The following is a 115,343-nucleotide window of genomic DNA, read 5'->3' on the forward strand; positions in this document are numbered from 1 at the left end:
ATGTTAAGCTTGATTTAGCTAGAGCTTTAAAGAAATATAAACTAGATGATGATTATAGTTCTAAAGCTTATGTAAGCTTTGGGAAGTATTTTTGAGTTTTAGCAAGAAGTTTTTCTTGCTAAGGGTGAATTTATAGAATTTAAAATAAATTCCATAAATTCATCACTATCATTAGGGCAACTTATCAAATCATAATCACATTTTGCTAAATGTTTATACTCCATACCTAGTTCAAAAATCGTTTCAGAACAATCAATGCAAAAAGAAATAGGGTAAATCAAAGCTTTATCGTTTAAATTTGCTAAAACATCGCTTGTATTTGGTTCAAGCCATTTTACAGGGCCTAGTTTAGACTGATAAGCTAAAATAAATTCATCAAAATGATCTTTTAGTTTTTCTTTTAAAATTTCTACATGATCATTTACATGCTTTTCATATAAATCACCTTTGTCAATAATGCTTTGTGGTAAAGAATGCGCTGAGAAAATCAAAATTTTGGCATCAAATTTACTTTTTTTAGCCAAAATGTGCGAAACTATCATCTCATTATAAAGCTCATTTTTGTAAAAAATATCTATAGTTTTTACTTTTGCTTGAATTTTTTGCTTTGAAATTTCATTTTGCAGAACTTCTAAAGATGAAGTTACTGTGGTGCAAGAATGGTGCGGATAAAGTGGAAAAAGAATGATTTCATCACTTTCATTTAAAGTGTATTTTTGCAAAATTTCTGTGGCAAAAGGAGGCACATAAAGATTTACAAAATCAAATTTAAATTCATCTTGTTTTAAATTAAGTTTATTACACAGGCTTTGAGTAAGTTCGTTTAAAGGGGATTTTCCACCCATTTTTTTATAGTTTTCTTGCATGGCTTTAACGCGAGCCTTTGTTATGATCCATGCTACAAATTTTCTTAAAAATCGATTTTTGATTCCTAAAATATAAGGATCATTAAACATATTTTTTAAAAAAACTTCACAATCTTGTAAATTCGTAGCTCCGCCCATATTTAAAAATAAAACTAATTTCACGCAAACCTTTCTAAAATTTCTTGAACTTTGTAAGCATCGCTCGTGCTGGCTAAATGATTAGCTTGATTATCGATAAGTTTTAACAAAGCTTCGTGTTCTGAAAAAAGTGGACTTTGTTGAGTAAGTTCTATAAAATTTCCATCTTTTAATAAAGAAAAGTCATTTAAATTGGCTTCATAAAAATGATTTTTAGTAATAAGATGAATTTTTCTTAGTTTTTGTGTGCTATTCCAACTTTGATGTATGCTAGCAATACATTTTTCAAGCTCACATAGAATAATGCTTTCACTTTCTCTTGTTTGATCTTGGGTATATTTTTTAAGCAAATTGGTTTTTGTTATTTCTTGTTTGCTTAAAAAACAAAGCAAATCAAGATCATGCACAGCCAAATCTTGCAAAATCCCTACATCGCTGATTCTTTGCGGGTAGGGTGAAAATCTTTGTATGTTAATGCTGATAATTTCTTCATTTTCAAGCTCTTTTTTTAGGGCTAAAACCGCAGGATTAAATCTTTCACAAAAACCTACGCCTACTTTTACGCTGTATTCTTTAGCTAAATTTGAAATTTCGTCTATTTCTTTTAAATTTAGAGCTAAAGGCTTTTCGATTAAAACGCATTTGCATTGTTTAAAAACTTTTTTTGCTATTGCTAAATGTGAATTTGTAGGTGTTGCTATGATGATAATATCATTATTTTGATTTAAAAATTTATCCAAATCATCATAAAAAATATCATCAAAAATATTTAGATTTGGATTTTTGCAAAGATCAAAAAGTGCATTAAGCTTAAAATGAGAATTTTTACTAAGTTCATTTAAGTGGTTTTGCCCCATTTTTCCAAGGCCTATGATACCTATTTTCATGGAATTAATCTTTAAAAATACAAATAACTTGCTCTTGCTCTTCTTCACTTAAAAAAGGTGAAAAAGGCAAAGATAAGATGTGTTCGCTTGCGTATTCTGAATTTTTAAGTTCTAAATTTGAAAACTCACTAAAGCAAGGTTGTTTATGCAAAGGGGTTGGATAGTGTATAGCATAAGGTATATTAGCTTTTTCAAATTTTTGCAATACACTAGCTCTATCTTCAACTAAAACGCTGTATTGTGCATAAGCGCTAAAAGCATTTGGATCAATTTGCGGAATTTGGCAGTTTTTTAAATTTGCATTATAAGTTTGTGCTAATTTTTGTCTTTTGTCTAATTCTTTTTCTAGGTATTTTAACTTAACATTTAAAATCGCCGCTTGCAAGGTATCAAGGCGTCCATTTATACCTATAAATTCATGTTTATAACGCTGAGTTTGTCCGTGATTGAGTAAAATTCTTATTTTTTTAGCAATTTCATCATCATGGCAAAAAATAGCCCCACCATCGCCATAAGCTCCCAAAGGTTTTGAAGGAAAAAAGCTCGTGCATGAAATTTTAGCTATGGAGCAGGATTTTTCTCCTTTGAAACTTGCACCAAAACTTTGTGCACCATCTTCGATCAAAGTGATATTTTTATCTTTTAAAATTTCTTCTAAAGCCCTTAAATCACTCATTTGTCCAAACATACTTACTGCTATAACAGCTTTAGTTTTTGGGGTTATTGCTTTTTGCACTGCTTCAAAATCAAGATTGTAATTTGATAAATTTATATCTACAAAAACAGGTTTTGCGCCTACTAAGGCCACAACTTCAGCTGTTGCTATGAAAGTAAAACTAGGCACTATAACTTCATCATCTTTGCCAATATCTAAGGCTCTTAAGGCAAGATATAAAGCACTGGTTCCACTTGAACAACCTATAGCGTGTTTAACACCTAAAAAATGAGCTAAATTTTGCTCAAATTCGTTAAGCTTTGCACCGCCTATAAAAGAAGAGCTTGATAAAACGCTTTCAATTTCAGCATTGATTTCATCTTTGTATGCGAGATATTGGGCTTGAAGATTGATAAAATTCATAAAAAACCTTAGAGAAATAAAATTAAATAAAAATGTTTATTGTATTTTAGTTTTACTTAATTTAAAGTAATTTTGGTATGATATGTTTTTATAAAAATTTCTTTAGGAAAATTCATGGATATTAGAAAAGCTTATTTGGATTTTTTTGCATCAAAAGGACATGAGATAACCCCGTCAAGTCCTTTAGTTCCTGATGATGCAACTTTACTTTTTACTAATGCGGGTATGGTGCCTTTTAAAAGTATATTTACAGGAGAAATTCCACGCCCAAACCCTCCACGCAAAACAAGCTGTCAAACTTGTATAAGAGCGGGCGGAAAGCACAATGACTTAGATAATGTAGGATATACCGCACGCCATCATACTTTTTTTGAAATGCTTGGGAATTTTAGTTTTGGAGATTATTTTAAAGAACAAGCCATAGCTTATGCTTGGGAATTTGTAACTGAATTTTTAAAACTACCTAAAGACAGACTTTATGTAACCGTGCATGAAAACGATGATGAAGCTTTTAATCTATGGCAAAAACACATTCAAAAAGAAAGAATTTACAAATTCGGCGATAAAGATAACTTCTGGCAAATGGGCGATACTGGTCCTTGTGGTCCTTGTAGTGAGATTTTTTATGACCAAGGAGAAGAGTATTTTAACTCAAGCGAAGATTATATGGGCGGAGATGGAGATAGATTTTTAGAAATCTGGAATCTTGTTTTTATGCAATATGAAAGAAGTGCTGATGGAGTGCTTAGCCCACTACCAAAGCCAAGCATTGATACGGGAATGGGACTTGAAAGAGTAACAGCGATTAAAGAAGGTAAATTCAGCAATTTTGATAGCTCGCTTTTTATGCCAATCATCAATGAAATTTCAAAACTTTGTAATAAAACTTATATTTATGAAAGCGGAGCAAGTTTTAGAGTCATAGCTGATCATATAAGATCAAGTGTATTTTTGCTTGCACAAGGGGTAAGTTTTGATAAAGAAGGTAGAGGTTATGTTTTGCGTCGTATTTTGCGTCGTGCTTTAAGACATGGATATTTGTTAGGTTTTAAACAAGCTTTTATGTATAAACTAGTTGATGTTGTATGCGATTTAATGGGCGGACATTATACCTATCTTAATGAGAAAAAAGACTTTATAAAAGAACAAATTCGCCTTGAAGAAGAAAGATTTTTAAGCACTATAGAAAATGGGATTGAAATTTTTAATGAAGAGCTTAAAAACACTAAAGAAATTTTTAGCGGAGAAGTAGCCTTTAAACTTTATGATACTTATGGTTTTCCGCTTGATTTAACGGCTGATATGCTAAGAGAAAAAAATCTTAAAGTTGATGAAGAAAAATTTGAACTTTTAATGAATGAGCAAAAAGCACGCGCTAAGGCTTCTTGGAAAGGAAGTGGAGATAAAACTGCAAGCGGAGATTTTAAAAACTTGCTTGAAAAATTTGGAGAAAATCATTTCGTAGGTTATGAAAAAGCAGAATGCGAAAGTAAAATTTTAGCCCTTTTAGATGAAGATTTTAAAGAAGTTTCCACCCTTAAAGATGCGGGTTGGGTGATGCTTAAAAACACACCTTTTTATGCAACAAGTGGGGGGCAAAGTGCTGATAGTGGATTTATGGCCAAGCGTGAAGTTTTAGATACGCAAAAGTTTTTTAATCTCAATCTTAGCTTTGTAAAAGCAGGCGAAGAACTAAAAGTTGGCGATATAGTTCATGCAAGAATCGATACAGAAAAAAGAGAGCAAATCGCACGCCACCACTCAGCCACTCATCTTTTACACCATGCTTTAAGAGAAATTTTAGGTTCTCATGTAAGTCAAGCAGGATCTTTGGTTGAAAGCAATAAACTAAGATTTGATTTTACTCATCATAAAGCTTTAAGCAAAGAAGAGCTAGAAAACATTGAAAAAAGAGTCAATGAAATGATTATAAACTCAAGCGAAGCTATCTTAGAAAATATGCCTTTAGAAGAAGCTAAAAAAAGCGGCGCTATAGCATTGTTTAATGAAAAATACCAAGGCAATGTGCGTGTTTTAACTCTAGGTGAAAGCAAGGAACTTTGCGGGGGAACTCATGTTAAAAATACTGCTCAAATAGGAAGTTTTTACATAGTTAAAGAAAGCGGTGTGAGTGCTGGAGTTAGACGCATTGAAGCTGTGGTTTCTAAAGCGGCTTTAGAATTTGTAAAAAATCAACTTGAAGAACTTTCTAAAGTAAAAGATGAACTTAAAAATAATGATATTTTAAGCGGGATTAAAAAGCTTAAAAATGAAATTTTAAGTTTAAAAAATGAGCTTAAAAATTCAAGTAAAACCGAGCTTGATTCTAAAAATATCCAAGGTGTTGAAATTTGCGTAAAACGTATAGATAATGGCGATATTAAAGCTATGATTGATGATTTTAAAAACAAATTTGCTAAAGCGGTGATTTTACTTATCCAAGTAAAAGATGAAAAAATCACTTTAGCAGCTGGTGTTAAAGATGTGCCTTTAAAAGCAGGAGCTTTGGTTAAAGAAGCGGCACAAATTTTAGGTGGAAATGGTGGTGGAAGAGATGATTTTGCTACTGCAGGTGGAAAAGATTTAAGCAAAATCAATGAAGCTTTAAAACAAAGCTTAGAAACGATAGAAAAAGCACTTTAATGTTAATTCTTGCTTCAAGTTCCATTTCAAGAGCTAACTTGCTTAAAACCGCAAAGATTGATTTTAGGCAAGTTAGTTTTGATTATGATGAAAATTTAGATAAGAATATTTCACCTTTTTTATATGTTCAAAAAATAGTTCTTGAAAAAGAAAGACAATTTTTAAGTACTTTAGGCAAAGATTTTCAAAACCAAAATTTGCTTTTTGCAGATAGTATAGTTTGTATAGATGAAAAAATTCTTACCAAAGCAAAGGATAAAAAAGAAGCTTATGAAATGCTTGCCTTGCAAAATGGCAAGTATGCAAGTATTTTATCGGCTTTTTTGCTTGTAAAACCTGAAAAAAGAGTTTTTTCTCTTTCAAAAACTACGCTTTATTTTAAAAATTTTGATGAAAATGCTTTAAGAGATTATGTAGAAAATGATCTTTATAAAGGCAAGGCGGGTTGTATTATGTGTGAGGGTTTTCATCAAAATTTCATCACCCACCAAGTAGGAAATCTAAGCACTGCTTTAGGGCTTGATATCCAAACTTTAAAGGCTTATTTATGAAAATATTAAAATATATTTTTTCATTTTTTACTCTTTTGTTTATAGCTGGATTTATTTATGTGGCTTATCTTTTCACAAGTGCTGATACTGAGGGTTATACTTTTAAAGAATACAAACCTCCTCTTACAACACAAATTTACGATAGAAATGGCAAGCTTGTGGCTAATATTTTTGAACAGCATCGTTTTTACGCTCCTTATGAAGAGCTTCCTCCACGCCTTATAGAAGCTTTAGTTGCTATAGAAGATACAAGCTTTTTTGAACATAATGGAGTTAATATCGATGCCATTTTTAGAGCTGCTGTAAAAATCATAAAAAGCGGTGGAAAAACCATGGAAGGAGCTTCCACTCTTACCCAGCAATTTATTAAAAACACAGAATTAACCCCAGAAAGAACGATTACGCGTAAAATTCGCGAAGCTTTGCTTGCTTATAAAATGGAAACCATTTTAACTAAAGAGCAAATTTTAGAAAGGTATTTAAATTTTATCTTTTTTGGACATGGGTATTATGGAGTAAAAACCGCATCTTTGGGGTATTTTCATAAAAATTTAAATGAATTAAGCCTTAAAGAGATTGCTATGTTAGTAGGTATGCCAAAAGCACCTAGCAGTTATGATCCTACAAAGCATTTAGATCTTTCCATCTCAAGAGCAAATAATGTTATTTCAAGAATGTATAATCTAGGTTGGATTTCAAAAGCAGATTATGATACAGCCATTAAAGAAATTCCGCAAGTTTATGATGATACGCTTACTCAAAATGCTGCTCCTTATGTCGTAGATGAAGTGATTAAACAATTAAGCCCTAATATCAAAGACTTAAAAACAGGTGGATATAAAATCATTTTAAATATAGACTTAGATGTTCAAAATATGGCGCAGAATGCTTTGAAATTTGGTTATGATGAGATAGTAAAACGCGATAAAGATGCAAATTTAAGCACTTTAAACGGAGCTATGGTCGTGGTAAATCATCAAAGTGGCGATGTTTTAGCTTTGGTAGGTGGGGTTGATTATGAAAAAAGTAATTATAACCGTGCTACTCAAAGTATGCGTCAACCTGGAAGCTCTTTTAAACCTTTTGTGTATCAAGTGGCGATTAATTTAGGATATTCGCCTATGAGTGAAATTGCTGATATTTCTAGAATTTTTGAAGGTGGAGCGGGTAATAATGAGGATTGGAAACCTAAAAATGAAGGGGGTAAATTTTTAGGTTTAATTACCTTAAAAGAAGCTTTAACAAGATCAAGAAATTTAGCTACCATTAATCTCGCACTTGATATGGGGCTTGATGTTCTTTACTCTAAACTAATGGAATTTGGATTTAAAGATATACCGCCTAATTTATCAATCGTATTGGGAAGTTTTGGTATTTCTCCTTTGGAGTATTCGAAATTTTATACCATGTTTGGGAACTATGGTACGATTAAAGATCCTCAAATTATCAGACAAGTTCAGGATAAAACCGGTAAAACCATCATGGAATTTAACTCAAATGAGCGTAAAGTCAGCGATGAAGCGCAAAGTTTTCTGGTTTTAGATATGATGAGAAATGTTGTTGAAAAAGGCACAGGACGCAATGCAAGAGTAAAAGATATAGAAATAGCAGGAAAAACAGGAACAACGAATAAAAGTGTTGATGCTTGGTTTTGTGGACTTACGCCTGAAATAGAAGCAATCATTTGGTATGGAAATGATAACAACAAGCCTATGCGTTATACAGAAGGTGGGGCTAGAACAGCTGCTCCTGTGTTTAGAGAATTTTTAACTCAATATATAGAAAAATTCCCTGATACAACTAGAAAATTTAGCATTCCTAATGGGGTTTATCGTGGAAATTATAAAGGAGAAAGTGCTTATTATACCACCAAATCACCATTGCCAAAAGCAAATATGAAATTTAATGAAAGCGAGATTATATTTTGAAAGTAGAAAGATCTACTTTCAAAATGATTAAGCTTTTTTGATGATTATTTCATCATCTTTTGCATCAATGATAATGCTATCATTTTCATGAAGTTCATCAGCAAGTATCATATCGCTTAATTTATCTTCTATAAGATCATAAATAGCTCTTCTTAAAGGTCTAGCACCAAAATCAGGATCAAAACCATCTTTAGCGATTAAAAGGGCTGCATTTTCGCTTAAACTCGCTTTTATCCCCTTGTTTTCTAAGCTCATTTGTAAATCTTTAAATAAAAGCTTAACTATTTCATAAGCTTCATCTTTTCCAAGTGGATTAAAGGTGATAATATCATCTAAGCGGTTTAAAAACTCAGGTTTAAAGAAATTTTTTAACTCATTTTTTACCACATCTTCTTGTTCTTTTCCGCTTAAATTCATAATAGCGCTTGAGGCAATATTAGAAGTTAAAATGATAATGGTATTTTTAAAATCCACTGTTACACCTTTGCTATCGGTTGCTCTACCATCATCTAAAATCCCTAAAAGCACATTAAATACATCTTTATGTGCTTTTTCAACTTCATCAAACAAAAGCACGCTATAAGGTTTTCTTCGCACAGCTTCAGTAAGCTCTCCACCTTCTTCATGTCCTATGTACCCTGGAGGTGCGCCTAAGAGTCTTGAAACACTATGTTTTTCCATAAATTCACTCATATCAAAGCGAATCATTGCTTTTTCATCGTCAAATAAAAATTTTGCCAAAGCTTTAGCTGATTGTGTTTTTCCTACCCCTGTTGGCCCTAAAAATAAAAAGCTTCCTATAGGTTTATTGTCCGCATTAAGTCCTGCTTTGTTGCGTTTAATGGCTCTAGCTAAAGCACTTAAGGCCTTATCTTGTCCTATGACACTTTCTTTTAAATGTTTTTCCACTTCTAAGAATTTTTGTTTTTCAGAAGTTAACATTTTTTGCACGCTAATACCCGTCCATTTGCTTAAAATTCCAGCAACCAAATCCTCATCCACTTGATTTTTAAGTAAAACTCCATTTTCACTCATTTTTTTCCATTTATCTTCTAAAATTTCTACTTCTTTTTCAAGACTTGGAATTTTTCCATACTCTAGCTCGGCTGCTTTTTGAAATTCACCTCTAGCTTTAGCCAAAGAAGCTTCATTTTTAAGCAGATCAATTTCTTTTTTCTTAGCACTTATGCCATCAAAAACACTTTTTTCATTTTCAAACTGTGAATTTAAGGCATTTTGTTTTTCTTTTAAATTGGCTAGTTCTTTTGCGATTTCATCAAGTCTTTTTTGATTTTTCTCGTCATTTTCCATTTTTAAAGCTTCATTTTCAACTTCTAAAGTTTCTATATCTTTGCGTACTTTTCTTAAAGAACTTGGTTCGCTTTCAATTTGCATTTTCAGTTCAGCTGCAGCTTCATCGATTAAATCAATGGCCTTATCAGGTAAAAAACGATCCGCTATATAACGCTTTGAAAGTTTAGCTGCAGCTACTAAAGCGCTATCATTTATAGTTACATTATGATGAATTTCAAGCTTTTCTTTTATACCCCTTAACATAGCCAAAGCCTCATTAACGCTTGGCTCACCTACATTTACAGGTTGAAAACGGCGTTGCAAGGCTGCATCTTTTTCAAAATATTTACGATATTCTTTTAAAGTAGTTGCGCCTATAGTATGGAGTTCACCTCTTGCAAGAGCAGGTTTTAAAATATTTGCCGCATCCATACTGCCTTCACTCGCTCCAGCTCCTACTATAGTGTGAATTTCATCGATAAAAAGAATGATATTTTCACTTTTTATCACTTCATTAACGACAGCTTTTAATCTGTCTTCAAATTCTCCTCTGTATTTTGCACCTGCAATTAAAGCACTCATGTCAAGAGCGATAACTTTTTTATTTTGCAAAGATTTTGGAACATCTTTTTTAATAATTCTTTGTGCTAAAGCTTCCACTATAGCTGTTTTTCCTACGCCTGGTTCACCTAAAAGTATAGGGTTATTTTTGGTTTTGCGTATTAAAATTTGCATTAAACGTTCGATTTCTTCTTCTCTGCCTATAACAGGATCAAGTTTACCTTCGCTTGCTTTTAAGGTTAAATCTATACCAAATTTATTTAAGCTGTCTAAGGTTTCATCGCTTGTTTTGCTATCGATTTTGCGTCCCGCTCTTAGACTTTCAAGCTCTTTTTGAAATTCTCTTAAATCTAAAAATTGCGCCAAAATTTCTTTAGTAGGACTTTTTTGACTTTCACTTACAAGCCAAGTATCCACACTTAAATAACTATCTCCATTAGCACTCATTAATCCTTTAGCATTTTCTAATGAATTTATAAGTTCATTGGAAAAGCGTATATTTTCACGGTTTACATTTGAACTCGTTGCAAGTTTTGAAATTCTGCTTTTAATTTCAAGTTCTAAGGCTTCTTTGGAAATATTTAATTTATTTAAAATTTGATTTAAAATACTTGTACTATCTACGCTTAAAGCCCATAAAAGATGTAAAGGTGCAACTTCATTATTTTTAGAATGTATAGCTAAAGATGCTGCGCTTTCAAGGTTTGAAAGCATATTATCAGTTAGAAAATTTTGTATATTTGCCATGTTTTATCCTTTATTTAGTTTATATACTTGCTATTATATAACTTTAGTCATATAATGTCAAGTTAATTGAGTAAAATTTTTTAAATAATAGGACAAATGACTAATTTTAGATTATTTCATAAACATATCTATAGCCTTGTTTAATTCTTCTATACTTTGAATATCATTTTCTTCTACAGCATGTACCATACAATGAGCTAAATGTTCTTTTAAAACTACTTTTGCAGTATTGTTAACTTCGGCTTTTACGGCAGCAAGCTGGATTAAAATTTCACTACAGTCTTTGTCATTTTCAACCATTCTTTTAATAGCGCTTAAATGCCCTATGGTTCTACTTAGACGATTGCAAACTGCTTTAAGATGTTTTTGAGAATGTGTATGAGTATGTTTTTCTTGGCACATTGTATTAACTTTCTTTTTGGAATTTTTAGTCTATTTTAACATATTTTTAAGAATTTAAATTTATTTACGAAGTTTTAAGCAATTTTTATTAAAATTTACTCTTTAAACTAAAACTCAATGATGGAGCTTATTTTGAAAACAAAACGATTTTTTGCGGGTCTTGCAGGCTTTGCCACTACTTTTATTTTATGTCTATTTTTAACAAGTCATTTACAAGCTAAAGTTGATCAAAAAGAAGAGCAGGTTCAAAAACGCCTAGAAGCTTTAGATAAGCTTACAAAAACTCTTGCCATAGTAGAGCAATACTATGTGGATGATCAAAATATCAGCGATTTGGTGGATAAATCTTTATCAGGACTTTTAAGCAATCTTGATGCGCATTCTTCTTTTTTAAATGAAAAAGATTTTAATGATATGAAAATTCAAACCAATGGCGAATTTGGTGGCCTTGGTATAACCGTAGGTATGAAAGATGGCGCTTTAACAGTTGTTTCTCCTATAGAAGGAACACCAGCAGATAAAGCAGGGATAAAATCAGGAGATATTATTTTAAAAATTAATGATGAGGCCACTTTAGGAATTAATCTCAATGATGCTGTAGATAAAATGCGTGGTAAGCCAAAAACTCAAATCACTTTAACCATTTTTAGAAAAGGTGCAACAAAACCTTTTGATGTTACACTTACAAGAGAAATTATTAAGATAGAAAGTGTTTATGCAAAAATGATAGAAAATGAAAACATTCTTTATCTTAGGGTTACAAATTTTGATAAAAATGTTGTAGATGTGGCAAGTAAAGAACTTAAAAAATATCCTAATGTTAAAGGAGTTATTTTAGATCTTAGAAATAATCCTGGTGGACTTTTAAATCAAGCCATAGGACTTGTAAATTTATTTGTAGATAAAGGTGTTATTGTTTCTCAAAAAGGACGCATCGCAAGTGAAAATCAAGAATATAAAGCCGATCCTAAAAACAAAATTTCTAATGCTTCTTTGGTTGTGCTTGTAAATGGTGGAAGTGCTAGTGCAAGTGAAATTGTAAGTGGAGCTTTACAAGATCTTAAACGCGGTGTTATTGTGGGTGAAAATACTTTTGGAAAAGGTAGTGTTCAGCAAATCATACCTATTAATAAAACTGAAGCTTTAAGGCTTACTATTGCAAGATATTATCTTCCAAGCGGGCGTACTATTCAAGCAGTGGGTGTAAAACCTGATATTGAAGTTTTTCCAGGTAAAGTAAATACTCAAGAAGATGGTTTTTCTATAAAAGAAAGCGACTTAAAACAACATTTAGAAAGTGAGCTTGAAAAAATAGATAAAAATAAAAAAGAAGATAAACAAGAAAATAAAGACAATAAAAATCTAATCAGTCAAAAACAAATCAATGATGACGCACAGTTAAAATCAGCTATTGATACTATTAAAATTTTAAATATCAAACAAGGACAATAAAATGACAAAAAAAGAAATGCTCTACGAAGGAAAAGGTAAAAAACTTTTCAAAACTGATGATGAAAATTTACTAATTAGTGAGTTTAAAGATGATTTAACTGCTTTTAATGCAGAAAAAAGAGGCAATGAAAGTGGAAAAGGCGCATTAAACTGTAAAATCAGTACTGAAATTTTTCATTTGCTCGAAAAAAATGGGATTAAAACCCATTTGGTAGAAACTATAAGCGATACAGAACAAGTGGTTAAAAAATGTAAAATTGTTCCTATTGAAGTTATAGTACGCAATGTTGCAACAGGTTCTCTTACAAAAAGACTGGGCATTAAAGATGGCACTGTGCTACCTTTTGCTTTGGTGGAATTTTGTCTTAAAGATGATGCTTTAGGCGATCCTTTTATCAATGATGAGCATTGTTTGATTTTAAATTTAGTGCAAAATGAAGCTCAAATTAGTGAAATTAAAAATATGGCTAGAAAGATTAACTCTATTTTAACTCCATTTTTTGACAATAAAAATTTAAGGCTGATTGACTTTAAAATCGAACTAGGTTTAACTAAAGATAATGAACTTGTTTTAGCTGATGAAATAAGCCCTGATAGTTGTAGATTTTGGGATAAATTTAGCAATGAAAAATTAGATAAAGATAGATTTCGTCAAGATCTAGGTAATGTAAAAATGGCTTATGAAGAAGTTTTAAAAAGAATATTAAATTAAGGAAAAATATGGAAGTTATTGTAAATATTTCTTTAAAAAATGGGGTTTTAGATCCACAAGGCAAAGCGGTGGAAAAAGCTTTGCATTCTTTAAATTTTAATAGTGTTAAAGAAGTAAAAATAGCAAAACAAATCAAAATTTCTCTTGATGAGAAAGATGAAAAATTAGCCAAAGAACAAGTAAAAAAAATGTGTGAAGAGTTGTTGGTAAATAGCATCATTGAAGATTATGAGCTTGTAATTGAGAAAGAGTAAAATGAAAGTTGCTATTATTAGATTTCCAGGGACAAATTGTGAATTTGATACAGCTTATGCCTTTGAAAAACTTGGAGTAAAAACGCAGATTGTTTGGCATGAAGAAAAAGAATTTGATACAGATTTAGTTGTTTTGCCAGGCGGATTTTCTTATGGAGATTATCTAAGATGTGCAGCTATTGCAAAACTTGCTCCTGCTATGCAAGGTGTTTTTAATCATGCAAAAAAGGGAGGATATATCTTAGGTATTTGCAATGGTTTTCAAATTTTACTTGAAAGCGGTCTTTTAAAAGGTGCAATGAAGCATAACAACAATCTTAGTTTTATCTCAAAAAACCAAAATTTAAGAGTAGTTTCTAATGATAATGCCTTTTTGAAAAATTTCAAAAAAGATGAAATTATTAATTTACCAATTGCTCATGGAGAGGGAAATTATTACGCTGATGAGGCTACTTTAAAAGAATTGCAAGATAAAGATCTTATTACTTTAAAATACGAGCCAAATCCAAATGGTTCTGTATTTGATATCGCAGGAATTTGTGATGAAAACAAAAAAATCTTTGGACTCATGCCACATCCTGAGCGTGCTTGTGAAAAAGTCCTAGGTAATGATATAGGTTTGAAAATGCTTAAAGGCTTTTTATTTTGAAAATTTTATTAACTTTAATTTTTAGTGTTGTTGTATTGTTTGGCAGGGGTGAAATTTCTGTATTTGGCGGCCAAGATGAAAATATGCAAAAAGAATTACAAAAATTACCCCAAGAAGAACAAAAAATTTATCAAAATATTCCGCCAAGTGATGAAAACAATGACTTTGAAAGCAATGTAGATGATCCTTTTGTAGCTAAAGGGAGTTTGGTTCTTACAAATGATGAATATCCAAGCAGGGTATATGTTGGAGAAGTTTTTCCTATTACGATCTATGCTCGCACTACGGAAAATACAAAATTTGATTTTAACATAAGCGTAGAAAAAACTAATTTATCTTTTTTAAATCCAGATGCAAAATGGGAATTTATCAATAACGAATATAAAACAACTTTATGGTTTGAAGCCAAAAATTCAAATGCTAGTTTGAGTAAAATTTCTATCAAACTTCTTAGAAATAATGAAGCTTTTCAAGAGGCCGATATCAATCTTAATCCTATCAAATTTGAAAATACTTTATCCAATAAAGATTTTTCACACCTTGTGGCAAGTTCTTTGGAAATTAAAAAAGTTAAAGCGAGTTATTTTGATGATGCTAATATCATTATGATGGTAGAACTAAACGCAACCAATACAAATCTTAAAAGCTTTTTTATAGAAGGAATTCAAAAGCAAGGTATTGAAAATTTAAAAGGGGATTTTAATGCTTCTAGTGCTTTTTATTATGCTATTTTGCCATTAAGTAAAACAAATTTTGAATTTTCGTATTTCAATAAGGACAGTAAAAAGCTTGAAAATATAAATTTAAAACTAAAAATTAGTGACGATGAGATCAGCACTCAGAGTGATTTAAATCCTGTAAATAAAGACTTAAATATTTATAAACAATATACCTTATGGTTTTTAGCGGTTTTATTTGGAGCTTTATTTGTATGGAGAAAAAATTACATTATTCTGGCTTTGGCAGTTGTTTGTTTTGCACTTAGTTTTCTTGTAGATACCAATACTCAAAATGCAATTATCAAGGCTGGTTCTAGGGCTAAAATTTTACCTACAGAGCCTTCAACTTATTTTTATACGGCAAATGCAGATGAAAAAGTAGAAGTTTTAGGCAAACGACAAAATTATATTAAAGTACTGTTTTCTGATGGAAAAATAGGTTGGGTTAATAAAGATGATTTACAAAAAAATTAAAGCTCTTTATTTTTGGATTTTTTTTGTTTTAAGCGTTGCTTTGGTAGTTTTTTGTTTTTGCTTTACAAAATCTCAAAACACACTTTGGAAAATCCGCAAAATTTGGGCTAAATTTCAAAGATATACTATCTCTTATAAACAAGAAATCATTGGTACTTTTAATCCACAAGCTCAGATGATTTTAATGAATCACCAAAGTGCTTTAGATATCATCGCTTTAGAAGAATTATATCCTAAAAATTTATGCTGGATTGCCAAAAAAGAATTAGGAGAAATTCCTATTTTCAAAGTCGCCATGAAAAAACCAAAACTTCTTTGTATAGATAGAAAAAATCCGCGTGATTTAGTACGAGTTTTAAAAGAAGCAAAAGAAAGAATTAGTGAAGATAGGGTTTTGGCTATTTTTCCAGAAGGAACTAGATCTAAAAATGAAAAAATGCTTAAATTTCAAAGTGGAGCAAAAATTTTAAGTGAAAAATTAAATCTTAAAGTTCAACCTATTTTAATTGTAGATTCTGTAAAAATTTTAGACACAAAAAGTTTTAGTGCAAGCAGCGGAGTGCTTAAAATCATTTGTATGGATTTAGTCGATACAAATGATGACAAATGGCTTGAAAACACTAGAAAAAAAATGCAAGAATTACTCGATCAAGAAAGAGCTAAGCTTTGCTAAATACCCTTTTAGTTGTTGGTTTTGGGGGATTTATAGGAGCAATCTTAAGAATGTTTTCTATAAATTTAGTGAATAAATTTTTTCCTTATTCTATCAGCCTTGGAACTCTTTTTGTTAATGTTTTGGGTTCTTTTATCATAGGACTTTTGTTTTCTTATGCACAAAATAAAGGTTTATCTCCTTTACTTAAAAGCTTTATAAGTACAGGTTTTTTAGGAGCTTTTACAACTTTTTCTACTTTTTCTTATCAAAATTTACTTCTTTTGCAAAGTGGAAATTATCTTCATTTTGCGTTAAATATTATCTTAAATGTCTTTCTTTGCTTATTTGCCGCATGGCTTGGCTTTATAATTTTCAAATAAATCTTTAAATTTACTTTAGAATTTGTATTTTTTGCTAAAATACCACTTTAAAAAATTACAAAGGAAATTAAAATGCAATTTCAAACCGAAGTCAATCAGCTTTTACAGCTTATGATACATTCTTTATATTCTAATAAAGAAATTTTTTTAAGAGAGCTTATTTCAAATGCAAGCGATGCTTTAGACAAACTTAATTTTTTGAGCGTAAGTGATGATAAATATAAAAGCTTAAAATTTGAACCTAAAATTGAAATCAAAATTGACAAAGATAAAAAAACTTTAAGCATTAGTGATAATGGTATAGGTATGGATAAAGATGATCTTATTAACAACCTTGGAACCATAGCAAAAAGCGGTACTAAAAGTTTTTTAGAAAATTTAAGTGGTGATGCTAAAAAAGATTCTCAACTCATAGGACAATTTGGAGTAGGTTTTTATTCTGCTTTTATGGTGGCTAGTAAAATCGAAGTTTTAAGTAAAAAAGCTTTAGATGATAAAGCTTATCTTTGGAGTTCTGATGCAAATGGTTATGAGATTAATGACGCAAACAAAGAAGAACAAGGCACAAGCATTACTTTATACTTAAAAGATGATGAGTTTGCTAATACTTATAAAATCGAAAGCATTATAGAAAAATATTCTAATCATATTCAATTTCCAATTTTCATGGAAAAAGAAGAATTTACTCCTGCTAAAGAAGGCGAAGAAGAAGGAAAAACTGAACTTAAAATTTCTCAAATCAATAAAGCCAACGCTTTATGGAGAATGCAAAAATCAAGCCTTAAAGTAGAAGATTATGAAAGATTTTATGAGCAAAATTTTCATGATTCAAACAAACCTTTACTTTATCTTCACACTAAAAGTGAAGGAAAATTAGAATACAATTCTTTATTTTTCATACCACAAAATGCACCTTTTGATTTATTCCGTGTGGATTATCAAAGCGGCTTAAAACTTTATGTAAAACGCGTATTTATCAGCGATGACGATAAAGAACTTTTACCAACTTATTTGCGTTTTGTGCGTGGGATTATCGATGTAGAAGATTTACCACTTAATGTAAGTCGTGAAATTTTACAAGAAAATCAAATTTTAAAAGGCGTTAAAGAAGCTAGCGTTAAAAAGATTTTAGGCGAACTTGAAAAACTCAAAAACAATGATAAAGAAAAATACTTATCTTTCTTTAAAACCTTTGGTAAGGTATTAAAAGAAGGACTTTATGGTTTTGGCGGAGAAAAAGATAGTCTTTTAAAACTTATGCTTTATAAAAGCACTAAAGGTGAAAATTTACGCTCTTTAGAGGAGTATAAAAATGACCTTCAAGGCGAACAAAAGGAAATTTTTTATATAGCAGGAAATAATGAAAGTTTATTAAGAACCTCTCCTTTGCTTGAAGAGTATAAACAAAAAAATATAGAAGTTTTACTCATGGATGATGAGATTGATTCTTTAGTAACTCCTATGCTAGAATTTGAAGGTTTGAAATTTGTAGCCATTAATCAAGTAGAAGATAAAAATGAACTAAGTGATGAAGAAAAAAATACTTTTGCTCCACTTGTAGCTAAATTTAAAGAACTTCTAAAAGATCAAGTTGAAGATGTAAGACTAACCAGTCGTTTGAAAGATAGCCCAAGTTGTATAGTTTATGATAAAAATAAACCTGATTTTGCTATGCAACAACTCTTAAAACAAATGGGTCAAGAGCAAAATTTCAAACCTATTTTAGAAATCAATCCAAAACACGCTATTTTTACAGGTCTTAAAAACAACGAAAGTTTTAGTGCAGATATAGCAACCCTAGTTTTAAATATGGCAAAACTAAGCGAAGGTATGGGAGTGGATAATCCTGCTGAATTTAATGCAAGCCTTACAAAAATTATCAATAAGGCTTTTTCATGATAGAAAATATCCCTGCAAGTCTTTGGACAAAGCAAGATTTAAACGCATATCAAATTTTTGATGTGCGTACTCCTTTAGAATGGGAAGAAGGTATTTTACCTAATGCGCAATGTGTGGCTTTATATGATAATCAAGGGCTTTTAAATGCTAAATTTTTAGATGAATTTCAAAGCAAAAGAGATGAAAGTAAAAAACTTGCTTTTATTTGTCGTAGTGGCCATAGAAGCATGGTTGCAGCTGAATTTATAGCTGAAAGATTGGGACTTGAAAGTATCAATTTAGATGGCGGAATGCTAGCTCTTAAGGGTTATTAATGCTAGGAATTTATTTACTCATAGCAGCTTTGTCTTTTTTAGCTCTTTATTTTGCTGTTAAAAAGCTTACTTTAAATATAGATGAGCAAACCCTTTTAGAGCCTATTAAAATGGATATTTATCCGAAATTTTGCGATTTAATCGATGAAAAAATCAGAGAATTTAAAGAAAATGTCCAAAATGCTAATTTAGCATTAAAAAATTCTGATCAAAAAGATGAATTTTTAGAAAAACTTGGGGATTTAAGCAGAGAGTTGACTTTCATACAAACCATGAATTTAAGCAATAAAAACGATAGTATCTGGCAAAATGAACTTTTTTCTTTTTTAAAGGAATTAGAAAATTTATTGCTTGAGTATCTAGAAAAAGGCGAAGAAGAAGCCGAAAATTTAAGAGAATTTCTGATGAATGAATTTGAAAAACTAAAAGGTTAGGCATTGCAAGAGGAAAGAAATTCTTTAAAATATTTTAAATTTATTTCATGGAGTATTTTTACTTTAGTTCTGATTTTTATTTTAATTCGTTATGACGAGCTTGCCAATCTTTTAGCAGGAGTGGCAATACTTCTTATTGGAATGACTAATTTAGGTATAGGTTTTAAAGCTTTTAGTGGTGGTTTGCTTGAAAAAATTTTAGCGAAGTCAACCGATACAAAGATAAAAAGTATACTTTTTGGTACTTTAAGTACTTTAATTATGCAATCTTCAACTTTAGTTTCTATTATTACGATTTCTTTTTTGAGCGCAGGGCTTATTTCTTTGGGTGCGGGCATAGGGATTATTTTTGGAGCAAATTTAGGAAATACGGCAAGTTCTTGGCTGATTGTTGGTTTGACAAATATTAAAATTTCAATGCTAGCTATCCCACTTTTGATTATTGGAGTATTATTTTTCTTTCAAAAAGATAGTGTTTTAAAAGGTTTAGGTAATATTTTTATTGGTATAGGATTTTTCTTTTTGGGTGTGGATTATATTAAAAGTGGTTTTGAAAATTTTAAACATATAATTGATCTTTCTCGTTTTGATTTTGCTGGGTTTAAAGGAGTTTTTGTTTTTTTAGGATTAGGTGCTTTGCTTACAGGAGTTATACAATCAAGCACAGCTACAATGGCTATTATTGTCGCTGCTTTACTTGCAGGACAAATCAGTTTGGAAAATTCCTTAGCAGCAACTTTAGGTACTAGTGTTGGAGGAGTTGTAACGGCTGTTTTAGCTTCTTTAAGTACCAATATTGAAGGAAAGAAATTAGCGTTTGCAAATTGTATTTTTAATTTTGGTATAGCTTTTTTAATAGTGCTTATTTTTCCTTATTTTATACATTTTCTTAATTTTTTATCCATTGTATTAAACATAGAAGATATAGCTTTGAAAGTAGCATTATTTCACACTTTGTTTAATTTAATTGGTGTTGTGCTTTTTTCATTCTTTACTCCTCAAATTGTTCTTTTTTTAAATAAGATAGTAAAAGCTCCTAAAGATAAGAATAAAGACAAGCCTTTATATCTTGATAGTAGTTTGGTTAAGTTTAGTGACACAGCCATCAAAGCTTTAAGGAAAGAAAGCGAGCATCTTTATAACAATACCTATGCAATTGTTGCTCATGCTATAGGTTTTAGTCGTAAAGATATACAAAGTGATAAAAGTTTTAAAGAAATTTTAGAAAATAAAAAGTGGTTTAGTAAAAATGTGGATTTGGACTATTTGTATCAAACTAGGATAAAGGTTCTTTTTGAAGCTATTATCGATTTTTCAACTAAAGCACAAGTTTATATTAACGATGAAACAAAGAATCATAAAATTTTTACCTTTAAGATGGCAGCTAAAAATTTAGCCGAAACAACTAAAAATTTAAAAATTATCCAAGCAAATATTAAGAAATATTCTAGTTCTTCTAATGAATTTTTGGCTTTAGAGTACAATAAAATTAGATCGAATTTAGGAGAGCTTTTAAGAAGTATCGAAGAGCTTAGAGTGGTTGAAGATCGTGAAAAGCTTTATTTGATTATTAAAAATCTTCAAAAAGGAAAAGAAATTTTAAAAGAAATTGATACTTTAACCTTGGGCAATGTTGAACATCTTATTTCAGTAAGAAAAATCACAACAGCTGAAGGAATTTCAATACTTAATGATACAACTTTTGCTGCTAAGATTGCTGAAGAACTTATAGGTGCTGTTGAGGTGATATTTTCTAAAGATATATCAAACTAGTTGTTTGTGCTAGTTTGGTTATTGTCTTGTATAGGCGTTAGAAATTCTTCATTGATTAAAATATCAACAACATCTTTAAACATAGGCAAAGCACTTTGTGCAGCATAATAACTATAAGGTTTAGTAGGATGTCTTACGAGAACTCCTATGGTATAGGCGTGATTTAAATCATTTGCAAAACCAAAAAAGGATGCATTGTAGCGATTTGAGGTATAACCTTGTCTTTCGGCTATTCTTGCCGTTCCTGTTTTACCTCCTGCAATAATACCTTGTGTAATTGCCTTTTTTCCTGTTCCTTTTTCTATAACATTTATAAGAACATTTTGCATCGTTTTAGCGGCTTCGCTAGAAAGAATTTTTTCTTTTTTTACATCATCATCAAGATTTGTAAAGCGTCCATTTTGATAGAATTTTTCAGCTAAACGTGGTGTGATATAAAACCCATCATTGTTGAAAACATTATAAGCTGCAAGGAGTTGTATAAAGGTTGTTTTAAGTCCATAACCATAACTTAAAACAGATTTTTCTATATCTCTTAAGCGCTTAGGATTTGGAATTTCTCCTTTTTGTTCATAGGGTAGATCAATACCACTTTTTTCGCCAAATTTAAATATTTTAAGTCCTGATACGATTTCTATATTGTTAAGTCTTTTGGCAATTTGTATCATGCCTATATTTGAAGAATATCTTATAACTTCCTCCATAGTCATTTTGTCCATTTTGTGATCGTCTTTGATGGTAAAACGTCCTAGCTTGTAAGAACCGCCATAAGTATTAATCACTTCATCCATTTTTATTTTACCAAGTCTTAAGGCTGTTGTAAAGATAAAAGGTTTGATAACAGAACCTGCTTCATAACCGTATTCTATAGCGCTTGCATTAAGAACTGATAGATCTTTTCCACGATTTTGCGGATCATAGCGCCTTGAGCTTGCTAGAGCTAAAATTCTTCCTGTTTTGCTTTCCATTACTCCAACTATGATTTCATTGGCTTTTAAATCCTCATTTCTTTGATCTATAGCTTTCTCTATACTTTTTTGCAGTTTTAAAGAAAGATTTAAATATAAATCACAACCATTGATCTTTTTTTGTTGTAGTGAATTTAGATTTAAAATAATATTTCCACCTATATCTTTAAGTCCTTGAATTTTTTCATTTTGAACAGGGCTTAGACATTCATCGTAGTATTTTTCTAAACCTTTAACTCCTATATTTTTTAAAATTCCACTTTCTGGATCTAATATCATTTTGGTATAACCGATAATAGGAGTAAAAGAATCTTTTGACATGTAAATTCTATCTTCTTCATGTTCGATGATATTTAATCCTCTTGTTTCAACTCTTCCAGAGTTGTTTGTAAAAGCTTTGAAAAAACCTTGTATATAAAGTTTTTTAGCAAGGTCTTTAAGATAGCTTGCTTGCTTGGAATCTAAGTTTTGCAAAAGAACAAAATTATAAGAGCGTTTTTTTTGATTTTGCATTCTTTTTTTAATATCTGCTACTTGATCGTTACTTATTCCACTATAAATTTGAAAAAGCTTTAAAAATAGATCAAATTTATCTTTGTTAATGCTTCTAAGATCAATTTCAGCGCGATAAATTTGTTTAGAACTTGTGATAGTAAAATTATCTTTGGTTATAATCGATCCTCTTAGAGCAAGAGCGTATTGATCTTTTTCAGTGTTAGGTATATGACGTTTTGATGTAAGAAAAAAAGTAGAGCTGATAAAAATAATCATAAACAAAAGTGCCATGCAGTAGGCAAAGGCAACTTTTGAAACCCTATTTTTTTTATATTCTTGCATTAGGGTTTAAATTTGAGTTCTTGTGATTTCTTTATAAGCACTGATCGCTTTATTTCTTACTTCTAGCATAAATTTCATACTGCTTTCAGCTTTAGTGATAGCTATAGCTGCTTGATGTAAATCTTTTACTTGTCCTGTGGCAATGTCTGTCATTGCAGCTTCTCCACTTTCTTGTGCTTTGTTTAAATCATCGATTTCATTTTTAAGCATCTTGGCAAATTCATCACCAATTCCTGTGGAATTTTGACTTTTGTTGGTATTTGAAATATTATTATTTAATCTTAAATCATTAATATTGTTCATTTTTTATTATCCTCTTAATAAATCAATCGCACTTTGAGCTATAGTTTTTGCACTTGTAAAAGCGCTTACATTGGCTTGATAAGCTCTTGTAGCTTCAATCAAATCTGCCATTTCAATGACAGGGTTTACATTTGGATACGCTACATAACCTTCAGCATTTGCATCAGGATGGCTTGGATCATACTTCATACGAAAATCTTTGTCATCTCTGACCACTTTATCCACTACAACACTTTGAATAGCAGGTTTAGCTTCTTCTGGCGAACTTGGATCATTTAAAGGATTTTCATATTTTAAAAAATTATTATCTTTGTTAATTTGCTCATTTAAAAGCTTATCAAAATCTGTTGCTTTAAAGATCACTTCGCGTCTTCTATAAGGCCCACCTTCAGCTGTTCTTGTAGTGTTTGCATTAGCTATATTAGAGCTAATAACATTCATTCTGAAACGTTGAGCACTTAAACCATAACCACTAATATCAAAATCACTTAAGTATGCCATAATTTACCTTTAACTTAATTTAGAGCTTGCATCAAGTATAGAACTAAAGATATTGCTTTGTCTTCTTAAAACTCCATCAAGAGCTGTTATCATAACTGTATTTTTACTCATTTCTGTGGTTTCTACATCTAGATCAACAGTATTTGCATCATTTCTTGCTAAATGACCATCTCTTAAGTAAATAGTAGATTTACTAGGATCAGGGAATTTCCAAGGTTTTTGATGCCCTTCTTCAGTTACGGCTAATTGCAATTCTTTATTATCATTTTTTTTGAAAATTTCATTTGCACGATTTACCAAAGCTGTTTCAAATTCAATATCTCTTGCTTTATAAAAAGGAGTATCAACATTTGCAAGATTGGCATTGATGAGTTGATTTCTTAGATTTCTACCCGCTAAAGCACCAGTGACCAGTTCTTTTGATTTAAATGGGTTAATCATTTTTTATCCTTTTTATAATTTTTAATATTAACAAGCAAATACTGTTCCAATTTAACTATTTTGTATAAAAATATCAAAATTATTTTCCTTTTTGTAAATTTATGGCTTTATTGTGATCATCTATATTTGTGCTAAAAATATGAACTCCAGTATTTTTATCACGCACAAAATATAAATAATCTGTCTTTAAAGGAAAAATAGCTGCACGAATAGCAGCTAAAGAAACATTACAAACCGCTTCTTTAGGCAATCCTGTAAATTTATAGGTATTATAAGAGCTATTATCTTGTCTTATTCTTTGTGGGGTAACTTTTACATGGGAGTAAATTCCATAATTTAAAGTTCCATCCATTTGAAGCTTCATACCTTTTTTAAGTCGATTATAAATTACGCTTGCAACTATAGGCATTTCATTGTCATTAGCAGCTTCTTTTTGTATTACAGAAGCGATGATGATATATTGGTGCCATTTTTTTGGATTATAGTCACCAAAAATTTTCTCAGAAGTTTTTTTATTGGAAATTTCAGCATGGTTTAAAAGCATTTGGATGAGTAGATTTTCTGTAATGCCTTTTGGGATTTTATAAGTTTCTGGTAAAAAAACTCCTTCATCATAAGGAGCTTGAGCTTGAAATTCTTTTAAAAGCATATCTTTATCAAGTTCAAGTTGTTTGGCTGCTTGTTCTAAAAAGATTACGCTTGTTTCTCCTGGGATAAGAGTAATGGTTTGAAGCGCTGCTTTAGCAATAGTGAGTTTATGTAGAAATTCAGCCCTATTTAAATCTTTTGTACCTATGTTGATCCAGCCTGATTGAGGGTGTCCTAAAAAAAATAAAATATATTTATCAATACTACTCATCTGATATTTATTTTGCTTTAAATATGTTATAATTTGAGAAATTGAACCTTGGGGAATAAATACCACAGAATTGCTTTTTAAAGGCTGAGTTAGATAATAAAAAATCCCCAAAATAAATATCAAAAAGAAGTTGCGTATGAAAAAGAAAATTTTATATATTGTTGTATTTTTTGTTGTGCTTATATTAGCTTTGTTTATAGTGCTTAAAAATGGGATTGTCATCTCTAGTATCCAATTTGATTTTTTAAAATTGGAACAATTATATATTAAATTAGATAAAAAATTAATTGTACGAGCAAAAAATATCACTATAAATGAGACTCAAAATTCCGAAATTTCATCACAAACTCACTCTTCTGATAATGCTTCAACAGAGATTTTAAAAATAACAAAAAATTTAAAATATCTATATGCTTTTGTTGAAGAGATTGATATACAAAATTTAAATATAAAAGATAATCATGTGCGTATTTTATTTAAAGATAATGAATTTTTTATAGATAATGATTTATTATTTTTAAAATTAACATTACAGCGTCAAAATAAAGAACTTATAGCTGATATTAAAAAACTTTTATTAAAAGATTATGATTTAAATATTGATGGAAATTTAAGTATCAATACTAAGAGTGAGTTTTATTATTTTCAAGGTAGAGCAAGTGGAGAATTGCTTGACTTTAACGCAAGTATCTCTTACAAAGATAAAAATTTAGCTTATAAAATAGAAGATTTAAACATTAGAAATATTATGGAAATTTTTAAAAGAGTTAATAAAAGAATAGAACTTCCGCAGAGTTTAAATCTTTGGGTAGCATATAGGGCTAAGGGAGAATTTTATCATTTAGATTATTTGCAAGGTTTTATAGATTTTGCTAAAGATAATTATTATTTAGACAATATTAGTGCATCAGGTTATGTTAATAATGTCAAAGTTCGTTTGGATGATAAAATGAATGCTATTGAAATTCCAAAACTCGATTTAAATTTAAACAAACAAAAGCTTGATTTTGTCTTTAATAAAGCTTTCTATAATGGTGCTGATTTAAGTTCTAGTAAGGTTTATCTATATGATTTGTTTGATGAAAAAAAAGCTGGGATTTATTTGCGCATTAAGTCTGATAATCTAAAATTTGACGAAAAACTTGCTAAAGCTTTAGAGGATTATCATTTTTCATTACCTTTTTATCAAAAAAGCGGAAAAATTAAAAGTGATTTAGAGCTTAAAATTGATTTTCATGATAAGGGTGAAATTTCTTATAGTGGTATTTTAGCTTTAGAGAATGCTAGTATTTCTTTGGCTGATTTTAATATTACAAAAGCATTTGTAAAATTAAATCAAAATGATTTAAATATAGAAAATGCTAGTGTTAAAAATAGCTTTTTAGAGGCTGATTTTAATGCTAAATTTGACTTGCAAAAACAACAAGGAAATTTCAATACTCAGATTTCAAGGCTTTATTTTGACAATGGGGAGCTTTTAGATTTAAAAAATCAAAATGTAGAAGTAAAATTAGATTATTCGCAAAATGTTAACATTAGCATTCCTCAGTGGAATTTGATTTTAAATTTTAAAGATGGACTTGAGGCTAATCTTAATAATCCTAAGATTTTATTTTCATTTTCTCCATTACTTAAAAAGTTTGGGTTTATTGATGCTAAAAATGTTTATTATAAAACTTTAAATTTTGAAGATTTCAATGCAAGTGTTAATGATGCTTATTTTAAAAATAATTTACTTATCAACGGTCAAACTCCTTATGAAAATGATAGCTTTGATATTGTAAAAAATAAGGGCATTATGGAAATTCATACTCAAAGTGATACAGCAAGTGCTAAAATAAGTTCTGATAATAAAGAAATTCATTTGAAAAATTTAAGTTATATTTATAAAAAAGATTCCAACTCTTCAAATTCAACATTTGATATTTCTACTAATACCCAAAATATTAGTTTTGGTGGAGCAAATGTAGCTTTAATTTTGCCAGATTCTAATAAAACTTTGGCTTTTGATAGGGTAGAGGCTGATTTAAAAGGTAATGCTTTGGATCTTAAAGGTTCTAGAGGAAATGCAAAATTTGATCTTTATTATTCTTCTAATGATTTAAATTTAAACGTTAGCAATATTGATGATAATTATTTAAATGAGTTTTTACAAAAACAAGCTGTTCAAGATGGAGTGTTTAACTTAAGTATAAAAGGAAGTGGATTAGAGTATTTTGATGGACAGATCGATTTTAAAAATACTTATGTGAAGGATTTAAGAGGTATAAATCAGCTTATTTCCTTTATCGATACTGTACCAAGTTTATTGATGTTTAAATCTCCAACTTTTAATCAAAAAGGTTTAAGCTTACATGATGGAAAGATTATTTTTAATAGAAAAAAAGATCTTTTAAGTGTTTCAGCTATTAATTTAAATGGCGATAGTGTAGATATATATGGTTTAGGATCAGCAAATTTAAGATTAAATACAGTGGATTTTAGTTTAGAGCTTAAAACTTTAAAATCAGCTTCAGAAGCTATATCCAAGGTTCCAATTTTAAATTATGTAATTTTAGGTAAAAATCAAGAAATTAGCACAAACTTAAAAATAGATGGAAGTATAGATGATCCTAAATTTCATACCGAAATTTTAACAGATGCCCTAAAAACCCCTTTTAATCTTATTAAAAATATCATACAACTTCCTGCTAATTTACTTAATTAAAAATATTTAAAGTTTGTTTGAAAACTAAAACAAACTTTAAACTTACTCTTGCATTTTTTTTTATTTGTAATATACTTAAAAATGAAAATAAAAATAAGTATTTTAAAGGACTAAAAATGCAAATTACTTATACCTTAACAGATGAGTCTCCAGCTCTTGCGACTTATTCGTTTTTGCCTATAGTGAAAGCTTTTTTAAGTAGGGCACATATAGGAGTAAAAACCTCGGATATTTCTTTGTCTGGAAGGATTTTAGCTACTTTTAGTGAGTATTTAAAAGAGGAACAAAGATGTGAAGATGCTTTAGAGCTTTTAGGCGAGCTTGTCAAAAGATCGGATGCAAATCTTATTAAAACCCCAAATATTTCAGCTTCTATTCCTCAGCTTAAGGCGGCGATTAAAGAATTGCAAGATAAGGGTTATATGTTACCAAATTACCCAGATGAGCCAAAAAATGATGAAGAATTGCAAATTAAAACAAAATATCAAAAAGTTTTAGGTTCAGCGGTTAATCCTGTATTAAGACAAGGAAATTCAGATCGTCGTTCAACAAAAGCGGTAAAAGACTATGCAAAAAACAATCCTTATCGTGTGGTTGAGTTTAATCCAAACTCAAAAACTCGTGTTTCTTACATGAAAGAAGGGGATTTTTTCTCTAATGAAAAAGCGGTTTTAATCGATCAAGATTGTGTGGCTAATATAGAATTTGCAAGCGTTGATGGTAAAAAAGAAATTTTAAAAGAGGGCTTAAAACTTGAAAAAAATGAAATTTTAGACGCTACTTTTATGGATGTGCAAAAACTTCAGGAATTTTATGCAAAAGAAATTAAAGCAAGCAAAGATGATGATGTGCTTTTTTCTTTGCATTTAAAAGCTACAATGATGAAAATAAGTGATCCTATACTTTTTGGTTATGCGGTAAAAGTATTTTTTAAAGAATTATTTATCGAATTTCAAGATGAATTTGAAAAATTAGGTATTAATCCAAATAATGGTTTAAGTGAGCTTTTAAGTAAGATCGAAAATTCAAGCAAAAAAGATGAAATTTTAAAAAAATACAATGAAATTTTAGCTAAATCTGCAGATATTTCTATGGTAAATTCAGATAAAGGCATCACAAATCTTCATGTTCCAAGCGATGTTATCGTTGATGCTTCTATGCCTGCAATGCTTAAAAATGGCGCAAGATTGTGGGATAAGGAAGGTAAGGAAAAGGACACAAATGCCGTAATTCCTGATCAAACTTACGCAACTATTTATGAGGCGGTTATTGAAGATTTGCATAAAAATGGCACTTTAAATCCTTCAAAACTTGGCAGTGTATCTAATGTAGGTTTAATGGCTAAAAAGGCTCAAGAATATGGCTCGCACGATAAAACCTTTGTGGCTAAAGAAGAAGGAACTTTTAAAATAGTTTCTGAGGGTAAAGTTTTATTAGAACATAAGGTTAGAAAAGGTGATATTTATAGAGCTAATCAGGCTAAATTTGATGCGGTGTTAAATTGGATTGATTTAGGTATAGAAAGATCAGAACTTAGTGGAGCCGAAGCTATTTTTTGGTTAGATAGCAAAAGAGCTAGTAATAAAATCATGATAACTTTGGTACAAAATCGTTTAAAAGAAAAGGGTAAAAATATAGCCATTTTAACTCCAAAAGAAGCTTGTTTAAGAAGTTTAGAGTTAATCCGAGAAGGCAAAGATGTTATTTCTATCACGGGTAATGTTTTAAGGGATTATTTAACCGATCTTTTTCCTATTTTAGAGCTTGGAACAAGTGCAAAAATGCTTTCTGTTGTGCCTATGTTAAATGGTGGAGCTATGTTTGAAACAGGAGCAGGGGGTTCAGCACCTAAACAAGTAGAACAATTAGTTGAAGAAAATCATCTGCGTTGGGATAGTTTGGGTGAATTTTTGGCTTTGCAAGCAAGTTTGGAATTTTATGCAAATAAGTGTAGCAATCATAAAGCTAAGATTTTAGCAGAATGTCTTGATGAGGCTATAGGCGAATGGCTTGAAAATAATAAAGCTCCATCAAGAAAAGTTAAAGAAGATGACAATAGAACAAGTCATTTTTACTTAGCAATGTATTTTGCAAATTATTTAGCAAGACAGGCAAGTGATATGGAGCTTCAAAGCTTTTTTAAAGATATTGCCCTAGAGCTTTCTTCTAATGAAGAAAAAATCAGAGCCGAATTTAACAATGCACAAGGTGTGAAAGTGGATTTGGGTGGGTATTATAAATTTGATGATGAAAAAGCAAATAAAATCATGCGTCCAAGTGCAACTTTTAACGCTATTTTAGAAAAAATAGGACAAAGATGAAAATCACTGTTATAGGGGCTGGCAATGTGGGCTCAAGCGTAGCTTATGCTTTGATTTTAAGAGAAATAGCAAATAAAATTGTTTTAGTAGATATCAATGAGGATTTGCTTTATGCAAAAGAACTAGAACTTACTCAAAGCATAGCTGCTTTAAATTTAAATATAGATTTACTTTGCACTAAAGATTATACTCATACCAAAAATTCAGATATAGTGCTTTTTAGTGCAGGTTTTGCTAGAAAAGATGGGCAAAGTAGAGAAGAATTGCTTCAGTTGAATACAAGCATTATGCTTGATTGCGCTAAAAAAATTAAAGATTTTACAGAAGATCCGCTTTTTATTATTTTAACTAATCCTGTGGATTTTCTACTTAATACTCTTTATGAAAGCGGGATTTTTTCATCAAAGAAAATTATAGCCATGGCGGGAGTTTTAGACAATGCAAGATTTAAGTATGAACTTGCCAAAAAACTTAATGTCAAAATGTCAAGTGTGGATACAAGACTTATTGGTTTTCATAATGATGATATGGTTTTGGTAAAATCTTATGCGAGTGTTAAAAATAAAAATATAAGCGAATTTTTAAATGAAGAAGAATTTGATGATTTAGAAAATGAAGTTAAAACAGGTGGAGCTAAAGTAATCAAACATCTTAAAACTTCAGCTTATTTAGCCCCTGCTAGTGCTTGTATAAGAATGCTTGAGTCTATAAGAAGTGGCGAGTTTTTACCTATGAGTGTGATTTTACATGGAGAATTTGGAGTGCAAAACAAAGCCTTGGGAGTTATGGCAAGATTAGGACTTGAAGGTGTGATTGAAATCATGAAAATGGATCTTAGTTTGCAAGAAAAAGACAAATTAGAAAAATCTTTAATCAAATATCAATATAAAGGAGAATAAATGAACATACATGAGTATCAAGCAAAAGCAATTTTTGCAGACAATGGCATCCCTACCTTAAAGGGAAAAGTTGCATTTAGCGTAGATGAAGCTGTATCTAATGCTAAAGAATTAGGCGGTAGTGTTTGGGCAGTTAAAGCTCAAATTCACGCAGGAGGCCGTGGTCTTGGTGGTGGTGTTAAAATCGCTAAGAATTTAGATGAGGTAAAAGATTACGCAAGTAAAATTTTAGGAATGAATTTAGCAACTCATCAAACAGGACCTGAAGGTAAGCTCGTGCAAAAACTTTATATAGAAAGTGGCGCTAATATAGTAAAAGAGTATTATTTGGCTATTTTATTTAATAGAATGGCAGAGCAAATTACCATTATCGCTTCAAGTGAAGGAGGGATGGATATAGAAAAAGTAGCCAAAGAAAGCCCTGAAAAAATTGCAAAAGTAGGTATTGATCCACAAATTGGATTTAAAATGTTTCATGGACTTGAAGTAGCGAGAGTTTTAGGACTTGATAAAGATGAAGGCAAAAAACTCATTTCTATGATAGCTAAACTTTATAAGCTTTACATGGATAAAGATATGAATATGCTTGAAATCAATCCTTTAATTAAAACTGCAGAAGGGGATTTTTATGCCCTTGATGCAAAATGCAGTTTTGATGATAGTGCGCTTTATCGTCATCCTGAGATTGCTGAACTTAGAGATATTACTGAAGAAAATCCTGCTGAAAGAGAAGCGGCTGAATTTGGCTTAAGCTATGTGAAATTAGATGGAGATGTAGCTTGTATGGTAAATGGTGCGGGTCTAGCAATGGCAACTATGGATATTATTAATTATAGTGGTGCAAAACCTGCAAATTTCTTAGATGTAGGTGGGGGAGCTTCTCCTGAAACTGTTGCAAAGGCTTTTGAAATCATTTTAAGAGATAAGAATGTAAAAGTTATATTTATCAATATCTTTGGTGGTATTGTTCGTTGTGATAGGATAGCAAATGGAATTTTAGAAGCTACTAAGAATGTTGAGGTAAATATTCCAATTGTAGTGCGTCTTGATGGTACTAACGCAGCAGAAGCAAAGACAATTTTAGATAATTCAAATCTTAAAAATATCAAAGCAGCAACCAATCTTAAAAACGGTGCAGAGCTTGTAAAAAGTTTAGTAGGATAAGGATGGAAAATGAGTATATTGGTTAATAAAAATACAAAAGTAATAGTTCAAGGTTTTACGGGTAAAGAAGCAACTTTTCACGCTGAGCAATGCATGGCTTATGGTACAAATATAGTTGGAGGTGTCACCCCTCATAAAGGTGGACAAACTCATTTAGGTAAACCAGTTTTTGATACCGTTGCAGATGCGGTTAAAGCAACAAAGGCTGATGTGAGCTTGATCTTTGTACCTGCTTTTGCTGTGGGTGATAGCGTGATTGAAGCAGCTGATGCGGGTATTAAGCTTGCAGTTGTAATCACAGAACATACGCCTGTAAAGGATATGATGTTTGCTAAGCAATATGCCAATAAAAAGGGTATGAAAATCATTGGGCCAAATTGTCCAGGTATTATCACTTCTGAAGAATGTAAGTTAGGTATTATGCCAGGTTTTATTTTTAAAAAAGGTTGCGTGGGGCTTATTTCAAAAAGTGGAACTTTAACTTATGAAGCTGCTAATCAGGTAGTTCAAGGTGGTTATGGAATTTCTACTGCAGTAGGAATTGGTGGTGATCCTATCATAGGTCTTGCTTATAAAGAACTTTTAAGTGAATTCCAAAAAGATGATGAAACTAAAGCTATTGTAATGATAGGTGAAATTGGTGGTAGTTTGGAAGTGGAAGCGGCTAAATTTATTAAAGAAAATATTAGCAAACCTGTGGTAGCATTCATTGCAGGTGCAACTGCTCCAAAAGGTAAAAGAATGGGGCATGCAGGTGCCATAGTAGGAAGTGCTGATGAAAGTGCTGCAGCTAAAAAAGAAGCTTTAAAAAGCTATGGAATTCATGTGGTGGATTCTCCGGCTTTAATTGGTGAAGAAATTCAAAAAATATTAGGTTAATAAAGGAAAAAACATGAGTATGACAGCTCCAAAAGATACCCCTGTTTGGGTAGATGAGCATAGATGTAAAGCATGTAATATTTGTGTTAGCTATTGCCCCGCTGGGGTTTTAGCTATGCGTGATGATGTGCATGCGGTTTTAGGACAAATGATAGAGGTGGTACACCCTGAATCCTGTATAGGCTGTACTGAGTGTGAGACACATTGCCCTGATTTTGCTATTATGGTGGCAAAAAGAGATGAATTTAAATTTGCCAAACTTACTGCTGAGGCTAAAGATAGAGCCGTAGCCGTAAAAAATAACAAATACAAAAAATTAGCATAGGAAAAATAATGAGAGAAGTTATAGCAACAGGTAATGTTTTAATCGCCAAAGCTGCGATTGATTGTGGATGTAAATTTTTTGGAGGTTATCCTATTACTCCTAGTAGTGAGATAGCTCATGAATTAAGCCATATGCTTCCCGCAAATGATGGAACTTTTATACAAATGGAAGATGAAATTTCAGGTATTAGCGTGGCTATTGGTGCGGCAATGAGTGGAGTAAAATCCATGACTGCAAGTAGCGGTCCAGGAATTTCTTTAAAAGCAGAGCAAATAGGACTTGCATTTATTGCTGAAATTCCACTTGTGATTGTAAATGTTATGAGAGGTGGTCCTTCAACAGGTCTTCCAACTCGTGTAGCACAAGGAGATTTGTTTCAAGCTAAAGCACCAACTCATGGGGATTTTGCAAGCATTGCTATTGCTCCTGCAAGTCTTGAAGAAGCTTATACAGAAACCATTAGAGCATTTAATTTAGCTGAAAAATATATGACTCCTGTATTTTTACTTATGGATGAAACTGTAGGGCACATGAATGGTAAAGCAGTTTTACCTGATTTAAAAGATATTAAAATTTATAACCGCAAAAAATTTGAAGGAGATAAAAAGGATTACAAGCCTTATGCAGCAGGAGAAAATGAGCCTGCAACTTTAAATCCTTTCTTTACAGGTTATCGTTATCATGTTACGGGACTTCATCATGGAGACATAGGTTTTCCAACTGAAGATGGAGTCATAGTGAAAAAAAATATGGAAAGACTCATAGGTAAAATTAAAAACAATCAAGAAGATATTTGCACTTATGAAGAATATATGCTTGATGATGCTGAATTTTTAATCATTGCTTATGGAAGCGTAAGTCGTTCAGCAAAAGAAGCTATACAAAGATTAAGAGAGCAAGGGATTAAAGTGGGACTTTTCCGTCCAATTACTCTTTATCCAGTGGCTGAGAAAAAAATTGCTGAAGTTGTAAGCAAATTTAAAAAAGTAATGGTAAGCGAGCTTAATATGGGACAATATCTTGAAGAGATTGAAAGAGTAACTTCGCGTCGCGATTTTATTAGCTTGCACCGTGCAAATGGTCGTCCTATCACTCCAAGTGAAATTATTGCTAAGGTAAAGGAGAATATATAAATGGCTTTTAATTATGATGAATATCTAAGAGTAGATAAAATGCCTACTCAGTGGTGCTGGGGATGTGGCGATGGCGTTGTTTTAAAATGTATTATCCGTGCGATAGAAAAACTTGGTTGGAATATGGATGATGTTTGTCTTGTTTCGGGTATAGGTTGTAGTGGTAGAATGAGTTCTTATGTAAATTGTAATACAGTTCATACAACTCATGGTAGAGCAATAGCTTATGCAACAGGTATTAAATTAGCCAATCCTAGTAAACATGTTATTGTAGTAAGCGGAGATGGGGATACTTTGGCAATTGGTGGAAATCATACTATACATGGTTGTCGCAGAAATATTGATTTAACCCACGTTGTGATCAATAACTTTATCTATGGACTTACGAATTCACAAACAAGCCCAACCACTCCAAAAGGTTTTTATACAGTAACAGCTCAATTTGGAAATATTGACCCTAATTTTGATGCGTGTGAATTAACTAAAGCTGCAGGAGCTTCTTTTGTGGCAAGGGGTAATGTGATCGAAGCTAATAAGCTTGAAAATTTAATTTATAAGGCTTTAGCGCATAAGGGTTATAGTTTTGTAGATGTTTTTTCAAATTGTCATATCAATCTAGGTAGAAAAAACAAAATGGGTGAAGCTGTAGCTATGCTTGATTGGATTAAAAGTCGCGTTGTGGATAAAGCTAAATTTGAAAGCATGGATTTTGAAGAAAGAAAAGATAAATTTCCAACAGGAATTTTGCATGAGGATAATTCTCAGCCAGAATACTGCCACGCTTATGAAGAAGTACGTCGTGCAGCCAAAGAAAAAAGAATGGTGGATTTAGGAGCTTTAAAATGAAATATCAATTAAGATTTGGCGGTGAAGGTGGACAAGGTGTTATCACCGCAGGAGAAATTTTAGCAGAAGCAGCCATTAAAGAAGGTCGTCAAGCTTTTAAGGCTTCTACTTACACTTCACAAGTGCGTGGTGGCCCTACTAAGGTGGATATTATCATCGATGATAAAGAAATTTTATTTCCTTATGCTGTAGAAGGGGAAGTAGATTTTATGCTTTCGACTGCAGATAAGGGTTATAAAGGTTTTCGTGGGGGTGTAAAAGAAGGAGGTATCATAGTTGTAGAGCCAAATTTAGTACATCCTGAAAGTGAAGATTATAAAAAATGGCAAATTTTTGAAATTCCTATTATTGCCATAGCTAAAGATGAGGTAGGAAATGTGGCTACTCAATCAGTTGTAGCACTTGCAATTGCTGCTTATATGAGTAAATGTATAGATTTAGATGTTTTAAAAGATACTATGCTTCATATGGTTCCTGCAAAAACTCGTGATGCAAATGCTAAAGCTTTTGATCTGGGTATAAAATACGCCACTCAAGCAAAACCACATTCATAATAAATTCCGCACCATGCGGAATTTAACTTCTAAAATTTTACACATTGCAAATAAAATTTAAATTTTAATTATTTTAATTTAGCTACTTTTAACGATTAAAATTTTATAATCAAAAACTTATATTTTCAAGGAAAATTAATGGATTTTTTTGATGAAATGTTTAATAAAACTCCAAAAGAAAAATTTATAGAAATTATACAAAATGGAAATTTAGGAGCCTTAGAAAAAGTTTTTGAGGAATTTTTTGCTGATCATATTGCTATGGTGGAACTTTTGGAAAAACAAGGTCTAACAGAAATGGATGTAAAAAATTTCATATTAGAAAATGGTGATTTCATAGAAGAAAGGCAAAATGATATTTATATAGAATTAGGTGCAAAAATTTTAGGACACGAAGGCTAAAATTGTTTAAAATAAGCCCCTATTTAATTTGTATTTTTTTTATTTTTAGTAATGTTTTAGCATCTGAACCAACTTTTGATTATACTTATAAATTTATACTTAAAAAAGATGAGAGAGCTAGTGTGCAGATTAAAGAAATAGGCTATGAAGATAAGGTGCAAAATTTTGATTTTTATTGGACTTTGTTTGATAATACTAATATCATCGTACATTCGAAATTTCGCAAATATCCGCGTCAATTTGTGATGAGTTTAAGAAGAAATTTAGATTGGGTAACTCAAACTTTAATACCTGATTATACCAATCCACACATTGATAGAGCAAGACTTATTTTAGAATTTAGTGGTTATAATAAAGGTTTGGCAACTTTTACGGTTTATATAGAAGATAAGGAATCTCGCTTAATGGTAGAATTTTTAGATCCGAGAAAAAAAGCTTTACAAAATCCACCGCAAAATAATCAGGTTGTTCCTATGATTAATTTTAACGAACCTCAGGTAAAACCATTAACAAGCAAAGAAAATAATAATAGCAATTAACAAGGAAAAGATAGTGCAAAAAATAGATGAATTAATAAAACAGTTTTTAGAAGAACTTGGCTATGAACCTATTTTAAATATGCTTTCAAATGTAAAATCAGGAAAGAAATTACGCTCTAAATTATTATTAGCTATCGCAGATGAGAGTGAGATTGCTTTTAAAATTTGTGCAGCTATAGAATTGATACATCTTGCTAGTTTATTACATGATGATATTATCGATGAGAGTGAATTAAGGCGTGGGGCAAGATCTGTTAATGCTGAATTTGGTACAAAAAATGCTCTTATGTTGGGCGATATTTTGTATTCAAAAGCCTTTTATGAATTAAGCAAAATGGATGCTAGATTTACAAGTATTATTTCAGATGCTGTTGTAAAGCTTGCTATAGGCGAACTTATGGATGTTGATTTGGGAGAGAAATTTAATATCAATAAAGAAGCTTATTTGAAAATGATCTATAATAAAACAGCTGTTTTGATCGAAGCAAGTGCGAGATGCGGAGCTATTTTGGCTGGATTATATGAAAAAGATTTTGCAGAATATGGAAAAAATTTAGGACTCGCTTTTCAGATGATTGATGATATTTTAGATATTAAGAGTGATGAAAAAATTCTTGGAAAACCTGCTATGAATGATTTTAAAGAGGGTAAGACTACCTTACCTTATATTTATCTTTATGAAAATTTACAAGAACAAGATAGGATATATTTGCAGACTTTATTTAAAAAAGATTTAAATGAAAATGAAAAAGAGTGGTTAAAAACTAAATTTGAAGAACAAAAAGCTTTAGAAAAAGCTATTTTAGAAGCTAAAACTTATGCAAAAAAGGCTAGTAAAGCGATTGAAAAATATGATAATAACAAGCTTAATGATATTATTAAAGCTATGATAGATAGGGAATTTTAATGTATTATTGTATATCTTTTACTCATAAAAATACAGATATTGCCTTAAGGGAAAAGTTAAGCTTTTCCAATGAAGCTAAAAAAAGTGAGTTTTTAAAAATCATTAGCACTCATGAAAATATTGAAGAATGTTTGGTTATAAGTACTTGCAATCGTGTTGAAATTGTTGCTTTTGTAAAAATGGCCTGTGCGGAGTTTATTGTTAAATCTTTGGCTTTGCTTTGTGATGTGGATAAAGATATTTTACTTGAAAAAGCTGATATTTTTGAAGATAGTGGAGCAATCCATCATCTTTTTTCCGTAGCAAGTTCTTTGGATAGTTTGGTGGTTGGAGAAACTCAGATAGCAGGGCAATTAAAAGATGCCTTTGCTTTTGCTGTAAAAAATAATTTTTGCGGAGTACACCTTTCAAGAGCGGTACATAGTGCTTTTAAATGTGCTGCTAAGGTACGCAATGAAACTCAAATTTCTAAAAATCCTATTTCTGTAGCTAGCGTTGCCGTGGCAAAAGCAAAAGAACTTGCAGATTTAGCGCAAAAAAAAGCTGTTGTTATTGGAGCTGGAGAGATGGGAGAGCTTGCGGCAAAACATTTAATTGCTGCGGGTGCTAAAGTGATTATTTTAAATCGTGATTTACAAAAAGCCAAAGATTTGTGCGAGAGACTTGGTGTTTTAAGCGAATATGATAGTTTAGAAAATTTAAAAAAATATTTAAATCAATACGAGTTTTTTTTCTCAGCTACTAATGCACCAAATGCTATTATTACAAATTCTCTAATAGAAGAACTTCCTTATAAAAGGTATTTTTTTGATATTGCAGTTCCAAGGGATATTGATATCAATGAAAATGAAAATATATCTGTTTTTGCCGTAGATGATCTTGAGAATGTGGTTCAAAAAAATTTAGCATTAAGAGAACAAGAAGCTCGTATGGCTTATGGGATAATAGGTCGTGAAACAAGTGAATTTTTTAGATATTTAAACGATTTGGCTTTGATGCCTATTATCAAAGCCATACGCTTGCAAGCTAAAGAATATGCAGATAAACAACTTGAAATTGCGTTAAAAAAAGGATATTTGAAAAAATCTGATAAAGAAGAAGCTAGAAAGTTGATTCATCAAGTTTTTAAGGCTTTTTTACACACGCCTACTGTAAATTTGAAACATTTACAAGGTAAAATGCAAAGTGATACAGTGATTAATGCTATGCGTTATGTTTTTGATTTGCAAAATAATCTTGAAGGTTTAAATCAATATAAATGTGAATTTGATATGGAGAATAATGATGAGATTTACTAAATTTTATGCACCAAGTTTAAAAGAAGCACCAAAAGATGCGAGTTTGCCTAGTCATATTTTTTTAACGCGTGCGGGTTTTATAGAACAAATTGGCAGTGGACTTTATAATTTCTTGCCTTTAGGAAAAAGAGTTTTAGACAAGATTAAAAATATAGTTAAAGAAGAAATGGATAAAGCTGGAGCACAAGAAGTAAATCTTAGTTTTATCACTCCTGCAAGTTTGTGGCAAGAAAGTGGGCGTTATAATGTTTTTGGAAAAGAGCTTTTGCGTTTTAAAGACAGAAAAGAAAATGAATTTGTTTTAGGCCCAACACATGAAGAAGCTATGCTTTCTTTGGTAAAAAATAAAATCACAAGCTATAAACAACTTCCTTTACATTTATATCAAATCGGACTTAAATTTCGTGATGAAGCAAGGCCTAGATTCGGGCTTTTAAGATGTCGTGAATTTTTAATGAAAGATGGATATAGTTTTCATGCTAATGAAGAAGATTTAGGGCGTGAGTTTGAGCTTATGTATAAAACTTATTCTCAAATTTTACAAAGAATGGGGCTTGATTTTAGAGCAGTTGAAGCTGATAGTGGGGCTATTGGTGGAAGTGGTTCTAAGGAATTTATGGTTTTAGCAAAAAATGGGGAAGATGATATTTTAATTTGTGAAAATTGTGATTATGCGGCTAATGTTGAAGCTGCAAAAAGAGCTAAAAAAACTTGTCAAGATGAGCGTCCTGAAGCAAATTATGCAAGCAAATTTCACACTCCAAATATTAAAACTATAGATTCTTTAGCACAATTTTTTAAAATCAATGCTTTTTATACGATTAAAGCAGTGGTAAAAAAAGCTATTTACGAAAATGAAAGCAAATTAGTTGTGTTTTTTATAAGAGGAAGTGATGATTTGCAAGAAATCAAGGCGCAAAATGCTTGTAGTGCTCTTGAACTAGTTGATGCGAGCGAAGAAGAATTAGAAAAAGCTGGTTTGGTAGCCGGTTTTATAGGTTTTGTGGGATTAAAAGATATAGATTTTTATATAGATTTTGAGCTTGAAAACGAAAAACAAATGATTATGGGTGCGAATGAAAAAGATTATCATTTAATCGGTATTGATGTTGTAAATTTAAACAAAGATCGTTTTAAAGATTTGATTGAAGTTAAAGAAGGGGATTGCTGTGCTAAATGTGGAGCAAAATTAAAACAAAGCAAAGGTATAGAAGTAGGGCATATTTTTAAACTCGGACAAAAATATTCTAAAGCGATGAATGCAAATTTCTTAGATGAAAATGGCAAAAGTCAGCCTTTTTACATGGGATGTTATGGCATAGGTGTTTCACGCTTGTTGGCTGTAGCTATTGAAGCAAGTCATGATGAAAAAGGATGTATTTGGAATAAAACTTTAGCTCCTTTTGTGCTTGAAATTATTGTTTCAAATCTCAAAGATGAAAAGGCTTTAGAATTTGCCAATAAGCTTTATGAGGATTTAACTAATCTTGGATTAGAGGTATTGCTTGATGATAGAAATGAGCGTTTCGGGGTTAAAATGAATGATTTTGAACTTATGGGTTTTCCTTATGCGTTAGTTATTGGTAAAGGATTAGAAAATAATGAAATAGAGCTTATCCAAAGAGAAGGTTTGGTAAAAGAACTTATAAAAACTGATGAACTTATGGAAATTCTTAAAAAGAAAGTGTTATGAATTATAAATTAAGTTTAAGTCCTTTATTTGTACTTGAAATTATTGCAAGTATACTTTTTATAGTGTTTTTTGGTTTTGGTAATTTTTTATTTTTCATACTTTTGAGTATGATTTTTGGGGTGATTTTATTGGGAATTTTTTGGAAAAATATGCTTGAATTTCAAATGGGTGGCTTAAAGGATATGTTAACACAATTTTCTTTTGTTATCGCAGGGTTTTTGCTTATTTTTCCAGGGATTATTACAAGTGTTTTTGGAATTTTTGTATTTTTCTTTGGTATTGCTTTGAAATTAATGACTAAATCAAAATATCAATACACTAAACAAGAGTATCAAAATTCTAATGAAGAAATCATTGATGTTGAAATTATAGAGGATAGAAAATGAAGCTTATTATCGCAACAAGAAAAAGTCAATTAGCTCTTTGGCAAAGTGAGCATGTAGCCCAAATTTTAAAAAATACACATCAAATTGAAGTGCTTTTAGAAGGTTTTAAAACAAAAGGTGATGTTTTGCTGGATTCTCCTTTGGCAAAAATTGGTGGTAAAGGACTTTTTACAAAAGAACTTGAAGAAAGTATGTTAAGAAAAGAAGCGCATTTAGCGGTGCATAGTTTAAAAGATGTGCCTAGTTTTTTTCCTCGAGGTTTAGTTTTGGCAGCGGTAAGTAAAAGAGAGCAAAGTAATGATGCTATGCTAAGTCAAAATTATAAAGATTTTCTTTCTTTGCCAAAAGGTGCAAAAATAGGCACCACTAGTCTTAGACGTAAAATGCAGCTTTTATTGTTAAGACCTGATTTAGAGATTATTTCTTTGCGTGGTAATGTTAATTCTCGTATAGAGAAATTAAAAAATAATGATTTTGATGCGATTATTTTAGCTATGGCGGGAATTAAACGCTTAAATTTAGATAAGCAAGTGAATTTTGTTTATGAATTTAGCAAAGATGAGCTTATTCCTGCGGCTTCTCAAGGAGCTTTAGGTATAGAAAGCATAAATGATGAAAAAATTTTAGAACTTTTAAAATGTTTAAATGATGAAAATGCTTTGATTGAAACAAGCATTGAAAGAGAATTTATTGCTACTTTAGAAGGGGGTTGCCAAGTTCCTATAGGTATTAACGCAGAGCTTTTAGGAGATGAAATTTGTGTGCGAGCGGTACTTGGACTACCCGATGGAAGTGAAATTTTAAAAGATAAAAGAATGATTAAAAAGAATGATTTTAAAGGTTTTGGAGAGAGTTTGGCTAAGGAGTTTATTGCTAAAGGTGCTAAAGAACTTTTAAAAAAAGCTGAGAGTATGATATGAAAGAATTTATTCAAATTTTAAAAGAAAATGATCTTTTAAGGGTAATTGAAGAGCCTGTAGATGTAGATCTTGAAATCGCTCATTTAGCCTATATAGAAGCTAAAAAAGGAGAAAAAGGGAAGGCTTTATTATTTAAAAATCCTATAGATAAAAAATTAAATAAACAATATAAATTTCCTGTTTTGATGAATACTTTTTGCAATGAAAAGGCTTTAAATTTAGCTTTTGGACGTGATTATGAAGAGGTGGCTGAAGAAATTTCAAAACTCACCAAGCTTCATATTCCTACGAGTTTTAAAGCAAAAATGGATTTTTTTATGAATTTGTTAAGTTTTAAAAATATTCCTCCTAAAAGACTGAAAAAAAATAAAGCCTTGTATGATTATGAAATTTTAAACTCACTTGAAGAACTTCCCATACTAAAAACTTGGGAAGATGATGCGGGTAAATTTATTACCATGGGGCAAGTTTATATACAAAATTTAGATAAAACTCAAAATAATCTTGGAATGTATCGTTTGCAAATGAGTGATAAAAATGAACTTTTAATACATTGGCAAATTCATAAAGATGGGGCAAATTTTTATCACGAATACAAAAATGTTGGTTTTAAAAAAATGCCTGTAAGTATAGCCATAGGTGGAGATCCGCTTTATATTTGGTGTTCTCAAGCACCTTTACCTAAGGGAATTTTTGAACTTTTACTTTATGGTTTTATTAAAAAAACTCCTGCAAAACTTACTCCTTGTGAAAATGGTATTTTTGTACCTTATGATAGTGATGTGGTTATTGAAGGTTATGTGGATTTAGAAGAGTTTAAAATCGAAGGTCCTTTTGGAGATCATACGGGTTTTTACACTCCTGCTGAACTTTTTCCTGTGATGAAAGTAGAAAAAATTTATGCTAAAAAAGATGCGATCTATCAAGCAACGGTTGTAGGAAAGCCTCCTTTAGAAGATAAGATCATGGGACTTGGTACTGAAAGAATTTTTTTACCTTTGCTTCAAACTTCAGTACCTGATTTAATTGATTATAATATGCCTGAAAATGGGGTCTTTCATAATCTTATCTTAGCAAAAATCGATGCAAAATATCCCGCTCATGCGCAACAAATTATGCATGCATTTTGGGGAGTAGGGCAAATGAGTTTTGTTAAGCATGCAATTTTTGTGGATAAAAATGCACCTTCTTTGAAAGATTATGATGCTTTAATTCCTTATATGTTAGATCGTTTTAATACAAAGAAAATTTTAATTTCAGAAGGAATTTGTGATCAATTAGATCATGCTTCACCTAATTCTTGTTTTGGGGGTAAAGCAGGACTTGATGCTTGCGAAGAAATACAAGTTGAAGAGCTTGAAATTTTAGAAGATGAAAAATTACTAGAACTTTTTAAAACTAAGGTAGAACTTTTAAATTTAAAGCAATTTTATAAAGAAAGTAAAAGTCCTATAGTTTGTATTTTGCTTGATAAAAAAGAAAAAATCGAACAAAGTTTTGACAAACTTTTAGAATTTAAAAAACATTTTAGGATTTTAGTGTTTTTAGATGCTGAAAATAAGCTTGAAAATTCTTATATGCTTGTTTGGCGTGTGGTAAATAATATAGATGCTAAAAGAGATATTTTTATCAAAGAAGAAAGACTTGGAGTAGATGCAAGTGCTAAAGGTGAAGCTGAGGGTTATTTAAGAGCTTGGCCTAAGCAAACAGATTGCACTAAAAGCGTGATAGAAGATTTGATCTTGCGTAATATTTTAGAAAATAATCCAGATCTTTTTAATAAATTTGAAATTTTTTAAGATAATTGAGATTTATTTTAAAATTTTGGCACAGTTTTTGCTTATTATTTTTTTATTATTGAAAAATAAAATTTTCTTTATAGGTGTTCATAAATTTATAAATTTGTCGATATAAGCTTTTAACTAGCAATAGGAAATTTTAAAAAGGATTTTAAAATGGAAATATCGAAGGCAAATGGGCAAATGGATACAGCTTTGGCAAACATTAGCCAAAGAACAAGTGAGACACAGGCTAGTTTAAACATTCAAACCGATAGAAGTCAAGGCCAAGAAGGCGATGATGGACAGCAACGAGGTGTGAGTGAAAAGTTGGCTGATATTACAAAAAAGTTAAATGAGCAAATGGATTCTCTAGATACCAATGTTCGTTTTGGTTATAGTGATAAAATCGGTTCTATGTATATTAGCGTGACTGAAAAAAGCACTGGAAGGGAAATCCGTCAAATTCCTAGTGAAGAAGCTATGAGATTAGCTGAGTATTTTAGGGATGTGATAGGAATGATATTTGATAAGGAGAGTTAAAAATGGCATTTGGTAGTCTATCTAGTTTAGGATTTGGTTCTGGGGTTTTAACTCAAGATACTATAGATAAATTAAAAGAAGCAGAGCAAAAAGCTCGTATTGATCCTTATACTAAAAAAATTGAAGAAAATACAACCAAACAAAAAGATTTAACAGAAATCAAAACTAAATTACTAAGTTTTCAGACGGCTGTTTCATCATTAGCCGATGCTACGGTTTTTGCGAAAAGAAAAGTTGTAGGAAGTATTAGCGATAATCCTCCAGCAAGTCTTACAGTTAATTCGGGTGTTGCTTTACAAAGCATGAATATTAATGTTACTCAACTTGCACAAAAAGATGTATATCAAAGCAAAGGATTAGCAAATGACAGCGGTTTTGTTAATGCAAATTTAACTGGAACCACCGATCTTACTTTTTTTTCAAATGGCAAAGAATATACTGTTACGGTAGATAAAAACACAACCTATAGAGATTTAGCTGATAAAATTAATGAAGCTAGTGGAGGAGAGATTGTCGCTAAGATTGTAAACACAGGAGAGAAAGGCACTCCTTACCGCTTAACTTTAACCAGTAAAGAAACAGGCGAAGACAGTGCGATAAGTTTCTATGCTGGAAAAAAAGATGCGCAGGGTCAGTATCAAAGTGATCCAGAGGCAGAAAACATATTTTCAAATCTTGGATGGGAATTAGATAAAACGACTCAGACTATTGATCCAGCTAAGGATAAAAAAGGTTATGGCATTAAGGATGCTTCTTTGCATATCCAAACTGCGCAAAATGCAGAATTCACACTTGATGGTATTAAGATGTTTAGATCAAGTAATACTGTTACCGATCTTGGTGTAGGAATGACTTTAACTTTAAATAAAACAGGTGAAATTAATTTTGATGTACAGCAAGATTTTGAAGGTGTGACAAAAGCCATGCAAGATTTGGTGGATGCTTATAATGATTTAGTAACCAATCTTAATGCTGCAACTGACTATAATAGTGAAACTGGAACAAAAGGAACTTTACAAGGCATCAGTGAAGTAAATTCAATACGCTCAAGCATTCTTGCTGATTTGTTTGATTCTCAAGTTGTTGATGGAACTACTGAAGATGCAAATGGTAATAAAGTGAACACTAAGGTTATGCTTTCTATGCAGGATTTTGGCTTAAGTTTAAATGATGCAGGCACTTTGAGTTTTGATTCTTCTAAATTTGAACAAAAAGTTAAAGAAGATCCAGACTCTACTGAAAGTTTTTTTTCAAATATTACTAAATACGAAGACATTAATCACACAGGAGAAGTAATTAAGCAGGGAAGTTTGAATCAATATCTTGATTCTAGTGGCACTGGCAATAAAGGTTTAGATTTTAAACCAGGAGATTTTACTATAGTTTTTAATAATCAAACATATGATTTATCTAAAAATTCTGATGGTACTAATTTTAAATTAACAGGAAAAACAGAGGAAGAATTGCTTCAAAATTTAGCTAATCATATAAACAGCAAAGGTATTGAAGGTTTAAAAGTTAAGGTTGAATCCTATGATCAAAACGGTGTTAAAGGGTTTAAGTTGAATTTTAGTGGAGATGGTAGTTCGGATTTTTCCATCAAAGGAAATGCTACCATTCTTCAGGAATTAGGTTTGTCTGATGTAAATATAACCTCTAAACCTATAGAAGGTAAAGGTATTTTTTCAAAATTAAAAGCCACGTTGCAAGAGATGACTGGAAAAGATGGTTCAATTACAAAATATGATGAGAGTTTGACAAATGATATTAAATCATTAAATACCTCTAAAGACTCAACTCAGGCTATGATTGATACAAGATATGATACAATGGCGAATCAATGGTTGCAATATGAGAGTATTTTAAATAAACTCAATCAACAGCTAAATACTGTAACTAATATGATTAATGCGGCAAACAATTCTAATAATTAAGGATAAAAAAGATGCAAAATAATTTAGCTTATAATGCTTATTCTCAAAATCAAGCGGGGATAGAGTCTCCGCAAAAACTTATTGAAATGCTTTATGAGGGAATTTTGCGTTTTTGTGCAAGAGCTAAAGTAGCCATAAGAAATGAAGATATAGAACAAAGAGTGTATTTTGTAAAAAGAACCACGGCTATTTTTATAGAGCTTATTAATACTTTAGATTATGAAAAAGGCGGAGAAGTGGCACATTATTTAAGCGGGCTTTATACAAGAGAAATTCAACTTTTATCTTTGGCAAATTTAGAAAATAACGAAGATAGAATCAATGAAGTTATAAATGTAACCAAAGGTTTGCTAGAAGCTTGGAGAGAAGTGCATAACAATGAAACAGTGGCTCAGTGATTTTAAACTTGCATTAATCCAAGAAGATGTCAATAAACTTGAAAATTTACTTGATGAACTTGATATGAAAGCTTTTATTAAAAATTTAACCAAAGAATCGCCTTCAGAAGATTTTTTAAAAGAAAATGCAAATGATCTATTTTATCAAGTTCAAGCTCTTTTGCAAGAAGCTGTTATGCTGATTGAACAAAAGAAAAAAACAAAAGCCGTTGAAATTCAAAAATTTCAAAAAGCGTTGACATATTTTAAATCTTAAAAAAGCATAGCGATAAGCCGAGTTCTGTCTTGAATGCTCATTTATCTAGTTTTGTTTTTGCAAACAAAATCAAGCGAAGGGTTAAAACAAAGACGCTAACCATCCCTTCTTGCTGCACATTGGGTTTACATAGCCGAAATTGTTACCAAAATCGCTGGTGGGCTTTTACCCCGCCGTTTCACCTTTTCCACTTGCGTGGTAGTTTTCTTTCTGTTGCACTATCCCTTAGGTTACCCTAGCCATCTGTTAGATGGAATGTTTGTCTTTAGCAGCCCGGACTTTCCTCTTCTAAAAAGAAGCGAGCATTTACTATGCTTTAAATTTGGATTTTAACGTAATTTTACTTATTTTTTCATCAAATAAAATAATTTTATTGTGATATCAATCAAAATTTGATAAAATTATTTTTTATTTTTTAACAAAGGAAATTTATGGCATCTTATTCAATGGGTGATTTAAAAAAGGGACTTAAAATAGAAATCGATGGAATTCCTTTTAAAATAGTTGAGTATCAGCATGTAAAACCAGGCAAAGGTCCTGCTTTTGTGCGTATTAAAATCAAATCTTTTATTGATGGTAAAGTACTTGAAAAAACTTTCCATGCAGGTGATAAATGTGAAGCTCCAAATTTAGAAGATAAAACTATGCAGTATCTTTATGATGATGGTGAAAATTGCCAATTTATGGATACACAAACATATGAACAAGTAGCTATCAGTGATGATGATGTAGGTGAGGCAAAAAAATGGATGCTTGATGGTATGATGGTAGATGTGCTTTTCCACAATGGTAAAGCTATCGGCGTAGAAGTTCCACAAGTTGTTGAACTCAAAATCATCGAAACAGCTCCAAATTTTAAGGGTGATACTCAAGGATCAAATAAAAAACCAGCTACATTAGAAACAGGTGCAGTAGTGCAAATTCCTTTTCACGTGCTAGAAGGTGAAGTTATACGCGTTGATACTGTGCGTGGTGAGTATATAGAAAGAGCGAACAAGTAATACAAAAAAGCTTTTGGACTATTCCAAGGCTTTTTTAAATTTATATAAAATTTATTTTGTTACTTAATTTCTCATTCCATTCTTAAAAATATTTTTTTAAACTTTTCTTTAATTTAAAATTTCTATAATATTTCTAATTTATATTGTGGAGATGGTTGATGGAATGGTTACTTCTTGCTTCTATACCTTTGATTGTTTTAGGTTTTGCTTTAAAGATTAACCCCTTTTTAGTGGTAACTTCAGTTGGAATTTATGCTGGACTTGTTTCAGGTTTTGATTTTGTTAAGGTTGTTAGTGATATAGGAAAATCTTTTGTAGATAATCGCTATGTTGCTATAATTTGGCTTATTTTACCTTTACTTGCTGTTTTGGAACGCAAAGGCTTAAGAGAGCAGGCTAAAAATTTAATATCCAAAATAAAAGTTGCCAGTACAGGACGAATTTTAATGTGTTATTTTGTTTTTAGACAAGTTACTGCAGCTTTAGGGCTTTTATCTTTAGGCGGACATGCACAGATGATAAGACCTTTAATAGCCCCTATGGCAGAAGCTGCAGCTAAGCTTAAATTTAAAAACTTAACACATAAAGATAGTCAAAAAATCAAAGCTTTTTCTGCGGGAACGGATAATGTTGCTGTATTTTTTGGAGAGGATATTTTTATAGCCGTGCATTCTATTTTATTTATTAAAGCTTTTTATGAGAGCAATGGTATTATTGTTGAGCCATTGCATTTATCAGTTTGGGCTATACCAACTGGAATTTTGGCTTTAATTATCCATTGTTCTAGACTTTATTTATTTGATAAAAGATTAGAAAAAACTTATAAAGGGTTGAGTGATGATAAGTCTTGATTTGCTTTATTATATTGTAGGAATTTTATTTTTAGTTTTTGGAATTTTAAGTTTTTCTAATCAAGCTAAAGATATAAAATCAAGAATAAGCGGCGGGGTATTCTGGATAAGTTATAGTTTTACTTTTTTACTAGCAGGAGTTTTGCCTCATTTTGTGATGGGTTGTATAGTGATTTTACTAGCACTTATAGCAGGATTTAATTTATTAAAACCAGCAAAGATTGAAGTTAGTAAAGAAGAAAAAGAATACGAGATAAAACATGCAAATATTTATAAAAATAAACTTTTTATTCCTGCTTTAATGGTTCCTTTGATTACACTTATTGGGACTTTTTTATTTCCCTATTTGAGTTTTTTTGAAAATAAAAATGCTACATTGATGGCTTTGATTATAGGTATAATTATTTCTTCAGTGGTTGCTTGTTTTATGTTTAAGGCTTCTCCTAAAAGAGCCGTTAAGGATGCAGCACATACTATGGATCACATTAGTTGGGCGGCGCTTTTACCGCAAATTTTGGCTACACTTGGAGTAGTTTTTGTTTCTACGGGAATGGGCGATCAAGTATCTAAACTTTTATCTAGTTATATTAGTTTAGATAATGCTTTTATTGCAGTAGCTGTGTATTGTATTGCTATGGCGCTTTTTACTATAGTAATGGGTAATGCTTTTGCAGCTTTTCCTGTGATTACTGCTGCTATTGCTTTGCCGATTTTAATCATACAAATGCATGCAAATCCTGCTATTATAGGAGCGATTGGAATGCTTAGTGGATTTTGCGGAACTTTAATGACGCCTATGGCTGCAAATTTTAATATAGTTCCTGCGGCACTTTTAAATTTAGATGATAAAAATGGCGTAATTAAAGCCCAGTTTATGTCAGGACTTGTTTTGCTTGTAGCTAATATCTTTTTAATGTATTTTTTAGCTTTTAGATTTTAAGGAGAAACAATGGAAAAATTTATAAAACAATTTAGCTTTATTGCACTAGAAAATATTTTTAGAGAATTGCCAAATAAAATCACACATTCTTTTAATGATATCAATGATATTAAACCGCCAAAACTTATGTATCCTATATTTTATGGTTCTTATGATTGGCATTCTAGCGTGCATTCTCACTGGCTTTTGGTGAAAATTTTAAAAGATTTTTCTCATTTTGCCCCAAAGGATGAAATCATCAAAGCCTTAGATTCTCAATTTAGCAAAGAAAAAGCAGAAGGAGAGCTTAAGTATCTTCAAAACCCTGCGCACAAAGGTTTTGAAAGACCTTATGGATGGGGATGGTTTTTAAAACTGGCTTTGGAGATAAATTTACTTGCTAAAGAAAATGACAAAGCTAAAATTTGGGCTAAAAATTTAGAAGGCATAGCTGATTTTTTTGTTAAAGAATTTAAGGAGTTTTTGCCTAAGATGGATTATCCTATACGAGTTGGAACCCATTTTAATAGCTCTTTTGCTTTGTATTTTGCTTTAGAGTATGCAAGATTTAAAAAAGATCAAGAATTAGAGTATTGCATCATCCAAAGTGCTAAAAAGTGGTTTTTAAATGATAAAAATATGCAAGCTTTAGAGCCTTGTGGAGATGAGTTTTTATCTCCTGTTTTGATGGAAGCGGTGCTTTTAAGTGCTGTTTTACCTAAAAATGATTTTGTAAAATTTTTTAAAGTATATTTGCCAAATTTAGAAGCAAAAGAGCCTGTAACTTTATTTACCCCTGTGAGTGTGAGTGATAGGAGCGATGGTAAAATAGCACATCTAGATGGGCTAAATTTAAGTCGTGCTTGGTGTTTTAAAATACTTTCAAATTTTTGCGATGAAAATTTAAAAATTCTTTTAAGAAATAATGCTATAGAGCATTTTGATAAAGCCATAGCTCATATAGAAGATGATTATCTTGGGTCGCATTGGTTAGGAAGCTTTGCTTTGCTTGCTATGGATGTGGATATTTTATAAAAAATTTCATAAGATGAGTAGATTTGTTACTAAATAGATATTTTTTAAATTTAGATTTTGTTTTTATGCTTTGAAAAATATATTTTTTGATATTATAAGCCCTATAATATTTTAAAGGATGATAATGGTTTTTTTAATCATCTCTAGTATTATAGTGGCTATTATTTTGGGCTATATTACTAGACATAATGTTGGAATTTTTGCTATGATTTTTGCTTATATTATAGGAGCTTTTTTTATGGATTTAGCTCCTAAAAAAATCATAGCTTTTTGGCCTATTTCTATATTTTTTGTTATTTTTGCTGTTTCATTGTTTTATAATTTTGCAACCGTAAATGGAACTCTTGAAAAATTAGCTGGACATTTGATGTATCGTTTTGCTAATCATCCTTATTTGCTTCCTTTTGTTATTTTTGTGGTTAGTGCTATTATAGCTGCTTTAGGAGCAGGTTTTTATACGGTTTTAGCTTTTATGGCACCACTTACTTTTTTACTTTGCGATAAAATCGGTTTAAGCAAAATTGCTGGAGCTATGGCTATAAACTATGGTGCTTTGGGAGGAGCAAATTTTATGACTTCTCAAAGTGGGATTATTTTTCGAGGATTGATGGAAAATTCAGGCATTGAAGCAAATGAAGCTTTTGTAAATTCTAGTATTATTTTTGCTTTTACTATAATTTTGCCTATTGTGGTATTATCTTTTTTTGTGTTTAATGCTTTTAAAAATAATATAAAAATCAGTGTTATTTCAAAACCTGATTCATTTGATTATAAACAAAAAACTACTTTAATTCTTATGTTTATGATGATTGTTGTTGTTTTAATCTTTCCTGTGCTAAATATTATTTTTCCACATAATGAGACAATTAGTTATTTTAATAAAAAAATAGATATAGCTATGATAGCCATGATTTTTGTTGCCATTGCTTTATTTTTAAAATTGGCCGATGAGAAACAAGTTGTTGCTTTAATTCCTTGGGGAACCTTGATAATGATTTGTGGAGTAGGGATGTTAATTAGCATAGCGGTTGAAGCAGGGGTTATAAAATTATTTTCAGATCTTGTAGAAAATGAGATCAATGTGATTTTTATTCCGTTAATAATGTGTGCTATTGCAGCTTTTATGTCGCTTTTTTCAAGCACTTTGGGCGTGGTTACTCCAGCGCTTTTTCCTATAGTTCCAAGCATTGCTGCAAGTAGTGGATTAAGCGAGGCATTGCTTTTTTCTTGTATTGTTGTAGGGGCTCAAGCTTCTGCTATTTCTCCTTTTTCTTCTGGAGGAAGTTTAATTTTAGGATCTTGTCCTGACAAATATAAGGAAAAATTATTTAAAGATTTACTTATTAAAGCTGTGCCTATAGGATTTATAGCGGCGATTTTAGCTACTATTATAATGAGTTTTATTTTATAAGGATAATTTAATGAAGATTGATACTCATGCACATATATTTTTGAAAAAGTTAAATACGGTTGCAAATGCAAGATATAAGCCTGATTATGATGCTAGTTTTAAAGATTATAAAGCAAATTTAGATCATTATGGTTTTGATAAAGGGGTTTTAGTTCAGCCAAGTTTTTTAGGTGTTGACAATGAATTTTTGCTTCAGAGTATCGAAAAAGATGAAAATATAAAAGCTATAGTTGTGGTTGATGAAGGTATTAAATTTGATGAGCTTAAAAAACTAAAAGAAAGAAAAGCTTGTGGAGTTAGATTAAATTTAATTGGCAAAGAATTGCCAAATTTTAAAACTATGGTTTGGACTCAATTTTTTGAAAATTTAAGTAAGCTTAAAATGCAAATAGAAATTCAAAGAGATTTAGATAATAATCTTGTTGATATTGTTAAAAATTTAATTCCTTATGGTTGTAATATTGTTATCGATCATTTAGCAAGAGCTAATGCAAACTTAACAAATTTAGAGGATCTAATTTGTTTAAAAAATTCTAGAATATTTTTTAAAATTAGCGGTTTTTATAGAGCAAAAATAGACTATGTCAATAATGAACAAGCTGTAAAATTTGCAAAGAAAATATATGAAATTTTAAAAGAATATTTTCCACTTAGCAATTTTGTTTTTGGAAGCGATTGGCCACATACAAATTTTGAAGCAAATGTTAATTTTTCATCGGCTCTAGCAGCTTTTAATGAAGTTGTTGTATCTAAAAAAGAACAAGAGCAAATTTTAGGGGATAATGCTTGTGCTTTATTTGACTTTTAAGCTTTTCGTTTTATCCTAAAGATGTATTTTGCAATGCGTTCAAAATGTACTCTTAGATAAGGTTTATAAATTACAAAACCACCCAAAAGTCCTAAAATGCTTCCTATTACGACATCAATTAAACGAGCGAGTATCAATGTATCTGCATTTTCACTCATAAAATTAGCTGCTTTTGAAAGATAAGTAGCATAAGGAGTAAAGAAAATCATAGCTAAAGCATAGTTTCGATTGACTAAAAATTGTCCTATAAAAAACAAAGACATCATAAGTAAAACAAGCTCTATATCGTGAAATTGTTTAGATAAAAGCCACCATGCAAAACATACTCCTAAGGCCGTTCCTATAATGCGTTGAATTTGTTTAATCCATATAGAATTTAAAGTTACACCTTGCATAATAGCTGTGCAAGAAATGGCTATCCAATAACTTCTTTCAAGTTCTAAAAAAGTTCCTATAAATATAGAAAAAGCCACAAAAGAACCCATGATCAAAGAATCCACAAAAACTGCATCAAAACATATGTATTCTCTAGGTGGAATTTCGCTAGGTAAAGCATTTTTAAATCCGTAAATCACAACGATAGAATATAACAAAGCCATTAAATTAGCTACCATTGCCCCAAGAAAAACAAGACCCACTAAAAAGATAAAATCCTTAGCTTCAAAAGGAGAATAAGCTCCTAAAACACAAGAAAATACAAAGAAAAAATATCCAGGTGCACCAATGTTATAATATCTAATTAAAATAGAACTTCCCATGGCCACAAGTCCTATAGGGATGAAGGCAAAAATTGCAGGCAAAAAATGGGTTAAAATTCCTAAGAAAAAACTAGAAACTATGCCAAAAGAACAGCACATCACAACAGCCATTCTATGATATAAAGGAGTGTTTGGAACATATAAAAAAGACAAAGCTCCTATCATGGCAATGAGTCCATAGTTTAATTTTCCAAAAAATACACTAAGCCCTAAAACTATACCCACGCCTAAAGCCGCAAAAAAAGGCATTTGCCAAACTTGTTCGCTTGAATTTAATTTAGCAATTTCTTTAAAGTGTTGCTTTAGCATTTCTATTTTATTCACTCTCGAATTTGTCCTTCCCCACTGATTATATATTTATAAGTGCAAATATCTTCAACTCCCATAGGACCTCTTGCATGCAATTTGCTGGTTGAAATTCCAACTTCTCCACCAAAGCCAAATTCTCCTCCATCGCTAAAACGCGTTGAAGCATTAGCATAAATACAAGATGAGTTTATAAGGCGTTGAAATTTAGCGATATTTGAAGCATCATTTGAGATAATGGTTTCAGAATGCAAGGAGCTGTGTTTATTGATATGCTCTATAGCTTCATCGCAATCTTTTACTAATTTTACACTTAAAGCAAAATCAAGCCATTCTGTATCAAAGGTATTTTCATCTGCTTTAAAAACTTCTAAATTTGAGTTGTTAAAATAAGCCAAAGCGTTTTCATGGGCGTGAATTTTTACCTTAAATTTTTCAAATTCAGGGATTAAAAGACTTATAAAATTTTTAGCAATTTTTTCATGGATTAAAAGCGTTTCTAAAGCGTTACAAACACTTACTCTTTGACACTTTGCATTAAGGATTATTTTTAAAGCCATATCTAAGTTAGCACTTTGATCTACAAAAGCATGGCACAAGCCTTTATCTTGCCTTATGAGAGGAATTTTAGTATTGTTTGCAATTTCTTGTATCATGTTTGAACTTCCGCGAGGTATGATCACATCGATTAAATCATCAAAAGCTAGAATTTGCAAGATCTCATCTCTTTGAGTAAACATAGCAAAACAATCTTGCAAATCAAATTCCTTAAGTACTTTATTAACAAGAGTAAATATAGCCTCATTTGTAAATTTTGCTTCACTTCCACCTTTAAATACACAAGCATTGGAACTTTTTATCATTAAAGCTGCGATTTCAGCGCTAAGACTAGGCCTTGCTTCGTAAATAACACAAATGAGTCCTAAAGGAATGCTTATTTTTTGTATGTTTAAACCCGCATAATTTTTCCAGCCTTTAGAAATTTTGCCTATAGGATCTTCGATGTGAGCGATTTTTTCTAGGCCTTCACAAAGAGCTAAAATACGTTTTTCATCTAATAAAAGCCTATCTTTCATTGCTCCGCTTTTTGTGAAATTTGCCATATCTTTTTTATTTGCTTCTAGGATAATTTTGAAATTTTCTCTTAAAATTTGAGCTAATTTTAGAATAATTTTTTCTTTATCTTTGGGTGTTAAGTTAAGTAGTTTTTGAGAATTTTTCTTAATATTTTCAAGCAAATTTCGCATTTTTAATCCTTTATTTACAAAAAACTTGATAAATTATACAAAAAAATTTAGAATTGAAAGGTAAATATAAATGAAAAAAATAGATTTAATCGTAGTAGGTGCAGGTCCAACGGGCATAGGCTGTGCGGTTGAAGCCAAGCTTAAAAACAAAGAAGTTTTGATACTAGAAAAATCAAATAACATTTGTCAAACTTTAATGCAATTTTATAAGGATGGCAAAAGAGTAGATAAAGCTTATAAGGGATGTGAAGGAACCAATCACGGACATGTTCCTTTTGAAGATGGCACCAAAGAAAGCACTATAGAAACTTTTCAAAACGCTTTAAAAGAGCACAATATAGAAGTTGAATTTGGTTCTGAAGTTGAGAGTGTTAAAAATGAAAATGGAGTTTTTTTAGTAAGCACAGCTAAAGGTGTTTATGAGTGTAAAAACATTATTGTTGCTATAGGTAGAATGGGTAAACCTAATAAACCTGATTACAAACTTCCTATGACTTTAACAAAAATCATTAATTTTAATGCCAATTCAGTTTTAGCAAATGAAAAAATTCTTGTTGTAGGTGGTGGAAATTCAGCAGCAGAATACGCTGTGGATTTGGCTAATTCAAATCAAGTTAGCCTTTGTTATCGTAAAAAAGAATTCACAAGATTAAATGATATAAATCTTAAAGATATTCATGAAGCTGGAAATTCGGGTAAGGTAGAGTTAAAACTAGGAATTGACATTAATGAAGTAGAGGATGATAATGGCAAGGCTAAGGTAAATTTTACCGATGGTACAAGCGATATTTATGATAGAATCATTTATGCTATTGGTGGTTCTACTCCACTTGATTTTTTACAAAAATGTGGGATTAATGTTGATGATAAAGGCGTGCCTTTAATGGATGAAAATAAACAAAGCAATGTTAAAGGCATCTTTGTAGCAGGAGATATTGCTACTAAAAATGGAGCAAGTATAGTTACAGGGTTAAATGACGCTGTGAAAATTCTTTCTGTGCTTTAAAATTTAGCCTTTGGGCTAAATTTTTATTTTAGTTTAATCTAGAAAATTCATATGCAAAATAAAATAAATATTAATAAACTTATTGCGAAATTACTTTATTTAAATTCTTACATACTAGGACTTTTGGCATTTTATTAGCGGTTTAAAATATTTTTAATTTTAAATATTTTAAGGATTATTATGTCAAGTATTTTTAGCACCTTAAGCCCTTTTAGGCTTTTTGTAAAATGTGCCGTGCCAAATGTTATAAGCATGGCTTTTATTTCTTTTTATTATATAGTTGATGGAATTTTTGTTGGAAAATATCTAGGAAGTGATGCTTTAGCGGCACTAGCCTTGATTATTCCCTTTATCATGATGTCTTTTGCTTTGGCTGATATGATAGCTATAGGATCAGCAGTGCAAATTTCGATGTATTTAGGTTTAGGCAAGAAGAATTTAGCTAGAAAGATATTTAGCTCAAGTATGTTGATTATTTTTATAATCTCTTGTTTTATTGGAATTTTAGAGTATTTTTTAGGTCCTGTTTTGATTGATTGTTTAAATGTTAGCGATGAGATTAAAACGATGGCTAAAGAATGTATGTTTGTTTTTGCTTTGTTTGCACCCTTTACTATGCTTTCTTTTGCTTTGGATAATTATTTAAGAATTTGCGGAAAAACTGCTTATAGTATGGTAATGAATGTGATTATAGCATTGAGCAATATAGTGCTTGATTTTATTTTTATAGTCGAGTTGGGTTGGGGCTTATTTTCAGCTGCTCTTGCAACTTGTTTGGGACTTGTTTTAGGTGGTATTTTTGGAATTTTTCCTTTCTTGTTTCAAAATTTAGAGCTTAAAATTTCGAGCCTATATATGAATTTAAAAATTTTTAAAAATATTCTTTATAACGGAAGCAGTGAGTTTTTTGGCAATATTTCAGGATCTTTATATAGTATTTTTGCGAATTTTGTTTTATTAAAAATTTCTGATACTCAAGCCGTGGCAGCCTTTTCTATAGTTTTATATATTGATAGTTTTATTATAATGCTTATTATTGCTATGGGTGATGCAATGCAGCCTGCGCTTAGTTACAACTATGCTAAAAAAGATTTTTCAAGAATCAAAGCTATTATAAAAGTGGTATTTTTTGCAGGGGGATTTTTATCTTTATTCTCTATAGTGCTTATATTGATATTTGGAGAAAATTTAATCACGCTTTTTACAAAAGAAAACAATCAAGAATTTAAAACTTTTGCTTATACAGCTTTGATGCTTTTTGCTTTTAATTATTTTTTTGCATGGTTTAATGTTTTAAGTGGTTCTTTTTTGACAGCTTTTAATAAGGCAAGCTTTTCTTTGGTTTTAAGTTTGGCGCAAAATTTATTTATACCTTTGTTCTTTCTTTTGTTTTTATCTTATTTTATAGGTTTAAATGGAGTATGGCTAAGTCCATTTTTTGCTGAATTTTGTGTTTTGATTTTAGCTTGGATTTTTCTTAAAAGAATTTTTAAAGATCTATCTTTATAGGAGATAGATCTTTTTTAAATTTTATCAAAGGAGCTTTTTTATAATTTTTAGAATTTATATCCTATACCAGTTAGGACAATTTGATAGGTTTCATCATAAAATCCTATATCACTATTTCTTTTTTCTATACCATAATTTGCAAAACCATAAAGTCCGTTATAACCCAAAAATTGATTTTTAACAACTTTTAGATTAAGCTTAACTATATTACCATCTTGTTTTTTATGGAAGATAGGATCAGTTCCTACTGCTTCATATTTGCTAAGATTTAAATTTGGAGTGAAGATGTAATCATTAGCAAAAGCCAAATTTGTTCCTATGCTAAAACCATATCTTGAATAGCTTTGAGCTTTTCCGTCTGCATCATTGTAATCATAATTTAACCCTAGGTTTAATAAGCTATAATTATAGTTTAATTCAAATTCGTGATAATACCCCTCCCTTTTTAAAGAACTTTGTGCGATAGTGTCTTTATCATATTTGTTTTTGCTAAATAAATATGAAGTGGTAAATTTCCCAAAATCACTTTCATAAAGTTGAGAGATTTTAAAACCATATCTATCAACATCAGTTTCTTCTCTATTTCCTGTTGCATAAGGATTTGCATAAGCTTTTTCTCTTAAAGAGGAAATCACAGAAAAAGAAGTGCTAAAACGCTCTAAATAAGCTCTTTCGTAGCCTAAAGCTATACCGCTGATATCTCTTCCATTGTAGTTTTTAATAAAAATTCTATCATTATCTATAAGGTTGCCATAGTAAAGTTCTACACCGATAAAAGGAATGAAAGAGGAGTCTGAATTATCAGCATTGTAACTGCTTAGATAATCACTGTTTGCCAAGGTTGAAATATTACTTTTAATATCCCTTGCACCCACACCTATGCTTAAATTTCCACTAAAACCTTCTTGAAATTCTACAGCCGTAGCTGATTGGGTTAAAATGGAGGCTAAAACACAGGAAAATAAATATTTTTTCAAATGTTCTCCTTGAAATGTTTGTTGTTTGTAATTAAATTACATTTATAATTGTAACTAATATTACATTAAATATTTATAAAAAAATTAAGTTTTATAATTTAAGTTTTTTTAGATAGAATTTTTAGAATTAATTTATATTTATAAGGAAATTTAGTGCAGCAAGAGTATTATGACTTGGATTTAGAACGAGCTATTTTAAGCAGTTGTATCATGAGTGAAGAAGCTTATGCTAGTATAGCAGGTGATATTAGCCCAAAAGATTTTAGTCTTAAAGCTCACCAAGATATTTTTAAAGCGGTTATAGCTTGTAGTAATAACAAAGAGCCTATTTCTGTAAGTTTTTTAAGAAAACATAAAAAAATAGATGAGCAAATTTTAGCAGAAATTCTTGCTACTCCTTCTATGATAGATTTGCCTGCTTATGTAAATGAACTTCGCGAAAAGTCTGTAAAAAGACAGCTCTTGAGTTTTGCGCATCTTTTGCCAACTCGTATCAATGAAGATCGTGCTGTAAGTGAAATCGCAGATGAAATTGGTAAAGAAATTTTTAGCATTACAAATCGTGTGAATTCTAGAGATATTAAAGATGTTGATATGGTAATATCAGAACTTTTTGAAGAATTTAAAAAGCAAAAAACTTTAGAAAATAAAGGTATTATAGGGCTTGATACAGGTTTTGAAGGTCTAAATAAAATGACAAAAGGTTTTAAAGGGGGTGAACTTATAATAATCGCTGCGCGCCCAGGTATGGGAAAGACAACTCTTTGTTTAAATTTCATTGACAAGATTTTAAGACAAAAAAAAGGCGTGGCTTTGTTTTCTCTTGAAATGCCTGCAACTCAAATCATGCAAAGAATGCTATCTTCCAAAACTTCCATTCCTTTGCAAAAAATTTTAACTGCAGATTTAAACGATGATGAATGGGAGCGTTTAGGAGATGCTTGTAATGATTATAGTCAAAAGAAATTATATATTTACGATAGTGGTTATGCAACTATCGCTGATGTAAGGGCTATTTTAAGGCGTTTAAAATCTCAAGATGAAAGTATAGGACTTTGTGTGATTGACTATATAGGACTTATGATGAGTAATTCAAATTTTAATGATAGACATTTGCAAGTTAGTGAAATTTCAAGAGGACTTAAGCTTTTGGCTAGGGAGCTTGATATGCCTATTATCGCACTTTCACAACTTAATCGTGGCTTAGAGCAAAGGGCAAATAAGCGTCCTTTGATGAGTGATTTGCGAGAAAGTGGAGCTATAGAGCAAGATGCGGATGCTATTTTGTTTGTATATCGCGATGAGGTTTATAGAGAACAAGAAGAAAAAGAAAGAGAGAATAAAGCTAAAGCTGAAGGTAAAGCTTATCAAAGGCTTTTTATACCAAATCCTATGCAAGAAAATGCTGAAATTATTGTTGGAAAAAATAGAAATGGGCCTGTTGGAACTATAGAAGTTGTATTTTTAAAAGAAAAATCTTGTTTTGTAGATAAACCTATAGGCTATGAAACTACTGAATTTACAGGCTAGCTTTAATCAAATAATTTAATATTTTAAAGTTATTTTTTACGACACAACCTGTCGCAAGGGTGTTTTATACTTTCTTTGTTATTTTAAAACAAGGAGAGAAAATGTTAAAACAAATCGCATTTGGTGGTATAGCTCTTACAGCTACAGGATATGGCATAAAAAAATTATACGAAAAATTATCCAAGCCAGAAAGAAAATTTGATACACATGCTATTGTTCCAAGCTGTAAGGATATGATCAATACCGAAGAATACAAACTTAAAAGAGAGCTTGAAGTCGAACAAAAGAAAAATCAAATTCAAGAATTTCTTTGCGAATGCATGGAGTGTTATAGCGGCTTTTCAAAATATTTTAATTCTAAGGAATTTTTAGAATTTGAGCAAAATTTTACCTCTAAAAATAATCATAAAACAGAATTTCTTTTGTCATCTTATAAAGATCAAATGATAAAAGTGATCGACTATGCTAAAAAATTTGAATGCTTAAGTGCTTTTTTGGAAACACAAAGCGAAAAAAATGACTTAGCGGTTGTAAAAATGATAAGCGAAAGTATGGAGAGAAAAACACAGAGATTTTATCTGCAAACAAAATTTCAAACTTTTCCTCAGTATATTTTTCCTTCTGTGTGGAGTTCTCCTATGTGGAATAAACAATGGGAATAATACTTGGAATTTTAAGTCTTATAGCCGGCTTTGTTGCTATAGTGTTGATGTGTAGTTTATATTTTATAGTGTTTATGGTTTTTGTTGGTATGGCGATACTTATTTTTCTTTCTATGCAACCTTATCCTTACAATATAATATTTTGTGCTATATATTTAATCACAATTTTAGCGCTAGTGCTATGGCGTAAAACTTAAAAATTTCACTTCCCCCTTGACTGGGGGGGGGGATTTGATAAAATATAAAAATTAAAAACAAGGAATTATTAAAATATGAATAATTATATACATTTAGAAGAATTGGATTTAAAAGCCAATTATGCGGATTTAGAAAAAGAGTTGGAAAATTTATCTAAAAAAGAATGTCTAAGAATAGAAATTGATAAAGGTTTGGAAAATTCACTTAAAGAACTTGAAGATTTAATGGAAAAATTACCCGAACAGCAAACCCAAACACTTTTTGAACAATGCACTAAAAATGCTATGGATGCTGTGACAGGGCATTTTGGACTCGCTTCAACAATATTAAATGCAAAAGATGGTGGGAATGTAACAACACTACATAACTTTGAAAAAGGTATTGTAGCAACAGAAGAAGATTTACAAAAGCTTACAAAATATCAACAAGGCTATAAACGAGATTCAAACTATGATAAAATAAAAGATAATATAAGAGATAATTCTCCAAAAATTGTACGTAGTGAATACACAGGTGAAGAAATGGAAAGGGGTGCTGGAAAGAATAAAGCGCAACTAGATCATGTTATTTCTTTAAAGGAAATTGATAGAGATCCTAATATGCATTTATTTTTAGATGATGCAATTAGGGCAGAAATAGCAAATCACCCTGACAATCTTAAGTGGCTTGATGCAAGTGCTAATGCTTCTAAAGGTGATAGAGATCTTATGGAGTGGGGTAAAGAAATTGATCCAAAAACAGGAAAAACCAATTTTGAAAAATATGGAATCGATGAAAAAAAGCTGAAAAAATTTACAATACAGCCAAATCAAACCTAAAAAAGAAAGTTATAAAAGAAAAAATTGTCAAATATTCTAATGAAGTTTTAAGTACAGGTGCTAAAGATTCAATGAAAATCTTTGTTTATTCTGCCTTTGGAGTTGTCTTAAAAGATTTTATTGAAGCTGTTGTTATTGAATTAAAAACCACCTTTAGAGAGTTTGGAAAAGAAAATATTAAAGAAATTTTTAAACGATTTGCACGCAGAATGGAAAAAGTTTGGGAAAAGATAAAGGCAAAATGGAAGGATATATTCAAAGGTTCTTTAGAAGCAGGAATTCAAGCATTTTTTTCTAATTTGTTGGTTTTTATTATTAACACTATTTTTACAACTTTAAAAAAAATAGTGCAAATCATACGTGCAGGCTTTACTTCTCTATATCAAGCTGTAAAAATCATTATTAATCCACCTAAAAATATACCAAAAGATGAAATTTACTTTGAAGCATCGAAAATTTTTGTTAGCGGGATGATTTCTGCAATTTCAATGTTAGGAAGTGAAATGATCCACAAGTTTCTGCTGTCAATACCTGGATTTAATGTATTTTTGTCACTACCTATCCCTTTTACCGATGAAACAATAGGGGATGCCCTTTCTTTATGTATTTCAGCGGCTGGTGGTGCTGTATTGAGCACTATAGCTATTTTTTATATGGATAAGTGGAGAAGCAATTCCAAAATTGGCAATTTACAAATACAAATTGTAACTCAAAAAAAATTGATAGTACAATACAAAATTGCCAAAACTTGGTTTGCATTGAATGATGCTTATCATATTGTAAAAAACGAAACTTTAGCAACTATACAACAAATCAAAAAAGATAACCAAATAAGAGAGCAAAGTTCTCAAGAAGTAGAAACAGCAATTGAAGAATTTGAAAATTGTAATATCACTAAAAAATTATACAAAAAACTTAATCAAACTAAGGAGAACTGATGCTAGAACTTATCACACAAAAAGATCAAGATTTTTTGCAAAATATTGAAAACCTTGATGAAGAATATATTCAAAAATTTATTAATAAAAAAATCAGTGAAATAGCTATAGCTATTGAAACAGCAGCAGAGAATGCTGATAAAGCAAAAGATAGAACACAAAAAGCCAAAAATCTTAATACAGATAGTGATTGGCAAACTTATATACCAATTTTTGGACGTTGGCTTGGAGAAACATCAGAAGAAAAAAAAGAAATTAAATCCAATATGATCCTTGAAGTAGCAGAGTTACAGAATGAATCAATGAATCAAATGACAACAATTCTAAAAGAAGTTGTAATATTTTTTACTTCCAGTTTTTGTATTGCTACGCGTATGAATCAAGCTTTATCTCTTATTATTGCGCAAGGTTTTGTAAAGAGCGATGGCAAGGTAATTCGTTTATCTAAAGCCGCTAAAGAACAATTTCAACAAATACAAAAGTTCACACTGAGTTTTATAGAAGATCATGAAAAACACAAAGATACGATAAATAATATCCAAGTAGAATTAGATAAAAAAAATCAAATTGATGATGAACAATATAAACTCATAGAAAAACATTATCAAGAATTTATACAATATAAAAATTATAATGACAAAATTGTTCAAGAGCAAGAATGTAAAATCAATGAACTGAAAGATATTTTAAATAAAAGAAAAAATGTTTTTACAAATAGCATTTCAATTTTAGCTTTGATAGTTTCTGTTGCGTCGATTGTATTATATTTTATAGGGCGTTAATTTATGAATTTTTTAAGTTCTTTAAAAGATAAGGCGGTAAATGCTTCAGAAGCAATTAAAGACAAAACTATTAAGACTGCTGAAGTTGTTAAAGATATTGGAATGGAAGTAAAATGTGGGATTGGTTGGCACGCGGGTGAATATCAAAATGAAAAAGATAAACCAAAATGTTTTTTTTCCAAAATTTGCCCTGATTGTGGAAAATATCTTACAAAAAATCAACATGATTTTGAAGCTCCTGAAATATTAAATCCTGATAATTGTTATGGATATAGACGATGTACTCTTTGTTCTATTCAAGTGTTTGATAATTTTCATAATTATTATGAAATCAAAAAAGATTCAAAATGCAGAATGCACGAAAAATGTAATTTATGCGGACATGAAAGATTAGGACAAACAAGACACAATTGGAAATACGACGAAAGCGGGCAAAAAATTTGTCTAGATTGCAAAGAAACAGTATAAAGACAGATGTTTTCTAAAATTTTCTCATCTCTTAGCCTTGCAAATGCGTTTAAAGGATTTTTATTTAAACGCATTTCAAGCCCTATGCAAAGTGCTCGTATTATTAGTATGGTTTTGGATATAAAAAATGCTTTTAATGACAGCAAAGATCAAGCAAGTAGTATTTGCAAAACTTTGGATTTGATAGTAAATTTTAAAAAAGAACATCCGCAGGATTTTAACGAGTTGTTTGAAATTTTAAAAGATCTCATACAAGAATACGAGCAAAATCCTAATGAAATCAAGCAAAATCTCAAAGAAATCCTAAAATAAGGCAAAGCATGAACCACCTTTTAATCCTTTATAATCCCTATTATCAAGAAGATGTCATCAAGCAACATTTAAGCATTTTACAAGAAAAATCCCAAGTTGCCTTTGGCAAAATCAAATCAAAACTCAACGATCAAGAAAAGCAAAATTTCTTAGAAGAAATTTACCAAAGTACAAATGAAGAAAATTTCTTACAACTTTTTTTAAGCGATTATGCTAATTTATTTGTCGCTAAGGTGGTAAAAATTTCTAAAAATGTTGATGAAAGTTTGATTCCTAGTTATTATAAAGAAAAAAATTTAGAAGTGGAAGACTTTTTTATTATCAGTGATTTAAGAGAATTGGTCAGGGAAGATTTTAGTCTTTTAAGAGATAAATTTTTAGCCAATTTCATCACCCCAAACGATCACACCTATGCTATCTATGGCAATAATTACACCTATCCTTTACCTGTGAGATTAAAAGAAGAGTGTTCTTATTTTTTAGGAGATGAAAAGCATTATCTAAGTGTGTATAAAAGCAAAGAATACCTAGTCATGCAAGAAAATTTCATACGCTTTGTTTTTGGCAAAAGGATTTTTTATCTCTTGCACCCTGATAGCATAAGCAATATCATTCATGCAGAATTAGAGCTTTTACAAAGCGAAAACGATCTTTTAAATGATTTTACAAGCATTGTAGTCAAATACTCCAAAACCTTAGAATATGAAATTTACGCTTTTGCCAAAAAAGTTCTTTTAAAAGCTTGTATGAAAGATCCTAGCCTTTATGATTTAGCTTATAATGTCCAAGGTAAATCTTTTATACTTAAAGATTTTTTTACCCAAAAACCCAATCTTGGAAGTATTAAATTTCTACTCAGACATGAAAATATCCAATGTCATTTAGGAAAAAGTTTAACTCAATTTATCAATTATCCTTTTTCAAAAAGTCTTACTCTCATTCAAGAAATCCGCAATGAAGCCGTTCATGCAAAAGCTCCAAGTTTAAATGAAGTCAAAAAACTTAGAAATGAAATTTTAGGTATAGAAGGCGTAAGTTTGTTAAAAAGCATTTTAACCCACAAGGAAATTTCATGAAAGAATACGACAAATTAAGCATACGCTTGGTGCAGATTTTATCAAAATTTAACAATGGGGAAAGTCTAAGCGCCCAAGAGCTTGCACAAGAGTTTAATGTCGATACAAGAACCATACAAAGAGATCTTAACGAAAGACTTACTTTTATGCCTATTAAAAAAGAAAATGGAAGATATGTTTTAGAAAGCTTTGCTTTGGGAAAATTAAGCTTTAAAGATATACAAAATTTCGCCACCTTAAGTGGTATTGCTAAGCTTTATCCAAAACTCGATCAAGGCTTTATAGTTGATCTTTTAAGCCATAGGGTAAATAAAGTTTTGATGGTAAAAAACGAAGGTTTTCAAAAGGTGGATTATGAGCTTTTTAAAGATCTTAGTGTAGCTATACTCAAACACAATGTATTGATTTTTTTCTACAAGGAAAAAGAACGCCAAATCAAACCTTACAAACTCGTAAATTACAAAGGAATTTGGTATCTTTTAGGGGATGAAAATGATAAATTAAAACATTTTAATTTGGATAAAATTTCAAAATTTCGCACTAAAAATGAAAATTTTATTCCCAATGAAAAACTTGAGGAACAAATCCAAAATGATCCTAATATCTGGCTTGGAGAAAGTAAAGAAGTGATTTTAAAACTTGATAAAAATGCTAAGGAATATTTTTTTAGAAAAGAAATACTAAGTAATTATCAAATCATTGATGAAGATGAAACAAGCTATACTTTAAGCACTCAAGTTTCCTATGAAGATGAAATTTTGCATTTGGTTAAGCAGTGGATTCCTTATATAAAAATTCTAGCCCCTATAGAACTGAAAACACGGCTGGAAAATATTTTAAAAAGTTATTTAAACAATCTATCTAAATAAAATTTATTTTAAATCCATAACTGGTTGCGAAGGGGAGATTTGAACTCCCGACCTTCGGGTTATGAGCCCGACGAGCTAACCACTGCTCTACTTCGCGGCATATAAGATACTTTGAAATATAAAATAAGAAGTGGATGGGGTAAAGGGATTCGAACCCCTGAATGACAGGACCAAAACCTGTTGCCTTACCGCTTGGCGATACCCCAATAAATATTTTTTAAAAGTGTGATTATAATGAATTTTAATTTATTTGTCAAGCAATTTAAGTTATAATTTTAAAAATTTTAAGGAAATAAAAATGAAATTTGTTAGCGTAGAACAAGCGATTAAGGATTTACAAGCAGGAAAAATGCTTGTTATGGTAGATGCAGAAGATAGAGAAAATGAAGGCGATTTAATCTTTCCTGCGCAATTTAGCACTCAAGAAAAAGTAAATTTCATGATAAAAGAAGCTCGTGGTGTGGTTTGTGTAGCCTTAGATGAAACTTTGGCAAAAAAATTTGAACTTCCTTTAATGGTGCCTAAAAATACTTCAAACCACGAAACTGCTTTTACCATAACCGTAGATGCAAAAGATGCTACAACAGGAGTTAGTGCTTATGAAAGAAATATGACTATACAAATTTTTGCTGACGATAATGCTAAAGCGAGTGATTTTGTAAGACCAGGGCATATCAATCCTTTAATCGCAAAAAAAGGTGGGGTTTTAGAACGCACAGGTCATACAGAAGGCACGGTTGATCTTTGTAAATTAGCAGGATTAAAAGGTGCATGTGTGATTTGTGAAATCGTAAAAGATAATGGAGATATGGCAAGAAGAGAAGATCTAGAAATTTTTTGCCAAAAACATGATCTAAACATGATAGCCGTAAGCGATCTTATAGAATATCGCCTAAAACATGAAAGCCTTATTAAGCTTGAAGAAAAAAGTCAAAGTGTTTTAGCAGGCTTTAAAGCAGAAAAATTTATCTTTAGCGATCATAATCAAACCCAACACATAGCTTTTTGCTTTAAAGATATTAAAAAATGTGAAAATGTTAAATTTCATATCAGTGGTAGTGATTTTGAGCTTTTAACTTCAGATAAATTTTCAAAACTTTTAGAGCAAATCAAATTTCTTAGTGAAAATGGTGGCGTTATAGTTTTCATGCAAGGAGAAAAATCCAGTACCACTCAATACAAAAACTATGGTATAGGAGCACAGATTTTAAGATATTTTGGTATAGAAGAAATTAAACTTTTATCTCAAAGTTGTGATAAAGACTATATAGGCTTAGAAGGTTTTGGTTTAAACCTTAAAGCTTGTAATTTTAACTAAAAAGGAAAAAAATGACTTTAAAAGAACAAATTTTAAACGATATCAAAGAGGCAATGAAACAAAAAGATGATTTTAAAAGAGATAGTTTAAGAACTCTAAATGCAGCTTTTAAGCAAATAGAAGTGGATGAAAGAATAGAATTAGATAATGAAAGAATTTATAAAATCATTGCAAGTGAAATCAAAAAACGCAAAGACGCAATCGAACTTTATCTTAAGGCAAATCGTGAAGATTTAGCACAAAAAGAACAAAATGAAATAAGTCTTTTTGAAATTTATTTGCCTAAACAACTAAGTGATGAGGAGTTAACTTTAGCCTTAAAACAACTTATAGAAGAATTGGGTGTAAGTTCACTAAAAGAACAAGGTTTGGTAATGAAAGAAGCTAAAATAAAATTAGGTGCGAGTGTTGATGGCAAAAGACTTAATTTAGCACTTAAAGAGCTTTTACAATAATTTTTTGGAGTGTTATTATGAAAGAGTTAAGCGGTTCAGCAATGATTTGCGAGGCTTTAAAAGAAGAAAATGTTAAAATTGTTTTTGGTTATCCTGGAGGCGCTGCGCTTAATATTTATGATGAAATTTACAATCAAAAGTACTTTAAACATATTTTAGTGCGTCATGAACAAGCAGCTTTGCATGCTGCTGATGCTTATGCAAGAATGAGTGGAGAAGTGGGCGTAGCTATAGTTACAAGCGGACCAGGTTTTACAAATACTATTACAGGTCTAGCTACGGCTTATAGTGATTCTATCCCTTTGGTGTTGATTTCAGGGCAGGTGGCAAATTCTCTTATTGGTACAGATGCTTTTCAAGAAATTGATGCAGTAGGCATTTCAAGACCTTGCGTGAAGCATAATTATTTAGTTACTTGCATAGAAGAGTTTCCACGCATTTTAAAAGAGGCTTTTTATATAGCAAGAAGTGGTAGACCTGGGCCTGTGCATATAGATGTGCCAAAAGATGTAAGTGCAACTTTGGGACTTTGGGAATATCCTAAAGAAATTTCTATGAAAACTTATAAGCCCGTTTATAAGGGTAACTCAAAGCAAATTAAAAAATTTGCAGAGCTTTTAAAAGAAGCAAAAAGACCTTTGTTTTACTTGGGTGGAGGATGTATCAGTTCTAATGCAAGTGAGCAAATCAGAGAGCTTGTAAAATTTACAAAAATTCCAGCAGTTGAAACCTTGATGGCGCTTGGAACTTTAAGAAGTGATGATGTTTTTAATCTTAAAATGGCAGGCATGCATGGAAGCTATGCTGCTAATATGGCTTTAAGTGAGTGTGATTTGCTTGTGAGTGTAGGAGCGAGATTTGATGATAGGATTACAGGAAAAACAAGTGAATTTGCTAAACATGCGACTATAGTTCATGTTGATATTGATCCTAGTTCTATTTCAAAGATTATCAATGCGCATTATCCTATAGTAGGAGATATTAAAGAAGTTCTTAAAGAGCTTTTAGAAGAGCTTAAAAAGGAAAATTTCAACACAACTTTTAAAGAATGGCACGAAACTTTAAAGCGTTATAATGAACTTTATCCGCTTTCTTATGAAGATAGCAATGAGATTTTAAAACCGCAATGGGTGATTGAAGAATGTGCGAAAATGGCTCCAGATGCAAGGATTATTACTGATGTGGGTCAGCATCAAATGTGGGTGGCGCAGTTTTATCCTTTTAATTATCCAAGACAACTTGCAACAAGTGGAGGGCAAGGAACTATGGGATATTCTTTACCTGCGGCTTTGGGTGCAAAACTTGCTGTGGGTGAAGAAGTGGTGATTAATTTCGTAGGTGATGGATCGGTTTTGATGAATATCCAAGAGCTTATGACTGCCTATGAGTATGGTATAAAAACTATAAATATTATTTTAAATAATGCCTTTTTAGGTATGGTAAGACAATGGCAAAGTATGTTTTATAAAGAGCATTTTTCACAAACTGATTTAAGCACTCAGCCTGATTTTATCAAAATAGCTCAAGGTTTTGGTTGTGAAGGTTATGAAATTTCAAACAAAGAAGAATTCATTCAAGCTTTTAGCCAAGCTTTAAAAAGTGATAAAACCTCTCTTTTAAATGTAAAAATTGATCGCTTTGAAGATGTTTTACCTATGGTGCCTGCAGGAGGTGCGATTTATAATATGATTTTACCAAAGGCAAAGGATAGACAATGAGAAGGGTTTTATCGGTAATTGTTTTAAATGAGCATGGGGTTTTATCTCGTATAGTAGGACTTTTTTCAGGAAGAGGTTATAATATTGACTCGCTTACAGTAGCACCTTTGGAAAATAAAGAATTTTCTCGTATTAATATAGTCACTTCAGGAAATGAAAGAACTTTTGAGCAGATAGTCAAACAACTTCATAAGCTTATTCCTACTTATAAAGTGATAGAAAGCGAAGAATTTATTGACAAAGAAATGGCTTTGGTGAAAATTCCTTTAAATGAAAATTTAGGTGGACTTGATGCCGTTTTGAAAGCTTATAATGGTACTATTGCAAATAGCAATGAGAATTTTTTGTTTTTAATGGTTGCTGATGATGCAAATCGAATTGATAATTTTTTAAAAACAATTAAAAAATACAATCCTAGTGATATAGTTCGCAGTGGATCTGTTTTGATGGAGATTAAATGAAATTAAGTGAAATAGCAGAATTTTTAAGCTTGGAATATAAAGGCGAGGATATAGAAATCAGTGCTTTAAATTCTTTATTGAAAGCAAATTTTACAGAGCTTACTTATTGTGATGGTGAGAAAAATACCAAAGATATACCTCACACAGGAGCTGCTGCTATTTTAGTATCTAAAGAATATGAAAATTTAGTACCTAAAGATACTAAAGCTTTGATTACTCAAAGTCCACATTTGAGTTTTGCTTTTTTAAGCAAGCTTTTTGCTAAACCTTTGATAAGCACAGCTAAAGAAAAAGTACAAAATATCGCAAAAAGCGCAAGAATCATGCCTAATGTTTATATAGGCGATAATGTAAATATCGGTGAAAATGTAATTATTATGGCAGGAGCTTATATAGGCGATAATGTCAGCATTGGTGATGAGAGTATTATCCATCCTAATGTAGTGATTTATAATGACACTAAAATCGGTAAAAAATGTCATTTGCTTGCCAATTGTGTAATAGGAAGTGACGGTTTTGGTTATGCGCACAATAAAAACGGCGAACATTATAAAATTTATCATAATGGTAATGTGGTTTTAGAAGATTTTGTAGAAGTGGGGGCTTGTACAACTATAGATAGAGCAGTTTTTGATAGTACTATTATCAAAGCAGGTACTAAGGTAGACAATCTAGTTCAAATCGGACATAATTGCAATATAGGTCAAAATTGCATCATTGTGGCGCAAACTGGAATTTCAGGTTCAAGTGAGTTAGGACGCAATGTTATTATGGGTGGTCAAAGTGCAACGAGTGGACATTTAAAAATAGGCGATTTTAGCACTATAGCTGCAAGAGGTGGTGTGAGTAAAAATTTAGAAGGCGGGCGTGTTTATGGAGGTTTTCCTATCATGCTTCAAAAAGATTGGCTAAAACTTCAAGCTAAAATAGCAATAAAATTTAAAGAAAAATCACAAGATTAACATCGCATCGCCATAAGAGTAAAAGCGATATTTTTCTTTTATGGCGAGTTCATAAAGTTTTAAACACTGTTCTCTACCGATAAAAGCTGAAACTAGCATGATAAGAGTAGATTTTGGTAAATGAAAATTGGTTAAAAGATGATTTTGTCTTATAGGTGGATTTTGCGGGTGTAAAAAAAGATCGCAAAAACCGCTTTTTGTTTTAGTTCTTGCATAATATTCTATGGTTCTTGTTACCGTTGTTCCTACGCCTAAAATAGCTTGTTTAGAATCTATAATTTCACATGCTTGCTGCGGAATATTAAAAAATTCACTATGCATTTTATGCTCTTGTATATTTTCGCATTCCACGCTTTTAAAGGTTCCAGCTCCTACATGCAAGGTTAAATGATAAATTTCGTGTTTTTTTCTTAAATTTTCAAGCATAGTCTCACTAAAATGTAAACTTGCAGTCGGAGCAGCCACTGCGCCTAAATTTTTTGCAAAGATACTTTGATAATCTTTTAAATCGCTTTTTTCATCCTCCCTTTTAATATAAGGAGGCAAGGGTATATGTCCTATCTTGTCAAGCAGGTTGTAAAGATTTGAGGTGTCTAAGGTTTTATCATTTTGAAAAAATTGAACTTTTCGAAGACCATCATTTAAAAGTTCTACAACGCGTATTTTTAAATCCTTTTTAAAATATAAGATTTCATCTTTTTTAACACGCCCTTTAATTTGAGCTAGAAAAAGTGGATTGTGAGAATTTAAAAAAGGCTGATGCAAGAAAAGCTCTATTTTTCCTCCGCTTACTTTATTGCCATAAATTCTTGCTTTAATAACTTTGGTATCATTGAAAAAAATCGCGCAGTTGGGTAAAAAGTCTTGTAAATTTTTAAAAGTAGTATGAAAAATTTCTTTGTTTTTGCGATCAAAAACCAAAAGCCTAGCATCTTCTTTTGGATTTGTAGGATAGTTGGCTATGAGTTCATTAGCTAGAGTGTAATCATAGCTTGAAAGAAGTAAGTCTTTATTCATCACTTTCTTTATCTTTTGGAGCAGGATTTACCTTTTGAACAATTAAAATAGAAAGTCCATAAAGTCCGCAAAGTGGTCCTGCCATTAAAAATTGAGATAAAACATCAGGTGGAGTCATAAAGGCTGAAAAAACAAAAATAACTAAAATAGCTATGCGAAAATGGCGTTTTAAAAAACTATCATCTATAAGTCCAATTTTAGCAAAGAAAAAGGCAATTACAGGCATTTCAAAAGCTAAGCCAAAAGCCACAACAACTTTGGTAAAAAAATCTACATAAGTTCCTATGGTAATCACAGGATTAAAATCTTCATTTAAACCAAAATTAATCAAAAATTTAAAAGCCAAAGGCACTACAACAAAATAGCAAAAACAAGCCCCCAAGGCAAACATAATGCTTGCAAAGCTAACAAAAGGCACCACAAGGCGTTTTTCATTATCATAAAGTCCTGGAGCTACAAATTTCCAAAATTGCCAAAAAATTACAGGTAGAGAAAAGATAAAGGCTGCAAAAAAACTAACCTTCATTGCGGTAAATAAGGCTTCTTGTACTTCAATTACATTCACATGTTTGGCTACTTCGGGTAAAACAGCTATAAGTGGAGCTTTTAGAATATCTAAGATATAGCTTCGTAGAGCAAAACATACAATAAACATAACTACAATGCAAGCAACGCTTATAAAAAGGCGTTTTCTAAGTTCTATTAAATGAGGTCTTAATTCTTCAAACATTTATTTTTCCGTTTTATCTTGTGTTTCTAATTTGCTAAGATTTGGTTTTTCTTCTGTATTTAAATTTTGTCCGCTAAGGTTATTTTTTGTGTTATCATCTCTGCTATCAAAGGTTAAATCTACCTTTGTTTTATCTAAAATATCTCTTTTAAGGTCATCAAATTCTTCAAAACTGAGTTTTTTGCGTATATTTTCATTAGTGCTTGAAAATTCATCTTTGTATTTCTTAGCTTCTTCTTTTAAGTCATTGATGCGTATTTCTTTTTCTATGCTTGATTTTGCATCATCTATGTTGCGTTTTACAGCCTTTAGAATTTTTGCTATTTGTACTATAGCTTCTGGAAGTTTATCAGGCCCTAAGACTAAAATCGCTACAACTAAAATAACTATAATTTCACCAAAACTCATTAATCGTTACTCTTTAATTTGATATTTTAAATAAATATTTTACTTAAAAAACTTAAATTTAAGATGAGAGATATAAAGCAAGTTCATCGCTAATGAGAAAATTAGGATTAAAATATCTTTTATTTTTGTAAAAAAGTTTTTTTTCTTTTAATAATATATTTATTTTGTCTTTTTGCCATTGATTGAGTTTTGTTTCATCAATCCCTACTATACTTCTAAGTCCTAAAAATAGGTGTTCTAAATTCAAGTCTTTAGAGCTTAGTTGCTCTATAGATCTAAAAGTAGGATTTTCTATGTAATTTTTTAAATTTTTTGCTGTATAAAAACGCTTATTTTCATAAAATCCTACTGCACTTAATCCACAAGCTAGGTAGTTTTTTCCTTGCCAATAAGCAAGATTATGCTTGCAAATTTGAGATTTAGTTTTTGAAAAATTACTGATTTCATATTGAAAAAAGTCAAGCTCTAGAAGTTGTTTGATAAAAAATTTCATTAAATTAGGAGCATTTTTTTTGAAATGTTCTTTTTTGGCAAAGGCTGTGTTTGATTCTATGGTTAAATTATAAGCACTAAGGTGTGTGATTAAAGCCTTGATTTGTTTTAAGTGTAAGAGTTCAAATTCAAGCATTTTTTTATTGTCTAATTTTGTATCATAAATAAGATCTAAATTGATATTTTTAAAACCTACTTTATTTGCATTTTCTAATGCTTTGATAATCATTTCTTGATTGTGAATTCTTCCAAGAAAGTGAAGTTTTTTAGGATGAAAACTTTGAGCTCCAAAAGAAATGCGATTAACTCCTAGATTTTTCATATTTTTAAGCCAATTTAATGTTGCTGAGTTGGGATTGGCTTCGCATGAAATTTCTACATTTTTATCTAGTAAGGGATATAAAATTTTAAAAATATCTTCATAATTATACGCATCGACACAACTTGGTGTTCCTCCGCCTATAAATAAGGTTTTAATTTGATTTGATTGAATGTTAAATTGTTTTAATTGAAAAACAATATCTTCTTTTAAAGCCTTAAAATAGGCTTTTTCATAATCATTTTTTTTCAAACTTGTAAAAGCGCAATAATTACATTTGCTTTCACAAAATGGAATATGAATATAAAAATGCATAAAAACCCTAAAATATTTTATTAAATTTTTAATGTATTTTAATAAAAATTTGATTTGATTTAGGTTAAAATTATATCCTTGAAATTAAGGAAAAATATTGTGGAAAACGAGAAAAATTATAGACCAAATGTTGCAGCTATTGTTTTATCAAGTTCTTATCCTTTTGAGTGTAAGATTTTTATAGCTAAAAGAAGTGATATGGATAATATTTGGCAATTTCCACAAGGAGGTATTGATAAAGGTGAAAGTGTCAAAAACGCTTTATTTAGAGAACTAAAAGAAGAAATAGGTACTGATGAGGTTGAAATCATTGCTGAGTATCCAGAATGGTTGAGTTATGATTTTCCGAGTAAAATTGTTAAAAAAATGTATCCTTATGATGGGCAGATTCAAAAATATTTTTTAGTGCGTTTAAAGCACGGTGCTACAATCAATATCAATACCAAACATCCTGAATTTGATGATTATCAATTTGTGAGTGTTAAACAAATTTTTGAAATGATTAATCATTTCAAAAAAAATATTTATGTTAAAGTGATCAAATATTTTGAAGAGAAAGGTTATATCTAAAATGCTTATAGTTCAAAAATATGGTGGAACAAGCGTTGGAACACTTGAGCGTATTGAAGCAGTAGCCAATAGGGTTATCCAAAGTGCGCAACAGGGTAATCAACTTGTTGTTGTAGTATCTGCAATGAGTGGGGTGACAAATACTCTTATTGAGCAAGCTGAATATTTTAGTAAAACTCCTAATGGTAAAGATATGGATATGCTTTTAAGCAGTGGAGAGCGTGTAACAAGTGCTTTACTTTCTATTGCTTTAAATGAAAAGGGTTATCCTGCTATATCATTTTCTGGGAGAAAAGCGGGAATTATTACAGATAGTGTTTTTACAAAGGCAAGAATTCATCATATTGATACAAAAGCGATAAAATCAGAACTTCAAAATGGTAAAATAGTCGTTATAGCAGGTTTTCAAGGTGTAGATGAGGAAGGTAATGTAACTACCTTAGGGCGTGGTGGAAGCGACTTAAGTGCTGTGGCGGTAGCAGGTGCCTTAAATGCGGATTTGTGTGAAATTTATACCGATGTTGATGGGGTTTATACAACAGATCCAAGAATTGAACCAAAGGCAAAGAAATTGGATAAAATTTCTTATGAAGAAATGCTTGAACTTGCAAGTTTGGGTGCAAAAGTTTTGCAAAATCGCTCTGTAGAGCTTGCAAAAAAATTAAATGTTAACTTAGTAACTAGAAGTAGTTTTAACAATAACGAAGGAACAATGATAACAAAGGAAGATGGAATGGAACAAGCTTTAGTAAGTGGTATTGCTTTGGATAAAAATCAAGCAAGAGTAACTTTAAGAAATGTAGAAGATAAGCCTGGAATCGCAGCTGAAATTTTTTCTGTTTTAGCAAATGAAAATATTAATGTAGATATGATTATACAAAATGTTGGAGTTGATGGCGCTACAAATTTGGGTTTTACGGTTCCTCAAAATGAACTTGAATTAGCTAAAAATGCTATGCAAAAAATTTTAAGCTCAAAAACAACTATAGAAAGTGATAGTGCTGTAGTAAAAGTTTCTATAGTCGGCGTAGGCATGAAATCACATTCAGGAGTGGCAAGTAAAGCTTTTAAAGCTTTAGCTGATGAGGGGATTAATATCGGTATGATTTCTACTAGTGAAATAAAAATTTCAATGATAGTTCATGAAAAATACGGAGAACTTGCAGTTAGAGCACTACATGAGTGCTACGGACTTGATAAATAAATGAGTGATTTTTTAAGTTTTACTCTTGAAAATATTCGCAATGGCGGAGCTTTTATGGCATGGTTGGAGTCGCGTCGTTTAGAATGGGCTCCTTTGATGGCTGCAAGACTTAAATATCTTTTAGAGGGACGCACTTTTGTCTTAATGTGCGATGAACAAAGATCTTGGTATGAAGAGTATTTTTTAAAAAATATAAATTCAAAAGCCGCTCGTCCCATGCTTCCTTTTGTGTCGTTAAATTCTTTATGCAAGAAGAAAGTACAAAGTTCAGAAGATATAGCTTTACTTAATGACTTGCTTGACATTTCTTTTCCTAATGGTTATGTGTATTTTTATATAGGAAGTGCTTTTGATAATAAATCTTTAATCGCTAAATCAAGAGATGATAGTTTATTGTGGCTTTTTGATGAGCAGTTACAAGATAGTTTTTATTTAAATTCTAAAGATAAAGACTTGGATATCAAGCTTATTAGTTTATATCAACTTTTTGATGTAAGTTTGGATGCAATATTATTTTCCAGGGTGCAATTAGGATAAATATTTTGTTTATTAGTAAGATTATTATCAGTGAAGATTTTTTAGGTATTAAAGAAGAAATGATTAATAATTTTGGTATTAAAAAATTAAGATTTTTTATGCCACAAAATGAATTTTTACTTGATGATGCAAGAGCAGTTGAAAAAGAAAGCTATATCGCAGAAACCGAAGAAAAAATTATTGTTTTAATGGCGGATTCTTATAGGATAGAAGCACAAAATTTTTTACTTAAACTTCTTGAAGAACCTCCAAAAAATATTAAATTTCTTATTGTGATACCTTCTAAAAATTTACTTTTACCTACTATAAAATCACGTCTTATTTGTGAAAAAAGAAAAGTTGAAAAGGAAGTTAAAAAACTTGATTTAGATCTTAAAAGAATGGATTTAAGAATGCTTTTTGATTTTTTGCAAAAAAATGAAAATTTGGATAAAAATGAACTTATGGATCAAATCGCATTGCTTGCTAAAGAATGTGTGAAATATAAAGATTTTAATGCTGAAGAATTAGAGTTTTTTTATGAAAGTTATGAGCTTGCAAAATTAAATTCTAAAAGCGGGGTGCTTTTAGCTACTCTTTTGCTAAATTACTATACAAAGAAATAAAATGAAATTTTTTAAAATCAATCCAAACACCGATTTTAATTTGCTTTGTTCTTTCATAAACCCTCATAAAATGGGACAAAAGATTATGAGTGAAAAAACAAAAATTCATTTTATTTTTATCAAAGATATTTCTACTCCTGCGGCAAATATTTTAAAACAAGATGCTTTAAGAGTAGGAGCTGAACTTATTACTCATAAAGAAGTAATTACTGCAAAAATCACTCATTCAAATGTGCTTTTAATGGCAAGTAAAGAGCAAATTCAAAAGCTTATTGTCAAAGAAAAACTTCAAGATTTTGGACTTAAAAATTTGGCTCTTTTTTTGCAAAAAGATTTTTTAAAACCGAAAAAAGCCGAGCTTATGGCAGTGATTAATGTTAATGAAGACAGTTTTAATGCAAAAAGTCGTGTGAGTGAAGAAGACTTTGAAAAAAGACTTAATGACTTTCTTGCTTTAAAGCCTGAATATATCGATATAGGTGCGGTTAGTTCAAGACCTGGGAGTGAGTATTGTGGTAAGGAAGAGGAATTTAAAAGACTGAAAAAAGTACTTGACTTAATTTATGAGAAAAATTATTACGAACAAGCAATTTTTAGTTTAGATAGTTTTGATGAATATTGTCTAGAATATGCTTTAAATAAGGGTTTTAAACTCATTAATGATATTACAAGTTTAAGAAATCTTAATCTAGCCAAACTTGCAAGTAAGTATGAGGCAAAATATTGCTTAATGCACATGCAAAACAATCCAAATAACATGCAAGATAATCCTTTTTATGAAGATTTGCTTGATGAGATGACTTTGTTTTTTAAAGAAAAACTTGAGCTTTTAGAAAGTTTTGGAGTAAAAGAAAGTATTTTAGATGTAGGTATTGGTTTTGGAAAGAGTGCGGGCCATAATATGATTTTAATCAAACACTTAGAACATTTTTTACAATTTAATAAGCCTTTGCTTATAGGTGCGAGTCGCAAAAGTGTGATTAATGCGTATTTTCAAAGCGAGATTAAAGATCGTTTAGCAGGAACTTTGTATTTGCATTTAAAGGCTTTTGAAAATGGTGCTAGTGTTATAAGAGTGCATGATTTATATGAGCACAAACAACTTTTTGCTTTAGCACAGGCAATGGATAATATAGGAGTTTAGATGAAAAAAGAAGAGTATTTAGAAAAAGTTGCTTTAGCAAATTTGTGGATGAGGGCATATTATGAAAAAGATGAACCCTTGGCTAGCGATGAAGAATACGATGCTTTAATCAGAGAATTAAGAGCTTTTGAAGAACAAAATAAAGATGAAATTTCAAAAGACTCTCCAACGCAAAAAATAGCTCCTACTATACAAAGCGAGTTTAAAAAAATAGCTCATTTAAAGCGTATGTGGTCGATGGAAGATGTGTTTGATGAGAGTGAGTTTAGGGCTTGGGCAAAACGCGCAAAATGTGAAAAAAACTTTTTTATAGAGCCTAAATTTGATGGAGCGAGTTTAAATTTGCTTTATGAAAATGGTAAATTAGTAAGCGGTGCCACTAGGGGCGATGGCGAAGTGGGTGAGGATATAACGCTTAATGTTTTTGAGATAGAAAATATACCTAAAAATATAGCCTATAAAGAAAGGATAGAAATTCGTGGAGAAGTGGTGATTTTAAAAGATGATTTTGAGAAAATCAACGAAAAAAGAGCCCTTTTAAATCAAAGTTTATTTGCCAATCCACGCAATGCTGCAAGTGGGAGTTTAAGGCAGCTTGATACAAGCATCACCAAAGAAAGGAATTTGAAATTTTATCCTTGGGGACTAGGGGAAAATACCTTAAATTTTACTAAACACAGTGAGGTGATGCAATTTATCAGAGAGCTCGGTTTTTTAAAAGATGATTTTGTAAGACTTTGTGTTAATTTAGACGAGGTTTTAAAAGCTTATGATGAGCTTTTAGCTTTAAGAGAAAAAAAGCCTATGATGATGGATGGTATGGTGGTAAGAATTGATGATCTTGCACTTTGTGAAGAATTAGGCTATACGGTAAAATTTCCAAAATTTATGGCAGCTTTTAAATTTCCTGCACTTGAAAAAACCACGCGTTTAATAGGCGTAAATTTACAAGTGGGAAGAAGTGGAGTGATCACTCCTGTGGCGGTTTTAGAACCTGTAAATTTAGATGGGGTTGTAGTAAAATCAGCCACACTCCATAATTTTGATGAGATTGCAAGACTTGATGTTAAAATCAATGATTTTGTAAGCGTGATAAGAAGTGGCGATGTTATCCCTAAAATCACTAAGGTTTTTAAAGATCGTAGAGAAGGTTTAGAGATGGAAATTTCACGCCCTAAGCTTTGTCCTACTTGCCAAAGTGAGCTTTTAGATGAAGGAACTTTAATAAAATGTCAAAATATAGATTGTGAGGATAGACTTGTAAATTCTATCATTCATTTTGTTTCTAAAAAATGTCTTAATATCGACGGGCTTGGAGAAAATATAGTAGAGCTTTTATACAAACACAAAAAAATCACTACGCTTGAGAGCATTTTTCATTTAAAATTTAGTGATTTTGAAGGTTTGGAAGGCTTTAAGGAAAAGAAAATTAACAATCTTTTAAATGCTATAGAACAAGCAAGAGAATGTGAGCTTTTTCGTTTTATCACAGCTTTAGGGATAGAGCATATTGGCGAGGTTGCGGCTAAAAAATTAAGTTTAAGTTTTGGTAAAGAGTGGCACAAGCAAAGCTTTGAAGCTTATGCCAATTTAGAAGGTTTTGGAGAGCAAATGGCTTTAAGTCTTTGCGAATTTACGCGTGTTAATCGTACAAGAATTGATGAGTTTTACAAGCTTTTAAATTTGAAAATAGAAAAACTTGAAATCAAAAGCGATGGTGTGATTTTTGGTAAAACTTTTGTAATTACAGGTACTCTTTCACGCTCAAGAGATGAGTTTAAGGCTTTGATAGAAAAGCTTGGGGGTAAGGTAAGTGGCTCAGTTTCTAAAAAGACTGACTATGTGCTTTTTGGAGAAGAGGCAGGTTCTAAGCTGATTAAGGCTAAAGAGCTTGAAATAAAATGTATAGATGAAAGTGCTTTTAATGAGCTTGTTAAAGAATAGTTCTTATATTTTAACGCTTTTAAGCCTTTTTGGCTTTTTACTAACTTGGCAAAGGACTGTTTTTTCTTTATTTTTTTTAATTCCTATTTTTTTAACACTTTTTTGGGAATTCTTTTTATTTTTAAAGCTTAGAAAAAATATTATAAAAGAAGCTACTTTGATTAAGGGAAGTTTGTTTTATCGTATTAGTATGGGGGATTTTTATCTTTATATTTTTAGTTTTTTCTTGGCGATTTTTGGACTTATTTCTTTATTTTTAAATTTTTTAAATCTTGAAAAAATTGATTTTGTTTTTATATTTATAATTTTGCCTTTATTGATGATATTTTTAAAAAAAGAATTACATTTGCAATTTGTAGATAATGCTTATAATGATTTTAGAATAGTTGTTATCGCTAGTTTTTTTACTGCTTTATTTTATGCATTTTATGGGCTTTTTTTTACTTACAATGAAATTTTAAATTTAGAACTTTTTTCTAGGAAAATCATTGCTTATAAGAGCGCTTCTTTTGTTTATTTTGATTTTTTGTCTGAATTTTTACATTTTATTTCAAATTTAAAATTTTTTATTTTTTCTTATTTTGGATATTTGGGATTTAGGGTTTTAAATTTTATTTTTGATTTTTTTAATTTTTTTATGTTTTGTTCTCTTTTGGCTTTTGTTTTTAATTTTGTTTTGAAAATAAAGATAAAAATAATTGTTTTATTTTTGTGTTTTATCATGGTTTTAGGAAGTTATTTTTTAAAAGAGCAAAGAAATAATGCCTTAAAATCCGAACAAGAACAAATACTTTTATGGATGAATAATTTTGATTTTTTAAAAGATAATAACTTAAGTTTAATTCAAAAAGAAAAAGATCTTTTTGAAAAAGATCTTAAAGATCTTAGAGAAATTTTTAAAAAAAATGCTTTTGAAATAGGCATTTGGTGGTTTTCTAAAGAAAAAGAAGACTTGGAAAAAAGAATAAATGAGAGTTTAAAATGAGATTTGATTTTTTTGTTTCAAAGCGTTTAAATATCAGTAGAAATAAAGCTTTAGAGCTTATAGAAAATGAAGAGGTTTTGCTTAATGGTAAAAGTTTTAAAGCTTCTTTTGATGTGAAAAATTTTTTAGAAAATTTAAAAAAAACGCAAGATTTAAATCCTGAAGATATACTTTTAACTGATGGGTTAAAATTGGATCTTTTAAGTGAAATTTATGTTTCAAGGGCGGCTTTAAAATTAAAAAATTTTTTAGAAGAAAATGATATTGAAATAAAACATAAAAATTGTCTTGATATAGGATCTAGCACGGGTGGTTTTGTGCAAATTTTACTTGAAAATCAGGCTTTAAAAATCACTGCTCTTGATGTAGGTAACAATCAACTCCATCTAAGTTTAAGAACAAATGAAAAAATTATCTTGCATGAAAATACAGATCTCAGAGCCTTTAAAAGTGAAGAAAAATTTGAACTTATTACTTGTGATGTGAGTTTTATTTCTCTTATTAATTTACTTTATTATATCGATAATTTAGCTTTAAAGGAAATTATCTTACTTTTTAAGCCTCAGTTTGAAGTAGGGAAAAATATCAAAAGAGATAAAAAGGGTGTTTTAAAAGATGATAAGGCAATCTTAAAGGCAAGAATGGATTTTGAAAAAGAATGTGCTAAATTGGGTTGGCTTTTAAAAAATACGCAAAAATCAAGCATTAAAGGAAAGGAAGGTAATGTTGAATATTTTTACTACTATATCAAAAATTAATATTACTTCTTTAGCCATAGGTTGTTTTGATGGTATGCATTTAGGACATCTAAAGCTTGTAAAATGTTTAGATGAGAATGGGGCTTTGTTAGTTATTAATAAATTTAAGGGTCAATTTCTTTGTTCAAATCGTCAAAAAGAAGAAATTTCAGGAAAAAAAGTTATAGAAGTGGATTTTGAAAGTATAAAATCTTTAGATGGTAAAGATTTTTTAAGCTTTTTGAAAAAAGAATTTGTCAATTTGAAATTTATAGTAGTGGGATATGATTTTTCTTTCGGGAAAAATAGGGCTTATAATGCTAAAGATATTGAGTTTTTAAGTGGGATAAAAACTATAATAGTTGATGAATTTAGCATAGGCGGAATAGGTGTTCATGCAAGTTTAATTAAGGATTTTTTATCAAAAGCAAATTTGCAAAAAGCAAAAGAATTTTTAGGAAGAGATTATAGTATCAAAGGGAAGATGATTAAAGGACAAGGTTTGGGCTCTAAAGAACTTTTTGCGACTATAAATTTAGATTGTAAAGGTTATTTTTTACCTCAAAATGGTGTTTATGCTACTTTGTTAAAAAGTCAAAGAAAAATTTATAAAAGTGTGAGTTTTTTAGGTATAAGGTCAAGCGATGAAAATTTTGCTATAGAAAGTCATATTTTAGAAGAATTGGGTGAAAAATTCACACAAGGGGAGTTTTTCGAACTCGAGTTTATATCTTTTCTAAGAGAGAATCAAAAATTTCAAGATCTAAAAAAACTTAAAAATCAAATTGCCAAAGACATAGAGCAAGCTAAAGAATTATTAAGGAAAAATGATGAAAGATGAACTTTTTAAACAAAGCCCTAAAAAACAATTTGAATTTGATAAAAGCGTGGCTAGTGTTTTTGATGATATGATCAATCGTTCTGTGCCATTTTATAGAGAAAATTTAGAACTTTGTGGCAATTTATTGGCTAAAATTTTACCTATAAACGCAAGTATTTGTGATTTGGGCTGCTCAAGTGCTAATTTTTTGATTTTTTTGGCAAATCTAAGAAAGGATTTTAAACTTTTTGGCGTGGATAATTCTGCTTCTATGGTTGAAGTTGCAAAGTCAAAAGCTAAAGCTTATGGGCTTGATATAAGTTTTTTTGAAACTAATTTATGTGAATTTGATTTTTTTGTTTGCGATGTTTTTGTGGCAAATTATACCATGCAGTTTATTCGCCCTCCTAAAAGACAAGAATTACTTGATAAAATTTATAAAAATTTAAACTCTAAAGGCATTTTGATTATGAGTGAAAAAATCCTTTATGAAGATGCTTTTTTGTCTAAAAATATCATAGAACTTTATGCAGATTATAAAGAAAAACAAGGTTATTCTAAATTTGAAATTGCAGCCAAAAGAGAAGCTTTAGAAAATGTTTTAATTCCTTATAGTCAAAAAGAAAATTTAAACATGCTAGAAAAGGCAGGTTTTAAGAAAATAGAAAGTATTTTTAAATGGGCAAATTTTGAAACTTTCATAGCTTTTAAGGATTAGAAATATTTTCATCTTCCCATTCATCTTTTGGAAAACCTACCCTATACGCATTAACACAATCTTGACTGATGATAGCTTTGTGTCTGCATTCTAAACTTCTTTTTTTTGCTTCTTCGGGGTGATTTTGATAATATTCTACACTTTTGGTTTGTTCGCATGCTGCAAAAAATATACCAATAAGGCTTAAAAAAAGAGTTATTTTCATGGTAATTTTTCCTGTGTTATATTAACATCATCGCTAAAGATAGAACTTTGATTGTTTTCTGTTGTTTTGGAAGGATAAATTTCAGAAGGTGTTTCTGTTATAGGTGGTATTATAATACTTTCATTATTTTCTGAACTTTGGTTAATATCTTTTGTGGTTTTTTCTTTTTTTAAATCATTTTGTTTTAAAGCTTCTAATATCTGATTATCAGATTTTTTTGGTGTGTTTGGACTGTATTTACTCTCTTCATTTGTTGGCTTAACACCAACTTTTAATGCATTAATACAATCTTCGCTAAGAGTTCCGCTTTCTTTGCATTCTTTCGCTTTTTCTTTTGCTTCACTAGGATGATTTTTGTAGTAATTTTCTGTTTTGCTATCGCAAGCTGTTATATTAATAACTATTAAAATCGTAAGTAAAATACTTAGTCTTCGCATTTATCAATCTCCTAAAATTTTTTAATATCTTAGCAAACTTGTATAAAGCAACGATAAATTATTTTTCTTCATTGTAAGAAAAAATAGGTAAAGACCATTGATATTTGATAGCTAAAAGCCTTGCAAAAACTCCTATAAAAAGAGTTAAAAGTGTGCAAACTAGAGCATTAAGCTCAAGCCAAATTATTAGAGAATAATAGATTGCTCCTGCAATTATGGCAATTCCTGCATAAATTTCTTTTTGAAACACCAAGGGGATTCTCATACATAAAATATCTCTTAAAATTCCACCAAAAACACCGGTGATTACAGCAGCAGCAACGGCTATGATAAAGCCATGGTTTTGATCTATGGCTATTTGAGCTCCAAGTATGCTAAAAACAACAAGTCCTATAGCATCAAGAGTTAGAAATAAAGTTTCAAGTTTGGTTACTACGCGCGGAATTTTTGTGGCTACAAGGGCGCAAAAACAGATTAAAATAATATATTCAGGATGTTTAACCCAAGTTAAAGGATAATGTCCTAAAAGCACATCTCTTATGCTTCCGCCTCCAATTGCTGTTACGAGAGCAATAAAAATAACTCCAAAAAGATCCATTTTATGGCGTCCTGCAGCTAAAGCCCCTGTCATTCCTTCTGCGGAAATACCTATGATATAAAGAGTGGTTATCGTAAGAGCATTTATCTCCATAATTTATACCTTAAAATTTATCACAATTTATTTGATACTGTTTAATATTTTCATCATTTACTTCATGGTTTGGTACTTGATAGCATTCTTTAAATTTCGGAGTTTTAATAATTTTTACATAAAAACTTGGTATAGCAATACGGTTTTTAATGTATAGTGGTTCTTTATCGTAAAGTACTAAATTTAAAACTTCGATACTTTGAAATTTGAAAGCCAAATTTCTTTCTCTTTGCTCGATTTCATTCCAAATTTTATTATTTATTTGTGCAATTTGTGGGGTAATATTGCTCATTAAAAATACTGAATTTTGAGCAGCTTTACTAAAGCTAAAAGAAGCATTAGGCGCAGTGTGTCCTCGTGTGTAACCACTGTTTTTATAATCACTCCAAGTAGTGCGGTATTTTTTAGGAATATTTGTATCATCTTCAAAGCGAGGGCGTTTTTTGATTTGTTTATCTTTTAAATTTGAAGCTTCTACTTTATAAGCAACGGCTTTTGTGCCTTTGAGTTTATAATCATAGCAATTTAGATAAAAAAACTTATCTAAGATTTGCGAGCAATTTATATTGTTAAAATAAGAAGAAAAATCAGCACTAGGTTTGTAAGATTCTAAGGCAAAAATATTAAGAGATATAGCGAGTAAAAAGATGAAAATTTTCATTTAAGTTCCTTATCTTTACTTTTGCAAAGATGATTTAAAAAACATTCTTTACATAAAGGTTTTTTAGCTTTACAGGTGTAGCGTCCAAAAAGAACCATGGCTTGATGAAGATAGTTAAGATTGTCTTTAAATATGCCTGTTAAATCTTCTTCTGTAGCTTCTGGAGTTTTTGCTTTGCTAAGTCCTAAGCGGTGAGAAACTCTAAAAACATGAGTATCTACAGCCATGAAATTTGCTCCGCACCATTCTATTAAAACTACATGAGCGGTTTTTTGTCCTACGCCTGCCAAGGATTTTAATTTCTCTTCTTCAAGGGGAATTTCTCCGTCAAAATTTTCACAAACTGCTTTTGCCATTTTTATAAGATTTTGTGCTTTATTATTAAAAAATGAACAAGTTTGTATATAGGTTTTAAGACTTGATAAATTTGCATTTGCAAGGGATTTGATATCAGGATAAGCTTTAAAAAGATCAGGAGTGATGAGGTTAACTCTTTTATCAGTGCATTGGGCTGAAAGCATCACGCAGACTAAAAGCTCATATAAATTTGAAAATTTAAGCTCTGTTACAGGCTTGTCAAAATGTTTTAAAAAAAGTTCTTTGATTTCTAAATTTCTTTTCATTTTTTAATTTTAGTTAATTAGCTTTAAACCAAGTTTAGATATAATTGATTTTATATACATTTTATTAAAAAGGAAACCTAATGAAAAAATTTTCTTTAGTCGCAGCAGCTTTGATTGCAGGTGTAGCTTTAAATGTAAATGCAGCTACAGTAGCCACTGTTAATGGCAAGAGCATTAGTGATACAGAAGTAAGTGAATTTTTTGCCCCTATGCTTAGAGGACAGGATTTTAAAACTTTGCCGGATAATCAAAAAAAAGCTCTTATTCAGCAATATATTATGCAAGATTTAATTTTGCAAGATGCTAAAAAACAAAATTTAGAAAAAGATCCTTTATATACAAAAGAACTTGATCGTGCAAAAGATGCAATACTTGTTAATGTTTATCAAGAGAAAATTTTAAATACTATTAAAATTGATGCGGCTAAAGTTAAAGCTTTTTATGATCAAAATAAAGACAAATATGTAAAACCTGCAAGAGTGCAAGCAAAACATATCTTAGTAGCGACAGAAAAAGAAGCTAAGGATATTATTAACGAACTTAAAGGTTCAAAAGGTAAAGAACTAGATGCTAAATTTAGCGAGCTTGCTAAAGAGAAATCAATTGATCCAGGTTCAAAAAACCAAGGTGGTGAGCTTGGTTGGTTTGATCAATCAACTATGGTAAAGCCTTTTACAGATGCTGCTTTCGCACTTAAAAATGGTACTATTACTACAACTCCAGTAAAAACGAATTTTGGTTATCATGTAATCTTAAAAGAAAATTCGCAGGCTAAAGGTCAAATCAAATTTGATGAAGTAAAACAAGGTATTGAAAACGGACTTAAATTTGAAGAATTTAAAAAAGTTATCAATCAAAAAGGCCAAGATCTTTTAAATAGTGCTAAAGTGGAATATAAATAATGGGTGTTTTAGACATTGTAAAAGCAGGGGTGATTAGCGGAGATGAGCTTAATAAAGTTTATGACTATGCTAAAGCAGAGGGTTTTGCTATCCCTGCTGTTAATGTTGTAGGAACTGATTCTATTAATGCAGTTTTAGAAGCTGCAAAAAAAGTTAACTCTCCAGTTATTATCCAGTTTTCAAATGGTGGGGCAAAATTTTATGCAGGGAAAAATTGTCCTAATGGAGAAGTTTTAGGTGCAATTAGTGGGGCTAAACATGTGCATTTACTTGCTAAAGCTTATGGTGTACCTGTGATTTTACACACTGATCATGCTGCAAGAAAACTTTTGCCTTGGATTGATGGGCTTATTGAGGCAAATGCACAATATAAAAAAACCCATGGACAAGCTTTATTTAGTTCTCATATGCTTGATCTTAGCGAAGAAAGTTTAGAAGAAAATCTTAGCACTTGTGAAGTTTATCTTCAAAAATTTGATGCTTTAGGTGTCGCGCTTGAAATAGAACTAGGTTGTACAGGTGGCGAAGAAGATGGAGTGGATAATACAGGTATTGATAATTCCAAGCTTTATACCCAACCAGAAGATGTAGCACTTGCATATGAAAGACTTGGAAAAATTAGTGATAAATTTTCAATTGCAGCAAGTTTTGGAAATGTACATGGAGTTTACAAGCCAGGAAATGTTAGTTTACAACCTGAAATTTTAAAAAATTCGCAAAAATTTGTAAAAGATAAATTTGCTTTAAATAGCGATAAGCCTATAAATTTTGTATTTCATGGTGGTAGCGGTAGCGAGCTAAAAGATATTAAAGATGCAGTAAGCTATGGCGTAATTAAGATGAATATTGACACAGATACCCAGTGGGCTTTTTGGGATGGGGTGCGTGAATATGAACTTAAAAATAGGGCTTATTTGCAAGGACAAATTGGAAATCCAGAAGGTGATGACAAGCCAAATAAAAAATACTATGATCCGCGTGTTTGGTTAAGAAGCGGTGAAGAAAGTATGGTAAAGCGTCTTGAAATTGCTTTTGAAGATTTAAACTGTATAAACAAAAACTAAGCATTTTAAAGGCTTAGTTTTATTTTGTTTTAAAAATTTTTATCAAATTGAGTAGCAATCTTTAAAATAAAATTTTTAATGAGGTATTGGTTTCATGGATATTAAATCAGATGAAATTTCAGAACTTGTTTTGCCTGAAGGCAAAGACGCAAGAGGTTCTTTGGTTTATTTTAAAATTATTTTTATTCCAGCTTTTCTTTATATTTTGATTTTATTGGGTTATTTTAATGTAATTGACTTTAAGGTTGAATTGCATACGGTTATTATGACAGGTGTGATTTTTTTTACAGCATTGATTTTTGCTAGACATAGTGCTGAGTATGCGTATAGTATTTTTGAACAACAAAAAGATGAATTTAAACAGGCTTTAAAAAGACATATTATGAGGCATTTTCTTGCCATAGGGAAAGACACGAAATCAAATGCCAATTTTGATGACTTTGCTTATACATATATTAAAGGTGCAAGAAATGAGAATTTTGCTAGTATAGGTTCGGCAATTTTTCCAATGATGGGAATTTTAGGAACTTTTATCAGCATAGCTTTTTCAATGCCAAATTTTAGCTCTAGTGATACAGCCGCTTTAGAACAAGAAATTGCAGATTTGTTAAGCGGAGTAGGAACTGCTTTTTATGTTTCAATTTATGGAATTTTTCTTGCATTATGGTGGATGTTTTTTGAAAAATATGGTAAAAGTAAAATAGATCGTTTGTTAAATCGTCAAAAAAACGCTACAAGTGGATTTTTTTGGACAAAAGAAGAGCTTGATCAAAGATATTTAACCGAGAGTTTGCAACATTTTGAAAAAATTGGAGCAATTTTTAAACAAGTTAGTAATGATGATTTTTTTGCAGAGCTTGATCATGCTATTGATAGAAAATTTGGTATTTTCCAAGATATGCTAAATGTAGAAGAAAAGGCTATTAGATTAAGTAGTGAACACATCAAACAAACCATGGGTGAGCTTAGTAAAGCACAAAGAGATCAACGCGATCTTGGAAAGCTTTATAGTGAAATGTTAAATGGTATAGGTTTACTCAATCAAAATTTAAAAGAAATCAATACAAGAATGTCAGAACAATATAATCGCTTGCTCGATATCAGTAGTGATAAAATTCATCATCTTGATAAGACGCTAGGTGCATTCGATGAAAAAGTAGAGCGTTTTGGTAAAAATTTTGAACTTTATGAAAAAGCAATGTTGGAAAGTCAAGAAAAGGTTTTTGAAGGATTTAAAGCAAGCTTGTTTGAAGGTATGCATAAATTTAAAGAAGTATATGAAGAAGAAAAAAGTATCGATGCTAAAATCAAAATGATGGATGAGCTTAAAAAAGAAATGAAAGCACTTGATGAAGAAACAAGTCAAATGATGAGCAAGCTTTCTGGAGATGAAAATCAGAATAAAGAAAATGAAACCAAACAAATAGAAGATTTTTCAGAGTCTAAGACTGAAGAAAATCAAGATGAAATTCAAGCAGAAATATCTAAGCAAGAAAGCAATGATGAGCTAAAAAATGAAGATAAAGAAAATAAATGAAAAATGAGTCAAAAGAAGATAGCAATTTTTGGATAGCTTATGCTGATTTAATGGCAGGATTGCTGTTTGTTTTTATTTTGCTAATAGGTGCTATTGTTGTAAAATATGTTTTAACTCAAAGTGATTTAAAAGAAATCAAAGATAATCTCAATAAACAAGAGGCACGCTTAGAGGAGAGCAAAGAAGAGCTTAGAAATAAAGAAGCCATAGTGTTTAAACTAAGTTCTGATTTAAACAATGCTTCTAGTGCTTTAAATCTTGCTAATTCTCAAAAAGCAGAATTAGAGGCTAATATTACAAATTACAAGCAGTTAAGCAAAGATTTAAACTTAACTTTAGATAATAAAGATAAGCAAATTTTGATTTTACTAGGTCAACTAGAGAAAAAAGATGAAGAGCTTAAAAATTTACAAGAAGATTTTCAAAAAGCTAAAGAAAAGGTGCAAAATCTTGGTTTGATTCGTGAAAATTTAAGCAAGGAATTACAAAGTAAGCTTGATAATAATATCACTATAGATGAAAAGACAGGATCTATTTCTTTGCCTGCTGAAGTACTTTTTGATAAAGATTCTTATGTGTTAAAAAATGAGGCAAAGGCAAGTTTGAGAAAAATCTTAAGCGAATATTTTGATGCTATTCTTGAAGATCCAAAAATTTTTTCCAACATTGAAAATATCATTATTGAAGGACATACTGATAGTGATGGATCTTATATTTATAATTTAGATTTGTCGCAAAAAAGAGCTTATGAGGTGATGAATTTTATCTATACTTTTTATAAGAGCGATAAACTTCAAAAGCTTTTAATGGCAAGTGGACGTTCTTTTTCAGATCCTGTGTTTGTCAATGGAGTTGAAGATAAGGATAAGAGTCGTCGCATAGAAATAAAATTTAGCATTAAAAATGATAATGCTTTAAAGGATGTAGAAAAATTCTTTGAATTTCATTAAAACAATTAGTCCTATACAAAAAATCAATTTTAACGGATTTGAATTTTATATTAAAAGAGATGATTTATTAGGAGAAATTAATGGAAATAAAGCTAGGAAACTTGCTTTTTATATCCATCAAAGATATCCTAAAAATCAATCTTTTATAAGTTATGGAGGAAGCCAAAGTAATGCTTTGGCGGCATTAAGTATTTTTGCTAAACAAAGATCATATAAACTTGTTTTTGCTTGTGAAAAAATTTCTACTTTTCTTAAGAATAATCCTTGTGGAAACTATGCTTTAGCTTTAGAAAATGGTGTTGATTTTGTAGAAAATATCCATTCTTTATCCTTAAAGCAATTTGCTTTTTCTTTGTGTAAAAAAGATGATATTTTTATAGAACAAGGCATAGCTAATTTAGAAGCTCAATATGGCTATATGGAACTTGCTCAAGAAATTCAAATGCAAAGTCAAAGTTTAAAGCTTGATTTTGATATTTTTTTACCTTCGGGTACAGGCACTTCGGCAGCTTTTTTGGCAAAGTATTCTAAATTTAAAGTATTTACTTGCGCTTGTGTAGGTGATATTAAATATCTTAAAAAACAAATTTTAACATTAGATCCAAGCTATGATTTTTCAAATTTAGAATTTTTAACAAGTGATAAAAAATATCACTTTGCTAAGCCGTATAAAGAATTTTATGAGCTTTATATGGATTTAAAGTTAAAGTGCAATATAGAATTTGACTTGTTGTATGATATTTTAGGATTAAGTATAGCATTAAAACAAGAGTGGAAAAAACCATTGCTTTATATACATCAAGGTGGAATTTTAGGAAATTCCACTATGTTAGAGAGATATAAATTTAAAAAATTAGTTTAAAATTCCATAGATAAAAATGATTAAAATAATCAAAGGTACTATATATTTTACATAATAAAACCAAATTCCAAACCATGAACTTTTAAGTGTATTGTTATTGCTAAGTTCTTTTAGACTTTCTTGTTTGCCTAAGATCCAACCTACGTAAATGCAGCAAAAAAATGCAGTTAAAACAAACAAAATATTTCCACTAATGAAATCAAAACTATCAAAAATGTTTTTTCCTTTGATGATAACAATATCACGCCAAGGCCCATAAGTTAGAATACAAGGAAGATTACCAAGTATGAAGATAAATCCTAGAGTTAGGTTAATAGAAAGATTTTTAGAATATTTAAATTTTTCTTCTAATACACTAATAATAACTTGATAAATTGGTAAGCTTGTGGTTAAAGCTGCAATCAAGAGTAAGACAAAAAATAAAATACACACAATGGTGCCAAAATGGATATGAGAAAATGCTATAGGTAAAGTTTCAAAAACCAAAGAAGGCCCGCTATCTGGAGCAAGTCCCGCTGAGAAAAGTGCTGGAAAAATCATAAAACCAGCCAAAACAGCTATGATAGTATTTAAAACCCCTGTATAAATAGCGGTTTTTGCCATATTTTCATTTTTATTAAGATGAGATGAAAGTGTTATCATTACCCCAAAACCTAGGGATAAAGCAAAAAAGACTTGTCCTAAAACATCGATTAAAAGTTTTGGTGATAAAATTTTACTAAAATCAGGTTCAAGATAAAATTTAACTCCAGCCATAGCTCCATCAAGGGTTAAATTGCGTCCTACAACAATAATAAGACAGATAAATAACAAAGGCATTAAAAATTTTACGGATTTTTCTATACCATCTATAATGCCTCTTTTTAAAATAATATAATTAATAATTACAAAAACAGTGGTAAAAATACCAACTCCTAAAGGATTGAAGGCTATTTTGTCGTTAAAAAACTGATGAGTAAATTCTTTGCTTACTACATTAGCAAGACTAAAATTCCCTAGGGTTAATTCCCAAATATAAACTAAAACCCATCCTCCAAGTACCATGTAGTAAGCCATTATGCCAAAGCTTCCTAAAAGTCCCATATATCCAATACTTTGCCATTTTTGTTTGAAAGCATCTACGCTATTTGTCATCGCTTTTCTGCCTATGACATTTTCAACTAAAATAACAGGAATGCCTATGATAATCATAGCTATACAAAAAACTAATACATAAGCACCGCCACCATTTTCTCCTACAAGATAGGGAAAACGCCAAGTTGCTCCAAATCCTATGGTTGCTCCAGCAACTGTTAGAATATAAGTTAGTGTGCTACTCCATGTTTGTCTTTGCATGATTATCCTTTCGAAAAAGAATTATTTTACCTAAAAATAACTTTAAAAACTTATAAGCTATCCATATAGCTTATATCGTAAGTATTTTTTAAGCGTTTGTGTATCGTTTCGTGCCAATTTTGAGATATGAGAGAGTTTAATTTTTCTAATTTATCTAATAAAATCGGATTTTGTCTAAGAGCTTGATGTGGGGAGTAAAAAAGTTGATTGAGTTCAAATACACTAAGTGAAGTAGAATTTTTTTCTAAAATTTTAATATTTTCATACTTTCGTATTTGTCCAACTTGTAAAACTTTATAATACCATCCACTCAAGCCCGTTTTAAAAATTTCATGTGTAAAATTTGAATTATTGTGAATTTTAGAAATTTTTACACAAGGTTTTCTAGGTTCGCTTACTTGCAGTATTGCATTTGAAATTTGATGTATATCACCTATGCAAACATTTTGTTCACAAAGCCCATCGATGCTCAAATTTTCACCCATTGAGCCAAAATTTAGCTTTTTATTAAGAAATCTTTCCCATATAGGATAGTTTTGACAAGAGTTGGCAAAAATAGCCTTATGGTAGCCTCCATGATGAATTTTATCAGCTATTTGATCATCTAAAATACCTAGAAAATCAATTTGTGTTTCTTCTAGGTAAGTATCTTTAATAAATGCGCTTTGGAAATTTTTATAGTTTTTAATTTTCCCTATTTGCAAACTTTGAATTTTCATGGTTCTAGTTTTTTTAATAAATCATCAGCACTGATAAAACCCGTGATTTTTAATTTTTCTTTTCCATTTTCAAAGAAAATTAAAACAGGTGGGCCAAAAACATTAAATTCTTTCATGGTTTTAATTTGTTCATTATTATTTTCGCTTACATCAACTTTGATAAGTTTGTAATTTTGCATTTTTTGTATGATTCTTTCATCGCTAAAGGTTAATTCATCTAAAAGTTTGCAATTTTCACACCAAGATGCAGTAAAATCAAGCATTATGGGCTTTGTATTTGTTTGTATTTCTTGCTTTAATTGTTCAAAATTGTTAATATAATCATAGCTTAAAGCAGATTTTGAGGCAGATATAGTATTGAAATTTAAAGGATTTAAGAAATTTTTAGCCCCAAAAAGTCCCCCTAGGAAAATACTTAGAGAATAAGCTAAAATAAGAATTAAAATACTTTTTTTAATTTTAGAAATTATTGTAAAACTTTTTTCAAAAATTCCCATAAAAACACTAAAAAATACACCTAAAATTCCATAGGCAATTAAAATGTAATTTTCTTCAATAATTCTAGAAAGTATCCAAATAGCCATAGCCAACATAACAAAACCAAAGAAAATTTTTACTTTTTCCATCCAAAAACCAGGTTTAATAAAACCTAATCCTAAGCCTATGAAAAGCAAAGGTATACCCATGCCAAAACTCATGATAAAAAGCGCACTACCGCCTAATAAAGCATTGCCTGTATTGGCTATATAAATTAAAGCACCTGCTAAAGGAGCTGCTACGCAAGGACCTACTATTAAAGCAGATAAAAATCCCATGATGGCTATACCTAAAACTCCTTTCCCTTTTTCGCTTTTTTTATGTATAAAGGTTTGAAATCTTAATGGCAATTCAAAACGAAAAGCTCCAAACATAGCAAAAGCAAAAGCTATGAAAATTAGAGCAAAAAGAATTAAAATAATAGGTTTTTGTAAAATTCCTTGAATACTTGCTCCTAGAAAACTTGCTATAACTCCAGCAATAGCATAGGCTAAAGACATGAAAAAAACATAGATAAAAGAGAGAAAAAAACTATATTTTTTTGAAAATTTAGCATTACTTTTTGCTACGATAAGAGAAGATAAAATCGGAATCATAGGTAAAATACAAGGTGTTAAGGAGAGTAAAAGTCCATAGCCAAAAAAACTTAGCAAAATCCAAAAAAAGTTATCTGTTGCTAAAAAATTTGCTATAGAGCTTTCTTCAGATTCAATTTTAGTTTTTTTATCTGTTTTTTGAGTTTTGTAAGGTTTTGAAATTTCAAAAGCATCTTTTTTAGAAATGAGATCAAAGTACCAAGTTTGAGGATTATAACACAAGCCTTGTTCAGAACAACCTTGAAATTCGAGTTTGATTAAATTTGTGGTATTTTTTGCAAAGTGCTCTAGTAATAAATTTGGCAAAGCTAAATTTAATTTTTGATAATAAACATTTTCATTACCTCTTGTAGAACTTTGAGGTAGATTAATCAAAGAACTTATATCTTTTTCGTTTATATATAATTTAAGTTTATTAGAATAAAGATAAATATCTTTTCCAAGTTCAATATCAATTGAGATAGAGTTATTATAAGAGTTTGATTTTACATTAAAAGCTTCATTTAAAGACAATATAGAAGCAAAACATAAACAAAAACTTAATAAAATAATACCAAAAATACGCATAAATTTCCTAAAAACTTATTTTTTCCTTTATTTTTAGCTTCAATTATAATTTATTATGGTAAATTTGCTTTAAATACTTTATAAAGGTTTGAAAATGCAAGAAAATAATTCTCCAAAAACGCAAGCGGTTGTTAAAAAGAATGAAATTTATGTTTCTGTTAAAAGAAAGAAAAGTACAATAGAATATGAAAAAGATTTAAAGAATTTGCAAATTGAGCTTTTGAAATTTCAAAATCATGTTAAAGCCAAGGGTTTAAAGGTTCTTATACTTATAGAAGGGCGTGATGCGGCTGGAAAAGGTGGGGCGATTAAACGTTTGATTGAGCATTTAAATCCGCGTGGTTGCCGCGTTGTGGCTCTTGAAAAACCTAGTGATGTGGAAAAAACACAGTGGTATTTTCAGCGTTATATAGCACATTTGCCCTCGGCCGGTGAGATTGTGATTTTTGACAGATCTTGGTATAATCGTGCAGGAGTAGAACCGGTTATGGGTTTTTGTACACCGCAACAACATAAAGATTTTTTAAGAGAAGTGCCTTTGTTTGAAAATATGATTTCAAATAGTGATATTATTTTTTTTAAATTTTATTTTTCAGTATCAAAAGATGAGCAAAAAAAACGTTTTGAAAAACGCCGAAGCGATCCGCTTAAACAATATAAATTATCTCCTGTGGATCAAAAATCGCAAGAATTATGGGATAAATATACTTTAGCTAAATACTCTATGCTTTTAGCATCTAATACTCCAACTTGTCCTTGGACTATTATTTCTTCTGATGATAAGAAAAAAGCAAGATTAAATTTATTGCGTTTTATACTTTCTAAGGTAGAATATCCAAATAAAAAAACTGGAGATTTTTCCAAAATTGATGCAAAATTAGTGCGTAGTGGAGAAGAAGAAATACGAAAAATGGAGGCGAATTTGGAAAAACTTGACAGTAAAAAAGCAGATGAGAAAATAAAAGATTTAGATTAAGGAAAAGAATGCAAAAGCTGGTTGAAAATTTAGCACTAAAGTACTATGATAAAGTAGTTGATTTAAGACATCAAATTCATATGCATCCTGAGCTTGAATTTGAAGAAGAAAATACAGCTCATTTAGTGTGTAAAATTTTAGATGAGTTTGGCATTAAATATCAAAAAAATATTGCAAAAACAGGAATTTTAGCTACTATAGAAGGAAAAAAGAAGAGTCAGAAAAAACCAAAATGCGTTCTTTTAAGAGCGGATATGGATGCTTTGCCTGTACAAGAAAAAACTAATCTAAGTTATGCTTCAAAAATTGATGGTAAGATGCACGCATGTGGACATGATGGACATACAGCAGGACTTTTGGGAGCTGCTTTGATATTAAATGAGCTCAAAGATGAATTTTGTGGCACGATTAAATTTATGTTTCAGCCCGCAGAAGAGGGAAGCGGTGGAGCTAAACCTATGATAGAATCAGGTGTATTGGAAAATCCTTATGTTGATGCGGTTTTTGGTTGTCATTTATGGGGGTCTTTGCTTGAAAATACTGCTCAAATTGTAAGTGGCGAAATGATGGCTGGAACGGATATTTTTGATTTGGAATTTATTGGCAGAGGAGGACATGGAGCTCATCCGCACACTTGTATAGATCCTATAATTATGGCAACGCAATTTGTAAATAATATACAAAGTGTTGTTTCTAGGCGTTTAGCCCCTTATGAAGCAGGGGTGATTACTGTAGGTCAAATTTGTGCAGGAACTACTTATAATGTTATTCCTACAAATGCTTATTTAAAAGGAACCGTGCGTTTTTTAAATGATAAAACACAAGATATTTTAAAAAGTTCTCTAGAAGAAGTGGCTGCTGCTACAGCAAAATCTAATGGTGGAGATTATAAGCTTAAATATACTAAAGAATTTCCTCCATTGATTAATGATGAAAAAGCTGCTTTAATAGCAAGAAAAGCTTTTGCAAAGGTCTTAGGAGAAGAAAATATCATTGTTTCTTCTAAACCTGACATGGGGGCTGAAGATTTTGCTTTTTTAACACGAGAAAGAATGGGAGCTTATGTGTTTGTTGGAATTTCAAAGGATTTAAATCATCCAGCTTTGCATCATAGTTCTACTTTTTGTTGGGATGATGAAAATTTAAAAGTCTTAATGCAAGGTGATGTGATGATGGCTTTAGAATTTTTAAATTTATAAAATAGAATTAAAAATTCACAAAAAATTCACAAAAAATGAGTAAAATTTAATCTTGATTTTTCTTTAGGATTTGTTATTATGAAAAAGAAGATTGTTTTAATCATTTTAATTGCAATACTTGGAAGTGTTGGGGCTTATTTTATTTTTTTTAATAATGATGAAAAAATCAGCTATTTAACTCAAAAAATACAAAAAAAAGATATATCTCAAACCATAGAGGCAGTAGGAAAGGTATATGCCAAAGATCAAGTCGATGTAGGTGCTCAAGTTAGCGGACAAATTATAAAACTTTATGTGGATGTGGGAACTCATGTAAAGCAAGGTGATTTGATCGCTCAAATTGACAAAGATAAACAACAAAACGATTTAGATATTACAAAAGCTCAGCTTGAAAGTGCTAAGGCTAATTTAGAGAGTAAAAAAGTTGCTCTTGAGATTGCAAGTAAGCAGTATCAAAGAGAGCAAAAACTTTATGCAGCTAAAGCAAGTTCTCTTGAAAATTTAGAAACTCAAAAAAATAATTATTATACTTTAAAAGCTAATGTTGCAGAGCTTAATGCTCAAGTAGTTCAGCTTGAAATCACTCTTAAAAATGCACAAAAAGATTTAGGTTATACAACCATTACTGCTCCTATGGATGGTGTTGTGATTAATGTAGCTGTAGATGAAGGACAAACAGTTAATGCTAATCAAAACACTCCTACTATAGTCCGTATAGCTAATTTAGACGAAATGGAAGTAAGAATGGAAATAGCAGAGGCTGATGTGAGTAAGATAAAAGTAGGAACAGAGCTTGATTTTTCTTTACTTAATGATCCTCAAAAAACTTATCATGCTAAGATTGCAAGTATAGATCCAGCTGATACTGAAGTGAGTGATTCTAGTACAAGCTCAAGCTCATCAAGTTCAAGTTCTTCAAGCTCAAGCTCATCAAATGCTATTTATTATTACGCAAAATTTTATGTACCTAATAAAGATGATTTTTTGCGTATTGGTATGAGCATACAAAATGAAATTGTTGTAGCAAGTGCAAAGGCTGTTTTAGCAGTGCCAACTTATGCAATTAAAAGCGATCCAAAAGGCTATTATGTTGAAATTTTAGAAAATCAAAAAGCTGTTAAAAAATATGTCAAACTTGGCATTAAAGATTCTATCAATACTCAAATTTTAGAAGGCGTAAATGAAAATGAAGAATTGATAGTAAGCTCAAGTGCTGATGGTTTAGCTCCTAAAGTGAAGTTGAGATTTTAATGATTTTTCTTAAAAATATTTGCAAAAATATAGGCGAAAATGCCATTTTAAAAAATGTAAGTTTAAGTATAGAAAAAGGTGAATTTGTTGCCATTATAGGACAAAGTGGAAGTGGTAAAACTTCACTTTTAAATATCATAGGAACATTAGATACACCAAGTAGTGGAACTTATATTTTTGATGAATATGAAGTCACTAAACTTAATAATGATGAAAAAGCAAGATTAAGGCGTGAAAAAATAGGCTTTATATTTCAAAGATATAATCTTTTAAGCTTGCTTAGCGCTAAAGAAAATGTTTCTTTACCTGCAGTTTATGCGGGAAAAAAATTACAAGAAAGAAGTCAAAACGCTAAAAAACTTTTAAATGATTTAGAACTAGCTCATAAGTTAGATTCTAAACCAAATGAATTAAGCGGAGGACAGCAACAACGCGTTTCTATAGCAAGAGCTTTGATGAATGGTGGAGAGCTTATTTTAGCTGATGAGCCAACGGGGGCTTTGGATAGTAAAAGCGGCATTATGGTGCTTGAAATTTTACAAAAACTTAACGCACAAGGCCATACTATAGTCTTAGTAACTCACGATCCAAAAATTGCAGCACAAGCTAAAAGGGTTATAGAGATTAAAGATGGAGAAATTTTAAGCGATACTAAAAAGGAAAAAGCTCAAGAAAAACTCACTTTAAAAACAATGTCTAAAGAGAAAAAAACACTTACTTTGCTTAAAAATCAAGCCTTTGAGTGTTTTAAGATAGCTTATTCTTCCATACTTGCACACAAACTTCGTTCTGTTTTAACTATGCTTGGAATCATCATAGGTATTGCTTCTGTAGTTTGTGTTGTGGCTTTAGGATTGGGTTCTCAAGCTAAGGTGCTTGAGTCCATTGCAAGACTTGGAACAAATACTATTGAAATTCGTCCTGGAAGGGGTTTTGGAGATTTGCGTTCGGGTAAAACAAGGCTTAATTTTAGTGATTTAGAAACGCTAAGATCCCTAGAATATTTAGAAGCAGTTGATGCTCATTCAAATACTTCAGGTGTGGCAACTTATACCAATATTTCTTTAAGTGCAAGAGCTGAAGGAGTGGGGGTAAATAATTTTGCCATAGAAGGTTTAAGGATAGATGCGGGAAGAATTTTAAATAATGATGATGTAAAAAATAGTACCAATGTTGCTGTGCTAGATTTTAATGCTAAAAAAAATCTTTTTCCTGATGAAAAAAGTGAAAATATTTTAGGTCGTGTGGTACTTTTTAATTCTCAACCTTTTAAGATCATAGGAGTTTTACAAAAAGATACAGACAAACCTATAGAAGATAATGTAGTGCGTCTTTATATACCCTATACAACACTGATGAATAAGCTTACAGGAGATAGAAATTTGCGTGAAATCATAGTTAAGGTTAAAGATGATGTGAGTTCAACTTTGGCTGAAAATGCTATCATAAGAATTTTAGAAATTAAACGCGGGCAAAAGGATTTTTTTACTTTTAATTCTGATACTTTTAAACAAGCTATTACAGCAAATAAACGCACTACAACCATACTTACTGCTTGTGTGGCTGTGATTGCTTTGATTGTTGGGGGTATAGGAGTGATGAATATCATGCTTGTTTCTGTAAGTGAAAGAACAAGAGAAATAGGCATACGCATGGCTATAGGGGCTAGAAGAGAAGATATTATGATGCAGTTTTTAATCGAAGCGGTTGTGATTTGTACTATAGGGGCGATTTTAGGTGTGATTTTATCGATTTTTGTTATTTTTGCTTTTAATACTTTAAGTACTGATTTTCCTATGATTTTAAATGCCTATTCTGTGCTTTTGGGACTTTTAAGTTCTATGTTTATCGGTGTGGTTTTTGGTTTTTTCCCTGCAAGAAATGCAGCAAATTTAAATCCTATTAGTGCATTATCAAAGGAATGATATGAGAGTAATATTTAGCATTTTTTTAGCATTTTTCTTGAGCGCTTGTGGTGCAAAACTTAGCTTGCCTAAAGAAGTTGATTTAACCCAAGAACAAATGAAAGATTTAAATCTTACTTATGATTGGTATAGATCTTATGATAATGCAAAATTAAATGAATTTCTAAATTTTGTTTTATTGAATAATAGCGATATTAATATTGCTAGAAAAACTTTGCTTTCAGCTTTGGCTAGAGCCGATTTGATTAATTATGATTTATATCCGACTTTAAGTGGAAATTTGGGTTTTGGTGGAGATAAAGATTTAAATTCAGGCAAACAAAGTAAAAATTTCAATAATTCTTTAAATTTAAGCTATGAGCTTGATATTTATGGCAAATTAAGAGATAGTGCAAGTGCGAGTGAATTTAGTGCAAAAGCAAGTGCTTATGATCTTGAAAATTTAAAAATAAGCATGATCAATACAGCTTTAAATGATGTTTTTGAGCTGGCTTATTTTAACGATGTAGATAAATTACTTCGAGCTTATCTTTCAAATTTAGAACAAATGAAAGAGCTTTATAGTTATAAATACAAGCTTGGAAAAATAGAAGAATTAGATCTTTTAAACATAGAACAAAGCTTATTAAGAGCTAAACAAAATTTATTAAGCAATGATCAAAATCGTAATTTACTCATAAAAAATTTACAAGATTTATTGGCAAAGCAAGAAGGTTTTGCTTACATAGAGTATTTTAAAACTTTATCTTTAAATGATTTTAAAACCTTAAGTCCTGATTTTAATATACCTTTAAAAGCTTTAGCGTACCGTGCAGATGTGAGATCTAAACTCAATAGCTTAAAATCAGCCTTTAAGGATTATTCTTCCATGCAAAAATCTATTTTGCCTAGCATTTCTTTAGGTGGAGCATTAAGCGGAAGTGATAAAAAAATCGATGATAGTTTTAAATTTGAAATTTTAAGTGGCAATGTTAAGATTTCTTTACCTTTCTTAGATTATGGTAGAGTAAAGCAAAATATCAAAATTTCACAATTTACTTATGAGCAACTTTTAATTTCTTATGAGCAAGCCTTGCAAAGTGCGATGAATGAATTTGCGTTAAATTATAAAGATTATCAAAGTAACACCTTGCTTTTGCAAAATTTGCAAAATATTAACATTAAACAAGAGCTTATCACTAAGGCGTATTATGAAAAATATATTTTAGGAAAAAGTGAATTAAAAGATTATTTGGATGCAAACAATACTTTAAATTCTACCCAGCAAGAATTTTTAAGAGCTAGATTTAATCTTTTAAAAACCATTAATTCTTACTATCAAATCACAGCTTTAAGTTTTAATGATGAAAACTTAGAATTTCCTAAGTATTAAATTTAATAATCGATGATATTTTTTAAATCCTCGAGTAACTTTTTAGCCATCAGCTCATAGCCTTTTATAGTAAGATGTACATCATTGAGCGAAAGCTTTTGTTCTATCCATTTGTTTTTTCCTCCACTATCTTGCATAAACTGATGCATATCAAAAATAAGAGTTTTTTCTTCTTTAGCAACTTCATATAATGCTTTGCGTATGGTAAAAAAATCAGGAGCAAGCTTGTAGTTTTTACCTTGTTTTTGAACTACAGTTGGTGGAGAGATTAGCATGATAACAGCGTTTTTATTGTAAGTTTTTAAAATACTAATCCATTTTTTTAAATTATTTTTGAATTTTTGTTTTTCAAACCCTTTAAAGAGTGCATCATTAGAACCATAGGCAAGAATAATTAAATCATTGTGTAAAAGTCCTAGTTCTTTTTTTACAACTGTTTGATTCCAAGAGAGCCATAAATCACTTTTGGCACCATTGATTGCAATGGTATCTAAGAAAACATTATTATCTTTATTTGTGATGAAATATCCTCCTAGCTCAGCATCTTTTTGTAAGGCTGAAATTTGCAAAGGAAGATCAAGTTCTAGTTCTTTATAAGACCATTTGTTAATTTGTGTAGTTCTTAACTCATAGCTTTGGTTTTTTGCATCTTTGATGCTAAAAGCATTGGTATTTTGTTTGGCTTTAAATAAAAATCCTATCTTGAATTTTTTTTTATCTAAGGTTGTATCAAGGTTGATTTTTGCGCCTTTGATTTTTGCTTTGGCTATTATCCCACCTAGTGGAAAATTATGTCCAGCATTAGCAGGATTTCTTGAGTTTAAAATTTCAAAGTTTTTATAAGAATAAACAAGATTAAGATTTTGTTGATATTTGGGCTGTAAAGGATAGGCAAAACCTATAGAGTTAGAGCGGATTAAATATCCTCTTATGACACGCGGAAAGAAATCAGCCGCCATATGAGAATCTCCATAAATTCTAATTCCTATGTTTTGATTTTTTTCTAATTTTTTTTCTAGATTTTTAAGATCTTTTTTTAATACATAACTTGTTAAAGCAGAGTGATTTTTGTTTTGATTGAGTATGGAATCTATTGTGTCATTTGTATTTAAATTTTGTGCATAAGAGCTAGTAAAAATAATAAAAAACAATAAGATAATTTTAAATTTATTTACTAGCATTTTCTTCCTTAAGTTTTATGTGTTCTAATAAAAGTTTAGACATTTCTCTTGCGCCACTTGGAGTAAAATGAACCCCATCATCTGTTCTTACTTTTATACTTCTATTGTTTTCATCTTTTATATAAGCTGAGTATTCATCATTGACACTAAAAAATAGCTTAGTGTTGATAAAAATTTCTTTATTTTTAAGAATTTCATCGCTGTAAATTTTATTGAGCACTTGTATTTTTTTGTTCAAATCTTCTTTTTTTACAGGAGGGATTTCAAACCAAAAAACTTTGGCTTTATGTTTTTTAGCGATTTTAATGATTTCATCTACACGATTTGTATAAATATCTATCCAAGAAGGGGAGCCAAAACGATGGTAATTTCCTCCTTTTTTAATATCCCAAGGATCATTAGCGCCAAGAAGAACAACAAGATATTTAATATTTGAGTTTTTAACAAAAGCTTCATTGGTGGCTTTTGACCAGTCAAAATAGGATTTATAAGAAAGGCCTGTATTTTGTTTACTAAGATCGGTTACCTTAAGATTTAAATTTCTTAAATCTCTATTTAAGGCTATTGCAACACCTTGCATTAAAGAATCTCCGATAAATAAAAACTCATCTCCATTTTGTAGCTCTAATTTGGTATTGTCGATAAAACTAATATTTGCATCTTGGATTAAGGTTAGATTTGTTTCTTTATGAGAAGTGTTTTCATCATTTTCTAAAGTGTTTAGAACTTTATCTATTTTACTTAAGTTTTCATCTGTTGATTTACTTTCTTGATTTGTAGTTTCTTCATTGGTTTGAGGCAAGGGTTCGTTGCTTAAAATTGCACGAATTTGTTCTAATTTAATTTTGAAGCCATTGGCTTCTTTTAAAAGATCATTATGAGGATAGAATGCAAAATGATATTTTTGTTCTATATAAGAGCTAATACTCTGATTCATAACTACAACAACCAAGCCAAGTACTATAATCAAAATGAAGAAAAATCTAACTACACTCATCTAAAAACTCGAATAAATAAAATCAGGAATTCCATCTGGCATAAAAGCAAAAACCAAAAGTAAAATAAAAGCTATAATAAAAGGTTTTAGCAAAAATGGAGTAAGGTTTAAAATCTTAATGCAATATTCTTTAAAATTAATAAATAAAGGATAGACCATAAAAAGAACCCCAAAAGCAACCAACATATAAATATCATTATAAGATGGAATTTGGAAGAAATTATAATAACAAGCTTTAAAATATTCTATTGCATCTTCTAGATTTTTGCTATAGTAAAAGAAAATCCAAGTAAAACATACAAATTGAAAGGTTAAAAATCTTCCTAAAGCTGGAATTTTTTGTAAACTAAATTTGCTTAAAGCTAGCAAATGTATAAAAACTATGCCAATACCATGCAATAAACCCCAAACAATAAAAGCAAGTGTATTGCCATGCCACATACCTGAAAGTATAAAAGCGATGAGTATGTTAACTATAGTGCGTGGCATTCCTTTTCTATTGCCCCCTAAAGGTATATAGATATAATCTCTTATAAAGGTTGAAAGACTGATATGCCATCTAGCCCAAAAATCTTTTAGGTTTTTTGCAAGATAAGGCATGTTAAAGTTAGGCGGAAGGGTAAAACCTAGCATTAAAGCAAAAGCACAAACTAAGTCAACATATCCGCTAAAATCGCAGTATATTTGAATCGCATAGGCGTAAATTGCACTTAAAAGTTGTATGAAATTATAAGATTGTGGAAAGTCTAAAATACTTTTAGCATAAATTCCAAGGTAATTGGCTATTAAAACTTTTTTAACTATACCAAAAACAAGCAAGATGATGATTAAATTTGCATGTTTAAATTCGCGTTTTTGATAGGCTTGCTCAAAGAAAAAAGAACTTCGCATAATAGGCCCTGAAAGTAGTGTTGGAAAAAATGATAAGAAGGTTGCTAAATTTAAAAAACTTTCTAAACGGCGTTTTTGATAAACTTCTACAAGATAAGTGATAGAAGTAAAGGTATAAAAACTAATTCCTATTGGTAATACTAAATCAATATTTAAAAATTCTAAACCGAAAAAATTTAATATCTCATCAACACTTCCTTTGATGCTAGGAAAGTATTTAAAAAAACATAAATTTAAAATAATAAAAGCCATGCAAGTAGCGAAAATATAACGCTTGCGACGCACAAAAATTAGCAAGGCAAAATAGTGTATAAAAAAGGTATATATAAATAAAACCAAGGCGAAATAAGGATTGATTAAAATATAAATAATATAAGAGAAAATTAAAATTAAAATATTTTGTATTTTGTAATCATTTTTAAAAGTCCAATAAATAGCAAAAAAAGCTATCATTAAAATACTAAATTCTAGAGAAAAATAAGTCATACCTTCAATCCAAAGCGAGATTTGCCCATAGTAGGGCAAAGATTATTTTTTTCTGCTTAATGCAATATTTTTGATGTATTGATCAGCTAAATAAAGTCCATTTCCATGTTCTCCGATTAACTTAATCTTGTCAACTATACCGCGGAAAAGTGCTTCTTCTTCGTGTTGTTCGCTTACATACCATTGTAAGAAATTAAAAGTAGAATAGTCTTTATGTGTTAGCATGTGTTCAACTAAAGTATTGATTGATTTTGTGATAAATTGCTCATGTTCATAGGTTTTTTCAAAAACATCAAGTAAAGATTTGAAATTTTGTTCAGGCTGTTTTACTTCTTGAAGCTCTACATGAGAATCTGTCTCATTAAGATAAGTGATAAGCTTTTTAGCATGATCGCTTTCTTCGCTTGCATGTGCAAACAAGAAGGCTCCAGCTCCATCAAGACTGTTTTCATAGCACCAAGAACTCATACTAAGATATAAGTTTGCTGCATACATTTCTTTGTTTATTTGTTCATTGAGTAATTTTACAACTTCTTTAGAAAGCATTCTTATCTCCTTATTAAAATTTAAAATGTTTTATAATGATATATTATTTTTTTAAAAACAAGCTAAATTTTTGATAGTTAAAAATTATATTTAAGAAAAACACAAAATAAAAAATGTTTCCAAAATGTTTCCAAGTTTTTTTAAACTTCCATTACTTTTTTAAAGTTAAGGAGAAAAAATGAAAAAAATTCTATCTTTAAGTGTGGCAAGTCTTGCACTTTGTGGTGCTTTAAATGCAGCAGATTTAAAAATCGCAGGTTCATCGACTGTGTATCCTTTTACTTCTTTTGTAGCTGAAGAATATGCTTCGATTAAAAATACAAAAACTCCTATAGTAGAGAGCTTGGGAACAGGGGGTGGATTTAAGGTATTTTGCGAAGGAACTACTGATATTTCTAATGCTTCAAGACCTATGAAATTAAGCGAATTTGAAACTTGCAAAAAAGTAGGGGTAACTGATATAGTAGGGATTATGATAGGTTATGATGGTATAGTTTTAGCTCAAAATAAAACCAATGCTCCATTAAATATCACAAAAAAAGAACTTTTCTTAGCATTAGCAAAAGAAATTCCACAAAATGGAAAACTTATACCAAATCCTTATACAAACTGGAATCAAATCAATAAAAATTTACCAAATCGTAAAATTAGTGTTTATGGTCCACCATCAAGTTCAGGAACAAGAGATACTATAGAAGAGCTTGTAATGAGTGATGTGTCTAAAAAAATTCCTGAGTATAAAGGCGAGTATAAAACCATACGCCAAGATGGTGCTTATATCCCAAGTGGCGAAAATGACAATCTAATTGTTTCAAAACTTACTATTGATAAAGATGCTTTTGGAATTTTTGGTTATAGCTTTTTGGTGAGCAATTCAGACAAAATCAATGCTGCTAATATCGATGGTGTTACGCCAAGCGAAGAAAGCATCGCAGATGAAAAATACGAACTTGCAAGAAGTTTGTTTATTTATATCAATGCTAAGAAAAATCCAAAAGAAGCCTTTGAATTTGCAAAAATTTATATGAGTGATGATTTGGCAAAAAGTGGTGGAGAGCTTGAAAAAATAGGACTTGTTCCTTTAAGTGATGATAAATTAAAAGCTTCTCAAAAACATGTAGAAGATAGAAAAATTTTAAATGATGAGCTTGTAAAAGCTGGAAAAGTTTTTTAAGGAAAAACTTTGCTAAAAGAAAAAATAATCAAATTTGCACTTTTTTTATGTGCTTTTGTAAGCGTGATAGTAAGCTTTGCTATCATGCTTACAATTTTAATTGAAGCTTTAAAATTCTTTCAAAAAGAAAGTGTTGTTACCTTTTTATTCTCAAGTCAGTGGGCAGCTGATGCAGCTTTTATGAATGCAGATGGCACGAGCAAACAAGGTGTTTTTGGAGCGCTATCGCTTTTTTGGGGAACTTTTTATATTTCATTGATTGCTATGCTAACGGCTTTACCTTTAGGGGTTATGTGTGCTATATATTTAGGTGTTTTTGCTGGCAAAAAATCTAAAAATTACTTAAAACCTATTTTAGAAATCATTGCAGGGATTCCTACTGTTGTTTTTGGATTTTTTGCGGCTATAGTTGTAGCGCCTTTTATAGTGTGGTTTTTTTCTTTATTTGGCATACAAGCAAGTTTTCAAAGTGCTTTAGGCGCAGGTTTTATCATGGGGATCATGATAGTACCTATAGTGGCTTCGTTATCTCAAGATTGTATTGAAGCAGTAAGCGAGAAAAGGATTAATGGCGCTTATGCTTTAGGTATGACAAAAAAAGAAGTGGTTTTTGCTGTGATTTTACCTGAGGCTATTCCTGGTATAGTTGCAGCTTGTCTTTTAGGACTTTCAAGAGCCTTAGGCGAAACTATGATAGTGGTAATGGCAGCTTCTTTGCGTCCAAATTTAACGATGAATTTTTTAGAAGATATGACAACAGTAACGGTAAAAATCGTAGAAGCTTTAAGTGGAGATCAAGCTTTTGATAGTTCTTTGGCTTTGAGTGCTTTTTCTTTAGGTTTGGTGCTTTTTATCATCACTTTAATCATCAATATGTTTAGCGTTTATCTCATCAATCGCTTTCACAAAAGGAAAAATTTATGAAAAAACTTTTTAAAAAAAGACAAAAAGCTTCAAAGTCTTTTAAAAGACTTTGTAAAATGGGGCTTTATATTAATTTAATTTTTCTTTGTATCTTTTTAGGAAGTGTGGCTTATCTTGGATTTCCTGCTTTTAAGCAAACCTATATTTTTGTAGAGGCTAATAGAAATTCTCCTGCTTATGATCTTTTATCTCGCGCAGAACAAAGAAAAATAAGAACAGGGCAAATCACTGAAAAATCTTGGCTTTTGGCAAATTCAGAAGTAGATCAATATATGAAGCAAAAATATAATCGCCTTAGTGAAAAACAAAGAACTTTAGTAGATGATCTTGTGCAAAAAGGCGAGATAGAGCTTAAATTTAATAGCAATTTCTTTTTAAATGGGGACTCAAAATCTCCTGAAAATTCAGGAATTTTATCTTCAGTTGTAGGGACTTTGCTTGTTATGCTTGTCTGTATGGTTGTGAGTGTTCCTATAGGCGTTGCAGCGGCAATTTACTTAGAAGAATTTGCGCCACAAAATATCCTTACACATTTTATAGAAGTGTGTATTAACAACCTTGCAAGTATTCCAAGTATCTTGTTTGGACTTTTAGGACTTGGAGTGTTTATCAATCTTTTTGGAATGCCTCGCTCAAGTGCTTTAGTGGGTGGGCTTACTTTGGCGATCATGAGTTTACCTATTATCATTGTTTCAACCAAAGCGGCTTTAAAAAGTGTGGACATTAACATGAAAAACGCCGCTTATGCCTTAGGCATGACAAAGGTTCAAATGGTAAAAGGCATTATGTTGCCTTTGGCTATGCCTATGATTTTAACAGGTTCTATTTTGACTTTAGCGCAAGCTATAGGAGAGACTGCACCTTTGATGATTATCGGTATGATAGCCTTTATCCCTGATGTAGCTAGTTCTATTTTTGATCCAACTAGCGTTTTACCTGCTCAAATTTACTCATGGTCGGCTATGCCAGAGCGTGCATTTTTAGAAAGAACAGCAGCGGGTATTATTGTGCTTTTAGGACTTTTAGTCGTGTTAAATCTTAGTGCGATATTATTAAGAAAATATTTTCAAGGAAAATTAAAGTGATAGCAAAAACAACAAATTTAAATTTATTTTATGGAAAAAAACAAGCTTTATTTGATATCAATATGCAAATAGAACAAAACAAAATTACCGCACTCATCGGTGCTTCTGGATGTGGTAAATCCACTTTTTTGCGTTGTTTTAACAGAATGAATGATAAAATCGCAAAAATCGATGGTTTAGTGGAAATTGAAGGAAAAGATGTTAAAAATCAAGATGTAGTAGCCTTGCGTAAAAATGTAGGCATGGTTTTTCAACAACCTAATGTTTTCGTAAAAAGCATTTATGAAAACATCTCTTATGCACCAAAACTTCATGGTATGATTAAAAACAAAGATGAAGAAGAAGCTTTGGTGGTGGATTGTTTGCAAAAAGTAGGGCTTTTTGAAGAGGTTAAAGATAAATTAAAGCAAAATGCCCTAGCTCTTTCAGGCGGACAACAGCAACGCCTTTGTATTGCAAGAGCTTTAGCAATAAAACCTAAGCTCTTGCTTTTAGATGAGCCAACTTCCGCACTTGATCCTATTAGCTCAGGTGTTATAGAAGAGCTTTTAAAAGAATTAAGTCATAATCTTTCTATGATCATGGTTACGCATAATATGCAACAAGGTAAACGCGTGGCTGATTATACTGCATTTTTTCATCTAGGCGAGCTTATAGAATTTGGTGAAAGTAAAGAATTTTTTGAAAATCCAAAACAAGAAAAAACCAAGGCTTACTTAAGCGGTGCTTTTGGATAATAAAACCGCTATTTTTAGCGGTTTTATTTTAAGAAAAATTTGTTAAAATTTGCCTTTTATCTTTTAAGGCATTAATCATGGCAAAAAAACAACTCTCTTTAACAAGACTTAGTTTTCCTATATTTTGGGATTTGCTTTCTAAGTATTTAACTGTGATTATCAATACCGCTATGGTGTCGCATTATTCTAATTTTATTGTCGGTGCTATGGGGGCTGGAAATCAAATTTTAGATCTTTTTATCACTATTTTTTCATTTTTAAGTGTGGGTTGTAGTGTGGTGATCGCACAAGCTATTGGTGCAAAAGATCATGTTTTAGCAAGAAAAGTGATTCATCAAAGTTTGTTCTTAAATGCACTTTTAGGCTTTGTATGCGGTGTGCTTATTTTATGGCATGGGGAGTATTTGCTTTATCTTTTAAAAATTCCACAAGAATTGCTCAAAGATAGCGAAATTTACTTACATATGCTTGCAATTTGTTTGTTTTTTGATGCCATAGGTATTGTTTTAGCTGCTATTGTAAGGGTTTATAATATGGCTTATTGGGTCATGTTTATAGGTTTTTTGATGGATATAGTGGTGATTTGTGGAAATTATTATGTTTTGCATTATACAAAGTCAGAACTTTTTGGAATAGGGCTTAGTAATATTTTTGCTCGCATTGTTGCTATAGTTGCTTTGTTTGCGATACTTTTTTATAAACTTAAAATTCATCTTAAAATCAAAGAAATGATAAAACTTGAAAAAGAAGTTTTAAAAAAGGTTTTAAATATAGGAGGATTTTCAGCAGGGGAAAATCTTTTGTGGATAGTCCAATACACTATAGCTTTTGCTTTTGTAGCAAGCTTAGGTGAGGCGAGTTTGAGTGTGCAAACGATTTATTTTCAAATTTCAATGCTTATCATGCTTATAGGACAAGCTATAAGCATAGCTAATGAAATCATAGTAGGTAAATTAGTCGGTGCTAGATATGAAAATATCGCTTATAAACATGCTTGGCGTGCTTTATATTTTAGTGTAATAGCGAGTGCTTTAGTGGCGTTTTTAAACTATCTTTGTCAAGATTTTACTATGCAAATTTTAGGGCTTAAAGAAGAGCTAAAAAATTTAATGATACCTTTATTTGGTCTTTCAATCTTTCTTGAAATTTCACGAACTTTTAATATAGTTATGGTTAATTCCTTGCGCGCAAGTGGCGATGCTAAGTTTCCATTTTTTAGCGGACTTGTTTTTATGATGGGGGTATCTTTGCCTGTGGGTTATGTGCTTTGTTTTCATTTTAATCTTGGAATTTTAGGGGTTTGGATAGGATTTTGTGCAGATGAGTTTTTGCGTGGAATGGTAAATTCATACAGATGGAAAAGTAAAAAATGGCAAGGCAAAGCTCTAGTTTAAAATCATTTATTTATAAAGATGAGTGCTATTTTTATTCTAAAAAATGCATAAAAACTTTAAGATTAAGGCTAAATGAAAAGGGTGAATTTGTTCTTAGTATTCCTTATTTTTGCACCTTTAAAAGTGTTTATGAGTTTTTAGATAAATCAAGTTCTTGGATGAATGAGGCAAAAATAAGATTTGAAAAAAAAGTTTTAAAAGATGATGAGTTAATCTTTTTAGCTAAAAAATATAAAATTATTTTTGATGAAAATGCCAAAAAAATTTATTTTGATAAAGATAAAATAATTTGTCAAAATAAAGCAAAATTAGATTTATTTTTAAGACAAAATGCTAAAAAGATTTTTACTTTTTATCTTAAAAAATGGAGTAAAAAAACAGGCTTATTTTACACGCATTTAAGCATTAAAAATATGAAAACGCGTTGGGGTTCTTGCAATCACAATAAAGCTTATATTAATTTAAATTTAAAACTCATTCAAAAGAGTTTAAGGGCTATTGAATATGTGATTTTGCATGAAATATGCCATTTAAAATTTCCCAATCATAGCAAAGAATTTTATACTTTTATAGAGCATTTTATGAGTGATTTTAGGCAAAGAGAGAAAGAATTTTTAAGTTAAAAATGTTATATTTATAGTTTATTTTTCAAAAAAGGCATAATATGACTTTGGATTTTGATTTTATTTATAATGCAGATAATGATATTTTTGAATATTTATTGCGTTTTTATGCGAAAAATTACAATTATATCCTTAGTAAAGAAGAAAATACTTATCATTTTTCTATCGATGCAGATGAAGAAAATTTAAAGACTTTTTGCGATTCTTTGAATTTCATGAGTCATAGCGTTTTTTTGAAAAAATTTGATGTAAAAGCGGGGCATGGTTTTAACCCTTGTATGCCAGAGGATAAAGAATTTTCAAGATTTTCTTATATTACTCATTTAAATTCTAATGCGTATCAAGAAAAAAAACTTTTAAACAAAAACGAATGGGGCGTGTTTTGTGAGTGTGAATTTTCAAGCAATTTATCAGAATTTGAAAAAATCAATGAAGAAAATTTCAATACTTTTTTAAATCTTGCTTTTGATTTGTTAAGTCAAGAAAAAAAGATTTATTTAAAAGATAAAAATGGTATTTATGAATTTTCTTTGTTTAAGAACGAATTTATAGGAGATTTTTTGCTTCCTTGTGATATTAAGGCTATAAATTCAGTTTTTGTTTGTTCAAATGAAAATTTAAAATTTCTTGCAAGTTTAGAAAAACCTTTGATGAAACTAAGGCTTAATGCCATGTTTAGAAAAAATCACAATCTTGATTTTAATGATTTTAAAATCAGACTTGCTAGGGATTTGTTTTGTTTTGCTTTAGGTTTAAAACTTTTTGAAAATGAATATAAATTTTTGAGCGTAAAAAAGATAGAAGAATATCAAAAAGATTTTTATATCAGTGCTTTAGATGAGCAAGTGGTGGTTTTGGAAGGCTTTGAATTTATCAATGCTAAGGCAAGAGAGCTTATTTTTTCTAAAGAAGATAAAAATATGGCAAGAATTTCTTATCTTGTAAGCCGTTATAAAGAAAAGGCTTTTATTTTAGAGCTTAGTAAGGATTATGAAGATATTTTGCTTGTCAATAAAGAGCTTAATTTACTTAAACTTTCCTTGCCAAAACACAGCAAAGAACTTTATGAAGAAATTAAAAAAGATGAAATTGGTGCAAGGCTTTTAGAAAATTTTAGCAAGGAATTTCCTCTTTTAGATGAAAATTTTGAGCTTCAAAACAATTTTTATTCTTTGCTTGGGTTAGTAGGTAGAGTGCTAAATTTGGGTAAAAATTTACAAGAGAGTGTTAGCGAGCTTTTAAAAATCGCTGATGAGTCAAAAATGCCTCGTGGAGTAAAGATTGATTATCGTTTGAAAGAAGATAAAAGTTTTGATTATACAAGAACCTTAAGATCTGCTATGAGTTTTATGTTAGCAGGTGTAGATAGTGCTAATATCGCTTATGGAGCGGTTGAGAGTTTGGCTTATTTCTTACGTGATACTTATGATGAATTAAGAGAGAAAAAGCAAAGTGATTTAGCGCTTATAAGTGGATCTTTGTTTGAACATAAATCTTTGCTTAAAAATACTTTAAAACATCTTAAAAATTGTCAGTTAAGCGATGTGCCACTTAGGGTATAAGATCAAAATTTCAGGCTTAGTTCAAGGGGTGGGTTTTCGCCCCTTAGTTTATGAACTAGCTTTGAAATCAAAGCTTTTTGGAGAGGTAAGAAATGATGGTTTTGGGGTAGAAATCATCCTTGCTTGCACTCAAAAAGAATGTGAAAATTTCATAGAAAATTTAAAAAATCATCTTCCACCTTTAGCAAGAATAGATCAGCTTATAATCACGCAAATTTCTATTTCAAACTATGAGAATTTTAGCATTACTCCTTCTTTAGAGAATACAAAAAGCACGCCTATGTTAAGCGATTTTGCGCTTTGTAAGGAGTGTAAAAAAGAATTTTTTGATGAAAAAAATCCACGCTTTTTATATCCTTTTATCACTTGCACACATTGTGGGCCACGCTTTAGTATTATAAAAAGTCTTCCTTATGATAGATTTAATACCTCTATGCAAGAATTATTGATGTGTGAGTTTTGTAAAAGTGAATACGAAGATCCTAAAAATAGGCGTTTTCATGCCCAGCCTATTAGTTGTCCTAAATGCAAAATCAATGTTTTTCTTAAAAATCCAAAGGGTGAAATTTTAGCTAAAGATCAAGAAGCTTTTATGCAAAGTGCGAAGTTTTTAAAGGAAGGTAAAATTTTAGCCATAAAAGGCATAGGTGGTTTTCATCTCATGTGCGATGCTTTTAATGAAGAAGCTTTAAAAACTCTAAGACTTAGAAAAAATCGCCCTAAAAAACCTTTTGCTTTGATGTGTAAAGATTTACAAAGTGCTAAAGAACTTGCCTTTATAGATGAAAAAGAAGAAGCTTTGCTTGGTGGGGTTTTAGCTCCTATTGTGATTTTAAAGGCAAAAAAAGCCTTTTCTTTAATCGCTCCTGATGTTGATAAAATCGGTATTATGTTAGCTTATACACCTTTACATCTTTTGCTTTTTGAGTATTTTAAAGGAAGCCTTGTAGCAACGAGTGCAAATTTAAGCGGAGAAAGTATTATTAAAGATGAGTTTAATTTGTGTAAAAAACTTGATAAAGTTTTTGATTTTTATTTGGATTATGATAGGGAAATTATCAATGCAAGTGATGACAGCATAGCTCAAGTGGTAAATGGTGAAACTATGTTTTTGCGTACTTCAAGGGGTTTAAATCCTTTTTATTTGGAAAGAAATTTTAATAAAAAAGGCACTTTTTTAGCTTTAGGTGCGGAACTTAAAAATGAATTTGTGATTTTTTATGAAAATAAACTTTTAATTTCTCCTTATATAGGGGATTTGAAAAGTCTTGATGCGCATGAGAGATTTTTTAAACTTTTAGAATTTTTTAAACAAAATTATGATTTGAAATTTGATGCGATTTTGTGCGATAAACACCCGCATTTTAGCTATGCAAAAGAATTTGAAGAAAGGATTAAAATTTCTCATCATTATGCGCATTTTTGTGCGGCTTATTTTGAATATGAAGAAAATTTTGCAAAAGATGAAAAGGCTTTAGCTTTTATTTGTGATGGAACAGGTTATGGCGAAGATGGTAAAATTTGGGGTGGAGAAGTTTTTGTAGGAAATTTAAAAGAATATGAAAGAATTGCACATTTTGAAAATTTCACTCTTATAAATAGTGATATTAAAAATATACAAAATTTAGCCTTAAGTCTTATTTTTCATTATGATTTAGAAGATAAGGCTAAGGATTTTTTAGCAAAAATTCCAAAAATTAAACTTAAAAATCTTAAAAAAATTTATTCTCATTCTAACTTACAAACAAGTTCTTTAGGACGCATTATCGATGCTTTTGGAAGTATTGTTTTTAA

The 115,343-nt window shown here is 30.5% G+C and carries 113 protein-coding genes, 2 tRNA genes, 1 other RNA gene and 2 pseudogenes (1 of these 118 running past the window's edge); 86 read left to right on the forward strand and 32 right to left on the reverse strand.

What is annotated here, in order from left to right; translation table 11 throughout:
• Positions 1–98: 98 nt before the first annotated feature.
• From hemH to SR63_RS00860, 3 genes are read right to left on the reverse strand one after another with little or no spacing between them, the layout of a single operon-like run.
• Positions 99–1,028: a ferrochelatase gene (gene hemH / locus SR63_RS00850; RefSeq protein ID WP_012006658.1), complete on the reverse strand. Its 930-nt coding sequence runs from the start codon at positions 1,026–1,028 to the stop codon at positions 99–101.
• A complete protein-coding gene (locus SR63_RS00855) occupies positions 1,025–1,891 on the reverse strand; it encodes a Gfo/Idh/MocA family protein (RefSeq protein ID WP_002866400.1) in 867 nt (288 codons plus the stop codon). Before SR63_RS00855 ends, hemH begins: the two co-directional genes overlap by 4 nt.
• A gap of 4 nt (positions 1,892–1,895) precedes the next feature.
• The gene (locus tag SR63_RS00860) at positions 1,896–2,969 is read right to left on the reverse strand and encodes a DegT/DnrJ/EryC1/StrS family aminotransferase (protein WP_002933370.1); all 1,074 of its coding nucleotides are present in this window, start codon (positions 2,967–2,969) and stop codon (positions 1,896–1,898) included.
• A 114-nt stretch (positions 2,970–3,083) separates the two neighbouring features.
• Here SR63_RS00860 and alaS point away from each other — a divergent pair, with 114 nt between their 5' ends.
• The 3 genes from alaS to SR63_RS00875 are packed head-to-tail and all read left to right on the forward strand — an operon-like array spanning position 3,084 to position 8,091.
• Positions 3,084–5,612 (forward strand): alanine--tRNA ligase, encoded by a 2,529-nt coding sequence (gene alaS, locus SR63_RS00865; RefSeq protein ID WP_147498328.1) that lies wholly within the window; start codon positions 3,084–3,086, stop codon positions 5,610–5,612.
• Complete coding sequence (maf, locus tag SR63_RS00870) at positions 5,612–6,163, forward strand: septum formation inhibitor Maf (RefSeq protein WP_002866403.1); 552 nt, start codon at positions 5,612–5,614, stop codon at positions 6,161–6,163. The genes alaS and maf overlap by 1 nt, the downstream gene beginning before the upstream one ends.
• Positions 6,160–8,091, forward strand: a complete 1,932-nt coding sequence (locus SR63_RS00875; RefSeq protein WP_002857099.1) for a penicillin-binding protein 1A — start codon at positions 6,160–6,162, stop codon at positions 8,089–8,091. Before maf ends, SR63_RS00875 begins: the two co-directional genes overlap by 4 nt.
• Before the next feature lie 27 nt (positions 8,092–8,118).
• Here SR63_RS00875 and SR63_RS00880 read toward each other — a convergent pair whose 3' ends face one another.
• Positions 8,119–10,692 carry an ATP-dependent Clp protease ATP-binding subunit gene (locus SR63_RS00880; protein WP_022552248.1) on the reverse strand — a complete coding sequence of 858 codons (2,574 nt, stop codon included), beginning with the start codon at positions 10,690–10,692 and terminating at the stop codon, positions 8,119–8,121.
• 111 nt (positions 10,693–10,803) lie between these two features.
• Positions 10,804–11,094 (reverse strand): metal-sensing transcriptional repressor, encoded by a 291-nt coding sequence (locus SR63_RS00885; RefSeq protein WP_002855280.1) that lies wholly within the window; start codon positions 11,092–11,094, stop codon positions 10,804–10,806.
• Between the two features lie 117 nt (positions 11,095–11,211).
• Between SR63_RS00885 and SR63_RS00890 the strand changes: the two genes are divergently transcribed.
• The 11 genes and pseudogenes from SR63_RS00890 to SR63_RS00940 all read left to right on the forward strand — a co-directional run bounded on the left by SR63_RS00890 (position 11,212) and on the right by SR63_RS00940 (position 20,809).
• Positions 11,212–12,546, forward strand: a complete 1,335-nt coding sequence (locus SR63_RS00890) for a S41 family peptidase (RefSeq protein ID WP_002856815.1) — start codon at positions 11,212–11,214, stop codon at positions 12,544–12,546.
• Between the two features lies 1 nt (position 12,547).
• Positions 12,548–13,258 carry a phosphoribosylaminoimidazolesuccinocarboxamide synthase gene (gene purC / locus SR63_RS00895; protein ID WP_002854922.1) on the forward strand — a complete coding sequence of 237 codons (711 nt, stop codon included), beginning with the start codon at positions 12,548–12,550 and terminating at the stop codon, positions 13,256–13,258.
• Between the two features lie 8 nt (positions 13,259–13,266).
• A complete protein-coding gene (purS, locus tag SR63_RS00900) occupies positions 13,267–13,512 on the forward strand; it encodes a phosphoribosylformylglycinamidine synthase subunit PurS (RefSeq protein ID WP_002866405.1) in 246 nt (81 codons plus the stop codon).
• A gap of 1 nt (position 13,513) precedes the next feature.
• Positions 13,514–14,186: pseudogene (purQ, locus tag SR63_RS00905) on the forward strand (phosphoribosylformylglycinamidine synthase I).
• Positions 14,158–15,354 carry an SH3 domain-containing protein gene (locus SR63_RS00910; protein WP_002877649.1) on the forward strand — a complete coding sequence of 399 codons (1,197 nt, stop codon included), beginning with the start codon at positions 14,158–14,160 and terminating at the stop codon, positions 15,352–15,354. Before purQ ends, SR63_RS00910 begins: the two are co-directional and overlap by 29 nt.
• Positions 15,335–16,027 (forward strand): lysophospholipid acyltransferase family protein, encoded by a 693-nt coding sequence (locus SR63_RS00915; RefSeq protein ID WP_002866407.1) that lies wholly within the window; start codon positions 15,335–15,337, stop codon positions 16,025–16,027. The genes SR63_RS00910 and SR63_RS00915 overlap by 20 nt, the downstream gene beginning before the upstream one ends.
• Positions 16,021–16,389 (forward strand): fluoride efflux transporter CrcB, encoded by a 369-nt coding sequence (crcB, locus tag SR63_RS00920; RefSeq protein ID WP_002859058.1) that lies wholly within the window; start codon positions 16,021–16,023, stop codon positions 16,387–16,389. The genes SR63_RS00915 and crcB overlap by 7 nt, the downstream gene beginning before the upstream one ends.
• Positions 16,390–16,461: 72 nt before the next feature.
• Positions 16,462–18,288: a molecular chaperone HtpG gene (htpG, locus tag SR63_RS00925; RefSeq protein ID WP_002866408.1), complete on the forward strand. Its 1,827-nt coding sequence runs from the start codon at positions 16,462–16,464 to the stop codon at positions 18,286–18,288.
• Positions 18,285–18,602 (forward strand): rhodanese-like domain-containing protein, encoded by a 318-nt coding sequence (locus SR63_RS00930; protein WP_002866409.1) that lies wholly within the window; start codon positions 18,285–18,287, stop codon positions 18,600–18,602. Before htpG ends, SR63_RS00930 begins: the two co-directional genes overlap by 4 nt.
• On the forward strand, positions 18,602–19,036 hold the full coding sequence (locus SR63_RS00935; RefSeq protein WP_002866410.1) for a hypothetical protein: 435 nt from the start codon (positions 18,602–18,604) through the stop codon (positions 19,034–19,036). The genes SR63_RS00930 and SR63_RS00935 overlap by 1 nt, the downstream gene beginning before the upstream one ends.
• A gap of 3 nt (positions 19,037–19,039) precedes the next feature.
• On the forward strand, positions 19,040–20,809 hold the full coding sequence (locus SR63_RS00940) for a Na/Pi cotransporter family protein (protein ID WP_002866411.1): 1,770 nt from the start codon (positions 19,040–19,042) through the stop codon (positions 20,807–20,809).
• Here the strand turns inward: SR63_RS00940 and SR63_RS00945 are convergent.
• The 5 genes from SR63_RS00945 to mltG all read right to left on the reverse strand — a co-directional run bounded on the left by SR63_RS00945 (position 20,806) and on the right by mltG (position 24,940).
• Positions 20,806–22,614: a peptidoglycan D,D-transpeptidase FtsI family protein gene (locus tag SR63_RS00945; RefSeq protein WP_002880961.1), complete on the reverse strand. Its 1,809-nt coding sequence runs from the start codon at positions 22,612–22,614 to the stop codon at positions 20,806–20,808. The two genes, SR63_RS00940 and SR63_RS00945, sit on opposite strands and share 4 nt — an antisense overlap.
• A gap of 6 nt (positions 22,615–22,620) precedes the next feature.
• Positions 22,621–22,917, reverse strand: coding sequence for a flagellar hook-basal body complex protein FliE (gene fliE / locus SR63_RS00950; RefSeq protein WP_002856884.1), 297 nt, complete (start codon positions 22,915–22,917; stop codon positions 22,621–22,623).
• A 6-nt stretch (positions 22,918–22,923) separates the two neighbouring features.
• Entirely contained in the window at positions 22,924–23,418 is a 495-nt protein-coding gene (gene flgC, locus SR63_RS00955; RefSeq protein WP_002855235.1) for a flagellar basal body rod protein FlgC, read from the reverse strand.
• Between the two features lie 9 nt (positions 23,419–23,427).
• A complete protein-coding gene (gene flgB, locus SR63_RS00960) occupies positions 23,428–23,859 on the reverse strand; it encodes a flagellar basal body rod protein FlgB (RefSeq protein WP_002854879.1) in 432 nt (143 codons plus the stop codon).
• A 79-nt stretch (positions 23,860–23,938) separates the two neighbouring features.
• Entirely contained in the window at positions 23,939–24,940 is a 1,002-nt protein-coding gene (mltG, locus tag SR63_RS00965) for an endolytic transglycosylase MltG (protein ID WP_002880964.1), read from the reverse strand.
• Here mltG and SR63_RS00970 point away from each other — a divergent pair.
• The 21 genes from SR63_RS00970 (at position 24,855) to SR63_RS01070 (ending at position 46,600) form a co-directional block, all read left to right on the forward strand.
• On the forward strand, positions 24,855–27,425 hold the full coding sequence (locus SR63_RS00970) for a DUF3971 domain-containing protein (protein ID WP_002866414.1): 2,571 nt from the start codon (positions 24,855–24,857) through the stop codon (positions 27,423–27,425). The two genes, mltG and SR63_RS00970, sit on opposite strands and share 86 nt — an antisense overlap.
• Positions 27,426–27,541: 116 nt before the next feature.
• On the forward strand, positions 27,542–29,746 hold the full coding sequence (locus SR63_RS00975; protein WP_002866415.1) for an NADP-dependent isocitrate dehydrogenase: 2,205 nt from the start codon (positions 27,542–27,544) through the stop codon (positions 29,744–29,746).
• Complete coding sequence (locus SR63_RS00980; RefSeq protein ID WP_002866416.1) at positions 29,743–30,645, forward strand: malate dehydrogenase; 903 nt, start codon at positions 29,743–29,745, stop codon at positions 30,643–30,645. Before SR63_RS00975 ends, SR63_RS00980 begins: the two co-directional genes overlap by 4 nt.
• Positions 30,646–31,809, forward strand: coding sequence for an ADP-forming succinate--CoA ligase subunit beta (gene sucC / locus SR63_RS00985; RefSeq protein ID WP_002866417.1), 1,164 nt, complete (start codon positions 30,646–30,648; stop codon positions 31,807–31,809).
• A 9-nt stretch (positions 31,810–31,818) separates the two neighbouring features.
• Complete coding sequence (gene sucD, locus SR63_RS00990; protein ID WP_002855278.1) at positions 31,819–32,688, forward strand: succinate--CoA ligase subunit alpha; 870 nt, start codon at positions 31,819–31,821, stop codon at positions 32,686–32,688.
• A 13-nt stretch (positions 32,689–32,701) separates the two neighbouring features.
• Positions 32,702–33,013, forward strand: a complete 312-nt coding sequence (locus SR63_RS00995; RefSeq protein WP_002854819.1) for a 4Fe-4S binding protein — start codon at positions 32,702–32,704, stop codon at positions 33,011–33,013.
• 8 nt (positions 33,014–33,021) lie between these two features.
• On the forward strand, positions 33,022–34,146 hold the full coding sequence (locus SR63_RS01000; protein ID WP_002859072.1) for a 2-oxoglutarate synthase subunit alpha: 1,125 nt from the start codon (positions 33,022–33,024) through the stop codon (positions 34,144–34,146).
• Positions 34,147–34,992, forward strand: a complete 846-nt coding sequence (locus SR63_RS01005) for a 2-oxoglutarate ferredoxin oxidoreductase subunit beta (RefSeq protein WP_002866421.1) — start codon at positions 34,147–34,149, stop codon at positions 34,990–34,992. It abuts the gene before it with no gap.
• A complete protein-coding gene (locus SR63_RS01010) occupies positions 34,989–35,546 on the forward strand; it encodes a 2-oxoacid:acceptor oxidoreductase family protein (RefSeq protein WP_147498329.1) in 558 nt (185 codons plus the stop codon). The genes SR63_RS01005 and SR63_RS01010 overlap by 4 nt, the downstream gene beginning before the upstream one ends.
• A 138-nt stretch (positions 35,547–35,684) precedes the next feature.
• Positions 35,685–35,948: a DUF2018 family protein gene (locus tag SR63_RS01015; RefSeq protein WP_002854834.1), complete on the forward strand. Its 264-nt coding sequence runs from the start codon at positions 35,685–35,687 to the stop codon at positions 35,946–35,948.
• Between the two features lie 2 nt (positions 35,949–35,950).
• Positions 35,951–36,487: a hypothetical protein gene (locus tag SR63_RS01020; RefSeq protein ID WP_002855217.1), complete on the forward strand. Its 537-nt coding sequence runs from the start codon at positions 35,951–35,953 to the stop codon at positions 36,485–36,487.
• Positions 36,488–36,500: 13 nt separating this feature from the next.
• Complete coding sequence (locus SR63_RS01025) at positions 36,501–37,394, forward strand: hexaprenyl-diphosphate synthase (RefSeq protein ID WP_002866423.1); 894 nt, start codon at positions 36,501–36,503, stop codon at positions 37,392–37,394.
• Positions 37,394–38,692 (forward strand): glutamyl-tRNA reductase, encoded by a 1,299-nt coding sequence (gene hemA / locus SR63_RS01030; RefSeq protein WP_002866424.1) that lies wholly within the window; start codon positions 37,394–37,396, stop codon positions 38,690–38,692. The genes SR63_RS01025 and hemA overlap by 1 nt, the downstream gene beginning before the upstream one ends.
• Positions 38,676–40,385 (forward strand): proline--tRNA ligase, encoded by a 1,710-nt coding sequence (locus SR63_RS01035; protein ID WP_072238633.1) that lies wholly within the window; start codon positions 38,676–38,678, stop codon positions 40,383–40,385. The genes hemA and SR63_RS01035 overlap by 17 nt, the downstream gene beginning before the upstream one ends.
• Entirely contained in the window at positions 40,382–40,771 is a 390-nt protein-coding gene (gene fxsA / locus SR63_RS01040; protein WP_002866426.1) for an FxsA family membrane protein, read from the forward strand. The genes SR63_RS01035 and fxsA overlap by 4 nt, the downstream gene beginning before the upstream one ends.
• On the forward strand, positions 40,768–41,691 hold the full coding sequence (hemC, locus tag SR63_RS01045; RefSeq protein WP_002866427.1) for a hydroxymethylbilane synthase: 924 nt from the start codon (positions 40,768–40,770) through the stop codon (positions 41,689–41,691). The genes fxsA and hemC overlap by 4 nt, the downstream gene beginning before the upstream one ends.
• Positions 41,688–43,490, forward strand: coding sequence for a menaquinone biosynthesis decarboxylase (locus SR63_RS01050; RefSeq protein WP_002866428.1), 1,803 nt, complete (start codon positions 41,688–41,690; stop codon positions 43,488–43,490). The genes hemC and SR63_RS01050 overlap by 4 nt, the downstream gene beginning before the upstream one ends.
• 156 nt (positions 43,491–43,646) lie before the next feature.
• Positions 43,647–44,012, forward strand: a complete 366-nt coding sequence (locus SR63_RS01055) for a FlaG family protein (RefSeq protein WP_002776146.1) — start codon at positions 43,647–43,649, stop codon at positions 44,010–44,012.
• A gap of 2 nt (positions 44,013–44,014) precedes the next feature.
• Positions 44,015–45,946 (forward strand): flagellar filament capping protein FliD, encoded by a 1,932-nt coding sequence (fliD, locus tag SR63_RS01060; RefSeq protein WP_002866429.1) that lies wholly within the window; start codon positions 44,015–44,017, stop codon positions 45,944–45,946.
• 11 nt (positions 45,947–45,957) lie between these two features.
• Entirely contained in the window at positions 45,958–46,344 is a 387-nt protein-coding gene (fliS, locus tag SR63_RS01065) for a flagellar export chaperone FliS (protein WP_002854990.1), read from the forward strand.
• Positions 46,325–46,600, forward strand: a complete 276-nt coding sequence (locus SR63_RS01070; protein ID WP_002866430.1) for a hypothetical protein — start codon at positions 46,325–46,327, stop codon at positions 46,598–46,600. Before fliS ends, SR63_RS01070 begins: the two co-directional genes overlap by 20 nt.
• Here SR63_RS01070 and rnpB read toward each other — a convergent pair.
• An RNA gene (rnpB, locus tag SR63_RS01075) (RNase P RNA component class A) lies at positions 46,598–46,918 on the reverse strand. The genes SR63_RS01070 and rnpB overlap by 3 nt on opposite strands.
• Positions 46,919–47,031: 113 nt before the next feature.
• Between rnpB and efp the strand changes: the two genes are divergently transcribed.
• The 6 genes from efp to SR63_RS01105 all read left to right on the forward strand — a co-directional run bounded on the left by efp (position 47,032) and on the right by SR63_RS01105 (position 52,625).
• Entirely contained in the window at positions 47,032–47,601 is a 570-nt protein-coding gene (efp, locus tag SR63_RS01080; RefSeq protein ID WP_002855210.1) for an elongation factor P, read from the forward strand.
• A gap of 158 nt (positions 47,602–47,759) precedes the next feature.
• Positions 47,760–48,452 carry a DUF969 domain-containing protein gene (locus SR63_RS01085; RefSeq protein WP_002856730.1) on the forward strand — a complete coding sequence of 231 codons (693 nt, stop codon included), beginning with the start codon at positions 47,760–47,762 and terminating at the stop codon, positions 48,450–48,452.
• Positions 48,439–49,392: a DUF979 domain-containing protein gene (locus SR63_RS01090; RefSeq protein WP_002858607.1), complete on the forward strand. Its 954-nt coding sequence runs from the start codon at positions 48,439–48,441 to the stop codon at positions 49,390–49,392. Before SR63_RS01085 ends, SR63_RS01090 begins: the two co-directional genes overlap by 14 nt.
• A gap of 9 nt (positions 49,393–49,401) precedes the next feature.
• Entirely contained in the window at positions 49,402–50,406 is a 1,005-nt protein-coding gene (locus SR63_RS01095) for a DUF2891 domain-containing protein (RefSeq protein ID WP_002866431.1), read from the forward strand.
• Between the two features lie 118 nt (positions 50,407–50,524).
• Complete coding sequence (locus SR63_RS01100) at positions 50,525–51,817, forward strand: SLC13 family permease (protein ID WP_072238632.1); 1,293 nt, start codon at positions 50,525–50,527, stop codon at positions 51,815–51,817.
• A 10-nt stretch (positions 51,818–51,827) separates the two neighbouring features.
• The gene (locus tag SR63_RS01105) at positions 51,828–52,625 is read left to right on the forward strand and encodes an amidohydrolase family protein (RefSeq protein WP_002866434.1); all 798 of its coding nucleotides are present in this window, start codon (positions 51,828–51,830) and stop codon (positions 52,623–52,625) included.
• Here SR63_RS01105 and SR63_RS01110 read toward each other — a convergent pair.
• Positions 52,622–53,707: an FUSC family protein gene (locus tag SR63_RS01110; RefSeq protein WP_002866435.1), complete on the reverse strand. Its 1,086-nt coding sequence runs from the start codon at positions 53,705–53,707 to the stop codon at positions 52,622–52,624. The two genes, SR63_RS01105 and SR63_RS01110, sit on opposite strands and share 4 nt — an antisense overlap.
• On the reverse strand, positions 53,704–54,936 hold the full coding sequence (locus SR63_RS01115; RefSeq protein ID WP_002877596.1) for a glutamate-5-semialdehyde dehydrogenase: 1,233 nt from the start codon (positions 54,934–54,936) through the stop codon (positions 53,704–53,706). The genes SR63_RS01110 and SR63_RS01115 overlap by 4 nt, the downstream gene beginning before the upstream one ends.
• A gap of 70 nt (positions 54,937–55,006) precedes the next feature.
• Between SR63_RS01115 and SR63_RS01120 the strand changes: the two genes are divergently transcribed.
• Together SR63_RS01120 and SR63_RS01125 are read left to right on the forward strand one after the other, a co-directional pair.
• Positions 55,007–55,942, forward strand: coding sequence for an NAD(P)-binding domain-containing protein (locus tag SR63_RS01120; protein WP_002866437.1), 936 nt, complete (start codon positions 55,007–55,009; stop codon positions 55,940–55,942).
• Positions 55,943–56,122: 180 nt separating this feature from the next.
• Positions 56,123–57,451: an MATE family efflux transporter gene (locus SR63_RS01125; RefSeq protein ID WP_002866438.1), complete on the forward strand. Its 1,329-nt coding sequence runs from the start codon at positions 56,123–56,125 to the stop codon at positions 57,449–57,451.
• A 47-nt stretch (positions 57,452–57,498) separates the two neighbouring features.
• Here SR63_RS01125 and SR63_RS01130 read toward each other — a convergent pair whose 3' ends face one another.
• Positions 57,499–58,428 carry a DUF2860 family protein gene (locus tag SR63_RS01130; protein WP_002866439.1) on the reverse strand — a complete coding sequence of 310 codons (930 nt, stop codon included), beginning with the start codon at positions 58,426–58,428 and terminating at the stop codon, positions 57,499–57,501.
• A 153-nt stretch (positions 58,429–58,581) separates the two neighbouring features.
• Between SR63_RS01130 and SR63_RS01135 the strand changes: the two genes are divergently transcribed.
• The 10 genes from SR63_RS01135 to SR63_RS01180 all read left to right on the forward strand — a co-directional run bounded on the left by SR63_RS01135 (position 58,582) and on the right by SR63_RS01180 (position 66,081).
• On the forward strand, positions 58,582–59,958 hold the full coding sequence (locus SR63_RS01135; protein WP_002869960.1) for a replicative DNA helicase: 1,377 nt from the start codon (positions 58,582–58,584) through the stop codon (positions 59,956–59,958).
• 59 nt (positions 59,959–60,017) lie between these two features.
• Entirely contained in the window at positions 60,018–60,620 is a 603-nt protein-coding gene (locus SR63_RS01140; RefSeq protein ID WP_072238631.1) for a hypothetical protein, read from the forward strand.
• Positions 60,611–60,817: a hypothetical protein gene (locus SR63_RS01145; protein WP_002877581.1), complete on the forward strand. Its 207-nt coding sequence runs from the start codon at positions 60,611–60,613 to the stop codon at positions 60,815–60,817. Before SR63_RS01140 ends, SR63_RS01145 begins: the two co-directional genes overlap by 10 nt.
• Before the next feature lie 75 nt (positions 60,818–60,892).
• Positions 60,893–61,636, forward strand: coding sequence for a hypothetical protein (locus SR63_RS01150; protein WP_002855141.1), 744 nt, complete (start codon positions 60,893–60,895; stop codon positions 61,634–61,636).
• Positions 61,637–61,707: 71 nt separating this feature from the next.
• Positions 61,708–62,574, forward strand: a complete 867-nt coding sequence (locus SR63_RS01155) for a hypothetical protein (protein WP_147498330.1) — start codon at positions 61,708–61,710, stop codon at positions 62,572–62,574.
• A complete protein-coding gene (locus tag SR63_RS01160) occupies positions 62,574–63,356 on the forward strand; it encodes a hypothetical protein (protein ID WP_002854816.1) in 783 nt (260 codons plus the stop codon). The genes SR63_RS01155 and SR63_RS01160 overlap by 1 nt, the downstream gene beginning before the upstream one ends.
• A 3-nt stretch (positions 63,357–63,359) precedes the next feature.
• Complete coding sequence (locus tag SR63_RS01165; protein WP_002856870.1) at positions 63,360–63,824, forward strand: hypothetical protein; 465 nt, start codon at positions 63,360–63,362, stop codon at positions 63,822–63,824.
• 6 nt (positions 63,825–63,830) lie between these two features.
• Positions 63,831–64,136 carry a hypothetical protein gene (locus SR63_RS01170; protein ID WP_002866447.1) on the forward strand — a complete coding sequence of 102 codons (306 nt, stop codon included), beginning with the start codon at positions 63,831–63,833 and terminating at the stop codon, positions 64,134–64,136.
• A gap of 8 nt (positions 64,137–64,144) precedes the next feature.
• The gene (locus SR63_RS01175; RefSeq protein ID WP_002877278.1) at positions 64,145–65,212 is read left to right on the forward strand and encodes an HP0729 family protein; all 1,068 of its coding nucleotides are present in this window, start codon (positions 64,145–64,147) and stop codon (positions 65,210–65,212) included.
• Positions 65,209–66,081 carry a helix-turn-helix transcriptional regulator gene (locus tag SR63_RS01180; RefSeq protein WP_002866450.1) on the forward strand — a complete coding sequence of 291 codons (873 nt, stop codon included), beginning with the start codon at positions 65,209–65,211 and terminating at the stop codon, positions 66,079–66,081. The genes SR63_RS01175 and SR63_RS01180 overlap by 4 nt, the downstream gene beginning before the upstream one ends.
• 21 nt (positions 66,082–66,102) lie before the next feature.
• On the opposite strand, the gene SR63_RS01185 is transcribed toward SR63_RS01180, so the two are convergent.
• Positions 66,103–66,178: transfer RNA gene (locus SR63_RS01185), tRNA-Met, on the reverse strand.
• A 34-nt stretch (positions 66,179–66,212) separates the two neighbouring features.
• Positions 66,213–66,287 (reverse strand) — tRNA-Gln (locus SR63_RS01190).
• A 92-nt stretch (positions 66,288–66,379) separates the two neighbouring features.
• Here SR63_RS01190 and SR63_RS01195 point away from each other — a divergent pair.
• Genes SR63_RS01195 through lpxD form a run of 5 tightly spaced genes read left to right on the forward strand, consistent with a single transcriptional unit; the run spans position 66,380 to position 70,995 of the window.
• Positions 66,380–67,399: a bifunctional 3,4-dihydroxy-2-butanone 4-phosphate synthase/GTP cyclohydrolase II gene (locus tag SR63_RS01195; RefSeq protein WP_002852104.1), complete on the forward strand. Its 1,020-nt coding sequence runs from the start codon at positions 66,380–66,382 to the stop codon at positions 67,397–67,399.
• A gap of 11 nt (positions 67,400–67,410) precedes the next feature.
• Positions 67,411–67,854 (forward strand): GatB/YqeY domain-containing protein, encoded by a 444-nt coding sequence (locus SR63_RS01200; RefSeq protein ID WP_002852081.1) that lies wholly within the window; start codon positions 67,411–67,413, stop codon positions 67,852–67,854.
• A gap of 17 nt (positions 67,855–67,871) precedes the next feature.
• Positions 67,872–69,572, forward strand: a complete 1,701-nt coding sequence (locus SR63_RS01205) for an acetolactate synthase large subunit (RefSeq protein ID WP_002866451.1) — start codon at positions 67,872–67,874, stop codon at positions 69,570–69,572.
• A complete protein-coding gene (ilvN, locus tag SR63_RS01210) occupies positions 69,569–70,033 on the forward strand; it encodes an acetolactate synthase small subunit (RefSeq protein WP_002852211.1) in 465 nt (154 codons plus the stop codon). Before SR63_RS01205 ends, ilvN begins: the two co-directional genes overlap by 4 nt.
• Entirely contained in the window at positions 70,030–70,995 is a 966-nt protein-coding gene (gene lpxD / locus SR63_RS01215) for a UDP-3-O-(3-hydroxymyristoyl)glucosamine N-acyltransferase (RefSeq protein WP_002866452.1), read from the forward strand. Before ilvN ends, lpxD begins: the two co-directional genes overlap by 4 nt.
• Here the strand turns inward: lpxD and queA are convergent.
• The 4 genes and pseudogenes from queA to hemW form a co-directional block, all read right to left on the reverse strand.
• A complete protein-coding gene (queA, locus tag SR63_RS01220; protein ID WP_002877276.1) occupies positions 70,984–72,012 on the reverse strand; it encodes a tRNA preQ1(34) S-adenosylmethionine ribosyltransferase-isomerase QueA in 1,029 nt (342 codons plus the stop codon). The genes lpxD and queA overlap by 12 nt on opposite strands.
• A complete protein-coding gene (tatC, locus tag SR63_RS01225) occupies positions 72,005–72,742 on the reverse strand; it encodes a twin-arginine translocase subunit TatC (protein WP_002866455.1) in 738 nt (245 codons plus the stop codon). The genes queA and tatC overlap by 8 nt, the downstream gene beginning before the upstream one ends.
• A pseudogene (gene tatB / locus SR63_RS01230) lies at positions 72,735–73,150 on the reverse strand (Sec-independent protein translocase protein TatB). The gene tatC and the pseudogene tatB overlap by 8 nt, the downstream one beginning before the upstream one ends.
• 58 nt (positions 73,151–73,208) lie before the next feature.
• Positions 73,209–74,276 (reverse strand): radical SAM family heme chaperone HemW, encoded by a 1,068-nt coding sequence (gene hemW, locus SR63_RS01235; RefSeq protein ID WP_002877273.1) that lies wholly within the window; start codon positions 74,274–74,276, stop codon positions 73,209–73,211.
• A gap of 99 nt (positions 74,277–74,375) precedes the next feature.
• On the opposite strand from hemW, the gene SR63_RS01240 reads away from it, so the two are divergent.
• The 10 genes from SR63_RS01240 to cmoA are packed head-to-tail and all read left to right on the forward strand — an operon-like array spanning position 74,376 to position 83,540.
• Complete coding sequence (locus SR63_RS01240; RefSeq protein ID WP_002854797.1) at positions 74,376–74,846, forward strand: RNA pyrophosphohydrolase; 471 nt, start codon at positions 74,376–74,378, stop codon at positions 74,844–74,846.
• A gap of 1 nt (position 74,847) precedes the next feature.
• Positions 74,848–76,050 (forward strand): aspartate kinase, encoded by a 1,203-nt coding sequence (locus tag SR63_RS01245; RefSeq protein WP_002854935.1) that lies wholly within the window; start codon positions 74,848–74,850, stop codon positions 76,048–76,050.
• The gene (locus SR63_RS01250; RefSeq protein WP_002866457.1) at positions 76,051–76,587 is read left to right on the forward strand and encodes a HobA family DNA replication regulator; all 537 of its coding nucleotides are present in this window, start codon (positions 76,051–76,053) and stop codon (positions 76,585–76,587) included.
• Between the two features lie 5 nt (positions 76,588–76,592).
• Positions 76,593–77,192: a DNA polymerase III subunit delta' gene (locus SR63_RS01255; RefSeq protein ID WP_002855117.1), complete on the forward strand. Its 600-nt coding sequence runs from the start codon at positions 76,593–76,595 to the stop codon at positions 77,190–77,192.
• A 1-nt stretch (position 77,193) separates the two neighbouring features.
• Positions 77,194–78,336 carry a dihydropteroate synthase gene (gene folP / locus SR63_RS01260; RefSeq protein ID WP_002876659.1) on the forward strand — a complete coding sequence of 381 codons (1,143 nt, stop codon included), beginning with the start codon at positions 77,194–77,196 and terminating at the stop codon, positions 78,334–78,336.
• Positions 78,337–80,280: an NAD-dependent DNA ligase LigA gene (gene ligA / locus SR63_RS01265; protein ID WP_002876660.1), complete on the forward strand. Its 1,944-nt coding sequence runs from the start codon at positions 78,337–78,339 to the stop codon at positions 80,278–80,280.
• Positions 80,261–81,265: a hypothetical protein gene (locus tag SR63_RS01270; protein ID WP_012006666.1), complete on the forward strand. Its 1,005-nt coding sequence runs from the start codon at positions 80,261–80,263 to the stop codon at positions 81,263–81,265. The genes ligA and SR63_RS01270 overlap by 20 nt, the downstream gene beginning before the upstream one ends.
• On the forward strand, positions 81,262–82,023 hold the full coding sequence (locus SR63_RS01275) for a TlyA family RNA methyltransferase (RefSeq protein WP_002866462.1): 762 nt from the start codon (positions 81,262–81,264) through the stop codon (positions 82,021–82,023). The genes SR63_RS01270 and SR63_RS01275 overlap by 4 nt, the downstream gene beginning before the upstream one ends.
• Positions 81,989–82,843, forward strand: a complete 855-nt coding sequence (locus SR63_RS01280; RefSeq protein ID WP_002876662.1) for a bifunctional riboflavin kinase/FAD synthetase — start codon at positions 81,989–81,991, stop codon at positions 82,841–82,843. Before SR63_RS01275 ends, SR63_RS01280 begins: the two co-directional genes overlap by 35 nt.
• Complete coding sequence (gene cmoA / locus SR63_RS01285; protein ID WP_072238630.1) at positions 82,830–83,540, forward strand: carboxy-S-adenosyl-L-methionine synthase CmoA; 711 nt, start codon at positions 82,830–82,832, stop codon at positions 83,538–83,540. Before SR63_RS01280 ends, cmoA begins: the two co-directional genes overlap by 14 nt.
• On the opposite strand, the gene SR63_RS01290 is transcribed toward cmoA, so the two are convergent.
• The 5 genes from SR63_RS01290 to nth are packed head-to-tail and all read right to left on the reverse strand — an operon-like array spanning position 83,530 to position 86,157.
• Positions 83,530–83,751, reverse strand: a complete 222-nt coding sequence (locus SR63_RS01290; RefSeq protein WP_072238629.1) for an EexN family lipoprotein — start codon at positions 83,749–83,751, stop codon at positions 83,530–83,532. The genes cmoA and SR63_RS01290 overlap by 11 nt on opposite strands.
• Positions 83,742–84,182: an EexN family lipoprotein gene (locus SR63_RS01295; RefSeq protein ID WP_002866465.1), complete on the reverse strand. Its 441-nt coding sequence runs from the start codon at positions 84,180–84,182 to the stop codon at positions 83,742–83,744. Before SR63_RS01295 ends, SR63_RS01290 begins: the two co-directional genes overlap by 10 nt.
• Positions 84,183–84,240: 58 nt before the next feature.
• Positions 84,241–84,873, reverse strand: coding sequence for a trimeric intracellular cation channel family protein (locus SR63_RS01300; protein WP_002852232.1), 633 nt, complete (start codon positions 84,871–84,873; stop codon positions 84,241–84,243).
• Between the two features lie 10 nt (positions 84,874–84,883).
• Positions 84,884–85,534 (reverse strand): DNA/RNA non-specific endonuclease, encoded by a 651-nt coding sequence (locus SR63_RS01305; protein WP_002866466.1) that lies wholly within the window; start codon positions 85,532–85,534, stop codon positions 84,884–84,886.
• Complete coding sequence (gene nth / locus SR63_RS01310; protein WP_002866467.1) at positions 85,531–86,157, reverse strand: endonuclease III; 627 nt, start codon at positions 86,155–86,157, stop codon at positions 85,531–85,533. Before nth ends, SR63_RS01305 begins: the two co-directional genes overlap by 4 nt.
• Before the next feature lie 80 nt (positions 86,158–86,237).
• Here nth and peb4 point away from each other — a divergent pair, with 80 nt between their 5' ends.
• The 5 genes from peb4 (at position 86,238) to SR63_RS01335 (ending at position 91,472) form a co-directional block, all read left to right on the forward strand.
• On the forward strand, positions 86,238–87,059 hold the full coding sequence (gene peb4 / locus SR63_RS01315; protein ID WP_002876664.1) for a peptidylprolyl isomerase PEB4: 822 nt from the start codon (positions 86,238–86,240) through the stop codon (positions 87,057–87,059).
• Positions 87,059–88,123: a class II fructose-bisphosphate aldolase gene (fbaA, locus tag SR63_RS01320; RefSeq protein WP_002866470.1), complete on the forward strand. Its 1,065-nt coding sequence runs from the start codon at positions 87,059–87,061 to the stop codon at positions 88,121–88,123. Before peb4 ends, fbaA begins: the two co-directional genes overlap by 1 nt.
• Before the next feature lie 94 nt (positions 88,124–88,217).
• Positions 88,218–89,660, forward strand: a complete 1,443-nt coding sequence (locus tag SR63_RS01325; protein ID WP_147498331.1) for a MotA/TolQ/ExbB proton channel family protein — start codon at positions 88,218–88,220, stop codon at positions 89,658–89,660.
• Positions 89,657–90,610, forward strand: a complete 954-nt coding sequence (locus SR63_RS01330) for an OmpA family protein (RefSeq protein ID WP_002866472.1) — start codon at positions 89,657–89,659, stop codon at positions 90,608–90,610. The genes SR63_RS01325 and SR63_RS01330 overlap by 4 nt, the downstream gene beginning before the upstream one ends.
• On the forward strand, positions 90,597–91,472 hold the full coding sequence (locus tag SR63_RS01335) for a 1-aminocyclopropane-1-carboxylate deaminase/D-cysteine desulfhydrase (RefSeq protein WP_002866473.1): 876 nt from the start codon (positions 90,597–90,599) through the stop codon (positions 91,470–91,472). The genes SR63_RS01330 and SR63_RS01335 overlap by 14 nt, the downstream gene beginning before the upstream one ends.
• Here the strand turns inward: SR63_RS01335 and SR63_RS01340 are convergent.
• Genes SR63_RS01340 through dsbD form a run of 3 tightly spaced genes read right to left on the reverse strand, consistent with a single transcriptional unit; the run spans position 91,464 to position 95,226 of the window.
• Positions 91,464–92,807 (reverse strand): sodium-dependent transporter, encoded by a 1,344-nt coding sequence (locus SR63_RS01340; RefSeq protein ID WP_002852070.1) that lies wholly within the window; start codon positions 92,805–92,807, stop codon positions 91,464–91,466. The two genes, SR63_RS01335 and SR63_RS01340, sit on opposite strands and share 9 nt — an antisense overlap.
• A gap of 50 nt (positions 92,808–92,857) precedes the next feature.
• The gene (locus tag SR63_RS01345) at positions 92,858–93,526 is read right to left on the reverse strand and encodes an MOSC domain-containing protein (protein WP_002856871.1); all 669 of its coding nucleotides are present in this window, start codon (positions 93,524–93,526) and stop codon (positions 92,858–92,860) included.
• Positions 93,523–95,226, reverse strand: a complete 1,704-nt coding sequence (gene dsbD / locus SR63_RS01350) for a protein-disulfide reductase DsbD (RefSeq protein ID WP_002854923.1) — start codon at positions 95,224–95,226, stop codon at positions 93,523–93,525. Before dsbD ends, SR63_RS01345 begins: the two co-directional genes overlap by 4 nt.
• A 94-nt stretch (positions 95,227–95,320) precedes the next feature.
• Between dsbD and ppk2 the strand changes: the two genes are divergently transcribed.
• From ppk2 to SR63_RS01375, 5 genes are all read left to right on the forward strand, one after another.
• Positions 95,321–96,202, forward strand: a complete 882-nt coding sequence (gene ppk2 / locus SR63_RS01355) for a polyphosphate kinase 2 (RefSeq protein WP_002855028.1) — start codon at positions 95,321–95,323, stop codon at positions 96,200–96,202.
• Between the two features lie 8 nt (positions 96,203–96,210).
• On the forward strand, positions 96,211–97,401 hold the full coding sequence (locus SR63_RS01360; RefSeq protein ID WP_002866476.1) for a M20 family metallopeptidase: 1,191 nt from the start codon (positions 96,211–96,213) through the stop codon (positions 97,399–97,401).
• A gap of 78 nt (positions 97,402–97,479) precedes the next feature.
• The gene (locus SR63_RS01365; RefSeq protein ID WP_002866477.1) at positions 97,480–98,652 is read left to right on the forward strand and encodes an efflux RND transporter periplasmic adaptor subunit; all 1,173 of its coding nucleotides are present in this window, start codon (positions 97,480–97,482) and stop codon (positions 98,650–98,652) included.
• On the forward strand, positions 98,652–100,577 hold the full coding sequence (locus tag SR63_RS01370) for an ABC transporter permease (protein WP_002866478.1): 1,926 nt from the start codon (positions 98,652–98,654) through the stop codon (positions 100,575–100,577). The genes SR63_RS01365 and SR63_RS01370 overlap by 1 nt, the downstream gene beginning before the upstream one ends.
• A 1-nt stretch (position 100,578) precedes the next feature.
• Positions 100,579–101,949, forward strand: coding sequence for a TolC family protein (locus tag SR63_RS01375; protein ID WP_002866479.1), 1,371 nt, complete (start codon positions 100,579–100,581; stop codon positions 101,947–101,949).
• Between the two features lie 2 nt (positions 101,950–101,951).
• Here the strand turns inward: SR63_RS01375 and SR63_RS01380 are convergent, their stop codons facing one another.
• The 4 genes from SR63_RS01380 to ctf are packed head-to-tail and all read right to left on the reverse strand — an operon-like array spanning position 101,952 to position 106,050.
• Positions 101,952–103,130 (reverse strand): SGNH/GDSL hydrolase family protein, encoded by a 1,179-nt coding sequence (locus tag SR63_RS01380; protein WP_002858547.1) that lies wholly within the window; start codon positions 103,128–103,130, stop codon positions 101,952–101,954.
• Positions 103,117–104,127, reverse strand: coding sequence for a GDSL-type esterase/lipase family protein (locus tag SR63_RS01385; RefSeq protein WP_002866480.1), 1,011 nt, complete (start codon positions 104,125–104,127; stop codon positions 103,117–103,119). The genes SR63_RS01380 and SR63_RS01385 overlap by 14 nt, the downstream gene beginning before the upstream one ends.
• Positions 104,128–105,504, reverse strand: coding sequence for an MBOAT family O-acyltransferase (locus SR63_RS01390; RefSeq protein ID WP_002876670.1), 1,377 nt, complete (start codon positions 105,502–105,504; stop codon positions 104,128–104,130). It lies immediately after the preceding gene.
• A gap of 42 nt (positions 105,505–105,546) precedes the next feature.
• Positions 105,547–106,050, reverse strand: coding sequence for a non-heme ferritin (gene ctf / locus SR63_RS01395; protein ID WP_002852256.1), 504 nt, complete (start codon positions 106,048–106,050; stop codon positions 105,547–105,549).
• Between the two features lie 178 nt (positions 106,051–106,228).
• Here ctf and SR63_RS01400 point away from each other — a divergent pair, with 178 nt between their 5' ends.
• From SR63_RS01400 to hypF, 8 genes are all read left to right on the forward strand, one after another.
• Positions 106,229–107,224 (forward strand): substrate-binding domain-containing protein, encoded by a 996-nt coding sequence (locus tag SR63_RS01400; RefSeq protein WP_147498332.1) that lies wholly within the window; start codon positions 106,229–106,231, stop codon positions 107,222–107,224.
• Positions 107,225–107,233: 9 nt separating this feature from the next.
• Positions 107,234–108,148, forward strand: a complete 915-nt coding sequence (gene pstC / locus SR63_RS01405) for a phosphate ABC transporter permease subunit PstC (RefSeq protein WP_002784291.1) — start codon at positions 107,234–107,236, stop codon at positions 108,146–108,148.
• Positions 108,145–109,233 (forward strand): phosphate ABC transporter permease PstA, encoded by a 1,089-nt coding sequence (pstA, locus tag SR63_RS01410; protein ID WP_002797470.1) that lies wholly within the window; start codon positions 108,145–108,147, stop codon positions 109,231–109,233. Before pstC ends, pstA begins: the two co-directional genes overlap by 4 nt.
• Positions 109,230–109,970 (forward strand): phosphate ABC transporter ATP-binding protein PstB, encoded by a 741-nt coding sequence (gene pstB, locus SR63_RS01415; RefSeq protein ID WP_002776307.1) that lies wholly within the window; start codon positions 109,230–109,232, stop codon positions 109,968–109,970. Before pstA ends, pstB begins: the two co-directional genes overlap by 4 nt.
• Before the next feature lie 77 nt (positions 109,971–110,047).
• Positions 110,048–111,364: an MATE family efflux transporter gene (locus SR63_RS01420; RefSeq protein ID WP_147498333.1), complete on the forward strand. Its 1,317-nt coding sequence runs from the start codon at positions 110,048–110,050 to the stop codon at positions 111,362–111,364.
• Positions 111,340–111,987: a M48 family metallopeptidase gene (locus tag SR63_RS01425; RefSeq protein WP_002876672.1), complete on the forward strand. Its 648-nt coding sequence runs from the start codon at positions 111,340–111,342 to the stop codon at positions 111,985–111,987. Before SR63_RS01420 ends, SR63_RS01425 begins: the two co-directional genes overlap by 25 nt.
• Positions 111,988–112,028: 41 nt before the next feature.
• Positions 112,029–113,549 (forward strand): hypothetical protein, encoded by a 1,521-nt coding sequence (locus SR63_RS01430; RefSeq protein WP_002876674.1) that lies wholly within the window; start codon positions 112,029–112,031, stop codon positions 113,547–113,549.
• Positions 113,530–115,343: the 5' portion of a carbamoyltransferase HypF gene (gene hypF / locus SR63_RS01435; RefSeq protein WP_002876677.1), read on the forward strand. 376 nt of this gene lie beyond the right edge of the window; the window shows 1,814 of its 2,190 coding nt (coding positions 1–1,814); the start codon lies at positions 113,530–113,532; the stop codon falls past the right edge of the window. The genes SR63_RS01430 and hypF overlap by 20 nt, the downstream gene beginning before the upstream one ends.

The organism is Campylobacter sp. 2014D-0259, assembly GCF_008000505.1.
Classification (GTDB): domain Bacteria; phylum Campylobacterota; class Campylobacteria; order Campylobacterales; family Campylobacteraceae; genus Campylobacter_D; species Campylobacter_D jejuni.

Coding starts and splice junctions, on each gene's coding strand:
- SR63_RS00855 (WP_002866400.1), bottom strand. CDS start 1,891: ATGAAAATAGGTATCATAGGCCTTGGAAAAATGGGGCAAAACCACTTA.
- SR63_RS00860 (WP_002933370.1), bottom strand. CDS start 2,969: ATGAATTTTATCAATCTTCAAGCCCAATATCTCGCATACAAAGATGAA.
- alaS (WP_147498328.1), top strand. CDS start 3,084: ATGGATATTAGAAAAGCTTATTTGGATTTTTTTGCATCAAAAGGACAT.
- maf (WP_002866403.1), top strand. CDS start 5,612: ATGTTAATTCTTGCTTCAAGTTCCATTTCAAGAGCTAACTTGCTTAAA.
- SR63_RS00875 (WP_002857099.1), top strand. CDS start 6,160: ATGAAAATATTAAAATATATTTTTTCATTTTTTACTCTTTTGTTTATA.
- SR63_RS00880 (WP_022552248.1), bottom strand. CDS start 10,692: ATGGCAAATATACAAAATTTTCTAACTGATAATATGCTTTCAAACCTT.
- SR63_RS00885 (WP_002855280.1), bottom strand. CDS start 11,094: ATGTGCCAAGAAAAACATACTCATACACATTCTCAAAAACATCTTAAA.
- SR63_RS00890 (WP_002856815.1), top strand. CDS start 11,212: ATGATGGAGCTTATTTTGAAAACAAAACGATTTTTTGCGGGTCTTGCA.
- purC (WP_002854922.1), top strand. CDS start 12,548: ATGACAAAAAAAGAAATGCTCTACGAAGGAAAAGGTAAAAAACTTTTC.
- purS (WP_002866405.1), top strand. CDS start 13,267: ATGGAAGTTATTGTAAATATTTCTTTAAAAAATGGGGTTTTAGATCCA.
- SR63_RS00915 (WP_002866407.1), top strand. CDS start 15,335: ATGATTTACAAAAAAATTAAAGCTCTTTATTTTTGGATTTTTTTTGTT.
- htpG (WP_002866408.1), top strand. CDS start 16,462: ATGCAATTTCAAACCGAAGTCAATCAGCTTTTACAGCTTATGATACAT.
- SR63_RS00930 (WP_002866409.1), top strand. CDS start 18,285: ATGATAGAAAATATCCCTGCAAGTCTTTGGACAAAGCAAGATTTAAAC.
- SR63_RS00935 (WP_002866410.1), top strand. CDS start 18,602: ATGCTAGGAATTTATTTACTCATAGCAGCTTTGTCTTTTTTAGCTCTT.
- SR63_RS00945 (WP_002880961.1), bottom strand. CDS start 22,614: ATGCAAGAATATAAAAAAAATAGGGTTTCAAAAGTTGCCTTTGCCTAC.
- fliE (WP_002856884.1), bottom strand. CDS start 22,917: ATGAACAATATTAATGATTTAAGATTAAATAATAATATTTCAAATACC.
- flgC (WP_002855235.1), bottom strand. CDS start 23,418: ATGGCATACTTAAGTGATTTTGATATTAGTGGTTATGGTTTAAGTGCT.
- flgB (WP_002854879.1), bottom strand. CDS start 23,859: ATGATTAACCCATTTAAATCAAAAGAACTGGTCACTGGTGCTTTAGCG.
- SR63_RS00970 (WP_002866414.1), top strand. CDS start 24,855: ATGAAAAAGAAAATTTTATATATTGTTGTATTTTTTGTTGTGCTTATA.
- mltG (WP_002880964.1), bottom strand. CDS start 24,940: ATGACAATCCCATTTTTAAGCACTATAAACAAAGCTAATATAAGCACA.
- SR63_RS00975 (WP_002866415.1), top strand. CDS start 27,542: ATGCAAATTACTTATACCTTAACAGATGAGTCTCCAGCTCTTGCGACT.
- SR63_RS00980 (WP_002866416.1), top strand. CDS start 29,743: ATGAAAATCACTGTTATAGGGGCTGGCAATGTGGGCTCAAGCGTAGCT.
- sucC (WP_002866417.1), top strand. CDS start 30,646: ATGAACATACATGAGTATCAAGCAAAAGCAATTTTTGCAGACAATGGC.
- sucD (WP_002855278.1), top strand. CDS start 31,819: ATGAGTATATTGGTTAATAAAAATACAAAAGTAATAGTTCAAGGTTTT.
- SR63_RS00995 (WP_002854819.1), top strand. CDS start 32,702: ATGAGTATGACAGCTCCAAAAGATACCCCTGTTTGGGTAGATGAGCAT.
- SR63_RS01000 (WP_002859072.1), top strand. CDS start 33,022: ATGAGAGAAGTTATAGCAACAGGTAATGTTTTAATCGCCAAAGCTGCG.
- SR63_RS01005 (WP_002866421.1), top strand. CDS start 34,147: ATGGCTTTTAATTATGATGAATATCTAAGAGTAGATAAAATGCCTACT.
- SR63_RS01010 (WP_147498329.1), top strand. CDS start 34,989: ATGAAATATCAATTAAGATTTGGCGGTGAAGGTGGACAAGGTGTTATC.
- SR63_RS01015 (WP_002854834.1), top strand. CDS start 35,685: ATGGATTTTTTTGATGAAATGTTTAATAAAACTCCAAAAGAAAAATTT.
- hemA (WP_002866424.1), top strand. CDS start 37,394: ATGTATTATTGTATATCTTTTACTCATAAAAATACAGATATTGCCTTA.
- SR63_RS01035 (WP_072238633.1), top strand. CDS start 38,676: ATGATGAGATTTACTAAATTTTATGCACCAAGTTTAAAAGAAGCACCA.
- fxsA (WP_002866426.1), top strand. CDS start 40,382: ATGAATTATAAATTAAGTTTAAGTCCTTTATTTGTACTTGAAATTATT.
- hemC (WP_002866427.1), top strand. CDS start 40,768: ATGAAGCTTATTATCGCAACAAGAAAAAGTCAATTAGCTCTTTGGCAA.
- SR63_RS01050 (WP_002866428.1), top strand. CDS start 41,688: ATGAAAGAATTTATTCAAATTTTAAAAGAAAATGATCTTTTAAGGGTA.
- SR63_RS01055 (WP_002776146.1), top strand. CDS start 43,647: ATGGAAATATCGAAGGCAAATGGGCAAATGGATACAGCTTTGGCAAAC.
- fliD (WP_002866429.1), top strand. CDS start 44,015: ATGGCATTTGGTAGTCTATCTAGTTTAGGATTTGGTTCTGGGGTTTTA.
- fliS (WP_002854990.1), top strand. CDS start 45,958: ATGCAAAATAATTTAGCTTATAATGCTTATTCTCAAAATCAAGCGGGG.
- SR63_RS01070 (WP_002866430.1), top strand. CDS start 46,325: ATGAAACAGTGGCTCAGTGATTTTAAACTTGCATTAATCCAAGAAGAT.
- efp (WP_002855210.1), top strand. CDS start 47,032: ATGGCATCTTATTCAATGGGTGATTTAAAAAAGGGACTTAAAATAGAA.
- SR63_RS01085 (WP_002856730.1), top strand. CDS start 47,760: ATGGAATGGTTACTTCTTGCTTCTATACCTTTGATTGTTTTAGGTTTT.
- SR63_RS01090 (WP_002858607.1), top strand. CDS start 48,439: ATGATAAGTCTTGATTTGCTTTATTATATTGTAGGAATTTTATTTTTA.
- SR63_RS01095 (WP_002866431.1), top strand. CDS start 49,402: ATGGAAAAATTTATAAAACAATTTAGCTTTATTGCACTAGAAAATATT.
- SR63_RS01100 (WP_072238632.1), top strand. CDS start 50,525: ATGATAATGGTTTTTTTAATCATCTCTAGTATTATAGTGGCTATTATT.
- SR63_RS01105 (WP_002866434.1), top strand. CDS start 51,828: ATGAAGATTGATACTCATGCACATATATTTTTGAAAAAGTTAAATACG.
- SR63_RS01115 (WP_002877596.1), bottom strand. CDS start 54,936: ATGCGAAATTTGCTTGAAAATATTAAGAAAAATTCTCAAAAACTACTT.
- SR63_RS01120 (WP_002866437.1), top strand. CDS start 55,007: ATGAAAAAAATAGATTTAATCGTAGTAGGTGCAGGTCCAACGGGCATA.
- SR63_RS01125 (WP_002866438.1), top strand. CDS start 56,123: ATGTCAAGTATTTTTAGCACCTTAAGCCCTTTTAGGCTTTTTGTAAAA.
- SR63_RS01145 (WP_002877581.1), top strand. CDS start 60,611: ATGGGAATAATACTTGGAATTTTAAGTCTTATAGCCGGCTTTGTTGCT.
- SR63_RS01150 (WP_002855141.1), top strand. CDS start 60,893: ATGAATAATTATATACATTTAGAAGAATTGGATTTAAAAGCCAATTAT.
- SR63_RS01155 (WP_147498330.1), top strand. CDS start 61,708: ATGAAAATCTTTGTTTATTCTGCCTTTGGAGTTGTCTTAAAAGATTTT.
- SR63_RS01160 (WP_002854816.1), top strand. CDS start 62,574: ATGCTAGAACTTATCACACAAAAAGATCAAGATTTTTTGCAAAATATT.
- SR63_RS01165 (WP_002856870.1), top strand. CDS start 63,360: ATGAATTTTTTAAGTTCTTTAAAAGATAAGGCGGTAAATGCTTCAGAA.
- SR63_RS01170 (WP_002866447.1), top strand. CDS start 63,831: ATGTTTTCTAAAATTTTCTCATCTCTTAGCCTTGCAAATGCGTTTAAA.
- SR63_RS01175 (WP_002877278.1), top strand. CDS start 64,145: ATGAACCACCTTTTAATCCTTTATAATCCCTATTATCAAGAAGATGTC.
- SR63_RS01180 (WP_002866450.1), top strand. CDS start 65,209: ATGAAAGAATACGACAAATTAAGCATACGCTTGGTGCAGATTTTATCA.
- SR63_RS01195 (WP_002852104.1), top strand. CDS start 66,380: ATGAAATTTGTTAGCGTAGAACAAGCGATTAAGGATTTACAAGCAGGA.
- SR63_RS01200 (WP_002852081.1), top strand. CDS start 67,411: ATGACTTTAAAAGAACAAATTTTAAACGATATCAAAGAGGCAATGAAA.
- SR63_RS01205 (WP_002866451.1), top strand. CDS start 67,872: ATGAAAGAGTTAAGCGGTTCAGCAATGATTTGCGAGGCTTTAAAAGAA.
- ilvN (WP_002852211.1), top strand. CDS start 69,569: ATGAGAAGGGTTTTATCGGTAATTGTTTTAAATGAGCATGGGGTTTTA.
- lpxD (WP_002866452.1), top strand. CDS start 70,030: ATGAAATTAAGTGAAATAGCAGAATTTTTAAGCTTGGAATATAAAGGC.
- queA (WP_002877276.1), bottom strand. CDS start 72,012: ATGAATAAAGACTTACTTCTTTCAAGCTATGATTACACTCTAGCTAAT.
- tatC (WP_002866455.1), bottom strand. CDS start 72,742: ATGTTTGAAGAATTAAGACCTCATTTAATAGAACTTAGAAAACGCCTT.
- hemW (WP_002877273.1), bottom strand. CDS start 74,276: ATGCATTTTTATATTCATATTCCATTTTGTGAAAGCAAATGTAATTAT.
- SR63_RS01245 (WP_002854935.1), top strand. CDS start 74,848: ATGCTTATAGTTCAAAAATATGGTGGAACAAGCGTTGGAACACTTGAG.
- SR63_RS01250 (WP_002866457.1), top strand. CDS start 76,051: ATGAGTGATTTTTTAAGTTTTACTCTTGAAAATATTCGCAATGGCGGA.
- folP (WP_002876659.1), top strand. CDS start 77,194: ATGAAATTTTTTAAAATCAATCCAAACACCGATTTTAATTTGCTTTGT.
- ligA (WP_002876660.1), top strand. CDS start 78,337: ATGAAAAAAGAAGAGTATTTAGAAAAAGTTGCTTTAGCAAATTTGTGG.
- SR63_RS01270 (WP_012006666.1), top strand. CDS start 80,261: ATGAGCTTGTTAAAGAATAGTTCTTATATTTTAACGCTTTTAAGCCTT.
- SR63_RS01275 (WP_002866462.1), top strand. CDS start 81,262: ATGAGATTTGATTTTTTTGTTTCAAAGCGTTTAAATATCAGTAGAAAT.
- SR63_RS01280 (WP_002876662.1), top strand. CDS start 81,989: ATGTTGAATATTTTTACTACTATATCAAAAATTAATATTACTTCTTTA.
- cmoA (WP_072238630.1), top strand. CDS start 82,830: ATGATGAAAGATGAACTTTTTAAACAAAGCCCTAAAAAACAATTTGAA.
- SR63_RS01295 (WP_002866465.1), bottom strand. CDS start 84,182: ATGCGAAGACTAAGTATTTTACTTACGATTTTAATAGTTATTAATATA.
- SR63_RS01300 (WP_002852232.1), bottom strand. CDS start 84,873: ATGGAGATAAATGCTCTTACGATAACCACTCTTTATATCATAGGTATT.
- SR63_RS01305 (WP_002866466.1), bottom strand. CDS start 85,534: ATGAAAATTTTCATCTTTTTACTCGCTATATCTCTTAATATTTTTGCC.
- nth (WP_002866467.1), bottom strand. CDS start 86,157: ATGAAAAGAAATTTAGAAATCAAAGAACTTTTTTTAAAACATTTTGAC.
- peb4 (WP_002876664.1), top strand. CDS start 86,238: ATGAAAAAATTTTCTTTAGTCGCAGCAGCTTTGATTGCAGGTGTAGCT.
- fbaA (WP_002866470.1), top strand. CDS start 87,059: ATGGGTGTTTTAGACATTGTAAAAGCAGGGGTGATTAGCGGAGATGAG.
- SR63_RS01325 (WP_147498331.1), top strand. CDS start 88,218: ATGGATATTAAATCAGATGAAATTTCAGAACTTGTTTTGCCTGAAGGC.
- SR63_RS01330 (WP_002866472.1), top strand. CDS start 89,657: ATGAAAAATGAGTCAAAAGAAGATAGCAATTTTTGGATAGCTTATGCT.
- SR63_RS01340 (WP_002852070.1), bottom strand. CDS start 92,807: ATGCAAAGACAAACATGGAGTAGCACACTAACTTATATTCTAACAGTT.
- SR63_RS01345 (WP_002856871.1), bottom strand. CDS start 93,526: ATGAAAATTCAAAGTTTGCAAATAGGGAAAATTAAAAACTATAAAAAT.
- dsbD (WP_002854923.1), bottom strand. CDS start 95,226: ATGCGTATTTTTGGTATTATTTTATTAAGTTTTTGTTTATGTTTTGCT.
- ppk2 (WP_002855028.1), top strand. CDS start 95,321: ATGCAAGAAAATAATTCTCCAAAAACGCAAGCGGTTGTTAAAAAGAAT.
- SR63_RS01360 (WP_002866476.1), top strand. CDS start 96,211: ATGCAAAAGCTGGTTGAAAATTTAGCACTAAAGTACTATGATAAAGTA.
- SR63_RS01365 (WP_002866477.1), top strand. CDS start 97,480: ATGAAAAAGAAGATTGTTTTAATCATTTTAATTGCAATACTTGGAAGT.
- SR63_RS01370 (WP_002866478.1), top strand. CDS start 98,652: ATGATTTTTCTTAAAAATATTTGCAAAAATATAGGCGAAAATGCCATT.
- SR63_RS01375 (WP_002866479.1), top strand. CDS start 100,579: ATGAGAGTAATATTTAGCATTTTTTTAGCATTTTTCTTGAGCGCTTGT.
- SR63_RS01380 (WP_002858547.1), bottom strand. CDS start 103,130: ATGCTAGTAAATAAATTTAAAATTATCTTATTGTTTTTTATTATTTTT.
- SR63_RS01385 (WP_002866480.1), bottom strand. CDS start 104,127: ATGAGTGTAGTTAGATTTTTCTTCATTTTGATTATAGTACTTGGCTTG.
- SR63_RS01390 (WP_002876670.1), bottom strand. CDS start 105,504: ATGACTTATTTTTCTCTAGAATTTAGTATTTTAATGATAGCTTTTTTT.
- ctf (WP_002852256.1), bottom strand. CDS start 106,050: ATGCTTTCTAAAGAAGTTGTAAAATTACTCAATGAACAAATAAACAAA.
- SR63_RS01400 (WP_147498332.1), top strand. CDS start 106,229: ATGAAAAAAATTCTATCTTTAAGTGTGGCAAGTCTTGCACTTTGTGGT.
- pstA (WP_002797470.1), top strand. CDS start 108,145: ATGAAAAAACTTTTTAAAAAAAGACAAAAAGCTTCAAAGTCTTTTAAA.
- SR63_RS01420 (WP_147498333.1), top strand. CDS start 110,048: ATGGCAAAAAAACAACTCTCTTTAACAAGACTTAGTTTTCCTATATTT.
- SR63_RS01425 (WP_002876672.1), top strand. CDS start 111,340: ATGGCAAGGCAAAGCTCTAGTTTAAAATCATTTATTTATAAAGATGAG.
- SR63_RS01430 (WP_002876674.1), top strand. CDS start 112,029: ATGACTTTGGATTTTGATTTTATTTATAATGCAGATAATGATATTTTT.